Here is a 111,758-nt window from a genome sequence, read left to right as displayed (position 1 = left end):
CGTCCCGCTTGTACGTCTCGAACGCGACGGTGTGCTCGCCGACCTCGGCGTAGCGGCCCTCGATCTCGTCGAGATCGACGGCCACCGGCGTCGACGGCTTGCTGGCACTGGGCATGGTGTCCTCCTGGTGAGTCGGAGATGGATGCTCGGACGACCTGGCGGCGTGACGTCCGGCGTCACGGTCGTGACGCCCCTCGTCACACGGGCTGCGTCACCGTGAAATGGCCGCTGGGGCCCCCGGATCCGGCCGATAGAGTGAGGCCCATGACTTCCTCGCCTCGTGACCGTCGTGTGTCCCAGCGGATCGGCGCCATCGCCGAGTCGGCGACGCTGAAGGTCGATGCGAAGGCGAAGGCGCTCAAGGCGGAGGGTCGCCCGGTGATCGGCTTCGGCGCCGGCGAGCCCGACTTCCCGACGCCGGGCTACATCGTCGACGCGGCCGTCGACGCGGCCCGTGACCCCAAGAACCACCGCTACACGCCGGCCGGTGGCCTGCCGGAGCTCAAGGCCGCGATCGTGGCCAAGACGAAGCGCGACTCCGGTCTCGAGATCACGCCGGCGCAGGTGCTGGTGACCAACGGCGGCAAGCAGGCCGTCTACCAGTCGTTCGCCGCGATGCTCGACCCGGGCGACGAGGTGCTCCTGCCGGCGCCGTACTGGACGACGTACCCGGAGTGCATCCAGCTCGCGGGCGGTGCCGCCGTCGAGGTCTTCGCCGACGAGACGCAGGGCTACAAGGTCACCGTCGACCAGCTCGAGGCGGCTCGCACCGAGCGCACCAAGGTGCTGCTCTTCGTCTCCCCGTCGAACCCGACCGGCGCCGTCTACACCGCCGACGAGATCCGCGCGATCGGCGCGTGGGTCGCCGAGCACGGCCTGTGGGTGGTGACCGACGAGATCTACGAGCACCTCCTGTACGACGGCGTGGAGACCGGCTCCATCGCGACGCTGTGCCCCGAGATCGCCGACTACACCATCGTCCTCAACGGTGTTGCGAAGACCTACGCGATGACCGGCTGGCGGGTCGGCTGGATGATCGGCCCGACCGACCTCGTCAAGGCGGCCACCAACCTGCAGTCCCACGCGACGTCCAACGTCGCCAACGTCTCGCAGCGGGCGGCGGTCGCGGCGCTCCAGGGCGACCTGTCCGCGGTCGACGAGATGCGCACCGCCTTCGACCGGCGCCGCAGGACGATCGTGGCCATGCTCAACGAGATCGACGGCGTGCTGTGCCCGACGCCGGAGGGCGCGTTCTACGCCTTCCCGTCCGTCAAGGGCCTGCTGGGCCGCGAGCATGGCGGCCGGGTCATCGACACCTCCGCCGACCTGGCGGAGTACATCCTCGACAAGGCCGAGGTCGCCGTCGTGCCCGGTGAGGCCTTCGGCGCTCCTGGCTACCTGAGACTGTCCTACGCGCTCGGCGACGACGACCTGGTCGAGGGGATCACCCGGCTGCAAAAGCTCTTTTCGTGACCCGCGACCTCCGGGCTCTTCCGAAGGCGCACCTGCACCTTCACTTCACGGGATCGATGCGGCACTCGACGCTGCTCGAGCTCGCCGAGCGCGACGGCATCCGGCTGCCCGACCAGCTCGTGAGCGAGTGGCCGCCGCAGCTGAGCGCCGCCGACGAGAAGGGCTGGTTCCGCTTCCAGCGGCTCTACGACGTCGCCCGATCGGTGCTGCGGACCGAGGACGACGTACGACGCCTGATCCGTGAGGCCGCCGAGGACGACGTGGCCGACGGCGGGCGCTGGCTCGAGATCCAGGTCGACCCGTCCGGCTACGCGGCGCGCTTCGACGGGATCACGGCGTTCACCGACCTGGTGCTCGACGCGGTCGCCGCCGCGTCGCGCGACACCGGCCTGGGGATGGCCGTGGTCGTCGCCGCGAACAGGACCCGGCACCCCCTCGACGCCCGCACGCTGGCCCGCCTCGCAGCGCAGTACGCCGGTCGCGGAGTGGTCGGCTTCGGACTCTCCAACGACGAGCGGCGCGGAACGACGTCCGACTTCGGGCCGGCGTTCGCGATCGCCGAGCGGGCGGGCCTGATGCTGCTGCCCCACGGCGGGGAGCTGCGCGGGCCCGACCACATCGCCGCCGTGATCGACTCGCTGCACCCCAGGCGGCTCGGGCACGGCGTACGGGCCAGCGAGGACCCCGCCGTCCTCGACAGGATCGTCTCGGCCGACATCGCCCTGGAGGTCTGCCCGACGTCGAACGTCTCGCTCGGCGTCTACAACTCGCTGGCCGAGGTGCCCGTTCCCTCGCTCGTGGCTGCGGGCGCCACGGTCGCGCTCGGCGCGGACGACCCGCTGCTCTTCGGCTCCCGCCTGCTCGGCCAGTACGCCGCGATGCGCGCCGCCCACGACCTCACCGACGACCAGCTCGCCGAGCTCGCGCGCATGTCGGTGCGTGCGTCGGCGGCGCCGGACCCGGTCAAGCAGGACCTGGTCGGGCAGATCGACGCCTGGCTGGCCGCGCCTGTGCAGAGTCGGACCTGAAGAAGCCGCATCTGAGGAAGGATGGGCGCATGACCGACGACAACCCCTACGGCCAGCAGCCGGAGCAGGGCGACAACGCGTCCGGACAGCAGCCGGAGGGCGAGGGTCCTCACGGCCAGCCGCCGAGCCCGTACGGGGCGCCGCCGACCCAGCCGTACGCGCAGCCGTACGGCCAGGGCACTCCCCCGCCGCCGTACGGTCAGCCCTACGGCCAGCAGCCCGGCCAGCCGTACACCCAGCCCTACACCCAGCCGTACGGTCAGCAGGGCTACCCGCCGCAGGGCTACCCCGGTTACCCCGGCTACTCCGGCTACTCCGGCTACCCGGGGTATCCCGGCTACCCCGGGCGGCGGGAGGACGGCGGGGCCCAGGCGGCGATGATCGTCGGCATCGTCGCGCTCGGGCTCGGCCTCATGGCCTGCGGCATCGGCTTCCTCGGGTCGCCGGTGGCGTGGTACCTCGGCCACCAGGCGAAGCGGCGCATCGACGCGTCCAACGGGCAGCTCGGCGGTCGCGGCAACGCCCAGGCCGGTTACGTCCTGGGCATCGTCGGCACCGTCCTGCTGATCCTCGGCATCCTGGCCGTCATCGCGTTCATCATCATCGTCGGGACGTCGGTCGACTGGAACAGCTACGACTCCGGGACCCCCGGCACCTCCGCCTGACCTTCCCGTGGACTGCTCCTACTACGACGCGCACGTCTGCCGGTCCTGCCGCTGGATCGAGATCCCGTACGGCGACCAGCTGGCCGCCAAGCAGGCGCGCGTCGCGTCGGCCCTGCCCGCGATGGTGTGGCTGGAGCCGGTCGCCAGCCCCGAGGAGGGCTTCCGCAACAAGGCGAAGATGGTCGTCGCCGGCACCGTCGACGAGCCGACGCTGGGCATCCTCGACCCGCGCGGACGTGGCGTCGACCTCCGTGGGTGCGGGCTCCACGACCCGCGCCTGCGTGCGGCGCTGCCGGTGCTGGCCGACCTCGTCCGGGTGGCCCGGCTGACGCCGTACTCCGTCCCCGAGCGGCGCGGCGAGCTCAAGCACCTCATCGTCACGGTGGCCCCGAGCGGCGATCTGATGGTGCGGTTCGTGCTGCGCTCGACCGAAGCGGTGCCGCGGCTGCGCAAGCACCTGCCCGTGCTGCTCGCATCGCTCCCCGCGGCCGTCGTCTCGGTGAACCTGCAGCCCGCGCACAAGGCGGTCCTCGAGGGCCCCGACGAGCTGATGCTGCACGGTGACACGCTCACGATGCGGGTCAACGACCTCGACCTTCACCTGCGGCCGCAGTCGTTCTTCCAGACCAACACGGCGGTCGCGGCCAGGCTCTACCGGGAGGCGGCCCAGCTCGTCTCGGCGGCGGACCCGTCATCGGTGTGGGACCTCTACTGCGGCGTCGGCGGCTTCGGGCTGCACGTCGCCGCTCCGGCCGCGCAGGACGGTCGCTCCGTCGTCGGCGTCGAGTCGAGCGAGCAGGCGATCGAGTCGGCCAGGCTGAGCGCCGCCGATCTCGGGGTCGCGGCGAGGTTCCTGGCCGGCGACGCGACGGCGTACGCGCTCGCCTCGGACGACGCCCCCGAGCTCGTCGTCGTCAACCCGCCCCGCCGCGGCATCGGCCCCGACCTCGCCGGCTGGCTCGAGGCCTCACCGGTGCGTCACGTCGTCTACTCCTCGTGCAACGCCGACACCTTGGCGCGCGACCTGGCCGCCATGCCGTCGCTGCGGCCGGTGTCGGCCCGGCTGCTGGACATGTTCCCCCACACCGACCACCACGAGGTCCTGGTGCTGCTGTCGCGGTGATGCGGCGCCGGGGCGGAGTACCCGGTTAACCGGGGACTCCGGAACTTCCGGGGTGGCATGACACCCGAGAAGTTCCGGAGTTCCCTGGGTAGCGTCCGGAGTACCCGGTTAACCGGGTACTCCGTCCGACCCGCCGATCAGAGCTCGACGCCGACCAGGACCGGCTCGTTCTCCAGCCGGATCCCGAACCTCGACTCGACGCCGTCGCGGATCTCCCGAGCCAGCACGAGCAGGTCCTTCGTCGTCGCATCGCCGCGGTTCGTGAGCGCGAGGGTGTGCTTCGTCGACAGGGTCGCCGGCCCGTGACCGGGGTGCCCCTTGCCGAAGCCGGCGCGCTCGATGAGCCAGGCGGCGGAGGTCTTCACGCGGCCGTCGGCCTGGGCGTACGCCGGTGCGCCGTCAGGCACAGCGGCGGGGTCGATCACCGGGTTGGTGAAGAACGAGCCGGCGCTCCAGGTGTCGTGGTCGGCCGGGTCGAGGACCATCCCCTTGCCGCGGCGCAGCCCGAGCACGGCCGCCCGGACGTCCGCGACGGGTGCGCGCTCCCCGATCTCGACGCCGAGGGCGCGGGCCAGCTCGGCGTAGGCGACGGGCTCCGACAGCGTCCCGACGCGCAGCTGGAAGGTCACCTCGACGACGACGTGCCGGCCGGGGTCGGACTTGAACCGCGACGTGCGGTAGCCGAACCGGCAGTCGGCGTTCGCGAAGGTCCGGTAGCCCTTCAGCACGCGGTCCCACACCCGCACCTGGGCGATCGTCTGCGAGACGTCCTGGCCGTAGGCGCCGACGTTCTGGATCGGCGTGGCGCCGACGCGACCCGGGATGCCGGCCAGGGCCTCGATGCCCGCCCAGCCTCGCTCCGCCGCGGTCGCGACCAGGTCGTCCCAGCTCTCCCCCGCCGCGACGGTGACGAGCGTGCCGCCACAGGCGGGGCCGGCGTCGTCCAGGTCGGAGCGGACGCCGGTGGTGGCGACCTCGACCACCACACCGGGGAAGCCCTCGTCGGCGATCACGAGGTTGCTGCCGCCGCCGAGCACGAGGACCTCCTCGCCCGCCTCGTCGGCGGTCGTCACGGCCCCGGTCAGCTCCTCGGGCGTCCGCGCGACGACGTACGACGCTGCGGGACCGCCGAGCCGGAGCGTCGTGTGGTCCCCCAAGAGCTCGGGCGCAGCGAGGTCAGGCACGTACGACCACCCTCGGGTTGCCCAGCACCTTCTGTCCGTCGCAGGTGACCTCGAGGGCGAGGGTGACGAGCCCGTCCTCCACCGACTTCACCGTCCCGCCGACCGTGACGGAGGTGCCCTCGTCACTGTCGGGCACGACGACCATGTTGGTGAACTTGCCGCCGAGCTCGACGACCGGCGCACCGTCGGTCCAGGTCGCGACCGCACGGCTGGCGATGGCCATCGTGAACATGCCGTGGGCGATGACGCCGGGCAGACCGACGCTCGTGGCGGTCCGGTCGGACCAGTGGATCGGGTTGAAGTCGCCCGACGCGCCGGCGTAGCGGACGAGGTCGGCCCGCGTCACCGCATAGGTCTGCGGCTCGAGGACGTCGCCGGGCGTCATGCCTCGGCCCCACGGTGGACGAGCGTCGCGGTGGCGGTGCAGACGAGCGCGCCGGAGGCGTCCGTGAACGTGGTGCTGGTGCCGATGATGTCGTTGCCGCCGATCTGTCGCAGGCTCGCGACGGTGAGCGTCGAGACGAGCTCGTCACCGGCGGCGACCGGGCGCTCGTAGGCGAAGCGCTGGTCCCCGTGGATGATCCGCGAGAGGTCGAGATCGAGCTCGTCGAGGAACGCGTTCATCGAGGCGCCGGCGAGCACGATCGGGAAGGTCGGCGGGACGCCGTCGTGCTCCCAGCCGATCGCGGTCGCGAACTCGCGAACCTTCTCGGTCGACACCAGGTAGGGGCCGACGGGCGCGAACTGCCGGCCGACGATCGAGCTGTCCACGCCCACCACCCTAGCGAGTCGGGGGTGTCGCACCCCGAGCCCGGGTGCGGCGCCGGTCCCGCGCTGACGCACAAGAGCCCTGCGTGGAATCCACGCAGGGCTCTGGTGAGAGGCGCCGAATCGGCGCTCGGGGTCAGCGGGTCTCGCGGTGCGGCTGGTGCTTGCGGCAACGCGGGCAGAACTTGGCCAGCTCGATCCGGTCGGGATCGTTGCGGCGGTTCTTCTTGGTGATGTAGTTGCGCTCCTTGCACTCGGTGCACGCCAGAGTGATCTTGGGGCGAACGTCGCTGCTCTTGGAGGCCATGAGAAGTCCTTTGTCGGTGTTGCTCGATGCGGTGATGTTGGTAGCGGGGGCGGGGATCGAACCCGCGACCTCACGATTATGAGTCGTGCGCTCTAACCGCCTGAGCTACCCCGCCACGTCGGCAAAGCAGCGCTTTGCCTCAGAGCCCCCTTACGGAATCGAACCGTAGACCTACTCCTTACCATGGAGTCGCTCTGCCGACTGAGCTAAGGGGGCAACGAGCGAGAACATTACAGAGGGTGCGCCGAGATCGCGAAATCGGGGTCAACCCCGCCTCTTCGGAGCCGCCAGGGACCCGAATCCGACCGCTTCCTCGAGCTCGTAGGCGAGCCCGAGCAACAGCCCCTCGCGCCCCAGCCCCGCGCCCAGCATCATGCCGTGGGGCAGCCCACCGGCCGTGGCCGCGACCGGCAGCGACACGGCCGGGTCGCCGCTGACGTTCTGCCATGGCGTGAAGGCCACCCAGTCGCGCAGCCGGGTCATGATCGTGTCGTAGTCCTGCGTCGGGTCGAGGTGCCCGATGAGCGGCGTCTCGTGGGCGAGCGTCGGCGTGAGGATGACGTCGTACGTCGCGTGGAAGTCCGTCGACATGGGCATCGCGCGTCGCAACCGGCGCAGCACCCCGGGCACCCGGTGCAGCCGCCGACCGGTGTGGGAGGCGAGGCCGCGGGTGAGGTTGTCGAGCTTGGCGGTGTCCCAGCTGCGGCCCGCGACGAAGCGGCCCGTGCGCGCGATCATCAGCGCGAGGAAGCCCCAGTAGAGGACGAAGTCGTCGGCGAACGCCGGCGAGATCGGGGCATCGACCTCCTCGACGGTGTGCCCGAGCGACTCGAGGAGGCCGGCGGTGCGACGGGTGAGTGCGTCGACCTCCGGCGAGGCGACCCGCCCGGCGGCCTGGGTGAAGAACGCGATCCGCAGCCGGTCCTCGGACGGCCCGGTGACGTCGCCGATCGGCATCAGGCCGGGCGCTCGGTGCCGTCGTTCCGCCTCGCGGAAGAACGCCGCGGTGTCGCGCACGGAACGGGTCAGCACGCCGTCGACGACGATCCGGAGCGGCATCTGGCGGTTCATCGGATCCAACGGGAGGCGACCCCGGGAGGGCTTGAGGCCGACCAGGCCGTTCACCGCAGCAGGGATCCGGATGGAGCCGCCGCCGTCGTTGCCGTGCGCGAGCGGGACGGCCCCGGCGGCGACCAGCGCGCCGGCGCCCGACGAGGACGCACCGGCCGTGCGGGTGGTGTCCCACGGGTTGCGGACCGGTCCGAGCCGGGGGTGCTCGGCCACCGCCGAGAAGCCGAACTCCGACAGCTGCGTCTTGCCCAGCGCCACGACGCCCATCGACTTGAGCAGCCGGGCGATGTCGCCGTCCTGCTCGGCCGGCCGGCCGACGTACGCATCGGTGCCCTGCTGGGTCGGCAGCCCCGCGACGTCGACGTTGTCCTTGATCAGCGTCGGGACGCCGTGGAAGAAGCCGGGTGCTCCCGTCGTACGCCGAGCGCGGTCGTAGTCACGGACGGCCATCGCGCCGAGGTCGCCGTCGACCTTGTCGATGCGCGCGATGGCGGCCTCGACCAGCTCGTCGGCACTGACCTCCCGCGCCGCCAGGCGTCGGGCGAGCCCGACCGCGTCGTCACGTCCCAGGGCGTCGTCGGCGAAGGCATCGACCATGAGAGGTCACGGTAGCGGCCGGGACGGCCGTCGTCGGGGTAACCGTCTGTTCAGTACGCCTCCTGACCGTTGCAAGGGTCAGGAGGCGTACTGAACAGACGGTTACCCCATCGAAAGGACGGTTACCCCAACGCGGGGCCAGCGTGCCTAGACGCCGGCGTCGGCCAGGTCGGCGAGCCGTACGTCGACGGAGGTCGGCGCGAGGACGTGGTCGATGGCGAGCGCCGCGCAGCCGACCAGCCCGGCGGAGTCGCCCTGCGCCGACGGCAGGAACTGCAGGTCCCTCGTCGCCAGCGCGGTCGAGCGGGAGTAGACCGACTCACGGACGCCGGCGGCGTACACCTCGAACGCCTGACCCATGTCGCCGCCGATGACGACCGCCTCCGGGTTGAGCAGGTTGATCGCGACGGCCAGCACCTCCCCGAGCCGGCGGCCGGAGTCGCGCAGCAGCTTGCGGGCGACCGCGTCGCCACCGAGCGCGAAACCCACCAGGTCGCGGATGTGACCGGCCTCGCGACCGGAGTCGTTGAAGGTGTTCACCAGGGCCCAGCCGCCGGCGATCGTCTCCAGGCATCCGCTGCTGCCGCAGCGGCACGGCAGGTCGCCGGCCTCGGTGCGCGTGTGCCCGATCTCGCCGGCCGCGCCGAGGTGACCGGCCAGCACCCGGCCCTCCGCCACGACGCCGAGCCCGAGGCCGGTGGAGGCCTTGACCACGAGGATGTCGCGGTAGGGGCTGCCGCCGAACAGCTCCGCGCGCGCCAGCACGTCGGCGTCGTTGGCCAGGAAGACGGGGGCCTCGGTGACCTCGCGGAAGTACGGCGCCAGCTCGACGCCGTCCCATCCGCCCATGACCGGCGAGTCCACGCTCACCAGCCGCACCGGGTCGACGACGCCGGGCAGGCTCACCCCGACGCCCAGGACCGGCGCCGGCCGCAGTCCGTCGAGCATGGTGCGCAGCCGCTCGACCATCTGCGGCATCAGCGTCGGCGCCCCCGCACCGACCTCGTGGTCGCGCGTGTCGCCGGCCAGCTCGCGGCCCTCGAGGTCGAACACGGCGAGCTGGCTGCGCGAGCGGCCGATCGCCACGGCGAGGACGACGCCGGCGTCGGCGTTGAAGAGGAGCGTGCCGGGCGGTCGTCCGCCGGTGGACGGTGAGTCGTCGCCGTACACGACCAGGCCGGCGTCGGCGAGCGCTGAGACGCGGGCCGTGACGGCGGTGCGCGAGAGCCCGGTCAGCCGCTGCAGGTCGCTGCGGGTGACGGCGCGGCCGGTGCGGATGAGCTCGAGAAGGTCGCCCGCGGAGGGCAGGCCGGAGCCGTAGGGAACGACGAGCGTCTCGGACATGGGCAGGATCCTAGGGGGTACTTTTGTCTGAGAAAAACGCAAGTCCTGCTTGTAACGATCAAAAAATCCTGTCACCGTGGAGGCATGTCCCCCGCTTCCGCCACCGGCGTGGCCACTTCCGGCATCCCTGTGATGCCCGAGCGCTGCGACTTCACCGTCTTCGGCGGCACCGGCGACCTCGCGCTCCGCAAGCTGCTCCCTGCCCTCTACCAGTCCGACGCCGAGGGCCACCTGCCCGCCGACACCCGGATCATCGGCGTCTCCCGCTCCGAGCTCGACGACGACGCCTACCGGGCCGTCGTGCACGACGCGCTCGTCGAGCACGTGGGCGACGTCGACGACGAGATCGCCGAGCGCCTGCTCGGCCGGGTGAGCCACGTGCGCCTCGACGTCGAGGAGCCCGACGACTGGCACGCCCTCCACGGTCTGCTGAAGGACCGCCCCGAGGTCGAGGCCACCGTCCGCGTCTACTACCTCGCCGTCGCCCCGTCCCTGTTCGGCCCGATCTGCCGCCGCCTCGACGAGGGCGGCATGACGGCCGCGCCGGCGCGCGTCGTGCTCGAGAAGCCGATCGGCCACGACCTGGCCTCCGCACGGGTGATCAACGCCGTCGTCGGAGAGGTCTTCGACGAGTCGCAGATCTTCCGGATCGACCACTACCTCGGCAAGGAGAGCGTGCAGAACCTGCTGGTCACGCGGTTCGCGAACACGCTCCTCGAGCCGCTGTGGAACAGCCACTGGATCGACCACGTCCAGATCACGGTCGCCGAGACGCTCGGCGTCGGCGAGCGCGCGGACTACTACGACCGGGCCGGCGCCCTGCGCGACATGGTCCAGAACCACCTGCTCCAGCTCCTCTGCCTCGTCGCGATGGAGCCGCCGATCGAGGTCGGCCGCGAGGACGTCCGGGACGAGAAGCTCAAGGTCCTGCAGGCCCTCAAGCCGATGACGGCGCCCGACATCGACCGCGACACCGTGCGCGGCCGGTACGCCGCCGGACTGATCGACGGCCGGCCCGTCTCGTCGTACGACGAGGAGCTCGGCCTCCCCGTCGGCTCGCTCGAGGCGCTGACCGAGACGTTCGTCGCCCTCAAGGTCGAGGTGCAGAACTGGCGCTGGGCCGGTGTCCCGTTCTACCTGCGCACCGGCAAGCGCATGGACCGGCGCTCCTCGGAGATCGTCATCTTCTTCAAGGAGCCCCCGCACGACGTCTTCCCCCACCGCAGCGGCGTGCGCGCACCCAACCGGCTGCACATCCAGGTCCAGCCCGACGAGGGCATGCGCCTGCACCTGACCGCGAAGGAGCCCGGCCCGGGCGGCTACCGGCTCAAGCCGGTCTCGCTCGACCTCAACTTCGCCTCGGCGTTCACCCAGCGCTCCCCTGACGCCTACGAGCGGCTGCTCATGGACGTCGTCAAGGGCAACCCCACGCTGTTCATGCGCCGCGACGAGGTCGAGGCGGCCTGGGCGTGGTGCGACCCGATCATCGAGCACTGGGCCGAGACCGCGCTGCCGCCGAAGCGGTACGCCGCCGGCTCAGCCGGCCCGACCCCGGCCATCACCCTCATCGAGCGGGACGGCCGCTCCTGGCAGGAGGACTCCCTGTGACCACGTCTGTGAACGACACTGTCGCCTCGGTGACCGCCCGTATCGCCTCCCGCAGCGCGTCGACCCGCGCGGCGTACCTCTCCCGGGTGCGCGCCGCCGCCGAGCAGGGCCCGGCCCGTGGTCGGCTCGCCTGCGCGAACCTCGCCCACGGCTTCGCGGCCGCCGATCCCGACGACAAGCGCGAGCTGCAGGTCGTCGGTCCCGCCGCGAAGCCGAACGTCGCCATCGTGACGAGCTACAACGACATGCTCTCCGCGCACGCGCCGTACGCCGACTACCCGCCGGTCCTCAAGAAGGCCGTGCTCCGCGCCGGCGGCATCGCGCAGGTCGCCGGCGGCGTGCCGGCCATGTGCGACGGCATCACGCAGGGTCGCGACGGCATGCAGCTGTCGCTGTTCAGCCGCGACGTCATCGCCATGTCGGCGGCCATCGCGCTGTCCCACGACATGTTCGACAGCGCCCTGATGCTCGGCGTCTGCGACAAGATCGTGCCCGGGCTCCTGATCGGCTCGCTCTCCTTCGGCCACCTGCCGACCGTCTTCGTGCCGGCGGGCCCGATGGCCTCGGGTCTGCCGAACGGCGAGAAGGCCCGCGTGCGCCAGCTGTACGCCGAGGGCAAGGTCGGCCGTGAGGAGCTGCTCGCGGCCGAGGCGGCGTCGTACCACTCCGTGGGCACCTGCACCTTCTACGGCACCGCGAACTCCAACCAGCTCCTCATGGAGGTGCTCGGCCTGCACCTGCCGGGCGCGTCGTTCACGCCGCCGACCGGCGAGCTGCGCGAGGCCCTGACCCGTGCCGCCGCTGCCCGCGTCACCGAGCTGGCCGGCACCGACGCCGGGATCGGCGAGATCGTCGACGAGCGTGCGATCGTCAACGCCTGCGTCGCCCTGCTCGCCAGCGGCGGCTCGACCAACCACACGCTGCACCTCGTCGCGATCGCCCGGGCGGCGGGCATCCAGCTCACCTGGGACGACCTCGCGGAGCTGTCGGCGGTGGTCCCGCTGCTGGCCCGGGTCTACCCCAACGGCCAGGCGGACGTGAACCACTTCCACGCCGCCGGTGGGATCGCCTACCTGATCCGCACGCTCCTGGCCGCCGGGCTGCTGCACGAGGACGTCCGGACGATCGTCGGCCCCGGCCTCTCGCGCTACACGCAGGAGCCGCGGCTGTCGGCGACCGGGCTGGGCTCGACGCCCGACGCGCCCGGCATCGAGTGGGTCGAGGGTCCGACCGAGCCCGGCGACCTGGACGTGCTGCGTCCGGCCACCGAGCCGTTCTCCGCCGACGGCGGCCTGCGGGTGCTGCACGGTCCGCTCGGGACCTCCGTCATCAAGACCTCGGCGGTCAAGCCCGAGAACCAGGTCGTCACCGCGCCGGCGATGGTCTTCGACGACCAGGCGCACTTCCTCGAGGCCTTCGCCGACGGACGCTTCGACCACGATCTCGTCGCCGTGATCCGCTACCAGGGGCCGGCCGCCAACGGCATGCCGGAGCTGCACAAGCTGACGCCGGCGCTGGGCGTCCTGCAGGACCGGGGCCACCGCGTCGCGATCGTCACGGACGGCCGCATGTCGGGCGCCTCGGGCAAGGTCCCCGCCGCCATCCACGTGACGCCCGAGGCCGCGCTCGGCGGACCGCTCGCACGCGTGCGCGACGGTGACGTGATCACGGTCGACGCGGTCGCGGGCACGCTCACCATCGACGTCGACCCGGTCGCCTTCGACGCCCGCGAGGCCACCGGCCGCGCACCGATCGGCGAGGAGTGGGCCGGCACCGGCCGCGAGCTCTTCGCCGCGTTCCGCGCCAGCGTCGGCTCGGCCGACACCGGGGCCTCCGTCTTCGCCCCCATCACCCCTTCCTTCGAGGAGCGCCCCGTTGTCCACGTCTGACGTTGCCCGCACCGACCTGCTCGGCCTCGCTCCGGTCGTCCCCGTCGTCGTCGTCGAGTCGGTCGACCAGGCCGTCCCGGTCGCCCGGGCGCTCGTCGCCGGCGGCCTGCCGGTCATCGAGCTCACGCTGCGCACTCCCGTCGCGCTCGACGCGATCCGCGCGATCGCGTCCGAGGTGCCGGAGATCGCGGTCGGAGCCGGCACCGTCACCACGCCCGACCTGGCCAAGGCGGCCCACGACGCGGGCGCGTCCTTCCTGGTCTCCCCCGGCGCCACCCCGCGGCTGATGGACGCGATGCTCGACACCGGGCTGCCGTTCCTCCCGGGCACGGCCACCGTGTCGGAGGTCCTCGCGGTGCTCGAGTACGGCGTCACGCAGATGAAGTTCTTCCCGGCGGAGGCGTCCGGCGGGACGGCGTACCTCTCCTCGCTGCCGACCGTCGTGCCCACCGCGCGGTTCTGCCCGACCGGCGGCATCCGGCCGGCGACGGCCGCGGACTACCTGGCGCTGCCCAACGTCGGCTGCGTCGGCGGCACCTGGATCACGCCGAAGGCCGCCCTCGACTCCGGCGACTGGGACACCGTCACCCGGCTCGCGTCCGAGGCCGCAGCACTCCGCTGAGCCGAGCCCCCGTCCGTCAGGGGTAACTCAGTGTTCGCTGAGGTGGGCGGCCGTTCCAACGGCCCTCCACCTCGGCGAACACTGAGTTACCCCGACGTCGGACGCCCCAGCACGTCGCCGAGTGCGTGGAGCACGAGCGCGACGGCGTCGGGGCTCGCGTTCGGCCCCATCAGGCCGATCCGCCACACCGACGCGGCGAACTCGCCCACGCCGGCGCCGATCTCGATGTCGTAGCGCTCCAGCAGGGTCCGGCGTACGTCGGCTGAGTCGACGCCGTCCGGCACCCTCACCGTCGTGAGCTCCGGCAACCGGTGGCCCGCGTCGGCGAACAGCTCCAGCCCCATCGCCTCGAGGCCGTCCTGCAGCGCCTGCCCGGCGGCGGCATGGCGCGCCCAGACGTTGTCGAGGCCCTCCTCCAGGATCCGGCCGAGCGCTGCGTGCAAGGAGCTGACCATCGCGACCGGGGCGGTGTGGTGGTAGGTCCTGGCACGCGGACCGGGGCCGGCGTCGCCGACGTACCCGCCGAGCAGCCCCAGGTCGAGGTACCACGACCGCGGCCGCTCGACCCGCCGGCCGAAGGCCCGCTCACTGATCGTGAACGGCGCGAGGCCGGGCGCGACGCCCAGGCACTTCTGCGTCCCGGCGTACCCGATGTCGATGCCCCACTCGTCGGCCAGGAGCTCGATGCCGGCGATCGAGGTGACGGCGTCGACGAGCAGCAGGGCGTCGCCTGCGTCGCGTACGGCGGCCCCGAGCGCCGCGATGTCCGACCGCGCCCCCGTCGAGGTCTCGGCGTGCACCGCGGCGACGATGGCGGGCGCAGGGTGCGCGGCGACCACCCGCTCGGGGTCGACCGGGGAGCCCCAGCGGTGCTGGACAGCGACGACCTCGGCCCCGCACCGGGAGGCGACCTCGCACATGCGCTGCCCGAACAGCCCGTTCACCGCGACCACGACCACGTCCCCGGGGTGGACGGTGTTGACGAACGCGGCCTCCATGCCCGCAGACCCGGTGGCCGAGAGCGGCAGCGTCCGGTTCTGCGCCGTCCCCCACACCGCGCGCAGCCACTCGCAGGTCTCGTCCATGATCGCGAGGAAGGCGGGGTCGAGGTGGCCGAGCAGGGGCCGGGCGAGCCCCTCGGTCGCCTCGGGATAGGCGTTGGTCGGGCCTGGGCCGAACAGGTGTCGGCTGACGATCGAGGTCATCGTTCCCCCTTCTTCGCGGAGAGCCTCGGAGGGAGCACGGCGCCGGGGTTGAGGATGCCGTGCGGGTCGAACGCGTCCTTGATGCGCCAGGTCAGCGCGAGTACGTCGTCGCCGAGCTGGTCGGGCAGGGCGAACCGCTTGGCGCGACCGACGCCGTGCTCACCCGTGATCGTGCCGCCCAGCGCGATCGCCGCGGCCATGACCTCGGCGAAGGCCTGGCGCGCCCGCGTGACGGCACCGTCATCGGCGCCGTCGTACACGATGATCGGGTGGGTGTTCCCGTCGCCGGCGTGGGCGACCACGGCGATCTCGACGTCTCGACGCTCGGCGATGCGACCTACCTCCTGCACGAGCTCGGGCAGCCGGGGCAGGGGCACCCCCACGTCCTCGAAGAGCACGCTCCCGCGCGCCTCGAGCGCGTGCAGGGCGTTGCGGCGTGCGGAGACGAACATCGCCGACTCGTCCGGGTCGGTCGTCGCGTAGACGTCCTCGCCACCGGCCGCCGTGCACGCGGCGGAGATGAGGTCCACCTCGGCCTGCGCGTCCCCGGATGCGTCCGACTGAGCCACCAGCAGTGCGCCCGCCGAGCGGTCCAGGCCGTGCGAGCGCCAGTCCTCGACGGCGTTGATCGTCGTGTTGTCCATGAGCTCCAGCATCGACGCCCGGACCGCGCCCCGGATTGCGACGACGGCCTCGGCGGCGGCCGCCATGCTGGGGAAGGTGCTGACCAGCGTCGCCTGTGGCGTCTGCAGCGGGATGAGCCGCAGGATCGCGCGCGTGATGATGCCGAGCGTCCCTTCGCTGCCCACGAAGAGCTTGAGCAGCGACAACCCGGCGACGTCCTTGATCTGCTTCCCACCCAGGGTGACCAGCGACCCGTCGGCGAGGACCACGTCCATGCCCAGGACGTAGTCGCTCGTGACGCCGTACTTCACGCAGCACAGGCCGCCCGCGTTGGTCGCCAGGTTGCCGCCGATCGAGCAGATCTCGTACGACGACGGGTCCGGCGGGTACCACAGGCCGTGCTCGGCCGCCGCACGCTTGACGTCGGCGTTGAGCGCTCCGGGTTCGACGACCGCGACCTGGCACTGCGGGTCGATGGCGACGGCGCGCATCCGGTCCAGGGAGATGGTGATCCCGCCGTCGACGGCCGACGAGCCACCCGAGAGCCCGGTGCCGGCGCCGCGGGCGACGACCGGGACGAGGTGGTCGGCGGCCCACCTTACGGCGGTCTGCACCTGTGCCGCCGTCTCGGGGCGCACGACCGCGATCGGCGTGCCCGCGGAGCCGTCGCGGGCGAAGTCCTCGCGGTACTTCTCCATGGCGCTCGCCTCGGTGACGACCATGCCGGGCGGCAGGGCCGCGACCAGCGCCTCGACCGTGACGGGAGGTGCTTGCGCAGTCACGCCGGGCCTACTGACGCGACCGCAGCCGGACCTCCGGCAACGGCGGGGCGGGGATCGGCGGCAGGTGGTCGCCGACCACGACGCCGTAGCGCGAGTCGGAGACCAGCTGCGAGTCGGCGACGACCGCGCCGGAGTCGTCCGTGATGGCGGCCTGCCAGGCGTCGCGGTAGGCCACGACGTCCTCGTGCGACCGACCGACGAAGTTCCACCACATGACGATCGACTCGCCGAACGGCGGCCCGCCCAGCAGGAGCAGACGCGTCCAGGACCCGCCGGCCTCGAGGGTCAGCGTGGACGCGCCCGGCGGCGTGTACGCGAGGTGGTCCTTCGCGACGAGTGTCGCGGTGCCGTCGTCGGTCGCGAGCGCGACGCCGCCGGTGTCGACCAGCACCCCGTGCTCGAAGGACGCGTCGACGGGCAGCGTCAGAGAGGTCGTCGGCTCGAGCAGGATCTCGGCGCCGAGCAGCGGCGTGTGGGTGTGGACCGGTGAGGTGTCGCCGAGCAGGGAGCCGAGGAGGACCCGCACCGTCCAACCCGGGCCGGCGATCGGCGCCGGGACGTGGTGGGCGAAGGCGGGATCGGTGTCGCGATGCTCCTCGGGGAGCGCCACCCAGAGCTGGGCCCCGTGCAGGACCGACGCTGCATCGGTGGACACCTCGGAGTGGCTGATCCCACGGCCGCCCGTCATCAGGTTGACCTCGCCGGGCACGACCAGCGCGTGGTTGCCGGCGGAGTCACGGTGCTCGACCTCGCCGGTGAACAGCCACGACACGGTCTGCAGCCCGGTGTGGGGGTGCGGCGCCACCTTCATGCCTCCGGTCGCGGCGACGTCGTCGGGTCCGTAGTGGTCGAGGAAGCACCACGCCCCGATCAGGGACCGTTCGCGAGACGGCAGCGTGCGTCGTACGTCCATCGCGCGCGGGCCGCCGAGCGGGACCTTCCGGGGGGCGATGATCTCCGCTCGACCGTCCGCCCGTCCCTCGCAGGTGATCTCCACGGGTCGCGTCTCCAGGTTGGTCACGGAGCCATTCTGACCCCGCGACACGTGTCGGCGACATGGCTGCAGACCTGTTCGCCGGGCCGCCGGTGGCGATACGTTGCGAGTCATCACCGCGGGCGCGGCGCTGGTGGCCCGCCTACGTCGAACGGAAGGCCACACGATGACCACACCGCCGGACGAACCGAACCAGACCCCGGGTGCGACTCCGCCGCCCTCCGGACCCGACTACGGCACTCCCCCTCCGTCAGGCCCCGACTACGGCACGACGCCACCGCCTCCGCCCGGTGGGTACGGCACGCCCCCGGCCGGTGGGTACGGCGCCCCTCCGCCCGGAGACACCTACGGCGCCCCGCCCTCAGGACCCGAGGAGTGGCGGGTCGGCGACGCGGTCAACTACGGGTTCACGAAGTTCGTCGACAACATCGGGCAGATCATCCTCGCGGCCCTGCTCCTGCTGCTGACCTGGCTCGTCGCCTCCGCGATCGGCTACCCGATCCGCATCGCCATCGACCACGGCGACTTCTTCACCAGCGATCTCGCGAGCGCCGTCGCCCTGTTCATCGACATCGCGCTGGTCGGCATCGTGCAGGCGGCACTCATCCGCGGCTGCCTCGACATCACCGAGGGACGACGCTTCCGCGTCAGCGACATCTTCACACGGCTCCCGATCGGCAGCGTCGTGCTCGCCAGCGTGCTGGTCAGCCTGATCACGGCCATCGGCATCGTCCTGTTCGTCCTGCCGGGCATCATCGCCTGGTTCTTCCTGCTGTTCACGCCGTTCTTCGTCGTTGACCGGCAGATGTCGGCCGTCGACGCCATGAAGGCCAGCTTCACGCTCACGAAGGACAACCTGAGCAGCATGCTGCTGTGGGTGGTCGTGGGCACGATCGTCTACCTCGTCGGCTTCTGCGTGCTGTGCCTCGGCTTCATCGTGACCGGGCCGATCGTCCTCATCGGCGCGGCCTACACCTACAAGAAGCTCAGCGGGCAGCCGGTCGCGGCCTGACCCAGAGGCTCGAGTCGGCGCGTCCTCGCACCCCCAGAGGCTCGAGTCGGCGCGTCCTCGCACCCCCAGAGGCTCGAGTCGGCGCGTCCTCGCACCCCCAGAGGCTCGAGTCGGCGCATCCTCGCACCCCCAGAGGCTCGAGTCGGCGCGTCCTCGCACCCCCAGACGCTCGAGTCGGCGCGTCCTCGCACTATGGCTGTCAGGATGCACCGACTCGGCCCTCTCACAGCGCGAGGATGCGCCGACTCGGCCCTCCCACAGCGCGAGGATGCGCCGACTCGGCACTGGAGGACGCCGACCCCCTACGCTCGACACGTGCAGCTCGGCCAGTACCCCGACCCGGTCCACACGGTCGCGCACCTCAGCGACACCCACCTGCTCGCGGACGGCCGACTCCAGTACGGCGTCGTCGACCCCGAGCGCGGGGTGCTGCTCGCCATCGAGCGCATCGCGCGGATGCACCCCGCGCCGGACGCGATCGTCGTCACCGGGGACCTCGCCGATGCCGGCGAGCCCGCCGCCTACGCCCGGCTCAAGGAGATCGTCGAGCCGGCGGCCGCCGCGCTCGGCGCCCAGGTCGTCTGGGTGATGGGCAACCACGACGAGCGGCTGGCCTACTCCGAGGGGCTCTTCGGAGAGGCCACCGACACCAGTCAGGACGCCGTGTACGACGTCAACGGACTGCGCATCGTCAGCCTCGACAGCACTGTCCCCGGCTATCACCACGGCGAGCTGACCCGCGCCCAGCTGGACTGGCTCGCGGACGTGCTCGCGACGCCCTCGCCGCACGGCACGCTGCTCGCGATGCACCATCCGCCGGTCCCGCTGCCGATGTCGCCGGCCGAGGCGGTCATCGAGCTCTACGCCCAGCACGAGCTGTCGGAGGTCCTCCGCGGCTCCGACGTGCGCAGCGTCCTGGCCGGGCACCTGCACTACTCGACGTACTCGACCCTCGCCGGCATCCCGGTCTCGGTCGCCGCGGCCAGCTGCTACACCCTCGACCCGGCGCCCCGCAGCGCCCTGCTGCACGCCGTCGACGGCAGCACCTCGATCACGATGACCCATCTCTACCAGGACCGCGTCGTGCACACCGTGGTGCCGCTGTCGGAGTCGCCGCAGCTCTACAGCGTGCGCGCGGAGCTCGCCGATCAGCTGTACGCGCTCACTCCGGACGACCGCCGCGAGCTGCTGTCGCGCAAGGACTCCGCGTTCGACGTCGCCGGGGACTGGTAGACCCGGGCGCGTCGAGCCGGGCGCGCGAATGGTCGCGGTCCGCGACGGGCACCGATCCGACGTGGAGACGACGCCGAAGCAGGACTACCCCGCACCCGACGCGCCTGGGAAGCCGGCCTCGCCGACCGACCTCACCAAGCGCTCCTGGCTCTACGTGGCGCGCCGGACGATGCGCGAGTTCGGCAAGGACCAGTGCACCGACCTCGCGGCGGCCCTCACCTACTACGCGGTGCTGGCGCTCTTCCCGGCGCTGGTGGCGATGCTCTCCCTCATCAGCCTCGTCGGCGACCCTAAGAAGACCGTCGACAACCTGCTGCAGGTGATGTCCGACATCGGCGCCTCGTCGGCGGCCGACACCCTGCGTCCCACGATCAGCCAGCTGGCGTCGAGCAACTCCGGCGGCATCGCGCTCATCATCGGTCTGGCCCTCGCCCTGTGGTCGGCGTCCGGGTACGTCGGCGCCTTCGGCCGCGGCATGAACCGGATCTACGAGGTCGACGAGGGGCGTCCGGCGTGGAAGCTGCGCCCCGTGATGCTCGTCCTCACCTTGCTGCTGGTCGTGATGGCCGCCCTGGTCGGCCTGGGTCTCGTGCTCACCGGCCCCGCGGCGAGGTCGGTCGGCAACCTGATCGGGCTGGGCGGGACCGCCGTCACGGTGTGGGACATCGCCAAGTGGCCCGTGATGCTGGCCGTGGTGATCGTGATCGTCGCGCTTCTCTACTACGTGACGCCCAACGTGTCGCAGCCGAAGTTCAGGTGGGTCAGCGTGGGCGCCGTCGTGGCGATCCTGACGCTCGTCGTGGCCTCCGTCGCGTTCGGCCTGTACGTCGCCAACTTCTCCAACTACAACAAGACCTACGGCTCCCTGGCCGGCGTCGTGGTCTTCCTGCTGTGGCTGTGGATCACCAACCTGGCGCTCCTCTTCGGCGCCGAGCTGGATGCCGAGCTCGAGCGCGGCCGCGAGCTCGAGGCGGGGATCGCGGCGGAGGAGAGCATCCAGCTCCCGCCGCGCGACACCCGCAAGACCGACAAGGCGGCCAAGAAGGCGCAGGAGGACGTGGCGATGGGCCGGAAGATCCGGCTCGGCCACCGGCGCTAGACCGGCTCAGAGCCAGCCGGCGCCGCTGGCGACCAGCAGCACTCCGAAGATCGCGAACAGTACGGCGGCGCCGTACTTGATCGCCTTCTCCGGCAGCCGGCGACCCATGACCGCACCGACGCCGATCGCCAGCGCGTCCGCGGCGACCATGCCCAGGGTGGAGCCGATCCAGGTGCCGAACCAGCCGTGCTGGGTGGCGAGGGTGATGGTCGCGAGCATCGTCTTGTCACCGAGCTCGGCGAGGAAGAACGCCGTGCCGACCGCGACGATCGAGAGCCCGCGGCTGCGGCGCGCCTTCTCGGCCTCGTCCTCGGTCAGCTCGTCGCCGCGCAGCGTCCAGGCCGCGAAGGCGAGGAAGGCGAGCCCGGCGATGATCTCGATCGTGCCCTGGGCGCCGCTGAAGACGTCGCCGATGAAGTAGCCGATGGCGACGGACGCCAGGTGGACGAGCGCGGTGGCGGCCGTGATGCCGATGAGGACGTCGCGGGCGCGGTATCGCGCGGCGAACGTCATCGCCATCAGCTGGCTCTTGTCGCCGAGCTCGGCGACGAAGATGACGGCGGTGCTCAACAGGAACGCGTACAACGGGCTTCCTCTCCGGCGCCGGGCCGGAGGGATGTGCGCGGACGCCCCTTCGACCAGGCACGTCTGCATACGGGTGTCTGGTCGAAAGTCTCGTCCGCCGCCGTTGCGGGCGGCCTACCGTGCCGGACCCGGAGGTCAGTATGTCGACACGGCTGTTGGGGACTACTCCCTTTCGGCACCCAGCATAGAGGCCCGCGCGGCGCCGGCCTATTCGGACCCGGTGGAGGGGACGAAAGCGGTCTCACCCTTCCCGGGTGACCCCTGTTCCGGCGCCGGAGGGGCAACGTCGGTGACCATGAGCGCTGTCGAGAGCGATGTCTCGGCGCCTGACGCCAAGATGAGCCTGCCGACACTCACCGGCATCGTGGTCGGCGGCATGGTGGGCGCCGGCGTCTTCTCCCTTCCTGCCCGCTTCGGCGTCGCGACCGGCATCCTGGGGTCTCTGATCGCCTGGGCCGTCGCCGGGGCCGGGATGCTGATGCTGGCCTTCGTCTTCCAGAACCTGGCGATCCGCAAGCCCGAGCTGGACTCCGGTGTCTTCATCTACGCGAAGGCCGGCTTCGGCGACTACGCCGGCTTCAACTCCGCCATCGGCTTCTGGGCCAGCACGGTGGCCGGCAACACGTTCTACTGGGTCTTCATCGGCGCGACGCTGGGCAACTTCTTCGACGGCTTCGGCGACGGCGCCACCGTGCTGGCCGTCGGCGTGTCGACGGTGGCGATCTGGCTCTTCCACTACCTCATCGCCCGCGGGGTGCGCGACGCCGCGGTGATCAACCGGATCGTGACGGTCTTCAAGATCATCCCGATCCTCGTCTTCATCGTGGTGCTGCTGTTCTCCTTCGACGCCGGCATCTTCGCCGACAACTGGACCGCCACGGGGTACGGCGACCTCGGCAGCCTCAACGAGCAGGTCCGCAACACCATGCTGATCACGACGTTCGTCTTCATCGGCATCGAGGGGGCGAGCGTCTACTCGCGCTACGCGAAGCGTCGCGAGGACGTCGGTCGGGCGACCGTGCTCGGCTTCCTGAGCGTGCTGTCGGTCTTCGCGCTGGTGACGCTGTCGAGCTACTCGGTGATGACGCAGCCCGACCTCGCCAAGGCCCGGCAGCCGTCGATGATCCCCGTCTTCGAGTACGTCGTCGGCGACTGGGGTCGGTGGTTCATCAGCGCCGCGGTGATCGTCTCCGTGCTCGGCGCCTACCTCGCCTGGACGCTGATGGCGGCCGAGGTGATGTACATCCCCGCCCGCAACGAGGACTTCCCCGAGTTCCTCGGCCAGGAGAACGAGCACGGCACCCCGATCACGGCCCTCGTGGTCACCTCGCTCGCCATCCAGAGCCTGCTCGTGCTGACGCTCGTGGTCGACGACGCCCTCAACTTCATGCTCGACCTGTCCACCAGCCTCGCCCTGCTCCCGTACTTCCTCGCCGCGGCCTACGCCCTCAAGCTCGGCCTGACCGGGGAGTCGTACGAGGGCGTCCATCGACGGGTGCGCAACCGGGAGACGATCGTCGCGGGCGTCGCGACCGCTTACACGGCGTTCCTCTTCGACGCCGCGGGGCTCAAGTTCGTGCTGCTGATGACGGTGATCCTGGCCCCGGCGGCACTGCTCTACATCAAGGCACGCACCGAACGCGGCCGGCGGCTGCTGTCGCCGACAGAGATCGGCCTGTTCGTCCTGATCCTGGCGGGTGGCGTGATCGGCGCCGTCGGGCTGTGGACCGGACGCATCACCATCTGACCCTGACGACGCCTCGACGAGGTGAAAGGCAACGACATGACCACCGACACGACCACCGGTGACGCACCGGTCTCCTCGACGTACGGCGTCCACTCCGAGGTCGGCAGGCTGCGCAAGGTCCTGGTGTGCGCACCGGGACTCGCCCACCGACGGCTCACGCCGAGCAACGCCGACGACCTGCTGTTCGACGACGTCATGTGGGTGGAGAACGCGCAGCGGGACCACGCCGACTTCGTCAACAAGCTCACGCAGCGCGGCGTCGACGTCGTCGAGCTGCACGACCTCCTGGCGGGGACCATGGCGCTCCCGGATGCCAGGGCGTGGCTCCTCGACCGCCTGGTCGTGCCGAACCGCGTCGGTCTGGGGCTCGTCGACGGCACCCGGTCCTACCTGGAGTCGCTCACGCCGCGCGACCTGGCCGAGCAGCTCATCGGCGGCCTGGCGACGAGCGACCTGCCCGAGGACTTCCGGTCCGGGTACGTCACGCTCGCCCGCGAGTCCACCGGGGTCCGTGAGTACCTGCTGCCCCCGTTGCCCAACACGCTCTACACGCGCGACACGACGTGCTGGCTGTACGGCGGCCTGACGATGAACCCGCTCTTCTGGCCGGCCCGCCAGGAGGAGACGCTGCTCTACAAGGCCGTCTACGAGTTCCACCCGGACTTCGTCGGCTCCACGGTCTGGTGGGGCGACCCCGAGCAGGACTGGGGCCAGGCGTCGTTCGAGGGCGGCGACATCATGCCCGTCGGCAACGGCGTCGTGCTGATGGGGATGAGCGAGCGTACGTCGCGGCACGCGATCACCCAGGTCGCCGCTGCCCTCTTCGCGCAGGGCGCGGCGGAGCAGGTGATCGTGGCCGGCATGCCGAAGCTGCGTGCCGCGATGCACCTCGACACCGTGTTCACCTTCGCGGACCGCGACATCGTCACGCTCTACCCGACGATCATGGACGCGGTGCACACCTTCACGCTGTTGCCCGGCGACGCCGCCCCCGGCGTCGACGTGGTGGACGAGGAGTCGACCCCGTTCGTCGACGTCGTCGCCCGGGCACTCGGCCTTGCGAAGCTCCGTGTGATCGAGACCGGAGGCGACGTCTACCAGTCCGAGCGCCAGCAGTGGGACAGCGGCAACAACGCCGTCGCCCTCGAGCCCGGCGTCGTCTTCACCTACGACCGCAACACCCTGACCAACACGCTGCTGCGCAAGGCCGGGGTCGAGGTCATCACGATCGTCGGCGCCGAGCTCGGCCGCGGCCGCGGCGGCGGCCACTGCATGACGTGTCCGGTCATCCGCGATCCCGTCGACTTCTGACCCGGCGCCGCCACCGGGCGCCCGGCGTCGTCACGAGGTCGGCGCGACGCCCGGCTCACGGTGGGGGACGCTGCGCTCGAGGACGCCGAACGCGATCAGCCGGTTGTCGGTGTGGAACAGCTCCGCGCAGGTGGTCAGCGTGATGAGCCGCTGCCCGGGGGCCTGAGGCGGCTGGACTCCCCCGGCGGGGTTGTGCGGGAGGGGCGTGGTCACCCAGCGCGCCGTCAGCGGGACGACCAGGTCGTCGCCGCCCGTGACCAGGCGGTAGTCGTAGGTGCGGGTCCGCGTGATGATCCTGACCAGGTCGCCGACCCGCAGCTCCGGCATGTTGCGCAACGGCTCCCCGTGCGTCACGCGGTGGGCGGCGAGGGCGTAGTTGCCCACCTGGCCCGGCCCCGCCGCACCAGGGAAGTGCCCGTAGCCGACGGCCAGGACGCCGCTGTCCGTCCCCTCGAGCACCGGCACCTGGTAGTGGCGTCCGAACCGAGGGATCTCCACGATGGCGCTGGCGCTGCCGAAACGGGTCTTCACCTGCGCGGTGTGCGTCGACCTCCAGTCGGCGTGGATCTGGCCGAGCGCCTGCTCACGGTGGCGGTCGGACACCCACGTCGTGCCCCAGAACTGCCAGGCGACGTACGCCAGCAGCGACATGCCGACCGCGATGGCGACCGTGCCGAGCCAGAAGCCCCGCCGGCGCCAGCGGCTGGTGCGCGACCGGCTGTCATCGGCGGCGACGGCCGGGGCGTCCGACCGTTCCGACGTGGCGTCGGGAGGCAGCTGCGTCGACGGCGCGCCCACGTCAGCCGCCGGCCGTCGCCGACGCAGGAGTGCGTCGCTCGCCCAGCGGGCGGGTGGCCAGCAGCACGAGCAGCGCGCCGCCCACTCCGGCGAGCGCCCACCACGGGAAGCCTGCCTGCGGCTGACCGGCCGCGACCACCGATCGGGCGTCGGCCGCGGCGCTGGTCGGCACTCGCACCCCCCGCACCAGGAGGCGGTGCGAGTTGACCCCGATCGGGGTGCACGTGACGAGCGTGAGGTAGTCCTTGCCCGGCGCGGGCGCGAGCGAGTCGGTCTCGTCGGGCAGGACGGTGCGGATGTCGTCCACGCGGTAGGTCAAGGTCTGGTCGAGGACGGTCACGGCGATCTGGTCACCGAGCCTCACCTTGTGGAGGTTGGTGAACAGGGTCGACCCGACGATGCCCGAGTGTCCGGTCAGCACGCTGTGCGTGCCAGCACCGCCGACCGGCAGGGCGGTCCCGTAGAGGTGGCCGACCCCGCGGTCGAGCGTCTCGGCAGCGGTGCCGTGGAAGATCGGGAGGCTGAGGCCGATGGACGGCACGGCGACCACGCCCAGCATGCCGTCCGGGCCGACGTCGAGCGTGCGGAGGTAGTCGTCGACCTCGGAGCCTCGCGCGGTCTGTCGGCCGGCACCCGACGCGGCGTACGGATCCTGCAGCGGGCCGCCCGGCAGGTGCCGGTTGTAGGCATGCGCCGCCCGCAGGGCCTCGTGGATCCGTTGGGGAGGGAGCGAGCGCACCGTGCCGACGTACGCGCCGACGGTCGCGGCGTGGGCGCGGTCGGAGGACCAGGTGGCCGCGGAGGGGAACAGGAGCACGCCGAGACCGGCGAGCGCGATCAGGACGACGACGCCGCGCCGGACCGTCCAGGCGGTGATGAACGCCGCCCATCGGCCGCGGCGGACGGACGCTCGACGAAGGCGCGGGGCGAGCACCTGAGCAGTCACGTGGTCCGGCTCTCTCTTCAATCGTCTGGCAGAACGGGGGAAGGCGACCGCCCTGTGCGGGGCGACAACCCTGTCGGGTCGTCGCCCCGCAGTGGGGTGTCAGCGGCTCACGCGCGTCGCGTCAGCTCTGGGCTGTCCGCTTGCGGGTGAGGCCGATGGCGAGCGCGCCCAGGAGGAGCAGGGCGCCGCCGAGGTAGATGAACACGCCGCCCGGTCCACCGGTGAAGGGCAGGGCGAAGCCGGCGTTGGCCGGCATGTTCTTGATCGTCAGGTCGACCCCGACCGCGGTCGTGGCGGCCGTGACGTCGAACTTGATCGGGTCGGCCAGCAGCTCGTAGCCCGTGGGGGCCTTGACCTCGGCCAGCCAGTAGTCGCGGTAACCCGGGTCACCGGGCGCCACGGTGACACCGTTGGCGAAGTCGCTGTAACGCAGCCCCGAGATGGTCACCTGCCCGTTGGCGCCGGCGGTGAACGTGGTCTGGCCGCCCAGCGAGATCGGGTTGGTGCCGGCCTCGGCGTCGGCCTGGGTGGCGTAGACGCTGAACACCGCGCCGGGCAGGGCGGCACCGCTGCCGTTGGTCTTCAGCAGCGTGATCGCACCCCACTTGGTCAGCACCGGAGGGCTGACCACCGGACCACCGGGCTGGCCCGGGGTCACGTTGAAGCTGGCCTGGTTGGGGTAGAGCAGGGCGGTGTTGGCGATCTCGCCGACCGCGTTCACGGTGGTGTCGACCTTGACCACGACCTGGCTGGCCGGGTGAGCGGCCAGGATCGTGCGACCGGCGGCGGTGAAGTCGACCGTCAGCGTGTTGGTCGCCGCGTCCAGGGTGGTCGTGTAGTCGGTGCCCTTGACCAGGCTGGTCCCGTCGGCCAGCACCGCGGTGGCGTTGGCGTAGGTGAGCTTGGTGTCGAGCTTGTCGGTGACCTTGTAGCCATCGATCGGGCTGACGTTCGGGATGTCGGCCTTGATCGTCCAGGTGACCGTGTCACCCAGCTTGACCGCGGCCTGGTCGGAGACGGTCTTGGCGATCGTGGTGACCGCGTTCTTGGGGTAGACGTTGACGTCGTAGAGCCAGGCGCTCTGGCTGGTGGGGTCGGTCAACGGCACCGACACCAGGAACGGAGCCGACGGTGTCGCACCGGCCGGCCAGGAGGTCTCGGTGACCAGGTACAGACCCAGCGGCAGACCCGCGAGGGCGGCGTTGCCGCTCGCGTCGGTGGTCACCGGCGAACCCGCCGCCGCGGCCAGGGTGTAGCCGGCCGCCGTGATCGAGCCCGACGCGTTGGCCGCGTTGAACGACCCGCTCAGAGCGTTCGCGTCGACCCAGCCCTGGTTCGTCGTCAGGTCGATCCCCGACACCTTCTGGATGCTGAAGGTCACTCCGGGCACCGGCTTCAGGCCGGCGGTGCTCACCGCGGTGCCGTTGTTGGGCAGACCCGTCGGCGTGTCCGGCGTCTCGAACTTGTGGATGTTGATCGAACCGGTCTTGCTCGGGTCCGGCAGCGAGGGCGAGGCCGCCGTGGCCGGCCCGGCCAGGCCGAGCAGCGCCAGCCCGATCGCAGCGATCGCCAGGACGAGCGTCTTCAAACGCCCAGGGTTCGCGTAACTCATGCGTGGTCTCTCATCTCTCAGGTGAAGGTGCGGCACTGCTGGTCGACCACGGCACACCGAGCCGGCGGGCCCAGGACGGTGGAGGAACCGGAGCTCAGCTGTCTGCGCTGTCGTCCGTCTGGGAGAGAGACAGAGAACCCGTCGAGATCTGACGCAACTTGCAAGGTAAAAACTTCTGGCGCCCGCGAGCGCCCAGCACGCCCGGCCGTACGACGAGCCAGGTCGGCGGCTCGCGTAATACGGACGCTTCTCGGGTGTCAGTACGGGTGTGAGCCTGGAAACGAGCGACTCGGAGCTGCTGACGTCCGCCCGCCGCGGCAGCGATGCGGCCTTCACCGAGCTCTTCGCGCGCCACCGCGGGACCGCCCTGCGCTATGCCCGGTCGCTCGACGATCCGGCGACAGCGGAAGACCTCGTCAGCGAGGCGTTCGCCCGCATCCTCACCCAGCTGCGGCGAGGAGGCGGCCCGGTCTCCTCCTTCACGTCGTACCTCCTGGTGACCGTCCGCAACATCCACTTCAACAGCCGGCGCCACCCCGAGCTACCGGTCGCCGACGCGCACGACATCGAGCCGGCCGCGCCGGCTGGCGACGAAGCGGACCGCATCCTGGATGGGCTGGCGGTGCTGAAGGCGTTCAAGCGGTTGCCGAAGCGCTGGCAGACCGTCCTGTGGATCACGTCGGTGGAGCAGAAGGGCCCCCAGGACGCCGCGCACGTGCTCGGTATCGGGCCGAACGCCGTCGCAGCGCTCAGCTTCCGTGCCCGCGAAGGCCTTCGGCAGGCCTTCCTCGCCGAGCACCTGGCGGACGTCGGCGATCCTCGATGTCGCGAGACCGTCGCCGCTCTGCCGGCATACCTGCGCTCGGGGCGACCGCTGGCACCCGCGCTCGTCCGCGTGGAGACACATCTGCAGACGTGCCGTCGCTGCGCGGCAGCCGCGACCGAGCTGACCGACCTCAACCGCGACCTGGCGGCCGTCCTGGCTCCGCTCGCGTTCGGAGCGTTCGGAGCGGCCGGGGCTCTGGGGGTCGCGGTCGACGCCGGCGGCACCGTCGCTCCGGCTCCAGCTTCGCCCAGCACGTCGACGCCCGGTACGCCGGTCGGCGTCGGCGGCTCCCTCGGCGGGCCCGTGATCGCGGCGGCCAAGGTGATGGCCGGCGCCCTCATCCTCACCGTCGTGCTGAGCAGCCTGCTGACCGACAGCCAGGGCCCGCCGGACGAGCGGCTCACCGACAAGGACCTGCCGGCCGGCGCCCTCGTCCTTCCCCATGGGCCCGATCGCGCCGGTGCGCTGCCGCAGCACGCAGGCCCCGTCGACCGGCACCGACGGCGCCGACATCGCGCTCGACGCGCCGCGGAAGCCGCCCCGACCGACCAGACCGTCACACGCACCGCGCCCGCACCGGTCGCCGTCGCCGGCGACGGCCCCGCACCCGCGGGCACATCGACACCCGCGCCGTCGTCCGCGCCGACACACGCGCCGACGCCCACACCGACACCGACCCCAACACCTACGGCCACACCGACACCGACCCCAACACCATCCCCGACCCCGGCACCGACCCCGACGCCCACACCGACACCGACCCCAACACCATCCCCGACCCCAACACCATCCCCGACCCCGGCACCGACCCCGACGCCCACACCGACGCCCACACCGACCCCGACGCCCACACCGACGCCCACACCGACGTCGGATGCGGGTCCGGATCCCGACCACCATGGCCACCACGGCCACCACGGCCACCACGGACGCGGCTGCAGGCCGGACGTCCCGCCCCCGTCGTCGAGCGGCCCCTTCGACCGCCGAGCACTCGAACAGCGCTTCTCAGGATCGCCGTGGATCCGAGTCACCAGGTGACTCGGATCCGCGGCACAGACCCGAAGCCGGCTGGTCGGGGCGCCCCGACCGCTCGGCGCGGGCACCGCCGTCGACGGCAGGAAAGAAGTTCTCCGACCTCGCGTCATGAACGCGCCGGCTACGGGTCCTACACATAAGGCAGTCCTTCCGGGGGTGGGAGGGGGCCGAGCTCGTGGGTGACCGGCCGAGAACACGGACACCGGCGAGCGAACGGGCGCCGCGACCGGAGGACCGGTCGCGGCGCCCAACCAATCAGCGGCTGCAGCCACCCGCCGGACGGATCAGCCTCGAGCGCGTCTGGCGCCGACCGATGCCAGTGCGAGCGCGACGCCCACACCGAGGTCGGCGACACCGACCACCGGCACGGGTGCGCCGACGACCAGCGCCGCAGCTGAGCACAGCGCGACCAGGTAGGCCGTGATCGCCAGGCTTCGCGTCATCGCCGTGTCCTCATCGTCGTCGGACGGCAGCCCGATCGCGGCCGGCCCCTGCCAGAAGGACACGTCCGGCCGCCGTGCGTGACGCGTCTTCGGCGACGAATCGGTGAGGCGGTCGCTCCACGAGTTCGGACAGGACGGGATCGCGTGGGTCGACGGAAGGGCACCGGATGGGCAGAGTTGACCCGGACCGTGCCGTACGGGCCGCAGACCGCTGAGATCGGAGATCACATGGAGCACATCGTCGTCGGGTACGTCCCGTCCCCGGAGGGCGTCGCCGCGGTCGACTACGCGATCAAGGTCGCGCGTCGGGGCGAGAGCCGACTGGTGATCGTCAACTCAGGGGTCCGCGGCAGCGACGCCCATCCCGCGTTCGCCAGCGCGAGCGAGTGGGACGCCCTCGCGGAGCAGCTCCGCGAGCTCGGGATCGAGCACGAGATGCGGCAGCCGTCCTCGGCCCAGTCGCCCGCCGACGAGATCCTCGCCGCGGCCGCGGCCGTCGACGCGGACATGATCGTGATCGGGCTGCGTCGTCGGTCCCCCGTGGGCAAGCTGTTCCTGGGGAGCAGCTCGCAGCAGGTGATCCTCGAGGCCGAGTGCCCCGTGGTCGCCGTCAAGCGACCCGAGTGAGCAGGGTGTAGGCCACGTCACATTCGGGCAACGGACTTGGCGGTGACCGCATCGCAGCATGTCGGGTTCACGTCCCTGTGGCGCTCGTTGTGGCGACGCGGCCAACCGTGACAGAGGCCGGGTGGGGAGCTCGGCCCACAACTCGGGAGGAAACACCCACATGTCACGAATCACTACCCGCGCCACGAGCGCGGTCGTAGCGCTGGTCGTCGGCCTGGCCATGAGCCTGGCGATGAGCTCGGCGAGCACGGCGAGCACCGGCTCGAAGGCCGGCTCGGCCACGACGACGACCTCGTCGCGCCTGGTCGTCCACAACGGCGTCGGCTCCTTGCGCTCGCGCATCGTCGGCACGACGTCGAAGGGCCAGCGCGTCACCGGCACCTTCGTCCCGCTGCACGTCGTCAAGCGCCATGGGCAGGTGAAGGTGCGCGGGCTGGTCCAGGGAGTCGTGCACCACGCGAACGGCAGCACCTCGAGCTTCGCCGCCATGCGTTCGATCCGGCTCCAGTCGGTCAACGGCACGCCTGCCTCGGCAGGTCGGCTCGCTGCCGCAGCCGCGCCCAGCTGCGCGATCCTGCACCTGGTCCTCGGCCCGCTCGACCTGAACCTGCTCGGGCTCACGGTGCATCTTGACCGCGTCGTCCTCAACATCGACGCGGTGCCCGGTGCCGGCAACCTGCTGGGCAACCTGCTCTGCTCTGTCGCAGGTCTCCTCGACGGCGGCCTGGGTGGCCAGCTGGGCACGCTGACCTCGCTGCTCAACCGCATCCTCGGACTGCTCAACCTCAGTCTCTGAGCACCTGAGCAGTCTCACGACGCGCGCCGGACTCCAGCCTGGAGCCCGGCGCGCGGCTGCTCAGGGAGTCACGGCCCGGAGAATCACGGCCCGGAGAGTCACGGCCCGGAGAGCAGCGTCCCGAGGGGGCCCAGATCGATGTTGAGGTCGTCCGTGGTCAGGTCGTACCTGGCCTTGAGGTCCTCCATCGCCGCCTCGAGGTGCATGAGACCGTTGCCGAGCCCCTCGATCTGCTCGTCGGTCAGGTCTCCTTGGTCGACGCGGCGCAGGGCCTGCTTCTCCATGAGCTGACGGACCAGCTCCACGATGGTGAGCACGAGCTTGAGCAGGTCGCGCTCGACGCCGGCGGCGTCGGTCTCAAGACGCTGAGGGAAGATCGCCGGCCGTCGTGCACCGGGTCCGCCGGTGGTCGACAGGTCGAACGGCAGATCGCCTTCCATCCATTCGGTCACGGTCGATCCATCTCCGCTCGTACCGAGGTGATCAGCAGGTGGAGCTTGATCTCCACGAGGTCCACGCCGGCCAGCGACACGATGACGTCGCCCGCCAGCACGACACCCGTGCCGAGCAGGCGGTCCAGCAGGTCCACCAGCGAGGTCGGGGCGAGCTCTCGCGACCCCCGCTGCCCACCGCCCGTGGTCGCATCGGGGTGGTCGCCGAGCAGCGCGCCGCCCTGGGCGATCGTCACCGCTGCTCCAGCATGGCGAAGGAGTACGGCGGCCAGGGCCCGCGGCCGTCGACGAGGAGCTCCGGGTTGCCGGCCGCGATCTCGGCGATGCGCGCGGCGAACGGCTCGGCCGCCTCGTCGGGGACCAGGTAGGCGGCGTTGAGCACCATCGTGCCGGGCCGGCCGCTCAGACGCGCGTCCTGCGCGGGCAGCTCTCGGCTCGCGACGGCTCGTCGGCTCAGGTCCTCGTGGATGGATCGGGCCAGCTCCTGCGCGGCCGACTCGCTGGCGACGCGTCCCTGCGCCGCCTCCTTCTTGCGGCGCAGGTAGTCCGCGCCGCTCAGCACCGGCTTCTCCGGGTCGGTGGACCCCTCGGACCGCGGCGAGACCACGACCTTGACGCTCCACTCGGCGCGGCCGTCGACACGGTCGAGGGCCTGCATCAGCGGCAGGTACCACTCCCGCAGGCGAGCGCCCACGGCGTCGTCGTCGAAGCAGATCGTGGCGAGACGAAGGGGCGCCGTCGGCGCCGACACCGAGATCGCCCTGACGACCTCGTCGTGCTTGGAGACCACCGGCTCCAGCCAGGCGAGATCCTCCAGGTGGCGACGCAGCGGCTGCTCACCGAACTCGGAGAGCATCACCGTGCTCACGACGGCGGTCAACTCGTCGTGCTGCACCGTCGCGAGAGGCGCACCGCCGAGCCCCTCGACACCGTCCAGGGCATGGGCGTCGAGCCCGCGGCAGACGGCGTACATGTAGCGCCCCGTGCCCGACGGCTCGTCGGTCACCGTGGCTGCTGCCGACTCGACATCCGGGTCTCGCTCGACCACGTCAGCCCCTCCATCACTTCGATGATGCACCGCGGCCCGAGGTCTGCTCGGACTTCTCGTCCGTCGCTGACGAGTCGTCGGTCCCGTCCTCGTCGCCACCACCCTCGAGTTCGGCGATCCGCTCCTTGAGGGCGCGGTTCTCCTCCTCCATGCCGCGTTCGCGAACGCTGAGCATCGGGTCGTGGCGCCACCAGTCGATCCCCATCTCCGCGGCCTTGTCGACCGAGACGATGAGCAGGCGGAGCTTGATCGTCAGCAGCTCGATGTCGAGCAGGTTCACCCGAATGTCCCCGGCGATGATGATGCCCTTGTCGAGGATGCGCTCGAGGATGTCTGCCAGCGACGCCGGCTGGTCGCGACCGCCCACCGGCGGGCCGGCGTACGGCCGCCTCGTCGGTGTCTGGCCCTGCTCCTCAGTCATCGCTGCTCGCTCGCCTGCCCACGCAGGTAGCGGTGGACCCGGCGGTAGCTGAGGAGGTCCCCGCCCCGGTCGACGCTCACCCGATAGACGGCGATCACGTCGGTCGTGCTCGGGATCCGCCGCATCTCGACGACCTCGACCTCGACGTCCCAGCCGTCGTCGCTCCGCTGCAGGCCGACGATGCCCTCGAAGGTCTTGCCGGTCAGGGCGACGAGCTGCTGGGCAGCTGCCAGAGCGAGGTCGGCGGTGTTCGTCCGCGACGACGAGGAGCCGTCGGAGCTGCGCTGGCGGCTCTCCCCGCCCTGCTGGCCCTCCCCGCGCTGCTGGCTCCCGGTGTCGTCCGTGTCGTCCGTGTCGTCGGTGTCGTTTGTCGTCGCCGCCGACGTGGCCCTGCTCGTGCGGGCCGAGGCGGCGCGCGGCGCTGACGTCCGCTTCGCGGGCGCCTTCTTCTCAGTGGCCCTCTTTCTGGGCGCCCTCTTGCTGGGCGCCTTCTTCGCGGGCGCCGTCTCGGTGGTCCGATCGGCCTCGTCGTCCGGGGTGTCAGCCACGCCCACTCCCTCCTCTGGCGATCATCATGCGCTCGATCAGCTGGTCCTCCCAGGCGGTCGCCTCGTCCTCGCTGATCTCGCCGTCGGTCCGGAGCTGGTCGACCTGCTCGAGCTCGCGGCGGATCGCTGCCGGGTCGTAGTAGGCCTCCTCGGCCTGCTGGCGGATCTGCTCGGCGATCGCGACCGTGCCACGCAACGGGGCGAGAGGCAGCGTCAGGATGCCGGTCAGGAGGCCCATCAGAACGCTCCGGCGAAGTCGTAGGGCGCCATCGGGCCGACCAGCTCGAGGCGGATGCGCTCGTGGACCGCTTCGGCGAGCCCCTCGAGCGCGTGGACGAGCTCGTCCCCCTGCGACTCGTCGACGAGCAGCGCGACGTCGAGGACCACGGACGGGTTCGACGCCGTCCGGTCGACGTGCTCGACGACACGAGGGAGGACGGTGTCGAGGAGCAGGGCAGCGTCCTCGGCGCCCCGCTGCTCGAGCCCACGGACGACGAGCTCACCCAGCCGCACACGGTCAGGGTACGACGCGTCCTCGGGCAGGTCGCGTGTCCGCTCGTGGAGATCGCGGATCTCCGGGTCGAGCGTGACGATCTCCGCCAGGACGGCGTCCTCGACGTACGTCGCCCGGAGGTTGAACTGCCGCCTCCCCTCGAGGAGCGCGAGGACCTCGGCGAGCTCGCCCTCCTGGACCTCGAGGAACTCCACGACCGCCTCGCGGTCGGCCATCACCGTGCCGAACCGCACCGGGGCGACCGGCCCGTTCCTGGCCAGGACGTCGAGGACGCCGTGGTACGCGAGCAGCTCCGCCTTGCGACCCGGCGGTCGGTCCAGGCTCATCCAGGACACGACCGCCGCGACCTCACCAGCGCGGACGACCTCGATCGGCTCGCCGTCCACGCCGACCGCGCCGGGTGGCGTGAGCCCAGCGGGCACGACGCCGTACATCCACAACCCGCGGTCCACGGCGACCGGCGCGTCAGAGCCCTCAGTGCGCACGGCCGACGACATCACCGGGATGACTCGGACCGGCGGGACGAGGCCGACTTCTTCGCCGGGCGGCTCTGGCCCTCGTCCTCGTCGTCGTCGCTGTGGCCACGCCCGAGGGCACGCTTCACACCCTGGACGGCGCCCTCGGTCTTGCCGGAGGCGCCACCCTTCTGGAGGTCACCCACCACCTCGGTGAGGTCCTTCCCGCCCTTCTCGTAGAGGTCGAGCCGGTTGGTCGCCTCGGCGAAGCGCAGGTAGGTGTCGACGCTGGCGATCACGATCCGCGCATCGATCGTCAGCAGCTCGATGCCGACGAGGGACACCCGGACGTAGGCGTCGATGACGATGCCCTTGTCGAGGATGATCTCGATGACGTCGGCCAGGCCGCTGGGCGCGGGCCGTGAGAGATAGCCGCCGCCGTCACCGCGACGTTGTGTGCTCTGGACTGTCATGGGAAACGCCTCCTAGGAAAGGTCAGCTGGCGCGCTTGCGCCGGGAGCGGGCCGGTCGCTCCTCCTCAGGCTCGGCCTCGGGCTCGTCCTCGGGCTCGGCCTCGTCGGCCTCCTCCTCGTACTCGTCTTCGGGCTCGGCTTCCTCGCCCTCGTCGGACTCCGCCTCGGGCTCCTCACCCTCGTCGGCTTCCTCGTACTCGTCCTCAGGCTCGGCCTCGGGCTCCTCGCCCTCCTCCGCCTCACCCTCGTCCTCGTACTCGTCCTCAGGCTCGCCCTCCTCGGGTTCGCCCTCCTCAGGCTCGGCCTCGTCCTCAGGCTCGGCCTCGTCCTCGTACTCGTCCTCAGGCTCGCCCTCCTCGGGCTCCTCACCCTCGTCCTCGTACTCGTCCTCAGGCTCGCCCTCCTCGGGCTCCTCACCCTCGTCCTCGTACTCGTCCTCAGGCTCGCCCTCCTCGGGCTCCTCACCCTCGTCCTCGTACTCGTACTCGTCCTCAGGCTCGCCCTCCTCAGGCTCCTCGCCCTCGTCCTCGTACTCGTCCTCGTACTCGTCCTCGGGCTGGTCCTCGGACTCCTCGCCCTCGTCCTGGTCCTGGCGCTCCTGCTCCTCGCGCTCGACGGCGTCCTCGTGGGACTCGACGACCTCGCTGTCCTCGATGGTCCCGCGCCAGCCCTCGACGGAGTCGGGGTCGAGGATCGTCCGCGTCATCACGTGCCGCTTGAAGTGCTTCAGCTCGACCCGCGCTCGGCGGCCCTGGGCGCGCCAGATGTTGCCGGTGCGCTCGAAGAGGCCCTTCGGGTAGTACTCGAGGACGACCAGGATCCGCGTGAGGTTCGGTCCGAGCTCGTGGAACGTGACGGCGCCGTCGACGTGGCCCTTGTTGCCCTTCGAGCGCCAGACGATCCGCTCCTCCGGCACCTGCTCGAGGACGGTCGCCTCCCAAGTGCGGTGCGACCAGACGATCTGCGCCTTCCACTCGAGCTTCGTGTCATCCGAGGCGTCGACGTTCTCGACCTTCTTCATGAAGGTCGGGAAGCCACCGAACTCCGTCCACAGGTTGTAGGCGACCCGGATCGGGACACCCACGTCGATCTCCTCGATGATCGTGGTGGCCTTGGTCGCCTTGGATCCGCCGCCGCTGCCGCCGGAGCCGCCGGAGTCACCTCCGAGGCCGGGGATCTTGTCCTTGATCGCCGAGCCGATGCCCTTGAAGGCACCCTTGGTCGAGCTCTCGCCGTTCGCGGCCGACTTCACCGAGCCGACCGCGGCCTTCGCGACGGGGTTGCCGCTCGCCACGCCCTCGAGCTTGTCGGTGAGCCCGGAGACGCGCTCACTGATGGACCCGATGGCCTTCTCGCCGACGAGCGACAACAGGTCGTGCCCGGCGGACTTCAGACGGTCCTGACCAACACCAGACATGGTCGTCACCGCCCGCCGCGCGAGCGGGACGACGTACGCCGCGGTGCCGACCCGGACGACGAGCTCGCCGTCTTCTTGGTGGCCGTCTTCCTCGCGGCACCGGCGGTCTTCTTGGCGGGCGCCTTCGTGGCGGCGGCCTTCTTGGCCGGTGCCTTCGTGGCCGCGCCGGTCGCCTTCTTGGCAGCACCGGTCGACTTCTTGGCCGGCGCCTTCTTGGCGGCGGCCTTCTTCACGGGCGCGCGCTTCGGCTCATCGGCCTGGTCGTCGTCGTCCTGGTCGTCGGCCTGCTCGTCCTGGTCCTCGGCCTCGTCCTCGCCCTGGTCCTCGCCCTGGTCCTCGGCCTCGTCCTGGCCCTCGTCCTGGGTCTCGTCCTGGTCGTCTGCCTCGTCGGAGTCCTCGTCACGCCCGCCCTGCAAGGACTTGGTGACCGACTCGACGCGCGAGGCGACGGCCACGAGAGCCGCCTCCCGAGCGACCTGCATCAGCTGGCCGGTGAGCTGCCCCTGCAGCTTCTTGAGCTGTGGGTTGTCCTGGACCAGCTGCGCGCCCTGGGCGAGCAGCTGCTGGCGATTCGTGGCGATCTTCTGTCCGGCAAGCAGGCCGGCCAGCGTGAAGGCCAGTCGAAGCTTCTTGGTCCGTCCGAGGAGGTAGCCACCGGCTACTCCTGCAGCGATCGTCGATTTCGCAGTCATCAGTTCTTTCAGTCGCGATGCGCCCCTCCCTGAGCGCATGTCGCGACTGCCTCCCTGCAGGCGCTGTACCCGTGGTCCGCTTCGACATGCGACCTATGTCCCAGTCCGGACCCGGACCTAGGTCCCAGTTGGCCGCGACGCGGCCCTCGGACAGCCGAACGGCCCGCCGAGAGGCTCGGCGGGCCGTCGGGTGCTCTCAGCGCGTTTACTACCCGGTCAAGGCGACCAGGCGATTGATCATCGACGTGCTCGGATACATCTCGTCGGCGATCTTCTCGCACAGGATCGCCGCGTACGCGTCGATCTCGTCGGGCTCGAGCAGCTTCTCGATCACGTCGAGCATGGTGCTCGACGGATACAGATCCTGCGCGACCTTGTCCAGCAGGACGCCCAGCAACCGCTCACGAGCGTCTTCTCCACCACCGTTCGCCATCGGGCCCTCCCAGGTTCCCTCGCACGACTCAGCTCCGGGCCGCTCGGTACCCGCGTCCACACGAGGCATGCAAGTGAAGCCCCAGTGGGTACCGCGATATCGGAGGGGTGGGCAGAGCTTGCCGTCCGCCCGGCCACATTCCGGGAGACTTGGGAGGGTCTGATGGAAATCATCGGTGTGATCATCGCGGGCATCATCATCGGCTTGCTCGGCAAGTTCGTTGCGCCGGGCGACAAGGACAACATCCCGCTCTGGCTGACCGTCCTGTGCGGCATCGGCGGGGTCATCATCGGCTGGTTCATCTACACCGCGTTCGGCGGCAACGGCAGCTCGGGCATCGACTGGACGCGCTGGATCGTGGCGATCATCTGCTCGGCGGTCCTGGTCGTCATCGCCTCCACCGTGATGGGACGCAACACAGGCCACCGCGGCGTGTTCCACCACTGATCCGACCCTGCCGGGGCCGCGCCAGGAGGCACCCATTGGTCCGCATCGGCACGTGGAACCTCGAGAACCTGTTCCGCCCGGGTGACGCCTCGGGCGCACCGGAGGACCAGGTCCACTACGACGCCAAGATCGACGAGCTCGCCGCCGTCATCACGCGGCTCGGCCCGCACGTCCTCGCGGTCCAGGAGGTCGGCGATCCTCGGGCCCTCGCCGACCTCGTCACCCGTCTGCCCGGTCGCTGGCACACGGCCCTGGCGGCTCCCGACGGCCGCGGCATCCGGGTCGGGTTCGTGTCGCGGGCGGCGCTGGCGGACCTCGAGCAGGTGACCGCCTTCCCGGCGGGGCTGGGGCCGGTCCAGGTCGACGACGACGGTACGACGATCACCGCCCTCGGCCGACCCGCGCTGCGCGCCCGCGTCCACGCGGACGCCCGCGTGATCGACGTACTCGCCGTGCACCTGAAGTCCAAGCTCCTCTCCTTCCCCGGCGGTCGCTTCACGCCGCACGACGAGGACGAGCGCGCCCGGTACGCCGTCTACGCGCTGCATCGCCGGGCCGCCGAGGCAGCCGGCGTGCGCGCCTATGTGACGCGACTGCTCACCGCCGCGAACGCCGGGCCGGACGCGCCGGCCGCCGTCGTCGCCGGCGACCTCAACGACGGACCCGAGGCGGCCACGACGCAGATCCTGTTCGGCCCGCCCGGCTCGGAGATCGGCACCCCCGGATATGGCCGACCCGATGCCGGCGACGCACAGCGGCTGTGGAGCACCGCCGCCCTGATCGACGAGGCCGAGCGCTGGACCCGCGTCTACCGCGGGCGCCACGAGCTCATCGACCACGTCCTGTGCTCGGCCGCGCTGATCGGGTCCGTCACCGAGGTCACGACCGGCGCTCTGCCCCTCGAGTCGATCACCGACCAGCCCGCACAGCGACGCAACAAGCCTGCGTCCGACCACCGGCCGGTCGTCGTCGACATCGCGCCGGCCCACTGAGGGTGTTGCCGGCGTACTCCTCTCGCAAGTGTCACGGTGATGGTTGGCGCGGCCGCCGTACACCTCACACAACTATCACCGTGAACGTTGACGCGGTCGGTGACACTTCCTAGCTGTCACCCATCGCGCCAACTATCACCGTGACAGTTCGGCGGCCCCGCCCCACGCCTCGCACCTATCACCGAGACAGTTCGCGGGCCGGATGCCGCATGGGGCGTCGTGCGTCCTCAGGCGACCGGTCCCGCGGCGACGTACGCCGTCTTGACCTGGGTGAAGAACTCACGCGCCTGCTCGCCCTGCTCGCGCGGGCCGAAGGACGACGCTCCCCGACCGCCGAACGGCACGTGGAAGTCGACGCCGGCCGTGGCGAGGTTGACCATGACCATCCCGGCCTGCGCCCGGCGCCGGAAGTCGGTCGCGGCGGCGAGCGAGGTGGTGATGATGCCGGCGGCCAGGCCGTACGGCGTGTCGTTGGCGACCGCGAGGGCGTGCTCGTAGTCGTCGACCCGGATCACGGACGCCACCGGACCGAAGACCTCCTCGCGGTTGATCGGGTCGCGGGGGTCGGTGTCGAGGACGAGCGCCGGGCGCATGAAGAAGCCGGGCGTCGCCGCGCTCTCGAGCTCACCGCCGACGACCTCGCGACCGGCCGCCGCGGCCTGGGCGACGTACCGACGGTCCTGGTCCAGCTGTCGCTGGTCGACGACGGGGCCCATGTCGACGCCGTCCGCCAGCGCGTCGCCGACGTGCCACCGGCCCATCGCCTCGGTCAGGCGCTCCACGAACAGGTCGTGGATGCCGCGCGTCACGACCAGCCGTGAGGACGCCGTGCAGCGCTGGCCCGTGGAGCCGAACGCGCCGGCGAGGGCCTGGCTGACCGCGACGTCGATGTCGGCGTCGTCGAGGACGACGAGCGGGTTCTTGCCGCCCATCTCGAGCTGGGCGCGGATGCCCGCGCCGCTGGCCCGGTCCAGCACGCGCCGCCCCGTCGTCTCCGACCCGGTGAACGTGACCGCGTCGAGGTCGGGCGAGCCGGTCAGGACGTCACCGACCTCGGCGCCCCGGCCGAGCACCAGGTTGAGCACGCCGTCCGGCAGCCCGGCGCGATGCAGGATGTCGACCAGGTGCCAGGCCGACGCCGGCACCGCCTCCGCCGGCTTGAACACCACCGTGTTGCCGTAGGCGAGGGCCGGTGCGATCTTCCACGCCGGGATGGCGATGGGGAAGTTCCACGGCGCGATCACGGAGACGACTCCGACGGGCTCGCGCGTCACCGCGACCTCGATGCCCGGTCGGATCGAGTCGAGCAGCTGCCCGCTGTTGCGGACCGCCTGGCCGGCCTGGAACTGCAGGATCTGCCCGGCCCGGCGCACCTCTCCGACGGCCTCGGGGAGCGTCTTGCCCTCCTCGCGGGCCAGGATGCGGCCGAGCTCGTCGGCGCGCCGCTCGATCTCCAGCGCCGCGGCGGCCAGGATCTCGCCGCGGCGTGCGCCGGTCGTCGCCGCCCACTGCGGGGCGGCCGCGGCCGCGGCGGCGACCGCCTGCTCGGCGAGCGCCGCGTCGGCGGCACCCCACTCGGCGACGACGTCACCGGTGTTCGACGGGCTGACGTCGTGCTGGGTCGGGCCGCACTCGATGCGCTCGCCGCCGACGATGTGGGGCAGGTGTGCCGTGGTCATCGGGGCGCTCCTCAGCGGAAGGCGGGGTAGCCGGTCATGGCCTGCCCGATCGACAGGGCGTGCATCTCGGACGTGCCCTCGTAGGTCAGCACGGACTCGAGGTTGTTCATGTGCCGGATGACGGGGTATTCGAGGCTGATCCCGTTCGCGCCCAGGATCGTGCGGGCGGTGCGGCACACCTCCAGGGCCTCGCGCACGTTGTTCAGCTTGCCCAGGCTCACCTGCGCGGGCAGGAGGCCGCCCGCGTCCTTCATCCGTCCCAGGTGCAGGGCGAGCAGGGTGCCCTTGACGACCTCGAGGGTCATGTCGGCGATCTTCTGCTGCGTCAGCTGGAAGGCGGCGATCGGCTTGCCGAACTGGGTGCGCGCGTCGGCGTACGCGAGGGCGGCCTGCAGCGAGGAGCGGGCGGCACCGATCGCGCCCCACACGATCCCGAAGCGGGCCTCGTTGAGGCAGCTGAGCGGCCCGCGGAGCCCCACGACGCCCGGGAGGACGGCGTCGGCCGGGAGCCGCACCGAGTCCAGGACGAGCTCGCTCGTCACCGAGGCGCGCAGCGAGAGCTTGTGCTTGATCAGCGGCGCGCTGAAGCCGGGCGTGTCCGTCGGCACGACGAAGCCGCGGATCCCCTCGTCGGTCTGGGCCCAGACGACCGCCACCGAGGCGACCGACCCGTTGGTGATCCACATCTTGCGCGCGTCGAGGATCCAGTCGTCGCCGTCGCGCCTCGCCCGGCTCCGCATCGAGGCGGGGTCGGAGCCGGCATCGGGCTCGGTGAGGCCGAAGCAGCCGATCGCGCGTCCGGCCGCCATCTCGGGCAGCCACCGCTGCTTCTGCTCCTCCGAGCCCCAGTGGTGGATCGCGAACATCGCGAGCGAGCCCTGGACGGAGACCAGCGAGCGCAGGCCGGAGTCGGTCGCCTCGAGCTCGAGGCAGGCCAGGCCGTACTCGGTCGCGCTCATCCCCGGGCAGCCGTAGCCGTCGAGGTGCATGCCGAGCACGCCTAGGCCGCCGAGCTCGACGGCGAGCTCGCGGATCTCCGGGATCGTGCCGTCCTCGAACCAGGTGGCGACGTAGGGCTCGACACGGTCGTCGCAGAAGCGGCGTACGGCGTCGCGCACGTCGCGCTCGTCCTGGGTGAGCATCGCGTCGATGCCCGCCGGGTCGGCCGGGTTGAACGTGGCGGTGCTGCGGGCGGTGCTCATCGGTGCTCCTGTGCGGTGAGTGAGGTGGCGAGCCACTGGCGGATCTCGTCGTTGTGCTGGCCGAGGGTGGGTGGCGGGGTCGGGCGGGCGGCCGGGAAGGCCGAGTAGTGGATCGGGTGCGCGACCTGGGGCGGGCCGCCCTCGATCGCGACGAGCGGCTCGAGCCCCAGGGACGCGGCCATCTCGATGCCGTGGGCGATGTCCTTGACCTCGCCGGCGGGGACGTCGACGGCGGTCAGCCGCGCCTGCCAGTCCGCAGCCGTACGCCGGGCCAGCTGCTCCTCGAGCAGCGCGACGAGGTCGCGGCGGTGCTGGACGCGGTCGCCGTTGGAGGTGAAGCGGGGGTCCGCGGCGAGCCGCGGGACGTCCAGCACCTCGCACAGCCGCCGGAACTGGCGGTCGTTGCCGCAGGCCACGGCGAGGAGGCCGTCGGCGCAACGGAGGGTCTCGTACGGCGCGATGGACGGGTGCCGGTTTCCCATCCGGCTCGGGGACCGGCCGGTCGCCAGGTAGGCGCTGGCCTGGTTGGCGAGCGAGCCGAGCAGGCTCTGCAGGAGGCTGACCTCGACGTGCTGACCGAGGCCGGTGCTCTCGCGGTGCCGGAGCGCGGCCAGGATCCCGATCACGGCGTCCTTGCCGGTGAGCACGTCGACCAGCGCGACGCCGACCTTCTGCGGGTCCGCGTCCGCCTCGCCGGTGATGCTCATCAGGCCGCCGAGCGCCTGCACCACGAAGTCGTAGCCCGGCAGGTGTGCGCCCGCCGCGCTTCCGAAGCCGGTGATCGAGCAGTGCACCAGCCGCGGGTTGGCCGTGCGCGTCGCGACGGGGTCCAGGCCGTACTTGTCCAGCGAGCCGGCGCGGAAGTTCTCGACGAGCACGTCGGCGCGGCGTACGAGGCTCTGGGCCAGCGCGAGGTCGTCGGTGTCGCGGAGGTCCAGCGTGACGCTCTGCTTGGTCCGGTTGGCGGCCCCGAAGTAGGACGACCCGTTCGGCGTCCACGGCGGCCCCCAGTGGCGGGTGTCGTCCCCGCCGTCGGGGTGCTCGACCTTCACCACCGTCGCGCCCAGGTCGGCCAGCGTCATGGTCGCCAGCGGGCCGGCGAGCACGCGGCTGAAGTCGGCCACCACCACGCCGTCCAGCGGGCGGCCCGCAGGTGCTGCGTCATCGAGGTGCACTGCGTCATCGAAGTGCATGGCGTCGTCGAGGTGCATGGCGTCCTTTCGTCGCCCGTAGAATCTTATAAATTCTAAGATCCGTCAACCGGGGCTCTTCTACGGATACGCTGTGCGCCGATGAACGGTCAGCCCCCGACTCCCGCGCGCCGCGCCACGGCGCAGCAGATCGCCCTGCAGCACATCCGCGAGCTGCTCGCGAGCGGACACCTGAAGCCGGACGACCGGATCCGTCAGGAGCAGCTCGCCGCCGAGCTCGGCACCAGCGTCATCCCGGTGCGGGAGGCACTCAAGACGCTCGAGGCGGAGGGGCAGCTGCGCTACGCCCCTCACCGCGGCTACCAGGTGACGAGGCTGAGCCTGGAGGAGCTGTCCGAGACCTACCTGATCCGGCGCCTGCTCGAGGACGAGATCGTCCGCATCGCGGCCCCGTTGATCGACGAGGAGCTGTACGCCGAGCTCGACCGGCTCATGGACGCCATGGAGGCGGCCAGCGCGGCCGGCGACACCCTGGCGATGATCGGGGCCAACCGCGACTTCCACTTCGCGATCTTCGGCGCGGCCCGTCATCCGCGGATGGAGGACCTCATCCGCATGCTGTGGCAGAGCACGGACGCCTACCGGTCGGTCTACTACACCGACCCGCACGCGAGGGTCCGGGTCAACCACGAGCACCGCAGCATCGTCGACGCGCTGCGGAGCGGGGACGTCGACCGGGCCGTGTTGGAGCTGGACGAGCACCGCGGACATGCCATCGCGGCCCTGACCGAGCGCCTGGACGACTGAGCCGGGCCCGGACCGCCTAGTACTCCGTCCGGCCGTCGTGCCGCAGCCACGCCTCGAACGGCGCCGTCGGGCGCGGGAGGGCCAGCGTCTCGATGCGGGTGGCCCACGTCGAGCGATCCCGGGCGAACAGCTCGTAGAACTCACGGTCGTCGAACCCGCCGTCGGCCGCGTCGTTGCGGTCCGCTGCATAGACGATCCGGTCCAGGCGTGCCCACAGCGACGACGCGAGGCACATGGGGCACGGCTCACAGGAGGTGTAGAGCGTGCACCCGGCCAGGGAGAAGTCGCCGAGCGCCTTGCCGGCCGCCCGGATCGCCTGCACCTCGGCGTGGGCGGTCGGGTCGAGGTCCGCGGTCACCCTGTTCTGGCCCGACGCGACCAGCGAGCCGTCCCGGACGATGACCGCGCCGAACGGGCCGCCGCCCTCCGCCACGTTGGCGACCGCCAGGTCGACGGCCTGCTGCAGCCAGTCCTGGTCGTTCGCTGGGAGGTCAGAGCCCGACATGGCGATTCACATCCTTGTAGAGGAGGTAACGGAAGCGTCCCGGACCGCCGGCGTAGCAGGCCTGCGGGCAGAACGCGCGCAGCCACATGAAGTCCCCCGCCTCGACCTCGATCCAGTCGCGGTTGAGCAGGTAGACGGCCTTGCCCTCCAGCACGTAGAGCCCGTGCTCCATCACGTGCGTCTCCGGGAACGGGATCGCGCCACCCGGCTCGAAGGTCACGATGTTGACGTGCATGTCGTGGCGCAGGTCCGCCGTGTCGACGAACCGCGTGGTCGACCAGACGCCGTCGGTGCCCGGCATGTCGATCGGGGTGACGTCCTGCTCGCGGGTCACGAAGGCCTCGGGCACGTCGAGCCCGTCGACCCACTGGTAGCGCTTGCGGATCCAGTGGAAGGCGCCCGTCGCCGTGCCGCGGTTGTGCAGCGTCCAGGCCGCACCGGGCGGCAGGTAGGCGTAGCCGCCGGGCGCGATCTCGTGCTCGGCGCCGTCGATCGTGAGGACGAGCGTCCCGCCGACGACGAACAGCACCGCCTCGGCGCCGGGATCCGTCTCGGGAGCGTCCGAGCCGCCGCCGGGCGACACCTCGACGACGTACTGGCTGAACGTCTCGGCGAAGCCGGACAACGGGCGGGCCAGCACCCACAGCCGGGTCTGCGTCCAGGCCGGCAGGTAGGAGGCGGTGATGTCGCTGAGCGTGCGCGCCGGGATAACGGCGTACGCCTCCGTGAACGTGGCCCGATCCGTCGTGAGGGCGGTCTGTGGCGGGAGGCCGCCCGCCGGCACGTGGTAGGCGCTCTGGTCGGTCATCGGCGACCTCTCCTCAGTAGTTGTCCGCCAGGCTCGCGGTCGGCTGTCGGGACGCCGCGGAGCCAGGTCTGCCGGACGGCCCCCCGGAGGGACCGGCCGGCGTAGGCGGAGATCGGGTTCCGATGATGCAGGGCGGAGACGTCGACCGTGAAGGTCTCCTCCGGGGCGAACCGGACCAGGTCCGCATCCGCCCCGACCGCGATCCTCCCCTTGTGCCCGAGGCCGACGCGTCGCGCCGGCGCCTCGGCCATCCAGCGCACGACGTCCACCAACGTGTGGCCGTGTGCGCGAGCGCCGGTCCAGACCGCCGGGAGTCCGAGCTGCAGGGAGGCGATCCCGCCCCACGCCTGCCCGAAGTCGCCGCCGCCGCGCCGCTTGAGGTCCGGCGTGCAGGGCGAGTGGTCCGAGACGACGAAGTCCACGTCGGATGCGGCCAGCGCGGCCCAGAGGGCCTCCCGGTTCGCCGCGCCGCGGATGGGCGGACAGCACTTGAGCTCGGTGGCGCCGTCGGGGATGTGCTCGGCGTCGAAGGTCAGGTAGTGCGGGCACGTCTCGACGCTCACGTCGACGCCGGCGGCCCGCGCCGCGCGCAGTGCGGGTACGGCGCCGGCGCTGCTCAGGTGGACGACGTGCGCCCGACCGCCGGTCTCGCGGGCCTGCGCGATGACGAGCTCGATCGCGGCACCCTCCGCCTCGGGCGGTCGCGACGCGAGGAAGCCCGCGTAGCTGGCGCCCCGCAGCGCGCCGTCGTCGAGGAGGCGGCCGTCCTCGGCGTGCACGATGAGGAGCGCGCCGAGACGGGCGGTCTCCTTCATGGCGAGTGCGAACGCCGGCGGCTCCAGGTGCCCGAACTCCTCGACCCCGGAGTCGAGCAGGAAGCACTTGAACCCGAAGACGCCGGCCCCGTGCATCGGCTCCAGGTCGGCGAGGTTGCCGGGCACGGCGCCGCCCCAGAAGCCGACGTCGACGTGGACGCGCCCACGGGCGACGTCCTGCTTCGTCCGCAGGTGGGCGACCGTGGTGGTGGGTGGGATCGAGTTGAGCGGCATGTCGAGGATCGTGGTGACGCCCCCCGACGCGGCAGCCCGGGTGGCGGTCGCGAAGCCCTCCCACTCCGTGCGACCAGGCTCGTTGACGTGGACGTGGGTGTCGACCAGGCCGGGCAGCAGCACCTCGTCGTCCTCGAGCGTCACCGTCTCTCGCGCCGGCGGAGCGTCGTCGAGCGCGGTGAGGGCGGCGATGCGCCCGTCTCGTACGCCGACCGCGGCCGGCACCTCGCGGCCGTCCACGACCGCCCGGCGGGCGCGGACGACGAGGTCGAGCTCAGCTGCCACGGTATGTCGAGTAGCCGAAGGGGCTGAGGAGCAGCGGCACGTGGTAGTGCTCGCCGGGGTCGGCGACGGTGAAGGTCACCACGACCTCGGGGTAGAAGCCGTCGACGTAGGACCCCGTGTCGAAGCGGAGCGCGTAGTCGCCTGGCTCCAGCCGATCCGGGCCGAGGCCGCCGACCCGCCCGTCCGCGTCGGTCGCCGCCTCCCCCAGCAGCCGGCCGTCGCGGGTCTCGAGGCGGACCGCCACGCCCGCGGCCGGCCGGCCCGACGCGGTGTCGAGGACGTGGGTGGAGAGCGTGCTCACAGGGCCTGCTCCAATCTGAGAAGAGCGATCTCTCGCAGGTTGTCGACGGTCTCGGCGCGCTCGGTCGCGTCGTCGTTGCGGAGACGGCGGTCCAGCTCGGCGAGGACCTGCTCGGCGTCCCGGCCAGCCGCCCGGATCAGGAAGACGCGGTCGAAGCGCTGCTCGTAGGCGGCGTTGCCGGCCGCCAGCCGGGCCGCGACGTCGCCGACGCTCGGGTCGACCCCGGACTGCTCCCGCGTCGACTGCGCTCCGCCGCGCTCGCCGATCCGGGGATGCCCCGAGAGGGCCTGGTCGAGCTCGCCGTCGGTGAGCTCCCGGGCCGCAGTGTCGGCTGCGTGGAGGAGGGCCTGACGGTCGGCGTAGGGCTGCGCGACCAGGATCTCGTCGGCCCAGCGCGGGACCGACAGGCAGGCGAGCAGCGTCTCGCGCGCCACCGTGACGCCCATCAGCAGAACCCCGGCACGGCCAGCCAGGCGTCGCCGGCGGGTGGGGCGTCGGCGCGGGTGACCTCGGCCTCGATGAGCCCGTAGGGCCGGTCCGCGGCGATGAAGACCTCGCCGTCGTTGGTCAGCCCGCCCACCCCGAACCCGCTGAAGTCGACGAGGAAGTGGTGCTTGTTGGGCGCCGAGAACCGCACCTCGGCAAGGTCGGGCCGGCTCTCGAGGAGCGCTGTCCCCATGGCGTACAGCGTCTCCTGGAGCGCCCGGGAGTAGGTGCCCGCGAACGTCCGCAGCAGGATGTCGAGCGCGTCGGCGTACGACGCATTCCAGTCGACGCCTGCCCAGTCGACGCCCTCCGCGGTGGTGTGCCGCCAGCGGGCGACCAGGGAGGTGGCGAGGATGCGGTCGTCGGCCTCGGCGAGGGTCGTGAACTCGTCCTTGAGGAAGCCCTTGAACTCGGAGTCGGTGGAGTTCAGCACGACCAGGTCGCGGACGCCGGAGATGACGTGGACGCCGGCGCGCGTCACGGTCACGACGGCGGTGTGGACTGCACCGCCGCGGCGTACGAACGAGTGGTCGCCCAGCCGGTCCCAGGCGTACTCCTCCACGCGCACCTGCGCCTGGTCGGCGGCCGGGGTCGCCTCCAGGAGTCGGCCGCCCAGCGCGATCGCGTAGTCCTCGATCGAGTCGACGCCGTGGATCTTGGCGTAGGCGAACGCGGTGTTCTTCTGCGTGTCGGTCGGGAGCACCTGGGACTGGTCGCCGGTGATGTGCGCGGCCGCGAAGTCGCCGCGCAGCGACGTCGACACGTTGAGGTCGCGGATCTCGTGACGGGCGGTGTCGCGCACGATCCGGACGACGCGGCTCTCCGCCTTGCCGTACTGGTTGGCTCCCAGGATGGGCGTCATGACGGGGTGCTCCTCACGCTGTCGTGGGCCGGTTGTAGTGGGCCAGGGCCTGCAAGGACTCCGCCCCGAGTGACGTGGCGCTGACGATCTCCGTCTCGTCGACGGCGCCGCAGTCCACGCCACGCAGGAGGTACGCCGCCAGGGCGCGCGCGGTCGCGGGCTCGTCCGCGATGCCGCCCGTCGTGTGGCGGGTGTAGTCGGCCAGCCGGGTGAGCGCCCGGGGCAGCCCCTCGCGGTAGAAGGCGTACGTCGCTGCGTAGCGGGTCGGCAGCTGCGCCGGGTGGAGGTCCCACCCCTGGTAGAAGCCCCGCTCCAGCGACCGCCGGACCAGCCGGTGGTGGTTCGACCAGGCCGCCTCGATGTCGGCGGCGTCGCCGACCGGCAGCACGTTGGTCGAGCCGTCGGAGAGGCGCACGCCCGTGCCCGCGGCGGCTGCCTGCATGACCAGCTTGGCGTGGTCGGCGACGGGGTGCTCCAGCGACTGCTGCTCGGCGGCGATCCCGCAGAAGGCCGAGTAGTCGTAGGTGCCGTAGTGCAGGCCGGTCAGCCGGTGACCGGCCGCGTGCACCATCCGCGCGACGAGCGCGGTGCCGTCCGGGCCGAGGATCGACTGCGGCGTCTCGACCTGGATCTCGAACCGCAGCGTGCCCTCCGCCAGCCCCAGCTCGCCCTCGAGCACGCCGCAGGCATGCAGCATGGCCTCGACCTGGTCGACGCTGGTGACCTTCGGCAGCGTGACCACCCAGCCGTCCAGCCCCGCGCCGTGGTCCACCAGGGTCGCGACGAACGCGGTGAGCGTCCGGATCGCACGACGCCGGGTCGCCGGCTCGAGGCACTTGATGCGGATGCCGCCGAACGGCGCGGCGCGCCCGGACAGCCGGCTCGCGGCCAGCGCGGTCGCGGCCCGGAGCACGTCGGCGTCCTCGTCGGCGTCGCCCTTGCCGACGTATCCGTCCTCGAAGTCGATCCTGAGGTCCTCGACCGGCTCGCTCGCGAGCTTGGCACGCACCCGGTCGACGATGTCGGCGTCGCCCACGACGGCGGCGAAGGCCTCGGCGTGCTCCTCGATGCTCTGCCGTGCGGCGGCGCCGTAGCGGCCGACCAGGTCCTCCTCGTAGCGGTCGGCCGGCACGTAGACCGTGTGCACGGGCTGCCTCCCGGGTCGCGCCCCCGGGTAGCCGGCGGCCAGGGCCGCGTCCGCCGCCGCCAGCCGCGCGTCCAGCTGCGCGGTCAGGCGCTCGGCGACACCGTCGACATCTGCTCGCCGCGTCACTCCTGGGCCGACTTCCGGGTGGCCTTCTTGGCGCGACGGCTGCGGTGCAGGATCGGCTCGGTGTAGCCGGACGGCTGCTCGAGACCCTGGAGGACCAGGTCGCGCGCCGCCCCGAACGCCTCGTCGTCGTACGCCGGAGCCATCGGCGCGTAGCCGAAGCCCGCGTTCTGCCGGTCGACGACCTCGGCCATCCGCTCGAAGGCGGCCTCGACCTCCTCGGCGGTGACGACGCCGTGGTGCAGCCAGTTGGCCACGTGCTGGGACGAGATGCGGCAGGTGGCGCGGTCCTCCATCAGGGCGGTGCCGTGGATGTCGGGGACCTTCGAGCAGCCGATGCCGTCGTCGATCCAGCGCTTCACGTAGCCGAGGATGCCCTGGAGGTTGTTCTCGACCTCGGCGGTGCGCTCCTCGTCCGTCCAGTCGGTGCTCGCGGCCAGCGGGACGGTGAGCAGCTGTTCGAGACTCGTCCGGCGTCCCCCGGACAGCTCGCGCTGGCGGGCGGCGACGTCGACCCGGTGGTAGTGGAGCGCGTGCAGCGTGGCCGCCGTCGGCGACGGCACCCAGGCACACGAGGCTCCGGCGAGCGGGTGGTTGACCTTCTGCTCGAGCATGGCGGCCATCTCGTCGGGCATGGCCCACATGCCCTTGCCGATCTGCGCCCTGCCCTGGAAGCCGCACTCGAGCCCGATGTCGACGTTCTGGGCCTCGTACGCGCTGATCCATGCGGTCGACTTCATCTCGCCCTTGCGGATCATCGCGCCACCCAGCATGGAGGTGTGGAGCTCGTCGCCGGTTCGGTCGAGGAAGCCGGTGTTGATGAACGCGACCCGGTCACGGGCAGCGTGGATGCACGCCTTGAGGTTCGCCGACGTGCGGCGCTCCTCGTCCATGATCCCCAGCTTGATGGTGAAGCGGTCGAGGCCGAGGAGGTCCTCGACCCGGGCGAAGAGCTCGTCGGTGAACGCCACCTCGAGGGGTCCGTGCATCTTCGGCTTCACGGCATACATGGAGCCGGCCCGGGAGTTGGTCAGGTCGCCGCGTCGCTGCAGGTCCACCAGGCTGCCCAGCGCGGTCAGCACGGCGTCGAGGATGCCTTCCGGGATCTCCTGCCCGCCCTTGTCCAGCACGGCGTCGGTGGTCATCAGGAGGCCGACCTGCCGGACGAACAGCAGCGCGCGCCCGGGCAGGACGACCTGACCAGCCGGGCCGTCGTAGACCCGGTCCGGCTCGAGCCGGCGCGTGAAGGTCCGGCCGTCCTTCGCCACCGTCGCGGTGAGGCTGCCCTGCATGAGGCGCAGCCAGTTGCGGTAGCCGTCGACCTTGTCGTAGGCGTCGACGGCGGCGACCGAGTCCTCGAGATCCATGATCGTGGAGACCGCGGCCTCGACCAGCAGGTCCTTCACCCCGGCCGGGTCGTCCTTGCCGATCGGGTCGGCGCGGTCGACCTGGATCTCGACGTGCAGGCCGTGGTGGACGAGCAGCACCGCGTCCGGTCGGGCCGGGTCACCGCGGTGCCCGACGTACTGCTGCGGGTCGACGAGCCCGGTGGTGGTGTCCTCGAGCTCGACAACCACGGCGCCGCCTGAGACCGCGTAGCTCCGGGCGTCGGCATGGCTTCCGCTCGCCAGTGGGAAGTGGGCGTCGAGGAGGGCGCGAGCACGCGCGATGACCTCGGCCCCGCGGATCGGGTTGTAGGAGGCGCCCTTCTCCGCGCCGCCCGTCTCCGGCACGACGTCGGTCCCGTAGAGCGCGTCGTAGAGCGAGCCCCAGCGCGCGTTGGCGGCGTTGGCGGCGAACCTCGCGTTGAGCAGCGGTACGACGAGCTGGGGTCCGGCCTGGACGGCGACCTCAGGGTCGACGTTCGACGTCCGGATCTGGAAGTCGCCGGGCTCGTCGGTCAGGTAGCCGAGGTCGCGCAGCAGCTGCTCGTACGCCGCATGGTCGGCGATCGGCCCCGGGTGGGCGGTGTGCCAGTCGTCGAGCTGACGTTGCAGCTCGTCGCGGCGCGCCAGGAGGTCCCGGTTGCGCGGCGCGAAGTCGTCGACGATCGCCTCGAAGCCGGCCCAGAACTCGCGCTCGTCGATCCCCGATCCGGGCAGCGCCTCGTCGCGGACGAAGTCGTGGAGCACCCTGGCCACCGCCAGGCCGCCGACGGCGACGCGGCTCGCGTCCGTTGCTGGCATCTCAGTCCTCTTCTGCCGGGGCGAGCCCGACCGATGTCGGGGCCTCAACAGAGGTGAGCCAAGCAGCCGCCACCGACAGGGCGATGGCGGCCGGCTCCTTGCTGGTCGTGAGCCCGGGGAGCCCGATCGGGGTCACGACGCGGTCGAGCTCCTCGGCGGTGAAGCCGGCGGCGGCGAGCTTCGAGCGGAAGCGCGTCCACTTGGCCGAGGACCCGATCAGTCCGATCGACCCGAGGTGGCGACAGCGCAGCGCGGCGTCGACGATCGCGAGGTCCTCGGCGTGGTCGTGGGTGAGCACGAGGACGCTCGTGCCCCGCGGCAGCTCGGAGAGCACCAGCTCGGGGATCACGGGCACGTGGTGCGCGTGCACGGTGGCGACCGCGTCGTCCAGCGGCCCGAGCAGGTCAGAGCTCAGCTGCGCCTCCCGGGAGTCGACCAGGTGCAGCTCGACGTCGTGGCGGGCCAGGATCCGGGCGAGCTCGAGGCCGACGTGGCCCAGACCGAAGACCGCGATCGACGGGACCACGGGGAGCGGCTCGAGCAGCACGGTGACCTCGCCGCCACAGCACTGCACGCCGTGCTGGATCGGCGCCTTGTCCGAGAGCGACGCCGTGAACGTCGTCGGCGCCGTCGACTCGGACTCCAGCAGCGCGCGGGCGCGCCGGATCGCCTCCTCCTCGACGTTGCCGCCGCCGATGCTCGCCCAGGTCCGGGCCGCGGAGACGACCATCTTCGCGCCGGCCTCGCGCGGCGCGTGGCCGCGCACCTCGGTCACGGTGACGAGTACGCCGGGCTCGCGGGCCGCTCGCAGGGCCCGCACCGCCTCGATCCAGGTGCTCACGGCGTCGCCCCCGCCCCATCACGAGGCGCCGCACGGAGGGCGTCACGTGCCGCGGACAACGCCCAGTAGACCGCCTCCGGGGTCGCGGGCGCCGCGAGCTCGACCGGTCGGCCGCGCGGCCCGAAGGCCCCGCACGCGTCGCGGAGCGCCTCACGGACGCTGAACGCCAGCATCAGCGGCGGCTCGCCGACGGCCTTGGAGCCGTAGACGACGCCGTCCTCGTGCGCCCGCTCGAGCAGGGCGACGTTGAGCTCGGTCGGCATCTCCGAGAAGGACGGCAGCTTGTAGGTCGAGGCCGAGTCGGTCGTGAGCCGGCCGCGCCCCGGGCCGTCGGACTCGTCCCACCGCAGGTCCTCCAGCGTCAGCCAGCCGACGCCCTGCACGAAGCCGCCCTCGATCTGCCCGATGTCGATCAGCGGCGACAGCGAGTCGCCGACGTCGTGGACGATGTCGACCCGGCGGGTCGCGTAGGCACCGGTGAAGCCGTCCACCTCGACCTCGGCGGCGGCGACGCCGTACGCGAAGTACTTGAACGGCGTCCCGCGCACCGCCGCGGGGTCCCAGCTCAGCCCCGGCGTCGCGAAGTAGCCGGCCGCCCACAGCTGGACACGCGCGAAGTACGCGGCCGAGACGACCTCCTCCCAGGACGCGTCCGGCTTCCCGTCGGCCAGGAGGGCGGCGCGGACGGGCGCGAGCCGCTCGATGATCTGGTCGCAGGCGTTCTTGACCGCGCCGCCGTTGAGGTCGGACGCGGAGGACGCGGCGGTGGCGGAGGTGTTCGGGACCTTGTCGGTGCGGGTCGGGGCGAGGCGGACCTTCGACATCGGCACGCCGAGGGCCGTCGCCGCCACCTGGAGCATCTTGGTGTGCAGCCCCTGGCCCATCTCGGTGCCACCGTGGTTGATCAGCACCGAGCCGTCCTTGTAGACGTGCACCAGCGCGCCCGCCTGGTTGAACGCCGTGAAGTTGAACGAGATGCCGAACTTCACCGGCGTGATCGCGAGCCCGCGCTTGCGGTGCGGGTGGGCCGCGTTCCACTCGTCGACCTGCGCCCGGCGGGCGTCCAGCGAGGCCGTCTCGGTGACCTGGTCCCACGCGTCGGCCAGCCGGTGCGGGTGGCGGACCACCTGGCCGTACGGCGTGGCCTGTCCCTCGACGTAGAAGTTGCGCCTGCGCAGCTCCGCCGGCGCGATCCCGAGGACGGGCGCGCACCGGCCGATGATGTCCTCGATCACCAGCATCCCCTGGGGGCCGCCGAAGCCCCGGAACGCGGTCTGGGAGGTCTTGTTGGTCTTCGCGATGCGACCGTGGACAGTGATGTCGGGGATCCAGTAGGCGTTCTCGACGTGGCACAGCGCCCGCGAGAGCACCGGCTCCGAGAGGTCCAGGCTCCAGCCTCCGTCGGAGGTCAGCGTCGCCTCGAGGCCGGTGAGGAGCCCGTCGTCGTCGAAGCCGACCCGCCACGTCGCGTGGAAGCCGTGTCGCTTGCCCGTCATCGTCATGTCCTGCGCGCGGCTGAGCCGCAGCCGGACTGGTCGGCCGGTGAGGGTGGCGCCGAGCGCGGCGACGGCCGCCAGCCCGTGCGGCTGCATCTCCTTGCCGCCGAAGCCGCCGCCCATCCGCAGGCACTGGACGGTGACGTGGTGGCTGGACAGGCCCAGCACGTGGGCGACGATCTCCTGGGTCTCGGTCGGGTGCTGGGTGCTGGACTGGACGAAGATCTGGCCGTTCTCGTCGACGTACGCCAGCGAGCTGTGCGTCTCCAGGTAGAAGTGCTCCTGCCCGGCGCAGGTCGTCACGCCCTCGAAGACGTGCGTCGCGCGGGCGAGCCCCGCCGCCGAATCCCCGCGCGCCAGCGTGGGCTGTGCACCCTGGAAGCTGCCCGCCTCGATCGCCTCCTCGACGGTGACAAGTGATGGCAGCTCGCTGTGCTCGACGACCACCGCCGCGGCACCGCGGCGGGCGGCCTCGAGCGTCTCGCCGAGCACCCAGCAGACGGCGTGGCCGTGATACATGACCTCGGTCGGGAAGAGCGGCTCGTCGTGCTTGACCCCGGCATCGTTGACGCCGGGCACGTCGGCCGCGGTCAGCACGCGTACGACGCCCGGGACGTCGTACGCCGGGGAGACGTCGAGCCTCGTCACGAGCGCGTGCGCCGCTCGCACCTGGACGGGGTGCGCGTGCAGCACGTCGCCCGTCCGGCCGACGAGGTCGTCGGTGTAGAGCGCCTGGCCGGTGACGTGCAGGGCCGCGGCCTCGTGGTGCAGCGACTCCCCGACAACCGCGTCGTCGGGCCGGCGCGACAGCGGGCTGGTCGTGATCGGCTCGGTGGTGGTGGTCATGCCGTCACCTCGTCGAAGAGCTTGCGCAGCGACTGGCCGAGCATCGCCCTGCGGTAGTCGGCGCTGGCGCGCTGGTCGGAGATCGGCGTGCCCTCCCCCGCCATGACGGCGGCGGCCTCCTCGACGGTCTCCGCGGTCCAGGGCCGGCCCTCGAGAGCCGCCTCCGTGGCGAGCGCTCGCAGGGGCGTCGCGGCGACGCCGCCGAGCCCGATGCGAGCCTTGCGGACGACGCCCCCGGCGACGTCGATGGCGAACGCGACCGCCACGGACGAGATGTCGTCGAAGCGTCGCTTGGCGATCTTGTGGAACCCGGTGACGGCGCTCGCCGGCAGTGGCACCACGACCTCGGCGATCAGCTCGCCGGGCTCGCGCACCGACTCGCGGTAGCCGGTGAAGTAGTCCGCGAGGGGCACGGTCCGCTCCCTCGCCGAGGAGATCAGGACGAGGGAGGCGTCGAGGGCGAGCAGCACCGGCGGGGCGTCGCCGATCGGCGACCCGGTGCCGAGGTTGCCGCCGAGGGTCGCGCTGTTGCGGATCAGTGGGGAGCCGAACTGGGGCAGCAGCGCGCTGACCAGCGGCAGTCGCCCGTCCAGCCGGCGCCCGATCTCGGTCAGGGTCAGGGCGGCGCCGATGCGTACCTCCTCGGCTCCGACCGAGAAGCGGCGTAGCTCCGGGAGCCGGTCGACGGCCACGACCAGCGGCACACGACGTCCCCGCAGGTTGACCTCGACGCCCCAGTCGGTGCTGCCCGCGACGACGACGGCGTCGTTGTGCTCGAGCAGGAGCTGGAGTGCGTCGGCGAGGCTGGCCGGCCTCAGGTACGCCGACTCGTGGTCGCTCAGCCGGGTCCGCGCCGGTGCGGGTGGGGCGGCCGCGCGCCGGAGGGCGAGGGGGTCGTCGGCGCCCGGGAACCCGAGCGCGTACGCGGCGTCCCTGATCGGTCGATAACCCGTGCACCGGCACAGGTTGCCGCTCACCGAGTGCAGGTCGAAGCCGTTCTCACCCTGGTCGTCGTGGGGCCCCGTCCCGTTGGTCGCCGCCCGGCCCGAGCGGTAGAACTCCGCCGCCATCGAGCAGACGAACCCAGGCGTGCAGTAGCCGCACTGGGAGCCGCCACGCACCGCCATCTCGTGCTGCACCGGGTGCAGGGCGTCGGGGGCGCCGAGCCCCTCCGCGGTCACGACCTCCTGACCGTCGAGAGCGGCGGCGGGGACGAGGCAGGAGTTGACCGCGGTCCACTCGGTGGCGTCCGACCCGTCCGGCGCCGGCCGGGCGACCATGACCGAGCAGGCGCCGCACTCGCCCTCGGCGCAGCCCTCCTTGGCGCCCGTCAGGCCGCAGCCGCGCAGGAAGTCCAGCGCGCTGGTGGACGGCGGCACCCCGTCGAGGCCCCGCGGCTCACCGTTGACCACGATCTGGGCCATGGCTACCTCCTCGGAGTGTCATAACCCTTTCCGGAGGCGTCCGCAAGCACCCACGCAACGGCGCGGGTCTCGGGCTCAGACGGGGCCGACGACGGCGGCGATCAGCATGCCGTTGAGGCCGATCACGGCGGCCGCGCAGACCGCGCCAGCGACGGTCGTGAGCCGGTGGTTGACGAGCGCGCCCATCACGTCGCGACGGGCGGTCAGCCACACCAGCGGCACGATCGCGAACGGGATGCCGAAGGACAGCACCACCTGCGAGACCAGCAGCGCGCGGGTCGGGTCGACGCCGACGGCGAGGACGAGGAGAGCCGGCGCGAGGGTCGCCGAGCGGCGTACGACGTCCGGGATCCGGCGACGCAGGAAGCCCTCCATCACCAGCTGGCCCGAGAGCGTGCCGACGCTCGAGGAGGCGAGCCCCGAGGCCAGCAGCGCCACGGCGAACAGCGCAGCCGCGACGGAGCCCAGGGTCGACCCGAGCCCGGCGTACGCCCCCTCGATGGTGTCGATGCCGCGCCCCGAGAGCGCCGCCGCCGCCACGACGAGCAGCAGGAGGTTCATCAGCCCGGCCACGGTCATCGCCGCCACGACGTCGACTCGCTGCGCTCGCAGCAGCGTGCGGGGGTCGGCGCCGGCTCGCGACCGCGCGCTGGTCAGTCCGCCGTGCAGGTAGATGGCGTGCGGCATCACGGTCGCACCGAGCATGCCGACGGCCAGCAGCACGCTGTCGGTGCCGGCCAGGCGCGGGACCGCCCCGGCCAGCACCGCAGGCGGGCGTACGCCGGCCAGGACCGCGTCGACGGCGAAGCCGACCAGGATGACCGCGAGCGCGCCGCCGATCGCGACCTCGAACGGCCGGTGCCCGCGCCGGCACAGCGCGAGGAGGGCGAAGGCGACGCCGCCGGTGACCAGCCCGCCGGCCAGCAGCGGCAGCCCGAAGAGGATCCGCAGCGCGATCGCTCCCCCGACCACCTCGGCCAGGTCGGTCGCGACCGCGACGATCTCCGCCTGCACCCACAGGGCGCCGGCGACCGGGCGCGGGCAGCGGTCGCGGCACAGGGCGGCGAGGCTCCTGCCGGTGGCGATGCCGGCCTTGGCGGAGAGGTACTGGACGAGCATCGCGATCGCGTTGCTGGCCAGGACGACCCAGACGAGCAGGTAGCCGTAGGTCGATCCGGCGGTCACGTTGGTGGCGAAGTTGCCCGGGTCGACGTACGCGACCGCGGTGACGAAGGCAGGGCCGAGCATCGGCAGCAGTCGCGTCTGACGACGACCGCTGCCGATGCTGGGGGCCCCGGTGAGCACGTCGCTCATGAGGGGTCCTCCCACTCAGCCCTGACGGGCGTTGACCTCGTAGGAGGTGTTGATCGACTCGAAGAAGTTGACCAGCTGGAGGGTGTCGTTCGCCGCCGCCATCCACTTCGCCGGGTTGGCGACCCCGTAGTGCGGGCCGAAGCCGAGCTCGTCGAGGCGCCGGTCGGCGAGGTACTTGACGTAGGTGTTGATGTAGTCGGCGTTGAGCCCGAGGATCCCGCTCGGCAGCAGGTCGCGGTTGTAGGCCTCCTCCATCTCGACGGCGTCGAGGATCATCTGCTTGATCTCGGCGGCGAACTCCTCCGTCGAGATCTCCGGGTTCTCCTCCAGCACGGTCAGCACGAGGTTGATGCCGAACTTCAGGTGCAGCGACTCGTCGCGGACGATCCAGTCGATGAGCGACCCGAAGTTACGCAGCAGGTTCCGCTGCCGGAAGCTGAGCGCGACCATGAAGCCCGAGTAGAACCAGATCCCCTCGAGGATGACGTTGTAGGCGATCAGGTTGCGGACGAAGTCCTGCTTGCCCTCGATGGTCGTGATGTCGAGCGTCTGCTCGGTCATCCGCCTGATGAAGCGGACCTCGAACTCCTCCTTCGCGGCCATCGACGGCACGGTGACGTGGGAGGCGTACGCCGCCTCGCGGTCGATCGGGAACGTCTCGAGGACGTACTCGAAGCTCATGCAATGGTTGGCCTCCTCCCACATCTGCTTGGCGAGGTAGAGGTGGCACTCGGCCGCGTTGACGTAGGGGTACACGCCGAACGCCAGCGCCTTGTTGACGAGCAGCTCGTTGGGGTTGAAGTAGCTCATCAGGAACGTCAGGGCCTGCCGCTCGTCGGCGCTCATCCGCTCGAAGTCGGCGAGGTCCTCACCCAGCTGCACCTCGTTGGGAAACCACGTGTTCGCGACGGCCTGGTCGTAGAGGTCCATCGCCCACTGGTAGGTGACCGGCTTGAGCAGGAGGCCCTCCTCGATGCCGGTGCCGAGGATGCCGCGACTCACGGGGGCACTCATGGGGGCGCTCACTGGCACGACTCGCACTGGAGACGCTCCTGGGGGTCGACGGGGCACAGGGCCTCGTCGGGAGCCGCGTCGACGACCTCCAGCACCTGCACGTCAGCGGGCACGACGGGCACCACCGGCAACACGGGCGGCGGTGGTGCCACCGCCGCACCGAACCCCCGGCGTACGCCGGCTCCGGCGCCGGCGGACTGGGCCTGCTCCGCCTTGTTGACCTTGACGGTGCTCTGCTCGGCGGTGTGCCGCGGCATCATGTGCAGGTAGTAGGTCGTCTTGACGCCCATCCGCCACGCGTCGGCGTAGAGGTCCGTCATGTTCGACACGCTGCGGTCAGCGAGGTAGATGTTGCGGCTGATCGCCTGGTCGATCCACTTCTGCGCGCGGGCGGCGACCTCGAGGTAGGCGCGGCCCGAGAGCTGGAACGACGTCTGGTAGATCTCGACCAGCTCCGCCGGGACCGCCTCGTGCTCGGCCGCGACCTTGGACAGGTCGCCCTGGTGGCGCAGCAGCGCGTCGCGGACCTGCTCCCACAGCCCGGCCGCGCGCAGGTCCTCGACGAGGTTGCGGTTGACCTCCAGGAACTTCCCGGAGCTGGTGGTGCGGCTGAAGATCTGGCTGAACTGCGGGTCGAGGCCGGGCGTGGTGCCGGCGACCAGGCCGATCGAGGCCGTCGGCGCAATCGCCATCAGGGTGGAGTTGCGGATGCCGCCGGCGACCTTCGCGCGCAGGGCGTCCCAGTCGAGCCGCTCGCTCCGGTCGACCGCGACCGGGACGCCACGGTCCTTCTCGAGCAGGTTGATCGTGTCGACCGGGACGAGTCCCTTGCTCCACTTCGAGCCCTCGAAGTTCGGGTAGGCGCCGCGCTCGCGGGCGAGGTCCGCCGAGGCGTCGATCGCGTGCCAGGAGACGAACTCCATGAGGCGGTCGATCAGGTCGTACGCCGCACTCGACTCATAGGAGAAGCCGAACCGCTCGACGACGTCGGTGAAGCCCATCACCCCCAGCCCGAGCGCCCGGTTGAGCTCGTTGGAGCGCTCGGACTCGGACACCGAGGAGATCGTGATGTCGATGAGGTTGTCGAGCTGGCGGACCGCGAGGCGGGTCGACTCGGCCAGCCGGTCCCAGTCGATCGTGGCGTGCTGACGCCGGCCGGTCACGTGGCGCGAGAGGTTGATCGAGGCCAGGTTGCAGACCGAGACGTTGTCGCGGTCCTGCGGCAGCGTGATCTCGGTGCACAGGTTGGAGAGGTGGATCGTGCCCGTGTTGTCGTTGAGGGCACGGGTGTTGATGGTGTCCTTCCAGGTCAGCCACGGGTGCGAGGTGGACTGCAGCGAGGTCAGGATCGCCCGGAACTGCTCGCGGGCGCCGAGCTTCTTGTGCCGCAGCTGGCCGGCATCGGCCAGGGCGACGTACTCGCGGTAGCGCTCCGAGAACGCGCGGCCGGTGAGCTCGACCAGGTCGGGCACCTCGGCGGGGTCGAAGAGATACCAGGGCTGGTCGGCGTCGACCCGCTTCATGAACTCGTCGCTGATCCACACGGCCGTGTTGGCGGTGCGGGTGCGCCGGTAGGGGTCGCCCGAGTTCTGCCGCAGGTCGAGGAACTGGGCGAAGTCGAGATGCCAGTTCTCGATGTAGAAGCACAGCGCGCCGAACTTCTTGCCGCCGCGGCTGACCGCGCGCAGCGTCGAGTCGATCGTGTGCATGAACGGGATCGGCCCGGTGGAGACCGTGTTGTTGGACCTGATCGGCGAGCCCTCGGAGCGCAGCTTGGTGACCGAGAGCCCGATGCCGCCGGTGCCCTTGGTCAGCCACATGACGTCGCGCACCGACTTGGCGATGTGCTCGATCTCGTCCTCCATCTGCATGACGAAGCAGTTGGAGAGCTGGGCGTACGACGTCCCGGCGTTGACGAGCGTCGAGCCGGCGGCGAGGTACTCCAGCCGCGACATCTTGTCGTAGAACCGGATCGCCGCGGCGTCCCTGTCCTCCTCGTTGAGCGCCAGGCCCATCGCTACGCGCATCCAGAAGAACTGCGGCATCTCCAGCTGCCGGCCGTCCGGCGCCGAGATCATGTAGCGGGTGCGCATCGTCTGCAGGCCGATGTAGCGCAGCAGGTCGTCGCGGTCCGGGTCGAGCGCGGCGCCGAGGCGCTGCACGTCGAAGTCGCGCAACCGGCTGTCGAGCAGGCCGAGCTCGACACCGCGCTCGACGAAGCCGACGAAGGCCTCGCCGTGGAAGGCGTGCACCTCGTCGCGGGTCACGCCCTCGCCGAAGATCGCCTTGTAGAGGCTCTTCACCAGCAGCCGGGAGGCGATGGTGTCGTACGCCGGGTCGTCCTTGACGTTCTGCAGGGCCACCTGGATGACCGCCTCGTCCAGCTGCTCGCTGGTGATCCCGTCGAAGAGCGTGATCTCCAGCTCCGAGCGCAGCTGGGTTGCCCGTGCCACCTCGTCGTCGAGCCCGGCCGCGGCCTCCTCGATCGACCTCGCGATCTCGTAGCCGTCGTACGCCACGCGGGAGCCGTCCCGCTTGAGGACCGTGATCGCGGTCTGCTCGTGGTCCGTCTGGTCTTTCTGGTCGTGCGTCGTGCTCATCAGCGCATCCACCCCTCGTGAAGCAACCTGTCTGTGGTGCTTCCACGACCTGCGCGGTGGAGGGGACGGACGACCTCACGGGGCGTCGCTGATGATCCCCTGACCCTCCCTCGAGGTCGCGGACCTCCGCCGATGGGCGGCGGAGAGCTGGCAGGTCTTCGGACTCGTGGGCAGTTGCTTGGCCTACTGTCCGTCGCTTCCCGGATCGGCTGATCCAGTGCTTGATGACGGAGGTCGTTCCCACTCACCGCTGCGGGGCAGTCCCGGACTCACACCGGGGTTCCCTCTTGCGACGACGTCTCTGGCGGAGGCGCCGAACCAGCTGCGTTGACCACCATACCTGGGAATCCCGTCGTTGTAACTACCTAGATGTAGTGGTCGGGCTCGGCGTCGGCGCGTCCCGCGGTGCGGGCCGTTCATCCCTTTCGGGTGAGCCCCGCGTACGGCGACCGAGGCAACGTGCTTGCCATGGTCGTGGCCATCACCACCCCCGGGGTCTACCTCATCGTGGCGCTCGTGATCCTGCTGATCGTGTGCGTCGGGGTCTTCCTGGCCTATCGGATGAGCTCGCGCTCCGATCAGTCCGGGGCTCGCCGTGCGACGCGCCCGCGGAGCGACGACCCCGGCACGTGATCAGGGATCGTGCCCGCCTGCTGGTGGGTACCGTGGAGGGACCGGGCTTACCGGTGCTGAGCCGGGGCGGGGCCACGATGACAACGATGAGCGGGATCGCGACGCAGGCCACGCCCGCGCCCGCACACCCGCACCCACACCCGAAAGCCGTCCTGGCACGCGTCGGCGTCACCCTCGGCACCGCGGTGTTCATCCCCGCGGTCCTGTTGTGGACGACGATGCGCACGTTCAACATCGCCGTCGCCGTGATCGTCGGGCTCGCCTGGATGGTAGGCGTGATGTGTTGGCGGCATGCCACCGGTCGACCGGTGTCGGGGCTCGTACTGCTGAGCCTGGGGATCCTCACGGTGAAGACGGCCTTCACCCTCGCCACCGGGAACACCTTCGTCTACTTCGTTCAGCCGGTCTTCGCCGACGCCGCGGTGGCGACCATCTTCCTGGGCTCGCTGTGCACGGCCCGCCCGGTGATCGCACGTCTCGCTCCGGAGTTCTACCCGGTGAGCGCGGAGGTCGCCGCGCGGCCTCAGATCCGTGCGCTGTTCTGGAGACTGACCCTCATGTGGGGCCTGGTCATCCTGGTCAAGGCGGTCATCACCCTGTGGCTGCTGCAGACGCTCTCGCTGTCGAACTTCATGCTGATCAAGGGCGGCGCGATCATCACCCTGACCACGACCGCCGCCGTCGTGACGATCGGGTGGTCCTTCGCGGTCGCTCGCCGGCAAGGCCTCCTCCACAGGGCCTGATGCCGAGTCGGCGCAACCTCGCACCCCAGGACTGCCGAGTCGGCGCATCCTCGCACCCCAGGACTGCCGAGTCGGCGCATCCTCGCACCCCAGGAAGTGCCGAGTCGGCGCAACCTCGCACCCCAGGACTGCCGAGTCGGCGCATCCTCGCACCGCCGCTGCGAGGATGCGCCGACTCGAGCCTCTGAGAGTGTGAAGTTGCGCCGACTCGAGCCTCTGAGGAGTGTCAGGATGCGCCGACTCGAGCCCCTGAGAGTGCGAAGTTGCGCCGACTCGGCCTCAGGCTTCGGGGATCTCGCGGCCGAAGGCCTCCAGCGTGACGTCGGTCGGCTCGGGGCCGCCGCGCTGGTCGGTGTCGAGCGCGGCGCTCTTCTCGAACCCGTGCAGCGTCTCGTCGTACCCGTAGTCGCTGATCCAGATCTTGGTCTCCACGAAGACCTCGTCCCGGGGCAGGCCGGAGGCGCGGATGGCTTGGCCGACCTCACGCTCGTTGCCGTACGCCGCGGCGGTGTCGATGTGTCGGTAGCCCGTGCTCAGCGCCGCCTCGACGGCCGCTCGGGTCTCGTCCGGCGGGGTCTGGAACACCCCGAGCCCGAGGGCCGGCATCTTCACGTGGTTGTTCAGTGTCAGGCTCATCATCGGATGTACTCCTCGTCGGTGACGTGCTCGAGCCAGGTCGTGCCGGTCGCCGGGTCGTCGCCCAGCTCGAGCATCGCGAGGTGCTCCATGAAGGTGTCGGGCGAGGCACCGTGCCAGTGCTCCTCGCCCGGCGGGCAGTAGAGCGTCTGACCGGGGTGGGCCTCGACCTTGTCGCCGCCGCGGGACTGCACCCAGGCGACGCCCTGGGTCACGTGCAGGGTCTGCCCGAGGACGTGGGAGTGCCAGGCCGTCCGTGCGCCTGGCGCGAAGCGCACGCGCGCCACGACCATGTGCTGTCCGGGCTCGCGCGGCGAGGCGATCGGGTCGAGCCAGACGTCGCCGGTGAACTGCTCGGGCGGGTTCTTCCTGGTGGGCTGTCGGGGGTCGATCTGCATGTCCTTCTCCTGTCGTCGGGGTCGCGGTGCTGGGGGTTGAGCCCGGTCAGGCCTTGACCATGACCTTGAGTGCCTGCCGGCTGTCCATGGCCGCGTAGCCCTCGGGGACCTCGTCGAGCGAGATCGTGCGGTCGAAGACCCGGCCCGGGTCGACGGTGCCGTCGAGGACGCCGGGCAGGAGCCGCTCGATGTAGGCGCGTACGGGCGCTGGGCCGCCGGTGAGCGTGGCGTTCTTGCCGAAGAAGGGCCAGCCGATCGGGCCGTCGGCGTACTGCGGCACCCCGACCCGGGAGATGACGCCGCCGGGGCGGACGATCCCGACGGCCTGCTCGTACGCCGGCAGGTGGCCGACAGCCTCGAGCACCCGGGTGGCACCGCCGCCGGTCAGCTCGAGCACCTGGCCGATGCCGTCCTCGCCGCGCTCGGCGACGACGTCGGTGGCGCCGAACTCCCGGCCCAGGTCGGTGCGGACCTGGTGGCGGCCCATCAGCACGATCCGCTCGGCACCGAGCTGCTTGGCGGAGAGCACCGCCAGGAGGCCGACGGCGCCGTCGCCGATGACCGCGACGGTGTCCCCGGCCGTGACGCCGGCCCGGACCGCGGCGTGCCAGCCGGTGCCGTAGACGTCGGAGAGGGTCAGCAGCGAGGCCAGCAGGCCCTCGTCGGCGGTGGCCGGGTCGACACCGGGGACCTTCACGAGGGTGCCGTCGGCGTACGGGACGCGGACCGCCTCGGCCTGAGCACCGGCGGTGCCGAGCTGGGCGTCGTTCCAGAAGCCTCCGCGCACGCAGGAGGTCTGCAGGCCGGCGCGGCAGAACTCGCACGTGCCGCACGAGATCGCGAACGGCGCGATGACGAAGTCGCCCGGCGCCAGGGTGGTGACGTCGGCGCCGACCTCGGTCACGACGCCGATGAGCTCGTGGCCCATCGAGGTGCCGGCCGGGGTCGTCGGCAGCGAGTGGTAGGGGTGCAGGTCGGAGCCGCAGATGCAGGAGCGGGTGACCTCCACCAGGGCGTCGGTGGTCTCGACGACCTTCGGGTCGGGGGCGGTGACGACGCGGACGTCGCCGGCGGCGTACATGTAGGTGGCTCGCATGACTCCAGTCAACGTCGGCACCCGGCCATGTGGGAGTGCCTGTCGTTCGGGGTAATGCCAGTACCCCTCAGGCGGCCTCGCGACCGACTGCCGAGGCCGTCTACCGACCCGGCGCGACCTCAGCCGTGGCCTCCTGCGTGGCGGCCCAGGAGGCCAGCAGGCGCAGGTTGTCGAAGGTCGGGGTGTTCGGGTCGGCGGTGTAGACGTTGAGCTGCAGGCCCGGCTCGGACGGGAGCTGCATGCCCTCGAAGTTCATGTCGAGCTCGCCGACCACGGGGTGGCGCAGACGCTTGCGACCGGACTGGTGGAGCTTCACGTCCTGCGAGGCCCAGCGCTGGCGGAAGAGCTCGCTCTGCGTGGAGAGCTCACCGACCAGGGCGATCAGGTCCTTGTCGTGCGGGTTGCGCCCTGCCTCGAGGCGCAGCATCGCGGCGGCGTCGTTGGCGATCACGTCGTAGTCCATGAAGAAGTCGCGTGCCGCTGGGTCGAGGTAGACGAACCGGGTCGTGTTGGCCGGCCGGCGGTCGGTGGCACCCGCGACCGGGGAGGACAGCACCGGGGCGTAGAGCGCGCGAGCGAGCGGGTTCATCGCCACGATGTCGTGGCGCCCGTTGCGCACCCAGGCGGGAGCGTCGGTGATCGCGTCGAGGACCTGCTGGATGACGGGGCGGACCGTCTTCGCCGTGGGGCGACGTCGCGTCCTGGTCGGCCCGGCCTCGCGGGCGAGTGCGAAGAGGTGGTCGCGCTCGGCCTCGTCGAGCCGAAGCGCCTGGGCCAGCGAGTCGAGCACGCCCTCGGAGGCACCGCCGAGGTCGCCGCGCTCCATCCGGACGTAGTAGTCCACCGACACGCCGGCCAGCATCGCGACCTCCTCGCGGCGCAGCCCCTTCACCCGCCGGTTGCCGCCGTACGCCGGCAGCCCGGCCTGCTCCGGTGTGATCCGGGCTCGGCGGCTGCTGAGGAACTCACGCACCTCGGCGCGCAGGTCGATCTTGTCCATCCCCCCACGGTAGGCCGCGTTCCCCGCACGAAGGAGGCACTGGCAGTACCCGGAACGAGCGCGACTCCCAGGGCCGAGTCGGCGCAACATCGCACGCCAGCAAGGCCGAGTCGGCGCAACTTCGCACGCGACTCGGCCCCTGTGAGCTGCGAGGTTGCGCCGACTCGGCCCCGGCGAGCTGCGAGGTTGCGCCGACTCGGCCCCTGTGAGCTGCGAGGTTGCGCCGACTCGGCGGGCGCTCAGACTTCGTCGGTGGTGAACGGCAGCACGAGCCGCGAGGGGTGCTCGGCGTCGCGGTAGATCGTGTGCTGGACCGGGCGGCCGACGGGCACGTGGAACGCGTCCGGCGGCAGCAGTGAGTTGTGGGCGTCGACCATCGGCTCGTTGCAGGAGAGCTCGACCACGATCCGGTGACCCGTCAGGATCGTCGCGGCCATCGGATAGACCCGCAGCACGTACTCCTCGATGGCGCCCGGCGTCACCGGCACCTTGCGGGTGAGCGGGTGCACCGGGCTGCCGACGGTCGACGCCTCGGGGTCGAGCTCGCGCATCGACGCCTTCAGGTACGCCGTGGTGAGGAGCTGCCGCTGGCCGCCGGGGCCCTCGTCCCACATCCGCATGATCCAGTTGGTGTCGTCCTGGTCGATCGAGGCGAACAGGTGGAAGGCACCCGTGCCCATCAGGGTCGCCGGCTCCTCGAACGCCGCGGTGGACCACGACAGGATCTCGACCCGGTCGGTCACGGTCAGCGGCGCCTGGAAGAACCCGTCGGGGGCCGCGAACTCCGGTCCCATGGTCTCCGGCTCGAAGGAGAGCGAGCGGCGCGGACGCAAGAAGAGCTCGCGGTGCTCGACCGGCTTCGGCGGGAAGGCGTCGCCGACGACGTACTCCCGGGTGCCCTCGACGAAGACCGAGACCGCCGGCTCGTCGTCGACGCCGTTGTCGATGCCCTTGAGCCACTTGTCATACCAGCGGAACATCTTGTCGTGCTCCTCGATCAAGGGGCGCGACTGCATCGGCGGGTAGGGGCCGATCGTGAGCTTCTTGTGCGCGGCGGGGATGCGGTCGAAGCACTCGATGGTGCCGTCGAGCGTCCAGCCGCGACCCTGGTCGATCTGCAGCCAGACCGGGATGTCGATGTTCTCGGCGAGGTTGACCGGGTTGCGCTCCTCGTACCACTCGCCGTCGACGTCGTTCATCACGATGTCGAACCAGGCCTCGTGGTTCGTCGGGTAGTGCAGCGTGTGGAAGAGGTTCGGCCACGCCTGTACGTCGGGGTCGGCGAGCCGCTCCGCGACCCTCACCTCGATCTCCTCGGCGCTGTAGGTCTCGAGCATCCGAGACCTCACCCCGTCGGTGAACGCCCACCCGGAGTCGCCGCCGCGGCCCTCGCGCGCGGCGCGCGGCATGAGCCACATGACGCCGCCGTGGTAGGTCGTCTCGTAGAAGTCGTAGTGGCCCCCGGACACGAAGATGGCCTTGAGCGACGGCGGCCGCTCGGCCGCCGCGAGGACCTGCATGGACCCGAAGTACGAGATGCCGATCATGCCGACGTTGCCGTCGCACCACGGCTGCGCGGCGACCCACTCGATGAAGTCGTAGGCGTCCTGGCCGAGCGGCACGCCGCCGGCGTTGTAGTTGCCGATGTGCTCGCCCTCCGAGTAGCCCGAGCCGCGCAGGTCGCCGATCACGTGGACGTAGCCCTCGGCGACGACGCGCGCGATGTCGCCGGCCTCGATGCAGCCGTCCCACATCGGGGAGGGGCGACGCTGCGGCGGCATCGTGAGGGCGAGCGCCTGCAGCTCCTTGCCGTACGGCGAGAGGGCGACCAGCGCCGGACGCGGCGCGTCCAGGTCCTCGGTGTAGGCGTCGGCGGCCAGCACCACGCCGTCGCGCGTCGGGACGCCCAGGTCCTTGAGCACGGTGATCTTGCGCCCACCGGCGTCGATGGTGCGTTGCGTCGTCTCGCGCGCGGTCATGGGAGCTCCTTGCCGGGTGCCTTGCCGGATGACTGGGTGTAGCCGTGCAGCGTGGTGAAGAACGGCGACGGCTCGAGGGTCGGGTCTCCGCTGTAGCCGAGCTCGCGGGCGACCTTCTCGAACGGCGAGTACGGCGACTCCGACCCGCTCGCGACGTGGCCCTCCATCGCCGCCCGGACCTGGGCCTCCCTCTCGAGGCTGGCCGTGAGCGCCTCGCGGGCGCCGTCCCTGTCGAGGGCGACCGGGAAGGGGGTCCCGTCCTGCCGGCGGTAGGGATGGCCGAGGTAGAGGTGCGCCGGGTCGAGGGCGAGGACCCTCTCCAGCGAGGCACGGTAGGCGTCAGGGTCCTCGTAGCCGGGGAAGCCGCTCGCCGCGCCGTAGCACTGGGCGGCGTCGCCCACGAAGACGTGACCGTCGAGGGCCGGGTCGCCGACGACGTACGCGACCGCGCCCGGGGTGTGGCCCGGGGTGGCGACGACCCGCACGGCCACACCGCCGAGGTCCAGCACGTCGCCGTCGCTCACGGTCAGGGTCGGCTCCATCTCCCCGGAGATGGCGTCGAGCGTCTCCGCGGTCTTCCTCGCCTCGAGCGCGACCGCGTCGACGAACTCTCCTCGCAGCGTGAGCGCCTCCTCGACGTGCGCGCGACGCGAGCGGAGGAAGTGCGCGTCGGTCTCGGAGATGACGACCCGCGCGGTGCGGCCGGTCGCCTCCCACAGCGCATGGGCGCCGCCGACGTGGTCGATGTGGCCGTGCGTGAGCAGGATCCACCTCACGTCCTCGATGCGCCGGCCGAGCCGCTCGAGCTCGCCGGGCACCCCCGCCGCCGACGCCGTGACGCCGGTGTCGACGAGGGCGAGGTCGCCGCCCACGGCGGAGCCGTCGATGAGGAAGCTGTAGAGGGCGAAGCGCCCCCACGGCGCCGCGATCGGGTGGACGTCGACGGTCATCTGCGCCCTCCTGCCAGGAACTGAGCGGTCTCGGTGAAGGCCCGGTGGTAGTCGGGGATCCAGGAGAAGTGCTGGACGAACCCGTGGCCGGCACCTTCGTAGCGGCTGACGACGGCGTCGACGCCGGCCTCCTTGAGCCGCGCCCCGTAGCGCTCGCCCTCGTCGCGCAGCGGGTCGAGCTCGCCGGTGATGATGAGCGCCTGCGGCAGCCCCGACAGGTCGGCGCGCTTGATCGGCGAGACCCGGGGGTCGTCCGGGTCAGCGCCGGAGTCGAGGTAGAAGGCGTTGAACGGCCTCAGGCCGGCGGTCTCGAGGCCGTAGCCGACCGCGTTCTCGACCAGCGACGGATAGCGGCACTCGTCGAAGTCGAGGTCGAGCGACGGGTAGAAGAGCACCTGGTGGGTGATCGAGTCGAGGCCCTCGTCCCTCGCCATCGCGGCCACGGCGGCCACGAACGTCCCACCGGAGCTGTCGCCGGCGATCGCCAGGGTCTCGCCGTCCCACGCCAGGGCGGCCGGGTGCTCGGCGATCCAGCGGACGACGGCGTGGCAGTCCTCCAGACCGGCGGGGTACTCCGCCTCCGGGGCCCGGCGGTAGCCGACCGCGACGACCTGGAGCCCGGTCTCGTGGGCCAGCGCCCGGGCGACGTGGTCGTGGGTCTCGAGGCTGCCGAGGAAGAACGCGCCGCCGTGGAAGTAGACCAGCACGCCGTACGCGTCGGCCTCGACGGGTGTGTAGATCCGCACCGGGACCTCGCCCGCGTACGTCGCCAGGGTGTCGTCCTCGACGGCGGCGAGCGGCAGCCGCTGCTCGACGGGTGGCACCAGCGCCTCCTCGGCGGCACGCATCGCGACCGGGTCCAGCGGCAGCTCCGGGTGCGGCAGGTGGGCGATGATCCTGGCGATCTCCGGGTGGAGCCGCCCCTCGGTCGACATCGTGCTCAGACCGTCGCCGTCGTCGCGGCGATCTGGCCGGGCTTCTGGCCGGGGAAGACGTCGTCGAGCTCGTCGTCGGTCCAGCCGTTGCGCGAGATCCGTTGGAGCTCGTCGGTGACCGGCTTGCGGACCGCCGTGAACGTCGCCAGCGCCTCCCGGACGGAGTCGGCCCCGGCCAGCGCGTCGGCGATCGCGCCGGCGTCGAGGATGGCCGAGTTGGCGCCCTGGCCCTGGTGGTGGCACATCGCGTGTGCGGCGTCGCCGATCAGCACGACCGAGTCGGTGTGCCACTCCTCCACCGGGTCGATGTCGTAGACCGCGCGGACGTTGACCGCCGACATGTCCAGGCCCTCGGTGATCCTCACCAGGCGCTCGTCGAACCCCTCGACGGTCGCGAGCACGTCGGCCAGGGTGACCTCGGGCGCCCACGTGCTGTCGGGGCTGAGCGCGGTGATGTCGAACGACACCTGGTGGCGGTGCTTGAGCGGCAGCAGGTAGATCTTCGTGCCGCGGCCGATGTACATCCGCAGGTTGCCGTCGTCGACCATCCCGAAGGTCTTGTCGATGTCGATCACGACGCGGTAGGCGTGCTCCCCGGCGAAGACCGGCGCCGCCGTGCTGAAGAGCTCGTTGCGGACCACCGAGTTGATCCCGTCGGCTCCGATCACCAGGTCGGCGGTGACGCTCTCGCCGTTGGTGAAGGTCAGCGTGGCGCGGGCGCCGTCGTCGACGATCGACTCCAGCTTGTGGCCGAGCCTCACCATGCCGGCCGGGAGGGTGCCGACGAGCGCCTCGATGAAGTCGCCGCGGTGGATGAAGTTCGTGGTCTCGCCGTACGCCTCCTTCTCCGGCCACTCCTCCTGCGCGATGCGGTGGGCGTCGGCGGTCAGGATCTCGAAGGCGTCGCTCGGCGAGGTGACGGCCTTGATCGCGTCGCCGATCCCCCACCGGTCGAACTGGTGCATCGAGGACGGGCGCAGGCCGATGCCGGCCCCGACCTCGCGGATCTGCGAGGCCTGCTCGTAGACCGTCACGCTCGCGCCGAGGTTGCTGAGCGCCTTGGCCGCTGCGGCACCGGCGTAGCCGGCACCCACGATGGCGATGTTGAGGTTCGTGATGTCCATGGGGATCTCTTTCGGTGGTCGAGGAGTTGCGACGCGCGACTCGAGGCTCAGTTCTGCGGCTGGAGGGTCAGGAAGGCGGCCGGGAGCTCCACGAAGATCCGGTCGATCGTGGCGTCGTCCACGCCGTGCTGGCGCAGCGCCGGGAAGAGGGTGTCGAACAGGTAGTTGACGGTGTGGCCCTTGACGCCCGGCCAGCCGAGCGGGCTGCAGTTGGCGTCGGCCGAGGCGAGGACGCTGTCGACCAGGCCGTCGCGCAGGTAGCCGAGGAAGTGCTCCAGCCGCTCCTGCCGCGGACGGCCCCAGAACGGCGGGTCGGGCAGCTCGAGGTCGTAGCCGAAGGTGTCGAAGCCGATCCGACCGCCCTGCTCGGCGATCCACCGGTCGCGGACCTTGCCCTGGCTGACGCCGTCGTCGGCGTGACCGAACAGGACGCGGTCGAGCGGGAGCCCCTCCTCGGCGAAGATCTCGACGGCCGGCTCGGCGTCGACCGCGAGGTGGGTGAAGATCGGGACACCCGTCTCCAGCGCGGCTCGGGCGGCCGCGCGGTAGATCCGGAGGTCGAGCTCCTTCATCCTGAAGCCGCGGCTGACGCCGACCTTGATGATCCCGGCCTTGCCGCCGGTGCGCCCGACGCCCACGGTGATCTCGTGCACGAACTGGCGGTAGAGGTAGTCCACGTCGGCGCGCTCGAAGAACGGCAGGGCGGTGTCGCCTCCCACGAAGCCGGTCGAGGCGACGATGTGGACGCCGGTCTTCTCCGAGAGCGACTGGTAGTAGCTGACGTCCCGCCCGTTGCAGATGCCGGTGGCGTCCACGAAGGTCGCGCCGCCCCATCGCAGGGTGTTCTGGTGGAACATGCGCAGCTTCGGGACGGTCTCCTCGTAGCGCTGCTCGGGGGTCTTCCACCACTGAGGGTCGAGCTCCGAGCCCGGCATGCCGTAGCCGATGTGCTCGTGGATGGCGACGAAGCCGGCCTCCTCCGGAGCGATCGGACCGAGGACGGTGTTGATGCGGGGAGCGATCCGGGGGCTGACGTAGGGCATGATCACGCCTCCTTCACGGCGAGCAGGGCGGCGGGGTTGGTGACGAGCAGCTGCTGACGCAGCTCGGCCGGCACACCGCGGACGAGCTCGTCGTACGCCGCCGGGGGGACGTCGTGACCGAACGCGACGGCCGCGCCGCCGGTGGCGACGAGCGTCCTCTCGGCGTCGCCGGCCTGCGCGAAGGCGACGGCGCGCGCGAGGTCGGTGAAGACGACGAAGGCACCGGCGGCGGCGACCTTCTCGGCCTGCTCCCCCGCGTCGGCGACGGCGATGCGCTCGGCCGCGAGACCCTCCTCGAGGGCGACGGCGAGCTCGGCGAGCGGGTCGCTGCCGGCGCGGAACGTCAGCGCGACACCGGTCTCCTTCGCGGCGCGGGCGCACCCCCGCAGCTGGCTCTCGTCGGTCGGCGTCATCGAGTCGGCGGTGACGGCCGTCGAGATCATGCCGGCGGCGCCACGGCGCTCGACGCGCGGCACGACCATGCCCTCGGTGACCTCGGCGGCATAGAGCGCTGCGAACCTCTCGGCCGGCCACGGCGTCGGAGGGTCGGTCTGCGGGGTGAGGAAGTAGCCGCCGAGCATGCCGGTCTCCATCTGGCCCGAGGAGGCGACGATGTGGACGCCCGTGGCACGCGAGAGCGCCTCGTAGAGCGGGACGTCGCGGCCGGCGTACATGCCGCCGGCGTCCACGACCGTGCCGCCCCCGGCGGACTTGAACGCCGTCAGCCTGTCGGCCACCTCCCGGAAGACGGCAGCGCGGTCGAGCTCGATGTCGTAGGCGAACTGGGCGCCGGGCAGCACCGAGAGGAGCGCCTCGTGGACGGCGACGACGCCGAGGTCGGCTGCCGGAACGGGACCCAGCACGGTGTTGACGCTGGTGGTGGCGGTCATGGGGGCCTCGCGGTTCGGTGGGGTAGTGCAGCGCACCCTGTGGCGCCTATCACGGTAATCGTTCGATTTACACGATGTCAAGTGTGTAAACATCTTGAAAACGAAGAAGCCGTACGCCGCGGTGAGCGGCGCACGGCTCCCTTCGGGGGTCACGCCGGCTGGACGTCCTCCGCCACGCCGGCCACCTGGTGGACGACGTCGGTGCCGAGATCGATGGCCTGCCGGGACGCGCTCTTGGCCCCCGCCAGGCCGATGACGGCCAGGAGCGCCGAGGCCAGCGCACAGACGCCGGCGACCATGAAGGTCACGTTGAACGCGTGCGACAGCGAGGTGAAGGCGAGGTCGTGCAGTGCGGCCGGCATGTCGACGAAGGGCTTGCCCGTCGCCGGGTCCGACAGCACCGGCACGGAGTTGACGGCGAGCGCGCCGCCGTCCTGGGCGATGCCGTGGAACGCGCCCATCACCGCGTCGGTCGGCACGTGCGGGTCGAGTGGCTGGCCGAGCACGGTGAAGCCCTGCTGGGCCGCCTCACCGAGCGCCGCGTCCAGGCCGTCGTCCAGCCTGCTGTTGGCGATGGAGTTGTAGATCGCGCCGCCGAGGACCGGACCCATCGCGAAGCCGAAGTCGCGCAGCAGGTTGGTGGTCGCGGAGGCCATGCCCGCCAGCCGGAGCGGGACCGCGTTGATCGCGACCGCGGTGATCGAGCCGACCGTCAGGGCGAAGCCGATGCCGTTGAGGATCATCGGCGGGACGAACCTGACGAAGTCGGCGTCGTGCGGCGCGCCGTTGGCGTCAAGGAAGGAGTGCGCGTCGAACTGCGACGCCCAGAGCCCCGCGGCGCCGATGCAGACGAAGCCGCACGTCAGCACCCACTGGGGGCTGACCGAGTGGATCAGGCGTGCGACGAGGGGCACCAGGAGCAGTGCCGGGATCTGGATGACCAGGAACAGGATGCCGATGTAGACGGCGCCGATGTGGATCACCGCGCCCAGGAACATCGTCATCGAGAAGCAGATCGCCAGGTAGGCGAACATGCCCACGATCGCGACGATGCCGGTGACGGCGAACGCCCGGTTGGCGAAGAGGTCGAGGTGCACCAGCGGGGAGGGGCTCCGGACCTCGATCACCACGAAGGCGACGAGGAAGACCGCGGCGATCACGAACCCGGCCAGGATGCCGGTCTGGCCGTACCCGTCCTCGGAGCCCTGGGTCAGCGCCCAGACCAGGGCGAGGAGCCCGATGATGAGCGTGAGCTGGCCCGGGACGTCGAGCCTGCGCCCCTCGGGCGCCGAGGAGTTCTTCGCAGCGAACGCCGCGACCAGGGCGACGGCCGCGAGGGCGATCGGGATCCAGAACGACGACTTCCAGTGGCCGTTCTCGGCGAGCGTGCCCGCAGCGATGGGCGAGACCGCGGCGCCGATCGAGAGGAACCCGGCCCACAGGGCGATGGAGCGCGCCCGCACGACGGAGCTCGGTGCGAGCGCCGCGATCATCGTCAGCGAGATCGGGTAGAGCGCCCCGGCGCCGATGCCGGCGATCGCCTGGCCGATCCAGAGGGCGTGGACGTTGCCGGCGCCGGCTAGCGAGACGAACTCGCCGACGACCAGCACGCCGAGTCCGCCGACGAGCAGCTGCTTGCGGCCGAAGATGTCACCGAAGACGCCGAAGGTGAGCTCGAAGATCACCATCGCCGTGGCGAACGACGCGCTCACCCACGTGAGCTGGGCACCCGAGATGCCGAGATCCTGCTGGATCGTTCCCAAGACCGACGCCGGCAGCGAGTACGCCACCTGCGCCACGAACACGCCGAGACATCCGGCGATCAGAGTCGGGACGTAGCCCCGGACCTGAGTGTCACTCATCGAGCGCTCCTTGCTTGTGGGTCCGGCCGCCTCACGCCTGCCCCGGGATCGGGTACGGCGGAGGCCGGCCGTCACGTGACGGGCATCACGCGATCTGGCGTGAACCGTGACACGATGGTTTACGCCATGTCAAGCAAAGATTCGTTGTGTATTATGAAGCGTCGGAGTGCCCGATTCCCGTACACACGTGGACTAGGGTGCGGCCATGGCAACCCTGCGCGAGGCCCAGAAGCAGATGACCCGTCGCCTCCTCCTCGAGTCGGGCCTGGAGCTCTTCAAGTCCAAGGGGTACGCCGCCACCACGGTCGACGACATCGCGAAGGCGGCCGGCACCACCCGCGTGACGTTCTACGCGTACTTCCCCTCGCGCAGCGACCTCATGAAGGCGCTCATCGACGAGCGGCTCAACGAGCTGCTCGAGCGGTCACGCTCCCCCGAGCACGGGTCGACCGCGCAGGACCTGGTCGCGACCGTCGCCGACGGCTCCCGCGACGCGATCGAGGCGTGGCTGCGCCGAGCGGCCGACAGCTGGCCGGTCATCCACCCGATCATCCGCATCGGGCGCGACGCCGCGACCGTGGAGCCCGATCTCGCCAACCTCGTCGAGCGCTGGCTCGAGGAGCCGATCAGCGACATCGAGGACGGGCTGAGGCAGGCGGGTCGCTTCGCGCCGTACCAGCGTCACTTCCGCGGCGTGCTGGCGATGGCGCAGCTCGACTACGTCGCCCAGAACTGGGAGGCCTCGGACTGGAAGCTCGACCGCGAGCAGATGCTCGACGAGCTGGCGAGCGCCTGGACCCGACTGCTCACCTGACGGGTGGATGACGGGGGCCGTGGCGGCGAAGCGGCGCACCTATGACGTGCGTGCAGATGGCGGCCGTCCCGGACAGTCGTGGCGACGCCGCGCGCAGCGGGCCTAGCACCATGACGCTAGCCGCCCACGGCGTACGCGGTCTCGTTCGGCGCGGCGTACTCGACGTCCGCGTGCTGCTCGAGCCGGTTCACCAGCTGCCGCACCTCGGCTGCGGACAGCGATCGGTCGGCGGCCAGCAGCGTCGCACCGGTCCCGAGCGTGCGCTGCTCCTGGAAGCTGACTCCGAGCGGTCCACCCGCTTGATCGAGCACGCACTCGCGGCTCTTCCTCGATGCTCCAGCGACCGAGCCGGGGCGGAACTTGACGATCACCTGGGCACCCTCAGGCAGCCGCCCGGCGGTTGCGCCATCCGTCCCGGTCTTCGCGGGGATCGCTCCGCACCCCGACGACGTCGCGCCGACGTGAGCTGCGCGCACCAGGAGGAGGATTCCAGCGAGAAGGCCGCACACGAGTACGACGACAGTCAGGCGGTGCACACGGGCTTTCATGCCACTGGGACGCCGGCGCTCCTCGGGAGGTTCCCGAGCCCGGCGGCAGGTCTAGACATCTGACGCGGCGCGAGCAAGCGGGATAGACGCAACGGGAGCGGACAGACGCACCTCAAAGGTGCAGGCAGCGGCGGATCCGGTGGCCGTCGATCCGTCGCGGTGCGGGGCGCCCCCTACGGCGTACGCGAAGCCATCCAAAAGCTCGCCCGACAGCGATCTGCGAGCGAGCCTCAGCCGCCCGCCTCCTGCGCATCCCACAGAGCCTGGTTGCGGTCGCCCTCGGGGGGCTGGACGGGGCGCTCGTCGGCGCTGGTCACCGTCTGGTCGAGCCGCACCTGTTCTGGCAACTTCGTGAAGTCGCGATCCTCCGTCATGCCTCCCATGGTGCCACTGGGCCATCCGGGGCGCGACAGTCCGGGCGAGCGTGACCGCTCTCAACGCGGCGGACAGACGCATCACGGAAGTGCCGATCCGTGCCAAGGCGCGTGGGGCACGGCTTCAGCCAGCGGGCAGTCCGCGATCGTTGCGGTAAGCACGCACGCCCGTGATCACGCCGTCCGCAACCGAGAAGATGTGACACACCATGCTGACGTGCGGGCCGTCGCTATCGACGATCGTCGACAATTGTTCGACGAGGACGTCGTCACCAGCCTGCTGGACGTTCACGTTCTCGGTGGTCAGCGACGTAGCCGAGTTGATCGGTGCCTGAAATCTCTCGATGACAGCGTCCGCCCCGCGCTGGCTGACTCTCCAGGGTTCCTCCGTCCATGGGCTCGCCAACTTCATGACCACGTCGGCTGCAAGAAACCCACGTACGGCGGCAAGGTCTTCCGCGCTTCGGGACGCCCGTGCCCGTTGGGCAGCTTGGATGTAGCTCCGGACAAGTCTCATCGAGGGACTGTCACCAGCCATAGGTCACCTCCGGTCCGGAAACGATGGCACTCGTGGGACGCAGGCCGCAATGGCAAGGCGTGGCGCAGATGCGCACGCCGGAGCGCCTGCCCATCGGACCAGATCCGTGGCCGGATGACGGCGGAATGATGCAGGTCGACGCGCGCCGACTACCGGCGGAGTGACGTACATCGGGCGGACGCCCATGAGGGGTTCGGCCGGACGGGACGCATCGGCGACAGTTCGGGGGTGGAGGACCACCTCTCAGCGGGTGCAACCGCGCGGGGACATGCTGCAATCGGAGCATGAAGCTGCGTCACCTCGGCCTCCCGGTAGTGGACAAAGCCCGAAGCTTGCAGTTCTACGCGAGATACTTCGAGTTCGACCCCGGCACAGCCGCCGACTACCCGGACGGGACAACCATCGTCCGCAACGCCGACGGTTTCGACCTTGCCCTCCATCCGGTAGCCCAACGCGCGTCCGACGCCGGCTTTCTCCACTTCGGGTTCCGGGTCTCCGACGCCGAGCATGTCCGTGCGCTACTCGAACGCCTGAGAGTCGACGGCGTGACGATCGTCGAGCGTGACGAGGAGCCGGACCTGGTCTCCTTCAAATGTCTTGACCCAGACGGCTGGCGCATCGAGGTGTACTGGGAACAACGGTGAACTGCATGCCACGCGAAGCGGCGTGACAATTCCGCCTCTGCGCTACCGATTCGCGGCGGATAGACGCACCGCGTCGAGCCGAACAGATCGCAGCTGTCCATACACGTCTGCGATCAGTGTTCGTGTTGATGGCAGGCATGGTCACACGCGTGTTCCGCCGACCTCTTCGGTGGGCCTAGCGTCTCGGCGTGGCCATGTGCGAGGAGCGTCGATGAGCAGCCGCCTGAATGAGATCCGGATGCGCGACCCGTTCGTCCTGGAGGTTCCCTCGGGTGGGTTCGTGCTGTTCGGGACCACCGACACGAACCTGTGGGGTGGACCGGCGACCGGTTTCGACTGCTTCACGAGCGAGGACCTCGTCACCTGGGAGGGCCCGCTGCAGGCGTTCCGGCCTCCGGCGGGGTTCTGGGCGGATACGCAGTTCTGGGGGCCCGAGGTGCATGGCTACGACGGTCGGTTCTTCATGCTCGCAACCTTCGCCAGCTCCAACCCGGAGAGCGGGCCACGTGGTGTGCAGGTGTTGGTTGCGGACGAGCCGACTGGGCCGTACGTGCCGTGGAGTGACGGCCCGCTCACGCCACGCGATCGTCCCTGCCTCGACGGAACGCTCTTCATCGACGACGAGGGAGGACCGTGGCTGGTCTTTAGCCGAGGGGCCGAAGGTGTTCCTGGCGGCGCGGCCGGACCGGCTGACGGTGAGATGTACGCGCGACCGCTCTCACGCGACCTCAAGGAGGCAGCCGGTCCGGCCGTCCTGTTGTTCACGGCATCGGCCGCTCCCTGGAGCAAACCGCTGTGGTTCCCGGACGGAGTCGAACCGCCCGAGGAGCTGAACCTGGCGAAGGATCCATTGTTCACCGACGGACCGTTCCTCATCCGATCCGAAGGCGGCCGCCTGCACATGCTCTGGTCGAGCTTCGGCGAGGAGGGCTACGCCATGGGCGTCGCAACCTCGGCCGGTGGGCTGATCACCGGCCCGTGGGTTCAGCGCGAGCAGCCTCTCTGGGCGCGCAACGGCGGCCACGGCATGATCTTCAGCGACCCTCAGGGTGTCCGTCGGCTCGTCTTCCACTGGCCCAACGAGACGCCCGATGAGCGGGTGAAGCTGATCAGCGTCGATGTTTCGGATCGCGGCATCCAGCTTCGGACGTAGCGGACGCGGCGCAGGAACCGTCCACCGCCAGATCCCGTCCACCCCTGGGACCGATCGCGCCTCCGCGGAGCCATGTGTCCCGCTCGCGGCGGATAGGAGCAGGTGCTCTCACCGAGCGCGCTGTCAGCCACATGGACGGCTGGTGAGGAGGGGTGGCCGCCGCATCGGGAACGCCGGCGCTCCGCCGATACGTCAGCGCACGACGGGCAGGGAGACCCTCGCGTTCCGAATGACCACGGCTCCCGGCGTGCGGCTGCCGAACCCGCCGTACATGTCGTTGGTCGCCACGGCGACCACGAACAGCGCCTGTCCGCGGGGGACGTCCACGGCCACCGACGGCAGCTCGATCCTCGCAGGCACGCCGCGGGCCGGGGCTTCCGAGCTCCAGGGAGCCATGTTGCCCTGAACCACCTTCGCATCGACAGGGTTGGTGCCGACCGCGAGCGCGTAGAACGCCCGGTTGTTCACGCCCAAGGCGGTGACCGACCCGCTGAGGTACGACGTGCCGGCGATCCGGATCGGCCCGTCGGCGATCTTGGTGGCCAGCGCCGGACCGGCCGCCTCGGGTGTCAGCACGGTTCCCGCCGGCACGGTGGTGTTCGGTGCCACGGAACGGACGGTGGTGCAGGTCCCGCCGGCGGTGGCCAGGTGGAACCGGTTGCGGCCCGGCAGCCGGACGCTGCGGTGCTTGAGGTACCGGTCGAAGAACCTCACCGTCAACGCGGCGAAGTCCTTGCCGCCGGTCAGGCGGGCGCTGCACGGGTCACCGGCGGGCTGCACAGTGAAGGGGTACGCGTTGGGCAGCACGTGACCGCCGTTGTAGCCGATGAAGATGCTGCGCTTGCGAGCGCGCGGGGTGAGCGCGCTCGCCCAGTTCTTCAGGCCCTGATCGAGCGGGAACAGCTCGTCGGTGATGCCCTGACCGAACAGCACCGGCACGTTGATGTGGCGGCCCTGCGAGACCTGCCACTTCGGCCCGTTCCTGCGGAAGAAGGCATCGAGGTCCACCGTGCCGGGCACGCGGCCGTTCGACCACGTCCCGGTGGCCGCGGACTCGGTCAGGCCCTCGATCACCTGCGGCGGGAGGGCGTTCGCGCCGGCCGCGGTCAGCGCGAGGTCCCACTCGGACTTCGGCACGCTCTGCGGCGCCAGCGACTGCTTGAGGTCGAACCAGGTGATCTGCGGCGTGAGGGCGTCGAAGACCTGCTTGTGCCGGTCCGCGATCTCGCGGAACGCGCCCACGAACTGGTATCCCCCACCGTAGGAGCCGCCGATCGCGCCGATGCGGGGGTCGCCCGGGCCGTCCTGGAGCACCCACTTCAGGCGGCTGACGACCTTCACGAGCCTCTCGACGTCACGGCCCTCGAGGTCCGGGTTCTCGACGTAGGCCTTACCTCCGTTGCTCTGGCCGAAGCCCCGCTGGTCGAACGAGAGCACCCCGTAGCCGGCATCGAGGTAGGGCTTCACCTCCGGTGAGGTCGGGTCGGTCGTGCGGGACCCGCCCCACCCGTGGCTGTGCAGGATCATCGGCACCCGGTGGGCCTTCGTGGCCCGTGCTGGGCGGAACAGGCTGAAGCAGATCTCGACCGGCGCTTTGGTGGCCGGGTCGGGCACGCTCGCCACGCACCTGTTCGTCGTGGTCACCCCGGTGGCCGCCTGTACGGCGGGTGGCGCCGTGATCGCGACCGTGGTCACGACGGTGGCGGCGAGGACTCCGCCGAGAACTCCGGCGATGGCTGGGCGTGCGAACATGGGTGCTCCCGTTCGAGAGCCCTGGGTGAGGGCCGTTACAGCCCTAACGAGGCAACCCCAGGGAGGTTCCGCCTCGGCTCAGGGCCGTCGAGTCGGCTCGTCTTCGCACGCCCAAGAGGCCCGCCCGCCAGAACGGAGCCCCCCGCAACCCCCGGCGGGACTGCGCGCAGGCTTGCAGCATCTCGGGAGGGCCCCGACGACGGTCGCCGGGGAAGACCCGATGTCGCCGCTCGCAAGCCAGCACGGTTGCTCCCGACGGAGCGCATGCTTCGGCGTCCTTGCTGACGAGACGAAACCGGGCGCCTACTCCGTCCCCAGCCGCGGGACGACCGGTCGCACCTCAACCGGAGCGCCGGGCCCGCCGCCTGTCCGTGAGGTGTAGTCCCCGACGCCCACGCAGGTGAACAGCAACGTCACCAGGTCGTCCGGTTCGCCGAGGAGCGCCGGCACCTCCGAGTCGAGGAAGGTCATGCCCGAGGCGGTCGCCCCCAGGGCGTAGGCGGCAAGATGCAGTCGACCCTCGACGAGTCCGGCGGAGAGTTGGGCGTCGCGATAGGTCCGGTCGTTCAGTTCCACGCCTGACGTCGCCGCGATCACGACATACGCCGCGTCCGCCGCCAACGACTGGTCCAGGCAGACCCGCAGCAGCTCGTCGCGGAGCACGCCGGCGCGCAGCGGTCTCATGAGGTCGGGCCAGCGGTAGATGCCCGGCGTGACGTCGTCGACGCCGTGGACCACCACCCAGTGCGGCACGTCGATACCCCGCAGGGCCGCGCCCATCGGCCACTCCAGCAGCTGCCGCGGGAGTGTGGCCGTACGATCCATCCGTCGTTGGGAGCCTCGTCGCAGGACGACCGCGTTCACCTCCGGGGCATCGGGACGCTCCGCAAGCGCGGGACCCTCCGGCCAGGGCTCACCCAGCTCTTCGCTCTCTCCGGCAACCTGCGCCTGCGTGCACAGCGGAAGCTCCACGGGAGGCAGCGAGCCCTGGGTCGCCGGGGCCGACGCGGCAATCGCCGGTTCTGCATCACCCAGCGACAGCAGGGCCAGCGGATACTCGTGCACACCGTCCGCGCCCACCAGCTCTCGTATCGCCCGGTCGGGAAACAGTGTGCGGAGCCGGGGGTGCAACCCCGCGCTTGCCGCGGCCACCCACAGCTGTGAGGTCAGGGTTCCCGCATCCCAGTACAGATGGCGCCACCCTCGCTCCGCATAACGCCACCCGGTGCGCCACGGCACACCGGTCACCACAATGGTCGTCGCCTCACCGCGCGCCGGGGGCGCGATCTGGACCAGGGCATGCTCCACGGGGTCGTACCAGTGCACTCCGTCCGGGACTCCGGCGACCCCGCGCGTGCTGGCGTAGAGCTCCGAGGGGAACCGCGCTCCGGCCGATCCGGCCGCGCGGAACAAGAAGCGTCGCCCGTTCCGCGTCGCCGTGCGCACCACCCCGGCGCCCAGGAACAGCACGCGTCCGAGCTCAGCGGCGTCGAGAGGGCGTGCCGCCACGTCCTCTCCTGCGAGGACGACGGTGACACTGGGACTTGGACTGTTGAGGTCACGCGGCAGCGAGATGCGCGGCAGGTCGTCGGGGTACTCCTTGACCGGTGGCGGCATCGTCTCGGGATCATTCGGCACGAGGTCGTGCCTGACCCGCGGATCGTCGATCGGCACGTCCCATTCGCGGTCGGGGGTGTACGACGTCAGCCGGTGCAGGAGTCCGGCGCCGTGCTGGCGGTCCATGACTCTCACAGTGTCAGCGCCCCAGCGGCGGCGTCGACCCCTGAGCTGGCCGTGAGGGCGTCCGGGTCAAGCCGCGCCGCCATTCTTTTCGTCGCCGACGGCCAGTCGACAGGCGCGACTTTCGTAGTTCGTTGTCGGCGTCATCCGACCGCGTGCAAGATCCCGGTCAAGTGCGGGTCGTAGTCCGCCTTGTACTCGAGTCTCCCGTCGTTGCGCGCCTGAAAGAGCTCGCCGCCACCCGGCGAACAGTCGGTCCCGGAGTCCGGTGTGAACTGGTCGACGTAGAACTCGTACACACCCGCATCCACACCGATCAGGGTGATGCGACCGGTGCACGGGACCGACTTCACCGTGATCGTCCCGCACGGTTGGTTCAGCCGGCACGGCGACTCGATGAGGACGCTGATGAAGTCGGTCGCGTCGCCGTTCGGGCTCGCGACCCGCCCGCGCCACTTGCCGGCGATTGGATCCCCCTCGCCGTCCGTGCTGACAGGAGTCGCCACATCAGACGTATGGGGCGACAACGGCGCGACCGAGGAGTCCTCGCCACTCCCAGGCCCGTCGTGACCCCCGATGAGGCCGGCCTGCGCCAAACCCACGACGAGACCAGTGACGGCGGTGAGAAGCCCGGCCACGGCCGTGAGGACTCCGGGAAGCGTGGTCCAGAAGCTCGCCGCCTTGCCCTCGGCCGTCACAGCGATACCCCGAGGTGCCGTGAGGACATGCGGGAGCGACAGACCCGTCGGAACCCGTCAGGCAGTGCTGTGAGCCTCGGCTGATGGGTCCACGGCAGATCATCGAGCACCAGGGGCAGCCGCTCCTCGCGCGCTAACCGGATGTATCGGTCCGTGATCACAGGCTCCATCCCGAGACGGGTCTTCCAGCATCCTCGCGAGGCGCGTCGATGTCACCCCTGTCCATCGAGGGTGGCGCGTCATCGGCAGAGCCGGTAAGCCGGGAAACGCGGCGATGAGACGTACGCAAACGAGCGGATCGCGGCTGGGCGGCTGCCTGTGGCTGAGTACCGAGGTGGGATGCGTCGCCGTTGTCGAGGTTGAGCACAAGGGGAGCGAGCATCAGCGCGACGGACGCCTCAGGGCTCCAACACGACCTTTCCGGTGCTACGGCGAGCCTCGATGTGCTCGTGGGCCCGGCCCGCGTCGGCCAGGGGGTACGACGAGTCGACATGCGGACGCACCCAACCGGACTCGACGCCCTCGAGCACCTGCTCCATCCAGCCGCGCAGTCTGTCGACCTCGCCCCACATGTGCCCCAGGTTGACCCCGAAGGCTCCCTGGTTGGCGTTCATGAGCGACACGGGGTGGAACAGAGGCATCAGCGCCGCGGTCCTCGCCAGCTGCAGCTTGCCGCGCAGGCCCTGGTTGTTGGAGGCAGCGGAGACGCCGTACATCCCGAGCCGACCGGTGGGGCGCAGCACAGTGCGGGACCGGCGGAAGCTCTCTCCGCCGAGCGGGTCGATCACCAGCTCTACGCCCCGGTTGTCAGTGAGGGCGCGGACCTCGCGGGTCCAGTCACCGCTGCGGTAGTCGACGGCGTGGTCTAGGCCCCGAGCCGTGAGGAAGTCGTGCTTGACCGCGCTGGCCGTGCCGATGCTGCGCGCCCCCACGTGGCGGGCGATGTCGAGAGCAGCGAGTCCGACCCCGGAGCCAGCGTTGTGAATGAGCACGGTGTCGCCTTCGCGGAGGCCGCCCTGCACCACGAGGAGCTGCCAGGCGGTGAGGTAGGAGACCGGGATCGACGCCGCCTCCGCGTGGCTCAGCACCCGCGGCTTGGCGAAGACCTGGGGCACTGGAACGTTCAGCGCGCTGCTGTAGCCGCCGAAACGAGTCAGCGCGAAGACTTCCTGCCCGACCAGTGACTCCTCGACCCCCGTTCCCACGGCACGCACCGTGCCGGAGACCTCATAGCCGGCCACAAGCGGCAGCGGTGGCGCGTCGGGGTAGAGCCCCTGCCGGGCGAGGATGTCGGCGAAGTTGATCCCGGCGGCGATGACCTCGACCTGCACCTCACCAGGGGCAGGTGGGTCCAGCCAAGACATCTGAAGCTTCAGCCGTTCCGGGGCGCCTGCGCGGGTGATGACGACTTGTCGGATGTCCATCCGTGAATTCTCGCCCCGTCTCGAGCCCCTCGGCGCGGGACTCCTCGTAGACCCCGGGCTGCCCGTGCTCTTCCATCGGACCAGCCTCTTCCTGCCGGAGCTGACTTTCATGGACGGGGCTGACCGCTCATCGGATCCGGCAGACGCCGGGTGCCTGGCGGTCGGCGAGGAATGCCCTGCACTTGGCTTGTGGTCCACTCGCGGAGCCTCCCCGATCGCCGGGCGTCGCTTTGTCGAACCAGACGACCGATACTGGCCGGGTGGGTGAGTGCTGCGACCCGGACAGCTACCGGACGACGTTCAGTGACAGGTTCGCGCGTCGGATGGCCCGGCGGTATCGGCAGCACGGCCTGAACAGCACCCAGGAGCTACTCGTCGGGTATCTGACCGAGCACGGCATCGAGGGCGCCAGCATCCTGGAGATCGGCGGCGGTGTCGGCGAGATCCAGATCGAACTGCTTCGCCGCGGGGCGTCATCCGTGACCAACCTGGAGATCTCGACCAGCTATGAGAAGGAGGCCGGCGAACTGCTGGAAGGCTCGGGGATGAGCGGACGCGTCGAACGTCGGATCCTCGACATCGCCACCGACCCCGACCAGGTCGGCGAGGCCGATGTGGTCGTGATGCACCGCGTGGTCTGCTGCTATCCGGACTACGAGCGACTGCTCGCATCCGCTGGCGGGCACGCACGGCGACTCCTCGTCTACTCCCACCCGCCGGCCAACCCGCTCACCCGGCTCGTGATCGGCTGGGACAACTTGCTTCGCCGCCTCCGCCGTAACGACTTCCGTGCCTTCGTGCACCCCCCAGACGCGATGATCGAGATCGCGCAGCAGCAAGGACTGTCACTTCGATATCGGCATCGCGGTTGGTCCTGGGACGTGGTTGGGCTCGAGCGCTGAGGCGGCGCGCCTCGATCAACCTGCGCAGGCTGAAGTAGCCGCGGCCCGCGTCCTCACGGAACGTCAGGGCTTGTCGGCTACTTGACCTCGGAGCGGCGCAAGGAGAGCAGCCCGACGGCGAGGGGAATGACGATCCAGATCATCGTGGTCGAGCCGAGCATCGCCCACTCCTTGACAGTGTTCGTGGCGCCATCGAGGAGCGCCACCTGCGTGTAGTGCCAGTCGATCCACGGCTGCAGGTCCTCGAACCACGAACGCACCTGAGCCAGGAGCGCGAGAATGCCGGGCATGACGAGTGAAGCGACGAAGTAGCCCACGATCGCGGCCGCGGAGTTGCGCAGCACGACACCGAGCGCGAAGCCGAAGGCCATGCCCACCAGGTTGTAGAGCACCATCTGGAGTGCCATGGACAACGAGATGTCCCACGCGGTGTCGACGCCTGCGAGTGCTGAACCGGCCACGTTGCCGAGGGCGCCAACCGCAAAGGCGACGGAGACGGCGCCGAGGCCCACCAGGAGGGTCGCGATCGCCTTGGCGCCGATCACGCGTTCGCGGCTCGGCACCAGCGTGAACGTGGTGAGCCCACTTCGCTGGCTCCACTCACCCGTGACGGCCAGGATCGCGATGATCGGCAAGATCACTGACATCGGGAACCCGCTCGCCCTCACGAAGTTCTGGTAGGTGACGTCGCTGTCGAGGCCGAGGACGAGGAGCGACCCGGCCGAGATGGGCGACAGGGCGCCGATGCTGATGAGCATCCAGAACCCCGAGCGGGTGTTGAACATCTTGCGCAGCTCGACCTTGACGAGTCGGATGGCCGGGATGGGGCGGGCGGTCCGTCGGGGCGGCGCGGCCTCGATGGTGTCGGGAGAGATCGTCGTGGCGGTCATGCTGCAACTCCTTCGCGTTGGGTGTCGGCAGTCAGCGACAAGAACATGTCTTCGAGGCCGGCGCTCTCGGCGGACCGGAGCTCGGTGAGGGCGACGCCGGCGGTCAGGGCCACGGCCCCGACCCGAGCGGGGTCGGCATCGGTGCGGACCGAGCCGTCGCTGGCGAGCGTGCTGGGGATCCCTGCCTGTTCGAGGGCGTGAGCGAGGTCGCGCGGTGACGTCGAGCGGGCGAGCGTCCCGGCCGCGGCCAGCAGCTCTTCCTTGGTGCCGGCCGCGACGATCTTGCCGTTGCCGATCACGACCAGGTCGTCGGCGATGACCTCGATCTCGTGCAGCAGGTGCGACGACAACAGGACGGTGCCGCCCTGGCTGGCGAAGCCCGTCAGCAGGTCGCGCATCCACCGGATCCCGGCGGGGTCGAGCCCGTTGGCCGGTTCGTCGAGGATCAGCACCCGCGGGTCGCCAAGGAGTGCGGTGCCGATGCCGAGGCGCTGACGCATGCCGAGGGAGTAGTTGCGCACGCGGCGCTTCGCCTCGGTGGGGTTCAGGCTCACCAGCTCGAGCATCTCGTCGACGCGGCGGCGGGGCAGACCCATGGTGTCGGCGGCGATCGTCAGGATCTCGCGTCCGGTGCGGCCGGCGTGCTGGGCCGAGGCGTCGAGCAGCACGCCCACCTCGAGGCCGGGGTTGGGGAGGTCGGCGAACCGGACGCCGTCGATGGTGGCCGAGCCGGACGTCGGCGCGGTCAGACCAACCATGACGCGCATCGTGGTGGACTTGCCGGCGCCGTTCGGGCCGAGGAAGCCGGTGACGCGGCCGGGCAGGGCGGTGAAGGAGACGTTGTCGACGGCGGTGAAGCCGGCGTACCTCCGGGTCAGTGACTCAACAGCGATCATGTGACAACCCTTGCCGCGTCGCGGCGTGCGCACATCGGCGTCGAGGCCGGACCCGCCTCGGCCGGTGGGAGGAGCGGCGTCTCGTTCTTTCGGTCGGTCCCCGACGCCTGGGCGGTCCCTAGGCTGGGTGTGTGATCACCAACGCCCTGCGCTCGCTGTGGGCCGAGCCCCGCGCAGCCGACGCTCCCGCACGCGGATGGCGCGACTGGGTGCTGGTCGGGGTGTTGATGGTGACGGCGCTGCTCGAGGGAGTCCTCCGGGACGACGTCGCCTGGCGGCCGTTCGCGACGATCGTGGCAGTCGGACTCGCGCCGGTGCTGCTGTGGCGGCGTACCCACCCGTTGGCCTGCGTCGTGGTCGCCTGGGGTACGGCGATGGTGTTGGGGCTGGCGAGCCTGGCGGGCGGAGCCCCGAACGTCGGGCTCGACGCGATGATCTACATCCTGGTGCTCGTCTACGCGCTGGTCCGCTGGGGCTCGGGGCGCGAGATCGTGATCGGGCTGGCGGTGGTGCTGGTCGCTGCGGTCATCGGGATGGTCGCCGACGCCACCGGGCCTGCCGACGTCATCGGTGGGTTCGCCGTCCTGGTGGCCGCGGCGGCGGGCGGAGCGGCGTTCCGGTACCGCGCCGAGAGCTGGCGCCGGGCGGTGGACCAGATCCGCAGCCAGGAGCGGGTCGGCCTCGCGCGCGAACTCCACGACATGGTCGCCCACCACGTCTCGGCGATCGCTGTGCAGGCGCAGGCGGGCCGGACGCTGGCCGGGCAGCGACCTGAGACGGCGCTCGAGGCGCTGGCGGTCATCGAAGGGGAAGCATCGCGGACGCTGGCGGAGATGCGGGCAATGGTTCGTGTGCTGCGCGACGGAGCGCCAGCGGAGTACACCCCCCAGCCCGGCGTTGCCGACCTCCCCTCGCTCGCCCGCCGCAACCCGGTGCCGGTCGTCGACGTGGAGGTGCCAGATGACCTGGACGGACTCCCGCTCCAGGTGGACGCGGCGGTCTACCGGCTGGTGCAAGAGGCGCTGACAAACGCCCTGCGGCACGCCCGCAACGCCTCACGCGTGGAGATCCGAGTCGTCCAGAATGGAGGAAGGCTGCGGCTACGCGTGATCGACGACGGACGGATCGACCCGGTGCGGCCGGCGAGCCACGGCTTCGGGCTGCTGGGGATGACCGAGCGCGTGGAGCTGCTCGGCGGCACGTTGCGTGCCGGGCCGGCGCCCGAAGGCGGGTGGGCGGTCGACGCCGAGCTGCCGACGGAGGTAGGCAGATGACGGTGCGAGTGCTGGTGGCCGACGACCAGGACCTGGTGCGGGCTGGTCTGTCCATGATCCTTGACGCTCAGCCCGACATCGAGATCGTTGGCCAGGCCGCCGACGGCCACGCCGCGGTCGAGCTCGCTCGTCGACTCCACCCCGACGTGTGCCTGGTCGACATCCGAATGCCCGGGCTCGACGGGATCGAGGTCACCGAGCTCCTCGCCGGGCGGGGCGTCCCGGACCCGATCGCGGTGGTGGTGATCACGACCTTCGACCTCGACGAGTACGTCCACGGCGCGCTCCGGGCCGGCGCCCGAGGCTTCCTGCTCAAGGACGCCGGGCCGGAGCTGCTCGTCCAGGCCGTCCATGCGGCCGCCGCCGGCGATGCCCTGATCGCACCGAACATCACCCGGCGGCTGCTGTCCACCTTGGCCGCCAGGGAACCGTCGAACCGACGTACCCAACCGATCGAGCCGCTCACCGACCGCGAGGAGGAGGTGCTGGGGCTGGTCGCCCGCGGCCGCACGAACGCCGAGATCGCCGCCGACCTCTTTATCGGCCTGACGACCGCCAAGACCCACGTCGCGAGCCTGCTGAGCAAGATCGGCGCCCGCAACAGGGTCGAGATCGCCATGTGGGCCTACAGCACCGGCCGGGTGAGGGACTGAAGCCGCGGTCCCGACCGAGCGGCGTCCACCGGCTGTTCCCACACGAGCGACGCACCGCCGGGAGCTCGACCCGAGTCTCGATGTGCTTCATGACTACCGCTCAGAAGGCGGTGCGCCAGGCGCGCCAATGATTGCCGAGCTCTTATCGCCTTCCCCTCAGGGCACAGGCGGCGAAGGGACGCGCTGCCTTGCCCGCCTCGCATCATGCCCGCTCGCGCCAAAGTGCGCTGAACACCGGACCCGGGCGCCTCGAGCGTGGCAGTCCCACGACGTGACTCTGTGCACGAAGGCCTACTACGCCGATCAGGCACACGCCCGCCTCGCGCTTGCCGCTATCAGCGAGAAGGCTCAGCGCAAGGGCCGGATTGGAAGGCTTCCGGTCAGGGTCTACCCGTGCGACGTCTGCGATGGCTGGCACCTGACAGCGAAAGCCGCCAGTGGCCGAAGTGACGCGCCCTCACGACGGGCGCCGAGAGCTGCAGACACCCCCGCGAGGGCTGTCGCCGACTTGCTCAGCCCAATCGAGGCCCCGGCGTCTCTCCGTTCGCACACTCCTCGATCCAGTCGACGGCTTCGTCTGAGAGATAGAAGCCAGTCGGTTCGATCTGACCGACCCACCAGGCATCAGCCACGATGACACCGCCCGCGCGCGTGATCTCCTCCGCGATTGAGTCAGGCACTGCATCGCCATTGTTGGCGATGAGCCAGCCTCTGGTTGCGTCCGACAGTCGGGGCCACCAGTCTTCAAGAGATGCGGACATGTCGTCACGGTATTCCCTGACATCAGGGACGACTCGCTCATCGGCCGCATCCGCCATCGCCGCTCCTCCAGGCGTCCACGAGCGCGGTCGGGCTTGGCAGCGCCGTTGGTCGGGTACAGCGTGACGTGCAACGGTTCCCGTTCAGGTTCTCCCGGTCATACCGCATGCTCGCGCTCCCTTTCGGAGTGACGCCGGTGACCGCCTGGGTCGAGGTCGACGAGTACGAGCTGCGGGCGCGTTTTGGGCCGTGGTCGCTGCGAACGCCGCGTGAGAACGTTGCCTCGACCCAGGAGACCGGCGGCTTCGGCTTTGTGAAGACGGCCGGCCCGGCACACCTCTCGCTGGCCGACCGCGGCGTCACGTTCGCCACCAATCCGGACCGTGGCGTGTGTGTGCTCTTCCACGAGTCCGTCCGGGCCATCGATCCCACCGGCCGGATCCGCCACCCTGGCGCCACCTTCACGGTCGCCGACCCGACTGCCCTGATCGCTGCCTTGGAGGAACGTTGAGCGGCGCCAAGCAGACGGATCTCGGCAGACCCCGGTCACGTGGCCGCGCTGTCTCGCGGCGGAAAGATGCACCGTGGGCGAGCCCTGCTGCCCGTAACTCGACGAAGGGTCGGCGTGGGCGGCACCACCACGAATCACACACGAGCACGCGGCTGGACTATGACCGCGATGGGGAAGCTGCCGCTACGACTGTCCGTCTCGTGTATCTGCCCAGGTGCGAAGAGCAGCGATGGCGCACGCGTTGTGATCCCGGACTGTCGGGAGCGTTCCCGGCGTGGTCATGAAGGCGACGACGGGCGTCCAGCGCTTCAGGCCTCCTGCGTCGACAGGTTTGCATGGGGGACCGAGCGTTCCCCGCAGAACCGAAGATCGAACAGTGGCGGAGGAGGCGCTCTGTCTGGCGCCGAGTTGCGGCGGTCAGACGCACCTTCCGAAACGCTCGGGTCGCGGCTGCTAGAGCCGGATGCCTGGCTGGAGGAGGTCGCGGCACCGGGTTGATGCCGCGTTTGGCCAGTCAACGTCGCTGCCAAATGACCTACGCGGGTCAGGTGGGGGCGATCGACCAGGTCTAGCGTCATGGACACCGAGGCGGGAGGCACCCGTGATCGGCCATGCCAGCTTGATCGGTCCCGCGGTTGCGTTCGCCGCGGGGCTCTCCCTGAGACGATGCCCAGCTAGCGGGCGCTTCGCTCCCGCCGACTCGTCGCCGTCAGCCGGAGCGCATCCAGGGGTCGAGGATGAGCGGGGTGGGTGCGATCCCCAGGTCGTCGTCCCGTTCGAAGGTCAGCGTGTCGTCCTCGATGTTCCAGCGCATCACGAAATGCTCGGTGTTGTCGAGGTTCAGGTCGACGGTATCGCCACTGACCGTGAATGTCCCGGCACTCTCGTAGCTGTCCTTCGCGTTCTGTTGCGTGTAGGTGAACTGACCCTTGTCGAAGGTGAAAGTGAAATCACCCCAGTTCTGATCGTTCACCTCGTCGGGCTCGTAGAGGAGCGGCGAGCTCGCAAGCTCGTCCTCGGTGACCGACGTCGTCCAGACGCCGTCGAGAGCCGTGGCGACGCTGGCGGGGGGCTTGGTGGTGACCGGGCTCTCATCGCGGAACGAGACGCTGGCGAGCATGTCCTCGAAGGCCGCGAACTCCCCCGTTGCATCTCCGTCGTCCTCGGTGCCGGAATGGCGTAGCCAGGCGAGGACGGTCGAGTCGCCCGCGTCGATGACGGCCATCCGGACGGTCACGTCGGGTTGTAGGCCGTAGCACTCATCGGCCGCGACGTCCTCGGCCGGGCAGCCGACCGAGCCATCCAGTCGGTCCTCGACAGTGGCTGTCACCAGTGTGGCTGGCAATCCGCCGACCTTAGTTTGGGATTGATCGGAGAAGGTCGCCCCGTCCTCACTCTGGCCGAGCAGGTAGGTCAGATAGTCATCAGGCGGCGGCGACGCCTCCGTGTCGCCGGGAACGTAGACATCCACGGGCAGGAGGAACCGCACGGCGGGAGCCCCCTGGGTTCCGGTCTCCCAAGTAACGAAGTTCGCCGTGTCCGTGGTCGCCTCCGTCGGGAGCAGATCCGGCACCATCACATCGAACGGCATGATGAACGCCTGGGTGCTATAGGAGCCACCCTGCGGGGCGGTCGTCGAATTCGCATCGACCGCCTCCGCGTCTCTGGAATCTTCGCCGCACGCTCCAAGCGCCAGCGCAACGCTGGTCACGAGGACGACGGTGATCCGTCGGCACCCCGATGAGCGGTTGTGTCCCACACCGTGGGCGCTGATCGTGTTCATCTGAGGTTCCTCGATCCCCACGGTTCAGGCGTCAGACAGGCGGACCGTGGCGGCGACCACGACGGTCCAGATGGCGAACAGGACGAACGGTGCGAAGGCGAGCGGCCCGAGTGGTGACATCGCGCCGAGGACGATCGATGCCCAGCAGAGCCAGGTCGGCAGTGCCTGCTCACGCATGGCGGTGACACCGACCCCGATCATCGCGCAGCACATGGACAGCATCGCCAGCGGGAAGTTCGTGGTGTCGATGACGTTGATCGCCCTGACGACGCCGGTGTCCCCGATGTCAACGGCGTGATACAGGGCGAGGGCGCTGGTCGCCCAGGTGACGAGCGTCAAGGCCATCAACACGAAGCCGAGGAGCGCGACCTCCGCGGTCCAGCGGCGGGTGCGCAGGGTCAGCGCGGACCGGAGCGCTGCGCCGAGGAAGACGAGGACGGCTCCCGCGACGACGGTCGAGTAGGTGACCATCTCGATGACTGTTGCGTTGATGTCGTAGTCGGCGATCAGCTTGGCAGGGTCGGCGTCCGGCTCGCGGTCGGCGCCGCTGGCCATGAGAAACGCGAAGAACCCGAGGTAGATGACGGCGAGCGTCACCATGGTTCGGCGACCCGCCAGCGGGCCGTCGAGTGAGGTCGAACGAGGGGGCGTGCTGGTGATTGCCATGCATCCAGCCTCGTCAGATCTGCTGCTGAGCACATCGGAGGGCGCTCGGAACTGTCGCGGCGTGCCGACCCTGATGGGGGGTTCCGTGCAATCACGGATACGCAAGCCTGGTGTTGGTGTCAGCATTCGAGGGTGGATGCGGGCCGGGCACGGTGGATCGCAGCCTCGGTCGTCGCGACCGAGGCCGTCGTCGTGCTCGGGGGGTTGGTCTCGGACCGGCTGCTGGTAGGTGCCGGCCATGCCGACCTGGTCAGTCTCCGCGGCGGGACCTGGGTGCTGCTCCTGGGGGTCGTCTCGGCCGCTGTGGTCGGCTTGGCGATCGTCCGCTCAGAGCCGCGCCACCCCGTCGGCTGGCTCTTCCTGGCACTGAGCGCCACAATCCTGTTCTCCGACCCGCTCGGGGCATGGATCACGTGGGGTCGACTGGCGCGGCCGGGGTCGCTGCCCGCGACCGGAGCTGTCGCGGCGGTCAACGACGCCACCTGGATCCCGTGGTTCGTCCTGGTGACGTTGATCCTGCTCCTGACACCCACAGGAAGGTATCTCTCCCCACGTTGGCGCGCGCTCGGCCGGGTCATCGTCGGTGCCGGCGCGGTGGCGTTCCTGCTGAGCCTTCTGAAGACCGACCCGTTCGAATCGCCGTTCCAAGACATCGAGAACCCGTGGGCCGTGCCGGCGATCCAGCCGGCGTCCGCCTGGGTCGAGTACAGCCTGGTGCTTCTCGTGGCCGCCGGTCTGGTCGCTTCCGGTGTCTCGCTCCTGCTGCGCTGGCGTCGCGCCCGTGGCGACGACCGTCGTCAGCTGCTGTGGCTCGCCCTCGTCGTGGTGCCGCTGCCCGCCTTCGTCGTCGCGGCATTCGTCGCCTCGAAGGCCGGGAGCTCGGTCGGCACGGTGGTGGCGACGGGCGGGTTCGTCGTGCTCATCCCGATCGCGGCCGGACTGTCGATCACCCGCTACCACCTCTACGACGTCGAGCGGGTCCTGGCCCGGACCACCACCTATGTCGTCCTTACGATGCTCCTGATCGGGACCTACGCCCTGATCGTGTGGTTCGGCGCACGCGGGGTCCAGCGCTGGTCGACCTCTCCGGCGATCGCTGCCACGGTGGGCGCCCTGGCGGTCGCGGCGATCGCGGCGCCGGCTCGGCGTGCGATCCAGGACCTCATCGACCGGCGCTTCAACCGACGGCGGTACGACGCCGTTCGGCTGATTGGCGCCGAGCTCGCGGACCAGCGGGCCGGCCGCGATCTCGCGGCGTTGTTCCGCCGCGCCTTCGACGATCCGTCGGTCGCCGTGGCCTATCCGGGTGCCCGACCGGAAACCTGGGTCACCGACACCGGATTGGAACCGCCCGAAATGGCCGACCGGGTCGACGTCGTGCGGGACGGCCGCGTTGTGGCCAGGATCGGCTACGACCCGGTACGCACGGACGCGGAGGTGGTCAGTGCGGGCGCCCAGGTCGCCGCCGCCGAGCTGGACAACGCCGGCCTCCGCGCGGAGCTCGCCCGCCGACTCGGCGACGTCGAGAGCTCGCGTCGCCGACTCGCCGAAGCCCAGCGCACCGAGCGCCGCCGGATCGAGCGCGACCTCCACGACGGCGCACAGCAGCGCCTCCTCGCGCTGGCGATGGACCTCAGGTCTGCCCACCTCGGTGGGAACGACCAACGCATGCGCCAGGCCCTCTCCGAAGGCGCCACCGCAGCGCAGTCGGCGGTCCGCGAGCTCCGCGACTTGGCCAACGGCCTGCACCCGGCGGCGTTGGCCGACGGCGGCCTCCCGGCGGCGCTCGACGACCTCGCCCGCCACTCGCCGGTCGACCTGCAGCTCGACGTGGATGTTCCGCGTCTTGACCCGGCTCTGGAGTTCACCGCGTGGCTCGTCATCGGCGAGTCAGTGGTCAACACCCAAAAGCACGCCCATGCCACGAAGCTCAAGGTCGCGGTGCACCAACACGACTGCCAGCTACGCATCCGGATCCACGACGACGGAGGCGGTGCGGCCAATCCCGACGGGCCCGGACTTCGAGGCATGCGCGACCGGGTCGAAGCCGCCGGCGGCACGCTGCTGATCGACTCCCCGGCCGGTGCCGGAACGACCATCCAGGTGGTGCTCCCGTGCGCGTTGTGATCGCCGATGACTCCGGGCTCCTCCGGGACGGACTCACTCGACTGCTGGCGGAGACTGGCACAGACGTGGTCGCGGCGGTCGGAGACGCCATAGATCTGATCGCCACCGTCGACCAACACCGGCCCGACCTCGCTGTGATCGACATCAGGATGCCGCCCACATACACCCACGAAGGCGCACGCGCCGCGCTTGAGCTTCGCGAGCGGCACCCCCAGCTCGGCATCCTGCTGCTGTCTCAGTCCCTGGAGAGCCGGTATGTCGTGGACCTGGTTCGTGCCCACCCGCAACGGTTCGGCTACCTGCTAAAGGACCGGGTCGTCGATGTCGACGTACTGGTCCAGGCAATGCACACCATCCTTGCCGGCGGCACTGTGCTCGACCCGGCAGTGGTCGCGCACCTGATGGGTAACACCGGTCTCGCCGGCCAGCTCGACAGGCTCAGCGCACGCGAGCGAGAGGTCCTGGACCTGATGGCCCAGGGCCGTTCCAACGCCGCGATTGCCAGCGACCTGCTCATCGACCTGCGCACCGTCGAGAGCCACATCGCCCGGATCATGACCAAGCTGGACCTCCATCCCAGCGCCGATGAACACCGGCGGGTCCTCGCCGTACTGGCCTGGCTGCGTAGCTGACGCGACGATGGTGGCTGAGGCCAAGTGCGGGAGGAGACAGAGATCGTGGCCGCGCTGCGGGACTTCGCGGCGGTGTGACGCATCCTCGATGGCGAGCGGCCCGTGGCTCGAGTGGAGTGTGGCGCATTCGGCGCGACCACATGCCTCCGGCGAAAGACTCCAGTCGCGAACATGGGTGGCCCGACCGATCACCGGTGGACGGACGTCTTCACACTCGGGCGTCCGGTCTTCGGCGAAGGGGTGACCGCGACGCCTTCGTCAGCGCTGCGGACGGGAGACATCTGCCCAAGCGCTGGGCGGATGTCCTAGGGGTCTGCGTCAGCTATCTGTACAGCAGCCCGGCCATCGGCCGTCGTCCGGTGAGCCTTGATCACGAAGAATCCCGATATCATCGTGGGTCCAAAGCTGTCGTGGGAGGCGTCCGGCTGAGGAGGTTGCGATGGTCCTCCGGACACCGCGCCGCACTCCGCGGACCTGGCTGCGTGCGCAGGTCAATACTTCGCATCGCGTCATCGATGGATGGAACGATCTCACCGACCGCATGCAGCCTCCGGCTGGAAGCCTGCAGAGTTTCGTACGACTGCATACCGAAGTCCGAGGCGAACACCTCGCGTCGCTGTGGGAAGCCTTCCTGCAATGGGTTCGTGTGTACGGACGCTTCGAGCAAGCACGGTATTCGGAGCTGCGTACGCCAATGCCTTGGCCTTCTTCAAGACTGTGTCAGCCATCCGTTGCCGTCGACGACCTGTGGCAGCTGCTCGCTGACGACGCGGACATGTGGCGTCAGCTTCCCGAGCACGTGCAGGTCATGGCGCGTGTGCCTGTGCGCGATCCTCATAGTCGGTTCAACCTTGACAAGACTTACCTCAATGCGTACCTCGACGAGTACGGCTCGCTGCGACTCCCGTTGCTGTTCCGCATCGACGAGATCCTAGGCATCTACGAGGGGCGGCTGTACCGCGGGGAATGCCTGTCTGAGTACTGTCGTGAAAAGTCGGACGCGGGGCTTGATCCTGAGCCAGGTAGGACATGCCTGCATCAGATCCCATGGTTTCCGAGTGGCCAGGTCACTGGTGGGGGCGGCGGCTGAGGGGCGGGCGGTCGATGAGCCCGGTTCACCGGGAGACGCCGAAGAATGGGCGACGGCCTGGCCGGACAGGCGGCGGAGTGACGCAGGCCGAAACGCGGCGTCACCCAGCGGTATGACGCGGGAGGGTCGAAACGTCGTCAGTGGCAAATGCCTTCGTCGACGCAACTAGCGTTCCCCAATGTCGACCACCTCGCCGTCGACGTCGACATCACCGGGCTCGAGAGCGCTGAGCTCTTGCTCCAGTCGCGCGCCGCCACGCGCTATCTCGCGCATGCGCTGATGATCGCGTTTCGCCTGTTCTGCCTTAGCCCAGCCTGAGTGCCACTCTTCAACGAGGCTAGGTAGGAAAGCGGCCAGCTTGCGGGGATTCTTGAGGCAGTAGGCCATCAGCCCGAAGCCGAGCGACGCGAGCCCCGAGTGGCCGACAATCTGCCCACCCAGTTCGACCCACAACGGGGATCCCTTCCGAATTGCCAAATGTTCAGGCTTCGGAACCTTGGCTAATTCAGTTGTATCCCAGGCACCGGGAATTGCAGACGCCTCGTCGAGGCGGACGCCGCGAAGGAGCGCAGGATCATCGCCTGCACGATCGCGGGCACGCGTGAGCAGGGTCCACGCGTCGGGAGCCGCAACATTTGGGGAGTCAGCACTGAGCTGAACCCAGAACAGGCCGGCGCCGCGGACCAGTCGGTCTTCGGTGTCGGGCGTCGCGGACCAGCCGAGTGACCGCGCGACGTCCGCTAAGAAGGACAGCGTTCGATCTGAATCCGCAGAGGCGGTGACGAGCAAGCGGGAGGCAAGGTAGGCGGTCGCTCTTTCAGCCGTGCGTCGACTAGCCGCCTCCGGCTCGTAGTACCACTCCGCAAGCAGGTAGCAGGTGTTCCACAGCGAATCCAGCGCCGTTAACGCTGAGGCGACTGCTTCGAGCGTTCCGAGACTCCGGCCGTTGAAAGTCACGGACACGGTCGGGGCCTGCGCTTTGGTCATCGTGGCGGGCATGCGCTCACGCTAACGGCCGGAGTGTCGATGGCGTAGGCCCCTCGATCCCGCCCGCGCAGAAGTCTCGTGCAGTGGCGGCGGTTTGACGCACGTCTGCGTCCCCGGCTGCCGGGGTGGGGCCTAATCTGCAATTGTGAGCCATCCGCTCGAGGACGAAGTCTTGATCGAACTGGGCAAGCTCACGTGGGCGGCGGTGGAACTCGAGGATCGCGTGGACGCCGTGTGCCACTGCATCCGTCACACCAATCCGCGCGAGGATCGACGTGCCATCGGCCAGAAGATCCGGGATGCCCGTTCCGACCTGCGCACATGGTCAGAAGGCAGCGCGGTGCGCGAGGTCGACGGTTGGCTCGCGGCTGCCGCGTCGGCGTTGGAGAGCCGCAACGCGTTCCTGCACGCTACGCCGCTGGCCGTATTCGACGGCAACCAGCAACCTGTCGGTGTGGCCCTGGCTGAGATGCCGCGAACCGGACGGAACTACAACGAGCGTCCAATGACGGTCAAAGGCGTTAGGGAGGTCATCATCGAACTGGAAGCTGCGAAGGCGGAGTGGGTCGGAGCTATTCGCAGTGCCAGTCAGAATCGCCCCAGACTCTAGGGCCGACCCGAGCCGAAGGATGCCCTGGCGAGGTCGTTCGCTGGTCCGCACGCGGCGGAGTGACGCAGGTTCACGTAGCTAATGGGCCGCACACGCATAGCCGCTGTAGGCAGTGATCCCGACGGGTCCCGAGATCGTCGAAGCAAGAGGGTCGTATCGGTTTTCGACTCGGGTCACGACCTTCAATGGTCTACAGCCGTGAGTGGAGTGAGTTTCAATCTCGACGGCGCTGATGCGCTGGGCCAACTCGTTGTAGGCCGTCGCCCAGTTCGTGGTGCCAGTGTCGGGAGGTGGTACGGGCTCAGGCCGACGGGGCCGACGGGGCCGACAGGTCCGCGAGCCCCCGGTGGCCCCACATCACCCTTAGGGCCAGCGGGCCCTTGGGTACCTGCCGTACCGCGAAGGTGATCTCCGAGGGCGAAGGCGCCGAGGGCGGCCCCAGCGAAACCGCAGATGGCGCTCGTCGCGGCGATGGCGATCCAGAATCGCAGCTTGCTCACGCTTCGAGAGTGGACCGCAATTTGATTCTTCGAATCCACAATCAAGGTGAACCCGGCTCGCCAGGCGCACCAAGGGCCAGCCTTCCCGGCGGAAAGACGCGCCGGGCCGAGCCGAAGAGCGGAGCCACGTTCTCGGCCCCAGAATGATGAGACGGCCGCAGAGCGCCGGTGACCGCCGCCGCGTCTGCAAGAGCCGAGCAATCGTCAAAGCACCCGCCGGGAACGGCGGGGTTCGCTAGCATTCCTGCCCGGCTTAGTGTGGAAGGAATGGTGGCGTGGAGGCCCGCAGCACGTTAACGCACATTCACCTGGGCGCTCTGCTGCGCTTCCTCGTCAGCCAGTCGAAAGGCTGGGAGGTCTTCGGTGACGACCGTCTCGTCGGAAACATCCGGAGCCTCGTCCGGAGGCTTGATCAAGTCGGATTTCCGGTGTCCGCGCGATTGTCGAAATCAATCGAAGAGATCGCGGACCGATTCGATGCCGAAGCGAAGGCATGGCAGAAGGCCAACCGTGGTGCTGACCTCGCTGCCTGGAAGGCGCGACGCGTTCTAACGGCCGCAGAAGCAAGGGAAGTTAGCCGACTCGCTTCGAACCTTGAGGATGCGGTGTGGGCGGAGGCAGAGGTCCAGGTCGCCTTCATCACGCGCGAGAAGCGCTACGACGTCAACCGACTGTTGAGCAACGTAGGCAGCCTGATGGCCAGTGGGGTCTACGACGGCCTGCCGGTGATATCTCAGGGAGATTTCGCGGCGGCAGGACGTTGCATCGCCTTCGAGCTACCGACAGCCGCCGCGTTCCACCTGATGAGGGGCACGGAGGACGCACTGCGCGACTTCTACCGGCGCATCGTGAAGCGGGAGCGGGTCGACCCTCCTCTCTGGTACCAGATGACCGAGCACCTTCGGAAGCGCCGTGACACGCCGCCCGAGGCGCTGATGAACAACCTGGACAACATCCGTCGCTCGTTCCGGAATCCCACGCAGCACCCTGAGAAGGTCTACGACATCGACGAGGCGCAGGACCTGATGTCACTGAGCATCGATGTCGTCACCCGGATGCAGCGCCACCTCGAGTCGGTCGGTAGGTAGGCGGCGGGGATCGGCCCGAAGGGCCGAGGCCCGCACTTCACCTAAATTCGCAACACAACTGGCGACGGCCTCAGCCACCGGGACGGCGGCTCTCGGGTCCGCAGGGCCCCGCATGGCAGAGGAGGAGCCGGACGTCATGGGGCGACTCAAAGGCATCTTGGGAAACGACGATGGTGCTACCTCGGCCAGCGGTTGCCTAGCGCGGCGGGACACGCCCATTCTGGGCGGGCTGACCCGGCGAAGCGTCGCAGACCTACCCGGCGTCTACCCGCCGGCACGAGTCCGCAGGACTCGTGCGATCGGTCGTCGCCACCCCGGCATGAGCGACTTGTTCCCAGCGGGCAGTCGGCAGAGAAAATGAACGGGTTCTACCCTGAGGCTGAGGCCGACTTGGGTGAGCTGGCGGCGGACGATTCGGAGGCGATCTCGCTCTTGCGACTGCACGGGTTGGCGCGGACTGCCGACGATCTTGCCGCTGGACTCCGTGAGGGCGAATGGCTGACCGGAGCGCGCGTCGACGGGCGGCTTGTTGGTCTCATCTGGGCTCGACTGACGCTGTGCAGCGATCCCAATGGACCGGTCGTTCTAATCCAACAGGTGCTCGTCAAGAAGTCTGCACGTCGCCACGGGATCGGTCGTCGACTTGTGAATTCGGTTCTCGATGGAGGACGGAGTAGAGGAGCACGACTTGCGACGCTGCGGATGCACCCTCAAAGTCAGCGCGCGCAGCATCTTGCCTTCTATGGATCGATAGGCTTCGTCGCCGGCCCGGAAGACGACGTCCTTGACATAGCCTTGTAGGTCGGGCCGAACTCAGCCGCGTGGTTTCGCGGGGTTGTGACGCAGGGTCACAGCTCCGACTACAGCGCCTCATACCCTCGAAGATGACAGCCGTGCCCCGTGACGCTGGCGGCGCACCGCGACCGACCTTGCCGCCTTAGGCGGAAGGGCCGCGGTCTGCCGGTTCCGTTAAGAACGCCTTTGTTTCGACCACGTATATCGAGACGTAGTCGAGAACTATTTCATTAGACCCACGATTAGACACCTCGCATTCGATGCGATGCTCGCCGTACTCGGTAACCGACAATACGAACTCGCCCGGGACATCTAATGAAGCCGGCAGGGTCGGGAGGCGTCGGTCCCCGAGTTGGAGATCGCTCTCTTGAGCAACGAGCGTTCGACCACTCGGCGCGACTACGGCGTAACGAAAATGCAGTTGCTGATGTTCGTCTAGATCAGCGAGGCGCGTTACTACCGCGCGCTTGGTATGCGCAGGGAAGGTATCTGTTGCGAATACGTTCTGGTTCAGCCCCACCGCGGTCCAAGCACCCCGGGCATCCTGCGTTAGACCTTCGGCAAGCAGTACCCATTCAATCCGCATGCGGGTCACTTCCCTGAGTTGATGACGACCTTGCGTAGCCCGCGCCCGCGGCACGTGCCATCGGGAACGAGGCATGACGAAGAAGCGCGTGAGCTTCGGGATTGCTCACGTCGAATGATCCGTAGGTTGAAAATATTGCCTGCACGGACGTGGAGAATGATGCGCCATCTTCGGCGTCTCCGGTAATAGCGACACCTTTCCTGCGTAGCGTGCCAGTGAATTCGAAGTCGAGGAGATCAAGGATCTCGGCAAGTCGGGCCAGGCCTGCGTTCTCGTAGCCACGAGCCTCATCCTTCTGCACCTGCTGTTCGGAAACGCCTGACTGTTCCGCAAGCTGCCGGTGCGTCCATCCCCTAGCAATACGCGCCTTGATGAGGGCGTCGCCGAGCGCGTCGAGGTCCCGAAGGGCGAAATTTCGAAGACGCCCTTCTTTGAGCTCCTCATACTCGGTGATGTCGGCAGACAGGTCATCGATGAGATCGGTGTATGCCTGCCATTCGGTCTTTCCTCCGGTGGCGTCTCGTGCAAGCTCCAGGCTCGCTCGCTTCGCGGTGGCCACTCGCAGTTGTCGCTCATTCTTGATCATCTGGAGCACCTTCTTCGGTGATATTTACGTGCAGGAGGCCGCGGGGGTTGCCGTCTCCGTCTGTTTCGAAAAACTCTTTGATCGTGATTAGCTTTCCGCCCGCGACAGAATGTTTCGGGGGTTGGGGCGACGGATATCGCCACAGGTCTACTCGGTGGTATTGCTTCATGTGCTTTCGGCGTGACGGCCCGACATCCGCCCAGTCGTCGGCATCGCCGTCTGCCGGAATCATGTAGACCACGTCAGCGTCGTCTGGGCGCTGCTTATTGGTGACGAAGGAACCGTCGACCCAGATCTCTTGAATGCCGTGGCGCCGCAGCTGTTCGGCGACGTGCTGCAACCCCGTGAGGATCTCTCGACGGCGGAAGTTGTACGCGAACTTCGCCTCGATCTCGCCCCATGTCGCCTCCCAATCACCCGGCGGAAGCCGCCCGTCTACGAGTTCCGGTATCGCCAAGAGTATCGACCCAACCTGAGAGTTGTGTAAGGGGTTTGTGGAAACATACCCCGACCAGCTCTGGCTGCCAAGAGGCCGCACTAGGCCACTCGATCGGTCGGTCCAGTGAACCCGCTGGCAGCGCGCTGTGCGTGAACGCGAGGACGCCGCCCCACGCCTACCGGGCGACGTGGCGCTGCTATCTGGGCGGAAAGACGGGGTACCCGGCATCGGACATTCCCCAGATGCGGTCACGCGGCTACACGGTGCAGAACCCACGGACACACCCCGGTCAGAGCGCTCCGGCCGCCTCGAAGAGCAGACCCCGCAGCCACTCGAGGAAGAACTGGTCGGAGAGGTGCGGGTTCCACACCATGTCGATCCCGACGCCGTGAAGCGGGAAGGGGAACTCCTCGATCCTCAGGTCGGTCACGGCCTTCATCGCGGACGCCACCCGGAGTCGCTGGAGCGCTACGACGCCGCTCGAGCGGGCCACGAGGTGCGCGACCATCAGGTTGTCGGAGACGAGCTGGCCGACGCGATACCTGACGCGGTGCTCGTCGAGCACCGAGTAGGGCACCACCCGGCGCTCCGCGTCGAACACGACGTGGGGCAGCGAGGTGATCAGCTCGAGGGCGTCCGCCTCGCGCGGCGCGTCCGGCGAGGCGATGACGGTCCACCGGTCGTCGTACAACCGCTCGCGGGGGTACGGCGAGGCGAGCGCGTCGGACATCAGCACGACGTCGACGCCCTCCTCGGTGAAAGCGGCGTCGGTCGGCATGGTGATCGTGCGGATCCGCAGTGTCGCCTGCGGAGCCCGCTGCGCGACGAGCCGGGCCAGGGGCGCACCGATCACGAAGGCGGTCGGCGTCATCATCGCCACTGTGACGACCCGGTGGTCGCGCGCCGGGTCGAAGCCGGGGAAGTTCACGACCTGGGCGGTCTGCTGCAGAGCCTCGCGCAACGGTCCGATCAGCTCGAGGGCCCGGGGCGTGAGCCTGACGCCGGCGCCCTGCCGGACGACGATGTCGTCACCGAGCAGGCGGCGCATCCGGCCCAGCGCGTGGCTCATCGCCGGCTGCGAGAGCCCGACCCGCTCGGCGGCCCGGGTGACGGAGCGCTCCTCGAGCAGCGCGAGGAGGGGCACGAGCAGGTTGAGGTTGACCGACGAGAGTCGGTCCAGGCCCGACCTGCCGGTGCCCTGCTCCTCGTCGCTCATCGCAGGCACCCTACGCCGCGAGCACCCGCCGCAACCGTGGGATCGGAATGCGGTAGTTGAGCGCGACCGCCGCTCCCGGCCAGCGCAGCAGGGCGGGGCCGCCGGGCCCGCCCTCGACGTACTCCGGCTCGCCGGAGGCGGGGAGGACGCCGACGGCCTTGAGGCTGAGCCCGAACTGCTCGGTCCAGAAGTAGGACTGGAAGCTCAGCGTCGGCGCTTCCTCACCACGCACCAGCGCGACCGCCGCGACCTTGCTCTGCTCGATCGCGCTCGTCCACAGCGGGACCCGGCGGCGCCCACCCGGCGTCGGGAAGGCGGCGAGGTCGCCCACGGCCGCGATGTCGGGGCGCGCCAGCCCGCGCCCGTCGACGGGGACGACGCCGGCGTCGGTCAGCCCCGCACCATCCAGCCACTCCGTGTTGGGCACGTCGCCCACAGCCGTCACGACGAGCTCGGCCTCGAGGACCGCGCCGTCGTCGAGCACGACACGTGTCGTGCCGTCCCGGCGATCCAGGGTGGCACCCGGGGTCTCCACCACCGTGAGGCCGCACTCCAGGGCCGCGGCCGTGAAGACGCCGGCGAGATGCTCGCCGAGCTGGAGGACGAGGGGCCGTCCCTGCGAGACGAGCGTGACCCGGCAGCCGGCGGCGAGGCAGCCGGACGCGATCTCCATGCCGAGCGGGCCGCCACCGACGACGACGACCGACGGCCGCGACGCCAGCCGCCCACGCAGCGCGAGCGCGTCGTCGAGTCCGCGCAGGGTGAGCTCGTCGGGCAGGTTGGAGAGCCGTCGGGCCCTCGAGCCGGTCGCGATGACGAGCCTGTCGTAGGCGAGCTCCTCGCCGATGCTGAGGCGGACCCGCCCACGGTCCAGGTCGAGCCCTGTCGCCCGGACCCCGAGCAGCTCGGTCGCGCCGTGCGTCGGCGTGGGTAGGTGGTGGGAGGACAGGTCGGCCTCGTCGAGCAGCAGTGTCTTGGAGAGCGCGGGACGGCTGTACGCCGGGTGCCGCTCGTCGCCCACGATGGTCAGCTCGCCGTCGAAGCCCGCCTCACGGAGCGTGTGGGCGGCCGTCAGGCCGGCGATGCCGTTGCCGACGACGACGATGCGACGCGGATCCGTGCTCATTCGATGCGCAGCGCCGCGACGGGGCAGACGCGGACGGCGGCGCCCGCCGGTCCGGCCTCGGCGTCGGTGATCTCCTCGCGGTCGATCACCAGCTCGCCGTCGTCGTCGAGGTGCATCAGGGTCGGTGCGGCCTCCTCGCAGAGGCCGTGCCCCTCGCAGCGGGGTCGGTCGAGGACGATCCTCATGCCGGCACCACTTCCAGGACGGGGAGCGAGTCGATGCTCCGCGTGACGTTGTGCGGGATCCGGACCTCCGGGCCCACGACGAGTCGCTCGACGCGACGTGCCAGCGAGTCGATCACCGCGTGGGCCTCGAGCCGGGCGAGTCCCTGACCGGCACAGCCGTGGACGCCGTACCCGAGCGCGAGGTGGTCGACCGGGTTGCGCTCGACCTTGAACTCGTCGGGGTTGTCGTAGTGGCGCGGGTCGCGGTTGCCGGAGCCGAGGAGCACGGCGACGCGCGCGCGGGCCGGGATCACGACGCCGTCGATGTCGACGTCCTTCGTCGTCTCACGGCCCCAGGCGTTGATCGGGGACCAGAAGCGGAGCACCTCGTTGAAGGCCGCGGGTGCGAGCGTCGGGTCCTTGCGGACGAGCGCCAGCTGCTCGGGGTGGGCGGCGAACAGGGCGATGATGTTGCCGATCGCGCTGACGGTGTTCTCGACGCCGGCGGCGAGATACTGGTGGATGATCGGGCCGGCCGAGCCGGGCGGGATCGCGCCCCGCTCCTCGGCCTCGAAGATGCCCCGGCCGATCGAGCCCTCGGCGAGGTCGCCCTTGGTCACCGTCGAGCACCAGCCGTAGAGCTGGCCTGCGATCGGGAAGCTCTCCGCGGTGCGCTGGTTGAGCGGCCCGATCACCTGGTTGGCGGCCTTGCCCCAGGCGAGCATGTGGCCGCGGACCTCCCCGGTGAAGCCGACCAGGTCCGCGACGATCTCCAGCGGCAGCGCCCGGGCGATCGAGTCGATCGCCTCGAACGAGCCGGACTCGACGAGCGTGGCGACGAGGGCGTCCGCCTTGGCGTCGATCTGGCCCTTGAGCCCGCGCAGTGCCCGCGGGGAGAGGTTCTCGGTCAGGGCGGCGCGCAGCGCCGTGTGGTCGGGCGGGTCCGAGGCGAGCGACGTGCCCGCCAGCGCCTCGTTGACCATCGGGTTGAAGCCGACGCCGTGGGCCGAGGAGAAGGACTCCCAGTCCCCCAGCGCGGTGCGGACGGTGTCGTAGCGGGTGAGCGCGTAGACGTCGTTCGCCGGCAGGTGGACGACGGGCCCGAGCTCACGCAGGGCCGCATAGGTCGGGTAGGGGTCGATGAGGACGTCGTCGGCGAAGAGGTCGACGTCGGAGGTCGGTGGAGTGGTCACGTCAACCAGTGAAGGTGACGGCCGCCACATCCGTCCAACTCATAGATCGCATGCCTGATCATGCATTGGATTCATGTCGCGGTTCAGCCGCGGGCGAGCTCGGTCCCGATCCCGCCGGCTGCCATCTGCAGGGTGGCCACCAGCGACGGCAGGCGCTCGCGGTCGTAGCGCACCGACGGCATCGAGACCGACACGCAGGCCACCGCCGTGCCGTCGCTCGCGCGGACCGGGACGCCGACGGCGACCACACCCTTCTCCGAGCGCCCCTGGTTGACCGCGAAGCCCTGCTTGCGGATGCGGGCCAGGTCGCCGCGCAACCGGGCCAGGTCCGGCGGGCCGGCCTCGCCCTCCTCGGCGGCACGGTCGCGGCCCACGGCGTACAGGGTGGCGAGCTCGTCGGCAGGGAGCTCAGCGAGGAGCAGCAGGCCGCCCGAGGTCCGGTGGGCCGGGAAGACCATGCCCTCGCGGGACGTCACGCGCAGCGCCTGGGCGGACTCGACCGACGCGATGAAGCGGGCCTCGGTCCCCGTCCTGATGGTCAGGTTGACCGACTCGCCCACGGCGTCGACCAGGCGGTGCAGGTGCGGGAGCGCGGCCTCCCGCAGCCGAGCGGTGCGGGAGCGCGAGTGCTCGGCCAGCTGGAGGACCGGGCCGGCGTGGTAGACGCGGCTCTCGTCCTGGAGGGCGAAGTCGCGGTAGACGAGCATCTGCAACAGCCGGTGGGCCGTCGAGCGCGCGACCCCGACCCGCTCCGCGGCCTCGGCCACGGTCAGCGAACCCTCCAGCTGCAGCATCGTCGCCAGGCGAAGCGCGTGGTCGACGCTGGCGACGGCGTACGTCGGCGCGGTCTTCATCCCGACTCTCTCCCGTTCTGCACAACAGAATCGCATGTTCTGTCCCGTGAACTCGGCTCACGCTAGCGCACATGACCTCGCTCGACATCACGTCGCCGGAGAGCCCGGTGCGGCTCACGGCGGTCGCAGCGCCCGACCAGCCCGACGTCACCCCCGCGCTCGAGGAGCTCTACCGCGGCTTCGAGCAGGAGCTGCTCGTCCCGTTGTGGACCGAGATCGGCGACCTCATGCCTGCCCATCCCCGCTCGCGGGCCGTCCCGCACCTGTGGAAGTGGGACAACCTGGTCGCCCTCGCCGACCGGGCCGGACACATCGTCCCCGTGGGCCGCGGCGGGGAGCGCCGCGCCATCGCGTTGGCGAACCCGAGCCTGGGCGGTCGCCCCTTCGCCACCCCGACCCTGTGGGCGGCGATCCAGTACCTCATGCCCGGCGAGGACGCGCCCGAGCACCGCCACACCCAGCACGCCTTCCGGTTCGTCGTGGAGGGCTCGGGGGTCTGGACGGTCGTGGGCGGAGACGCCGTGCCGATGAACCGGGGCGACTTCCTGCCGCAGGCGGGCTGGAACTGGCACGCGCACCACAACGCCTCCGACCGGCCGATGGCGTGGATCGACGGCCTCGACATCCCGTTCCAGTACGTCACCGAGGCGCAGTTCTTCGAGTTCGGGCGCGACGAGATCTCCGAGGAGGAGCGCGTCACGCCGACCCACTCACGCTCCGAGCGGCTGTGGGCGCACCCCGGCCTGCGGCCGCTCGGTATCCAGCACGCCACGCCCGGCTCCCCGCTGCTCGCCTACAAGTGGGAGCACACCGACCGGGCCCTCGCCGACCAGCTGGAGCTCGAGAAGCAGGGGTACGCCGGCACCGTCGAGCCCGGTCATGCCGCGGTCCGCTACTCCGATCCCACCGACGGGTCGGACGTGCTGCCGACGATCCGCGCCGAGCTCCACCGGGTCACCCGCGGTGCCGAGACGGCGCCGGTCCGCGAGACCGGCTCCAGCGTCTACCAGGTCTTCGACGGCTCGGGCACCGTCACCGTCGGCGACACGACCTGGTCGGTGACCCGCGGCGACCTGTTCGTCGTCCCGTCCTGGGAGCCCTTCAGCTGCCGCTCCGAGGCGGGCGCCTCCGACTCCGACTCGGGCGCCCTCGACCTCTTCCGCTTCTCCGACGCGCCCGTCTTCGAGGCGCTCCGGCTCGACCGCACCAGCAAGGACCCCCGATGACCAAGCTCGCCACCCTCCGCATCGACGGCACCACCCGCGCCGTCCGTCTCGACGGGGACACCCACGTCGACCTCGGGTACGCCGACCTCGGCGCCTATCTCGCCGCCGGCTCCCCCGAGCCTGCCGCCGACGCGGCCCGCTACCCGGTCGAGGGCGCCGACTTCGCCCCGGTCGTCCCGGACCCGTCGAAGGTGCTGTGCGTCGGGCACAACTACCGCAACCACATCCAGGAGATGGGCAGGGAGCTGCCGTCGTACCCGACGGTGTTCCCGAAGTTCGCCGACACCCTGCTCGGCGCGAACGACGACATCGTCAAGCCGGCCGAGACCGACGCCCTCGACTGGGAGGTCGAGCTGGTCGTCGTCATCGGCACGCAGGTGCGTCGCGCGACCGAGGAGCAGGCGGTCGCGGCCATCGCCGGCTTCACCGTCATGAACGACGTCTCGGTGCGCGACTGGCAGTTCCGCACGATCGAGTGGACCCAGGGGAAGATCTGGGACTCCTCCACGCCGGTCGGCCCGTACGTCGTCACGCCGGACGAGGTCGGCGGCGTACGCCCCTCCCTGCAGGTCACCACGACCGTGGACGGCCGGGTCATGCAGCAGGACGACACCGCCACGCTCCTGTTCGACCCGGTCTTCCTCGTCCGCTACCTCTCCACCATCGTCACGCTGCGGCCCGGCGACCTGATCGCGACCGGCACCCCGGCCGGCGTCGGTCACGCCCGCGACCCGAAGGTCTACCTGGTCGGCGGCGAGACCGTCGTCACCGAGATCGCCGGCCTGGGCGCGTGCACCAACCGGGTCGTCAAGGACGCCTGATGGGCCGCTCGTTCGCCGACGCGCGCCGGTGGATGACCGTCGGCACCGAGCTGCTGCTCGACGCGGTCTCCGGGCTCGGCGAGGACGGCTTCGCCGAGCCGACCCTCCTGCCCGGGTGGACGCGCAAGCACCTCGTGGCCCACGTGGCGGCCAACGCCGACGCCGTCGGCAACCTGGTGCGCTGGGCGGCGACGGGCGTCGAGACCCCCATGTACCGATCGCCCGACGAGCGCGCCGCTGGGATCGCGAAGGGCCCGACCATGTCGGCCTGTGCGCTCGACTCGTGGCTGCACACGTCCGCGGAGCACCTGGCCGACGCGATGGGCCGGCTCGGCGCGGAGCAGTGGCGGCACGAGGTCGTCACCGCCCAGGGCCGCACCGTGCCGGCGAGCGAGACCCCGTGGATGCGTGCCCGCGAGGTGTGCGTGCACGCCGTCGACCTCGACCGCGGCGTCGGCTTCGGCGACCTCCCCGACGACTTCAACGAGGCGCTGGGCGAGGACATCCTCGGCCTGCGCCAGGCCCGCACCGGTGGCCCGGCCGAGCTGCCCGCCGTCGTGGCCGCCGCGCCACTGGCCGAGGTCACGGCCTGGCTCGCCGGCCGCCCCCACTCGATCGCCGACGCGCCCGCGCTCGGCCCCTGGCTCTGAGGAGACATCACATGAGCAACCCGGACACGCCCGACGTCATCGTCGTCGGCGGCGGCATCGGCGGACTCGGCGCGGCGTACTCGCTGTCGCGCAAGGGCCTCAGGGTCCGCGTCCTGGAGCAGGCCCCGGCCTTCGGCGAGGTCGGCGCGGGCATCCAGCTCGCCCCGAACTGCACCCGCATCCTCGACACCTACGGCCTGCTCGACGAGGCCACGAGCCTCGGCGTCGTCCCCGAGGCCATGGTGATGCGCGACGCGGTCGACGGCGTCGAGCTGACCCGGCTCGACCTCCGCGACCTGGAGGCGCGCTACGGCTACCCCTACCTGGTCATCCACCGCAGCGACCTGCACGGCCTGCTGCTGCGCGCCTGCGAGCGCGCCGGCGTCGAGCTGGTCACCGACGCGCGGATCTCGTCGTACGAGAACACCGACGCCGGCGCCCGCGTCACCCTCGCCTCCGGGGAGACCGAGGAGGCGGCCGTCGTGATCGCCGCCGACGGCCTGCACTCGGTCGCACGCCAGCTGTTCGCCGACGACGAGCCGGTCTCCTCGGCCTACGTCGCCTACCGCGGCACCGTGCCAGCGGAGCACCCGCGCGTGGGAGGCGTCGACCTCAGCGAGGTCGTCGTGTACGTCGGGCCGGCGTGCCACTTCGTCCACTACGGGCTGCGCGGCGGCGAGCTGCTCAACCAGGTCGCCGTGTTCGAGTCGCCGAAGGCGCTCGCCGGCGAGGAGGACTGGGGCACGCCCGACGAGCTCGACGAGGCGTTCGCGGCCACGTGCGACTTCGTGCAGGGGGGCCTGCCGCACATGTGGCGGGACAAGTGGTGGCGGATGTTCGACCGCGAGCCGCTGATGACCTGGGTGCACGACCGGATCGCGCTGCTCGGCGACTCCGCGCACGCGCCGCTGCAGTACATCGCCCAGGGCGCGATCATGGCGCTCGAGGACGGCTGGGTGCTCGGCGAGCACGTCGCGCGACGTCGTACCGCCGACGGTGTCGTGGACTGGGACGCCGCGCTGGCCGACTACCAGGCCGTCCGGCCCGAGCACTGCCGCCGCGTCGTCACCACCTCCCGTCAGTGGGGTGAGCTCTGGCACCTGGTGGGCGTCGCGCGCGAGCAGCGCAACGCTCTGCTGCGGGCCCGCGACACCTACGACTACGCGTTCGTCGACTGGCTCTACGGCCCGACCGCACTGTTCCCGACCGACGAGCCGGCGATGTTCGAGCCGATCCCGCTCGACGCCGCCCAGGTGGTAGCCGTCTGACCTCGGGCCGAGTCGGCGCAACCTCGCACGCCAGCAACGCCGAGTCGGCGCAACATCGCACGCCAGCAACGCCGAGTCGGCGCAACATCGCACGCCAGCAACGCCGAGTCGGCGCAACATCGCACGTGAGCAAGGCCGAGTCGGCGCAACTTCGCACGCGAGCAAGGCCGAGTCGGCGCGACTTCGCACGTGAGCAAGGCCGAGTCGGCGCAACTTCGCACGTGAGCAAGGCCGAGTCGGCGCAACTTCGCACGCGAGCACATGCGAGCTGCGAGGTTGCGCCGACTCGGCCTCCTGAGCTCCCGTCCGCGTCCGAACGAGCCGACCTCGTCGGTCAGGCGGCCGTCGTCACGTGGTGAGCTCCGCCGGCGAGCCGGAGTCGTCCGCCATGCCCCTGATCTCGATCTTGCGCGGCTTGGCCCTCTCCGCGACCGGCACGACGAGGCGCAGGACGCCGTCGGCGTACCCCGCCTCGATGTGGTCGAGGTCGAGGTTGTCGCCGAGCACGAGCTGGCGGCTGAACACGCCCTTGGGCCGTTCAGAGGCGAGCGCCTCCCAGTCGCCGTTGCGCGCGACGCGCTCCGCCCGGACGGTCAGCACGTTGCGCTCGACGTCGAGGTCGATGCTCTCCTTCGCCGCGCCCGGAAGGTCGAACTCGATGACGAACCGGTCGCCCTCACGCCACGCGTCCATCGGCATCACCGCGGGACGGTTGGTGGTGCCGAGCAGCTGCTGGGCGAGGCGGTCGAAGTCACGGAACGGATCGGTGTTTCGAAGCAACATCACTGTCCTCCTGGTTCTTCACCAGCGGGTTCTGCAACCCGCGATCTGTACTGAAGGATATAGGTTTCTTATACTCGCTCCGTGAGGTCTGATCAAGTGGTCATCAAAGGGCGGCGATGACGAGGCGGAGCGAGGGTGTCTTCGCCATCTCGGTCGCCGCGGAGATGGTCTCCATGGAGATCCAGAACCTGCGCGTCTACGAGCGGCACGGGCTCCTCCGGCCCGACCGCACCAGCGGGGGCACGCGTCTCTACAGCCCTGACGACATCGACACCCTCCACCGCATCCGCGACCTCTTGGCCGAGGGCCTCAACCTCGCCGGCATCGCCCGGGTGCT

113 protein-coding genes, 2 tRNA genes and 1 riboswitch (1 of these 116 cut by a window edge) are annotated in these 111,758 nt (G+C 70.5%); of the genes, 38 read left to right on the top strand and 77 right to left on the bottom strand.

The features are described from left to right. Positions 1-115, bottom strand: the beginning of a protein-coding gene (locus tag ABD205_RS07605) for a cupin domain-containing protein (RefSeq protein ID WP_344044031.1). 260 nt of this gene lie to the left of the window's left edge; 115 of the gene's 375 nt are visible here — the first part of the coding sequence; it begins with the start codon at positions 113-115; its stop codon lies beyond the left edge, outside the window. 149 nt (positions 116-264) lie between these two features. Between ABD205_RS07605 and ABD205_RS07600 the strand changes: the two genes are divergently transcribed. From ABD205_RS07600 to rlmC, 4 genes are read left to right on the top strand one after another with little or no spacing between them, the layout of a single operon-like run. Beyond that, the gene (locus ABD205_RS07600) at positions 265-1,473 is read left to right on the top strand and encodes a pyridoxal phosphate-dependent aminotransferase (protein ID WP_344044030.1); all 1,209 of its coding nucleotides are present in this window, start codon (positions 265-267) and stop codon (positions 1,471-1,473) included. Further along, on the top strand, positions 1,470-2,501 hold the full coding sequence (locus tag ABD205_RS07595) for an adenosine deaminase (protein WP_344044028.1): 1,032 nt from the start codon (positions 1,470-1,472) through the stop codon (positions 2,499-2,501). Before ABD205_RS07600 ends, ABD205_RS07595 begins: the two co-directional genes overlap by 4 nt. Positions 2,502-2,530: 29 nt before the next feature. Further along, positions 2,531-3,166: a DUF4190 domain-containing protein gene (locus ABD205_RS07590; protein WP_344044026.1), complete on the top strand. Its 636-nt coding sequence runs from the start codon at positions 2,531-2,533 to the stop codon at positions 3,164-3,166. A 7-nt stretch (positions 3,167-3,173) separates the two neighbouring features. Beyond that, a complete protein-coding gene (gene rlmC / locus ABD205_RS07585) occupies positions 3,174-4,289 on the top strand; it encodes a 23S rRNA (uracil(747)-C(5))-methyltransferase RlmC (RefSeq protein ID WP_344044024.1) in 1,116 nt (371 codons plus the stop codon). 137 nt (positions 4,290-4,426) lie between these two features. On the opposite strand, the gene ABD205_RS07580 is transcribed toward rlmC, so the two are convergent. The 8 genes from ABD205_RS07580 to ABD205_RS07545 all read right to left on the bottom strand — a co-directional run bounded on the left by ABD205_RS07580 (position 4,427) and on the right by ABD205_RS07545 (position 9,560). Next, complete coding sequence (locus tag ABD205_RS07580) at positions 4,427-5,473, bottom strand: UDP-N-acetylmuramate dehydrogenase (RefSeq protein ID WP_344044022.1); 1,047 nt, start codon at positions 5,471-5,473, stop codon at positions 4,427-4,429. Continuing rightward, positions 5,466-5,858 carry a MaoC/PaaZ C-terminal domain-containing protein gene (locus ABD205_RS07575; protein ID WP_344044020.1) on the bottom strand — a complete coding sequence of 131 codons (393 nt, stop codon included), beginning with the start codon at positions 5,856-5,858 and terminating at the stop codon, positions 5,466-5,468. Before ABD205_RS07575 ends, ABD205_RS07580 begins: the two co-directional genes overlap by 8 nt. After that, positions 5,855-6,244, bottom strand: a complete 390-nt coding sequence (locus tag ABD205_RS07570; RefSeq protein WP_344044018.1) for an FAS1-like dehydratase domain-containing protein — start codon at positions 6,242-6,244, stop codon at positions 5,855-5,857. Before ABD205_RS07570 ends, ABD205_RS07575 begins: the two co-directional genes overlap by 4 nt. Positions 6,245-6,377: 133 nt before the next feature. Then, the gene (gene rpmG / locus ABD205_RS07565) at positions 6,378-6,548 is read right to left on the bottom strand and encodes a 50S ribosomal protein L33 (RefSeq protein WP_091124146.1); all 171 of its coding nucleotides are present in this window, start codon (positions 6,546-6,548) and stop codon (positions 6,378-6,380) included. Positions 6,549-6,586: 38 nt separating this feature from the next. Further along, positions 6,587-6,663 (bottom strand) — tRNA-Met (locus tag ABD205_RS07560). 28 nt (positions 6,664-6,691) lie between these two features. Beyond that, a tRNA-Thr gene (locus ABD205_RS07555) sits at positions 6,692-6,764 on the bottom strand. A gap of 48 nt (positions 6,765-6,812) precedes the next feature. After that, positions 6,813-8,216 (bottom strand): amidase, encoded by a 1,404-nt coding sequence (locus ABD205_RS07550; RefSeq protein WP_344044014.1) that lies wholly within the window; start codon positions 8,214-8,216, stop codon positions 6,813-6,815. Positions 8,217-8,363: 147 nt separating this feature from the next. Continuing rightward, complete coding sequence (locus ABD205_RS07545; protein ID WP_344044012.1) at positions 8,364-9,560, bottom strand: ROK family transcriptional regulator; 1,197 nt, start codon at positions 9,558-9,560, stop codon at positions 8,364-8,366. An 84-nt stretch (positions 9,561-9,644) separates the two neighbouring features. Here ABD205_RS07545 and zwf point away from each other — a divergent pair, with 84 nt between their 5' ends. The 3 genes from zwf to eda are packed head-to-tail and all read left to right on the top strand — an operon-like array spanning position 9,645 to position 13,679. Further along, positions 9,645-11,168, top strand: a complete 1,524-nt coding sequence (zwf, locus tag ABD205_RS07540; protein WP_344044010.1) for a glucose-6-phosphate dehydrogenase — start codon at positions 9,645-9,647, stop codon at positions 11,166-11,168. Next, a complete protein-coding gene (gene edd / locus ABD205_RS07535) occupies positions 11,165-13,057 on the top strand; it encodes a phosphogluconate dehydratase (RefSeq protein ID WP_344044008.1) in 1,893 nt (630 codons plus the stop codon). Before zwf ends, edd begins: the two co-directional genes overlap by 4 nt. Next, positions 13,044-13,679, top strand: coding sequence for a bifunctional 4-hydroxy-2-oxoglutarate aldolase/2-dehydro-3-deoxy-phosphogluconate aldolase (eda, locus tag ABD205_RS07530; protein WP_344044006.1), 636 nt, complete (start codon positions 13,044-13,046; stop codon positions 13,677-13,679). Before edd ends, eda begins: the two co-directional genes overlap by 14 nt. 86 nt (positions 13,680-13,765) lie before the next feature. Here the strand turns inward: eda and ABD205_RS07525 are convergent, their stop codons facing one another. Genes ABD205_RS07525 through ABD205_RS07515 form a run of 3 tightly spaced genes read right to left on the bottom strand, consistent with a single transcriptional unit; the run spans position 13,766 to position 17,311 of the window. After that, the gene (locus ABD205_RS07525) at positions 13,766-14,884 is read right to left on the bottom strand and encodes a pyridoxal-phosphate-dependent aminotransferase family protein (RefSeq protein WP_344044004.1); all 1,119 of its coding nucleotides are present in this window, start codon (positions 14,882-14,884) and stop codon (positions 13,766-13,768) included. Continuing rightward, the gene (locus tag ABD205_RS07520; RefSeq protein ID WP_344044002.1) at positions 14,881-16,290 is read right to left on the bottom strand and encodes an FAD-binding oxidoreductase; all 1,410 of its coding nucleotides are present in this window, start codon (positions 16,288-16,290) and stop codon (positions 14,881-14,883) included. The genes ABD205_RS07525 and ABD205_RS07520 overlap by 4 nt, the downstream gene beginning before the upstream one ends. Before the next feature lie 7 nt (positions 16,291-16,297). Next, the gene (locus tag ABD205_RS07515; protein WP_344044001.1) at positions 16,298-17,311 is read right to left on the bottom strand and encodes a pirin family protein; all 1,014 of its coding nucleotides are present in this window, start codon (positions 17,309-17,311) and stop codon (positions 16,298-16,300) included. A 139-nt stretch (positions 17,312-17,450) separates the two neighbouring features. Here ABD205_RS07515 and ABD205_RS07510 point away from each other — a divergent pair, with 139 nt between their 5' ends. The 3 genes from ABD205_RS07510 (at position 17,451) to ABD205_RS07500 (ending at position 20,628) form a co-directional block, all read left to right on the top strand. Next, complete coding sequence (locus ABD205_RS07510) at positions 17,451-18,296, top strand: YciC family protein (protein WP_344043999.1); 846 nt, start codon at positions 17,451-17,453, stop codon at positions 18,294-18,296. A gap of 315 nt (positions 18,297-18,611) precedes the next feature. Beyond that, the gene (locus ABD205_RS07505) at positions 18,612-19,529 is read left to right on the top strand and encodes a phosphodiesterase (RefSeq protein ID WP_344043997.1); all 918 of its coding nucleotides are present in this window, start codon (positions 18,612-18,614) and stop codon (positions 19,527-19,529) included. Between the two features lie 61 nt (positions 19,530-19,590). After that, a complete protein-coding gene (locus tag ABD205_RS07500) occupies positions 19,591-20,628 on the top strand; it encodes a YihY/virulence factor BrkB family protein (RefSeq protein ID WP_344043995.1) in 1,038 nt (345 codons plus the stop codon). Positions 20,629-20,634: 6 nt separating this feature from the next. Here the strand turns inward: ABD205_RS07500 and ABD205_RS07495 are convergent, their stop codons facing one another. Next, positions 20,635-21,198, bottom strand: coding sequence for a TMEM165/GDT1 family protein (locus tag ABD205_RS07495; protein WP_344043993.1), 564 nt, complete (start codon positions 21,196-21,198; stop codon positions 20,635-20,637). 310 nt (positions 21,199-21,508) lie between these two features. Here ABD205_RS07495 and ABD205_RS07490 point away from each other — a divergent pair, with 310 nt between their 5' ends. Further along, complete coding sequence (locus ABD205_RS07490) at positions 21,509-22,960, top strand: basic amino acid/polyamine antiporter (protein WP_344043991.1); 1,452 nt, start codon at positions 21,509-21,511, stop codon at positions 22,958-22,960. 36 nt (positions 22,961-22,996) lie between these two features. After that, the gene (locus ABD205_RS07485; RefSeq protein WP_344043989.1) at positions 22,997-24,271 is read left to right on the top strand and encodes an arginine deiminase; all 1,275 of its coding nucleotides are present in this window, start codon (positions 22,997-22,999) and stop codon (positions 24,269-24,271) included. Between the two features lie 30 nt (positions 24,272-24,301). Here ABD205_RS07485 and ABD205_RS07480 read toward each other — a convergent pair whose 3' ends face one another. The 3 genes from ABD205_RS07480 to ABD205_RS07470 form a co-directional block, all read right to left on the bottom strand. After that, complete coding sequence (locus ABD205_RS07480) at positions 24,302-25,069, bottom strand: class E sortase (protein WP_344043987.1); 768 nt, start codon at positions 25,067-25,069, stop codon at positions 24,302-24,304. 1 nt (position 25,070) lies between these two features. Beyond that, positions 25,071-26,015, bottom strand: coding sequence for a class C sortase (locus tag ABD205_RS07475; RefSeq protein WP_344043985.1), 945 nt, complete (start codon positions 26,013-26,015; stop codon positions 25,071-25,073). 121 nt (positions 26,016-26,136) lie between these two features. Further along, a complete protein-coding gene (locus ABD205_RS07470; protein ID WP_344043983.1) occupies positions 26,137-27,603 on the bottom strand; it encodes a SpaH/EbpB family LPXTG-anchored major pilin in 1,467 nt (488 codons plus the stop codon). Between the two features lie 292 nt (positions 27,604-27,895). Here ABD205_RS07470 and ABD205_RS07465 point away from each other — a divergent pair, with 292 nt between their 5' ends. Next, on the top strand, positions 27,896-29,491 hold the full coding sequence (locus ABD205_RS07465; RefSeq protein WP_344043981.1) for a sigma-70 family RNA polymerase sigma factor: 1,596 nt from the start codon (positions 27,896-27,898) through the stop codon (positions 29,489-29,491). Positions 29,492-29,772: 281 nt separating this feature from the next. Here the strand turns inward: ABD205_RS07465 and ABD205_RS07460 are convergent, their stop codons facing one another. Beyond that, entirely contained in the window at positions 29,773-29,994 is a 222-nt protein-coding gene (locus ABD205_RS07460) for a hypothetical protein (protein ID WP_344043979.1), read from the bottom strand. A gap of 165 nt (positions 29,995-30,159) precedes the next feature. Here ABD205_RS07460 and ABD205_RS07455 point away from each other — a divergent pair, with 165 nt between their 5' ends. Together ABD205_RS07455 and ABD205_RS07450 are read left to right on the top strand one after the other, a co-directional pair. Continuing rightward, positions 30,160-30,558 (top strand): universal stress protein, encoded by a 399-nt coding sequence (locus ABD205_RS07455; protein WP_344043977.1) that lies wholly within the window; start codon positions 30,160-30,162, stop codon positions 30,556-30,558. Positions 30,559-30,718: 160 nt separating this feature from the next. Continuing rightward, on the top strand, positions 30,719-31,354 hold the full coding sequence (locus tag ABD205_RS07450) for a hypothetical protein (RefSeq protein WP_344043975.1): 636 nt from the start codon (positions 30,719-30,721) through the stop codon (positions 31,352-31,354). 98 nt (positions 31,355-31,452) lie between these two features. Here ABD205_RS07450 and ABD205_RS07445 read toward each other — a convergent pair whose 3' ends face one another. From ABD205_RS07445 to ABD205_RS07395, 11 genes are all read right to left on the bottom strand, one after another. After that, positions 31,453-31,806: a gas vesicle protein K gene (locus ABD205_RS07445; RefSeq protein ID WP_344043973.1), complete on the bottom strand. Its 354-nt coding sequence runs from the start codon at positions 31,804-31,806 to the stop codon at positions 31,453-31,455. After that, the gene (locus ABD205_RS07440) at positions 31,803-32,042 is read right to left on the bottom strand and encodes a gas vesicle protein (RefSeq protein WP_344043971.1); all 240 of its coding nucleotides are present in this window, start codon (positions 32,040-32,042) and stop codon (positions 31,803-31,805) included. Before ABD205_RS07440 ends, ABD205_RS07445 begins: the two co-directional genes overlap by 4 nt. Next, a complete protein-coding gene (locus tag ABD205_RS07435) occupies positions 32,039-32,854 on the bottom strand; it encodes a GvpL/GvpF family gas vesicle protein (protein ID WP_344043969.1) in 816 nt (271 codons plus the stop codon). The genes ABD205_RS07440 and ABD205_RS07435 overlap by 4 nt, the downstream gene beginning before the upstream one ends. 13 nt (positions 32,855-32,867) lie before the next feature. Then, a complete protein-coding gene (locus ABD205_RS07430; RefSeq protein WP_344043967.1) occupies positions 32,868-33,275 on the bottom strand; it encodes a gas vesicle protein in 408 nt (135 codons plus the stop codon). Next, positions 33,272-33,823 (bottom strand): gas vesicle protein GvpO, encoded by a 552-nt coding sequence (gene gvpO / locus ABD205_RS07425; protein ID WP_344043965.1) that lies wholly within the window; start codon positions 33,821-33,823, stop codon positions 33,272-33,274. The genes ABD205_RS07430 and gvpO overlap by 4 nt, the downstream gene beginning before the upstream one ends. After that, entirely contained in the window at positions 33,816-34,061 is a 246-nt protein-coding gene (locus tag ABD205_RS07420) for a gas vesicle protein GvpG (RefSeq protein ID WP_344043962.1), read from the bottom strand. Before ABD205_RS07420 ends, gvpO begins: the two co-directional genes overlap by 8 nt. Next, the gene (locus ABD205_RS07415) at positions 34,061-34,822 is read right to left on the bottom strand and encodes a GvpL/GvpF family gas vesicle protein (protein ID WP_344043960.1); all 762 of its coding nucleotides are present in this window, start codon (positions 34,820-34,822) and stop codon (positions 34,061-34,063) included. Before ABD205_RS07415 ends, ABD205_RS07420 begins: the two co-directional genes overlap by 1 nt. A gap of 11 nt (positions 34,823-34,833) precedes the next feature. Beyond that, positions 34,834-35,265 carry a gas vesicle protein GvpJ gene (gene gvpJ / locus ABD205_RS07410; RefSeq protein ID WP_425572781.1) on the bottom strand — a complete coding sequence of 144 codons (432 nt, stop codon included), beginning with the start codon at positions 35,263-35,265 and terminating at the stop codon, positions 34,834-34,836. Between the two features lie 22 nt (positions 35,266-35,287). Further along, on the bottom strand, positions 35,288-36,682 hold the full coding sequence (locus ABD205_RS07405; RefSeq protein WP_344043958.1) for an SRPBCC family protein: 1,395 nt from the start codon (positions 36,680-36,682) through the stop codon (positions 35,288-35,290). Positions 36,683-36,687: 5 nt separating this feature from the next. Then, entirely contained in the window at positions 36,688-37,374 is a 687-nt protein-coding gene (locus tag ABD205_RS07400; protein ID WP_344043956.1) for a hypothetical protein, read from the bottom strand. Positions 37,375-37,582: 208 nt separating this feature from the next. After that, on the bottom strand, positions 37,583-37,807 hold the full coding sequence (locus ABD205_RS07395; protein ID WP_344043954.1) for a hypothetical protein: 225 nt from the start codon (positions 37,805-37,807) through the stop codon (positions 37,583-37,585). 162 nt (positions 37,808-37,969) lie between these two features. Here ABD205_RS07395 and ABD205_RS07390 point away from each other — a divergent pair, with 162 nt between their 5' ends. Further along, positions 37,970-38,254 carry a GlsB/YeaQ/YmgE family stress response membrane protein gene (locus ABD205_RS07390; protein ID WP_344043952.1) on the top strand — a complete coding sequence of 95 codons (285 nt, stop codon included), beginning with the start codon at positions 37,970-37,972 and terminating at the stop codon, positions 38,252-38,254. 35 nt (positions 38,255-38,289) lie between these two features. After that, positions 38,290-39,246 carry an endonuclease/exonuclease/phosphatase family protein gene (locus ABD205_RS07385; RefSeq protein WP_344043950.1) on the top strand — a complete coding sequence of 319 codons (957 nt, stop codon included), beginning with the start codon at positions 38,290-38,292 and terminating at the stop codon, positions 39,244-39,246. Positions 39,247-39,473: 227 nt separating this feature from the next. Here the strand turns inward: ABD205_RS07385 and ABD205_RS07380 are convergent, their stop codons facing one another. From ABD205_RS07380 to ABD205_RS07370, 3 genes are read right to left on the bottom strand one after another with little or no spacing between them, the layout of a single operon-like run. Then, positions 39,474-40,925, bottom strand: coding sequence for an aldehyde dehydrogenase family protein (locus ABD205_RS07380; RefSeq protein ID WP_344043947.1), 1,452 nt, complete (start codon positions 40,923-40,925; stop codon positions 39,474-39,476). Between the two features lie 11 nt (positions 40,926-40,936). Continuing rightward, a complete protein-coding gene (locus ABD205_RS07375; RefSeq protein ID WP_344043944.1) occupies positions 40,937-42,127 on the bottom strand; it encodes an acyl-CoA dehydrogenase family protein in 1,191 nt (396 codons plus the stop codon). Then, entirely contained in the window at positions 42,124-43,338 is a 1,215-nt protein-coding gene (locus ABD205_RS07370; RefSeq protein WP_344043942.1) for a CaiB/BaiF CoA transferase family protein, read from the bottom strand. Before ABD205_RS07370 ends, ABD205_RS07375 begins: the two co-directional genes overlap by 4 nt. Positions 43,339-43,419: 81 nt before the next feature. Here ABD205_RS07370 and ABD205_RS07365 point away from each other — a divergent pair, with 81 nt between their 5' ends. Continuing rightward, positions 43,420-44,085 (top strand): GntR family transcriptional regulator, encoded by a 666-nt coding sequence (locus tag ABD205_RS07365; protein ID WP_344043940.1) that lies wholly within the window; start codon positions 43,420-43,422, stop codon positions 44,083-44,085. 16 nt (positions 44,086-44,101) lie between these two features. Here the strand turns inward: ABD205_RS07365 and ABD205_RS07360 are convergent, their stop codons facing one another. From ABD205_RS07360 to ABD205_RS07295, 14 genes are all read right to left on the bottom strand, one after another. Beyond that, positions 44,102-44,590 carry a nucleoside deaminase gene (locus ABD205_RS07360; RefSeq protein ID WP_344043938.1) on the bottom strand — a complete coding sequence of 163 codons (489 nt, stop codon included), beginning with the start codon at positions 44,588-44,590 and terminating at the stop codon, positions 44,102-44,104. After that, a complete protein-coding gene (locus ABD205_RS07355) occupies positions 44,577-45,398 on the bottom strand; it encodes a bifunctional allantoicase/(S)-ureidoglycine aminohydrolase (RefSeq protein ID WP_344043936.1) in 822 nt (273 codons plus the stop codon). Before ABD205_RS07355 ends, ABD205_RS07360 begins: the two co-directional genes overlap by 14 nt. After that, positions 45,395-46,732, bottom strand: a complete 1,338-nt coding sequence (gene allB, locus ABD205_RS07350; RefSeq protein ID WP_344043934.1) for an allantoinase AllB — start codon at positions 46,730-46,732, stop codon at positions 45,395-45,397. The genes ABD205_RS07355 and allB overlap by 4 nt, the downstream gene beginning before the upstream one ends. Then, positions 46,722-47,033, bottom strand: a complete 312-nt coding sequence (gene uraH / locus ABD205_RS07345) for a hydroxyisourate hydrolase (protein ID WP_344043932.1) — start codon at positions 47,031-47,033, stop codon at positions 46,722-46,724. Before uraH ends, allB begins: the two co-directional genes overlap by 11 nt. Beyond that, a complete protein-coding gene (gene uraD / locus ABD205_RS07340; RefSeq protein WP_344043930.1) occupies positions 47,030-47,479 on the bottom strand; it encodes a 2-oxo-4-hydroxy-4-carboxy-5-ureidoimidazoline decarboxylase in 450 nt (149 codons plus the stop codon). Before uraD ends, uraH begins: the two co-directional genes overlap by 4 nt. Further along, entirely contained in the window at positions 47,479-48,381 is a 903-nt protein-coding gene (gene pucL / locus ABD205_RS07335; protein WP_344043928.1) for a factor-independent urate hydroxylase, read from the bottom strand. The genes uraD and pucL overlap by 1 nt, the downstream gene beginning before the upstream one ends. 13 nt (positions 48,382-48,394) lie before the next feature. Continuing rightward, the gene (locus ABD205_RS07330; RefSeq protein WP_344043926.1) at positions 48,395-49,654 is read right to left on the bottom strand and encodes a DUF6986 family protein; all 1,260 of its coding nucleotides are present in this window, start codon (positions 49,652-49,654) and stop codon (positions 48,395-48,397) included. Beyond that, positions 49,651-51,837, bottom strand: a complete 2,187-nt coding sequence (locus tag ABD205_RS07325; protein WP_344043924.1) for a malate synthase G — start codon at positions 51,835-51,837, stop codon at positions 49,651-49,653. The genes ABD205_RS07330 and ABD205_RS07325 overlap by 4 nt, the downstream gene beginning before the upstream one ends. 1 nt (position 51,838) lies before the next feature. Continuing rightward, complete coding sequence (xdhC, locus tag ABD205_RS07320) at positions 51,839-52,678, bottom strand: xanthine dehydrogenase accessory protein XdhC (RefSeq protein ID WP_344043922.1); 840 nt, start codon at positions 52,676-52,678, stop codon at positions 51,839-51,841. Beyond that, positions 52,675-55,020, bottom strand: a complete 2,346-nt coding sequence (gene xdhB, locus ABD205_RS07315; RefSeq protein ID WP_344043920.1) for a xanthine dehydrogenase molybdopterin binding subunit — start codon at positions 55,018-55,020, stop codon at positions 52,675-52,677. The genes xdhC and xdhB overlap by 4 nt, the downstream gene beginning before the upstream one ends. Then, on the bottom strand, positions 55,017-56,444 hold the full coding sequence (locus ABD205_RS07310; RefSeq protein ID WP_344043918.1) for a xanthine dehydrogenase small subunit: 1,428 nt from the start codon (positions 56,442-56,444) through the stop codon (positions 55,017-55,019). Before ABD205_RS07310 ends, xdhB begins: the two co-directional genes overlap by 4 nt. 75 nt (positions 56,445-56,519) lie before the next feature. Continuing rightward, complete coding sequence (locus ABD205_RS07305) at positions 56,520-57,758, bottom strand: Nramp family divalent metal transporter (protein WP_344043916.1); 1,239 nt, start codon at positions 57,756-57,758, stop codon at positions 56,520-56,522. 15 nt (positions 57,759-57,773) lie between these two features. After that, a complete protein-coding gene (locus ABD205_RS07300) occupies positions 57,774-58,772 on the bottom strand; it encodes a ribonucleotide-diphosphate reductase subunit beta (protein ID WP_344043914.1) in 999 nt (332 codons plus the stop codon). 8 nt (positions 58,773-58,780) lie between these two features. Further along, the gene (locus tag ABD205_RS07295) at positions 58,781-61,372 is read right to left on the bottom strand and encodes a ribonucleoside-diphosphate reductase subunit alpha (protein WP_344043912.1); all 2,592 of its coding nucleotides are present in this window, start codon (positions 61,370-61,372) and stop codon (positions 58,781-58,783) included. A 132-nt stretch (positions 61,373-61,504) separates the two neighbouring features. After that, positions 61,505-61,710: riboswitch (cobalamin riboswitch) on the bottom strand. A gap of 91 nt (positions 61,711-61,801) precedes the next feature. On the opposite strand from ABD205_RS07295, the gene ABD205_RS07290 reads away from it, so the two are divergent. Both ABD205_RS07290 and ABD205_RS07285 read left to right on the top strand, forming a co-directional pair. After that, complete coding sequence (locus tag ABD205_RS07290) at positions 61,802-62,005, top strand: hypothetical protein (RefSeq protein ID WP_344043910.1); 204 nt, start codon at positions 61,802-61,804, stop codon at positions 62,003-62,005. 86 nt (positions 62,006-62,091) lie between these two features. Next, entirely contained in the window at positions 62,092-62,748 is a 657-nt protein-coding gene (locus ABD205_RS07285; protein ID WP_344043908.1) for a VC0807 family protein, read from the top strand. 279 nt (positions 62,749-63,027) lie between these two features. Here the strand turns inward: ABD205_RS07285 and ABD205_RS07280 are convergent, their stop codons facing one another. The 11 genes from ABD205_RS07280 to ABD205_RS07230 all read right to left on the bottom strand — a co-directional run bounded on the left by ABD205_RS07280 (position 63,028) and on the right by ABD205_RS07230 (position 74,661). Then, positions 63,028-63,384, bottom strand: coding sequence for an aldo/keto reductase (locus ABD205_RS07280; RefSeq protein WP_344043906.1), 357 nt, complete (start codon positions 63,382-63,384; stop codon positions 63,028-63,030). Then, entirely contained in the window at positions 63,384-63,782 is a 399-nt protein-coding gene (locus ABD205_RS07275) for a (R)-mandelonitrile lyase (RefSeq protein WP_344043904.1), read from the bottom strand. The genes ABD205_RS07280 and ABD205_RS07275 overlap by 1 nt, the downstream gene beginning before the upstream one ends. Before the next feature lie 46 nt (positions 63,783-63,828). Continuing rightward, positions 63,829-64,878 (bottom strand): alcohol dehydrogenase catalytic domain-containing protein, encoded by a 1,050-nt coding sequence (locus tag ABD205_RS07270; RefSeq protein WP_344043902.1) that lies wholly within the window; start codon positions 64,876-64,878, stop codon positions 63,829-63,831. Positions 64,879-64,978: 100 nt separating this feature from the next. After that, the gene (locus ABD205_RS07265; RefSeq protein WP_344043900.1) at positions 64,979-65,878 is read right to left on the bottom strand and encodes a helix-turn-helix transcriptional regulator; all 900 of its coding nucleotides are present in this window, start codon (positions 65,876-65,878) and stop codon (positions 64,979-64,981) included. A 239-nt stretch (positions 65,879-66,117) separates the two neighbouring features. Continuing rightward, a complete protein-coding gene (locus ABD205_RS07260) occupies positions 66,118-67,857 on the bottom strand; it encodes a CocE/NonD family hydrolase (RefSeq protein WP_344043898.1) in 1,740 nt (579 codons plus the stop codon). Beyond that, on the bottom strand, positions 67,854-68,807 hold the full coding sequence (locus ABD205_RS07255) for an MBL fold metallo-hydrolase (RefSeq protein WP_344043896.1): 954 nt from the start codon (positions 68,805-68,807) through the stop codon (positions 67,854-67,856). The genes ABD205_RS07260 and ABD205_RS07255 overlap by 4 nt, the downstream gene beginning before the upstream one ends. Further along, positions 68,804-69,742 carry an alpha/beta hydrolase gene (locus ABD205_RS07250; RefSeq protein WP_344043893.1) on the bottom strand — a complete coding sequence of 313 codons (939 nt, stop codon included), beginning with the start codon at positions 69,740-69,742 and terminating at the stop codon, positions 68,804-68,806. Before ABD205_RS07250 ends, ABD205_RS07255 begins: the two co-directional genes overlap by 4 nt. Positions 69,743-69,747: 5 nt before the next feature. Next, positions 69,748-70,866, bottom strand: a complete 1,119-nt coding sequence (locus ABD205_RS07245; protein WP_344043891.1) for an FAD-dependent oxidoreductase — start codon at positions 70,864-70,866, stop codon at positions 69,748-69,750. A 47-nt stretch (positions 70,867-70,913) separates the two neighbouring features. Then, on the bottom strand, positions 70,914-71,909 hold the full coding sequence (locus ABD205_RS07240; protein WP_344043889.1) for a phosphotriesterase family protein: 996 nt from the start codon (positions 71,907-71,909) through the stop codon (positions 70,914-70,916). A 2-nt stretch (positions 71,910-71,911) separates the two neighbouring features. After that, the gene (locus ABD205_RS07235) at positions 71,912-72,799 is read right to left on the bottom strand and encodes a phosphotriesterase family protein (protein WP_344043887.1); all 888 of its coding nucleotides are present in this window, start codon (positions 72,797-72,799) and stop codon (positions 71,912-71,914) included. A gap of 149 nt (positions 72,800-72,948) precedes the next feature. After that, on the bottom strand, positions 72,949-74,661 hold the full coding sequence (locus ABD205_RS07230) for an MFS transporter (protein ID WP_344043885.1): 1,713 nt from the start codon (positions 74,659-74,661) through the stop codon (positions 72,949-72,951). Between the two features lie 205 nt (positions 74,662-74,866). Here ABD205_RS07230 and ABD205_RS07225 point away from each other — a divergent pair, with 205 nt between their 5' ends. Further along, complete coding sequence (locus tag ABD205_RS07225; protein WP_344043883.1) at positions 74,867-75,475, top strand: TetR/AcrR family transcriptional regulator; 609 nt, start codon at positions 74,867-74,869, stop codon at positions 75,473-75,475. 116 nt (positions 75,476-75,591) lie between these two features. Here ABD205_RS07225 and ABD205_RS07220 read toward each other — a convergent pair whose 3' ends face one another. From ABD205_RS07220 to ABD205_RS07210, 3 genes are all read right to left on the bottom strand, one after another. After that, entirely contained in the window at positions 75,592-75,951 is a 360-nt protein-coding gene (locus ABD205_RS07220; protein ID WP_344043881.1) for a hypothetical protein, read from the bottom strand. A gap of 302 nt (positions 75,952-76,253) precedes the next feature. Beyond that, positions 76,254-76,397: a hypothetical protein gene (locus ABD205_RS07215; protein WP_344043879.1), complete on the bottom strand. Its 144-nt coding sequence runs from the start codon at positions 76,395-76,397 to the stop codon at positions 76,254-76,256. Positions 76,398-76,521: 124 nt separating this feature from the next. Further along, the gene (locus tag ABD205_RS07210; RefSeq protein ID WP_344043877.1) at positions 76,522-76,914 is read right to left on the bottom strand and encodes a nuclear transport factor 2 family protein; all 393 of its coding nucleotides are present in this window, start codon (positions 76,912-76,914) and stop codon (positions 76,522-76,524) included. Between the two features lie 305 nt (positions 76,915-77,219). Here ABD205_RS07210 and ABD205_RS07205 point away from each other — a divergent pair, with 305 nt between their 5' ends. Then, positions 77,220-77,579, top strand: coding sequence for a VOC family protein (locus ABD205_RS07205; RefSeq protein ID WP_344043875.1), 360 nt, complete (start codon positions 77,220-77,222; stop codon positions 77,577-77,579). Positions 77,580-77,790: 211 nt separating this feature from the next. After that, positions 77,791-78,732: a glycoside hydrolase family 43 protein gene (locus ABD205_RS07200; RefSeq protein WP_344044473.1), complete on the top strand. Its 942-nt coding sequence runs from the start codon at positions 77,791-77,793 to the stop codon at positions 78,730-78,732. A 192-nt stretch (positions 78,733-78,924) separates the two neighbouring features. Here the strand turns inward: ABD205_RS07200 and ABD205_RS07195 are convergent, their stop codons facing one another. From ABD205_RS07195 to ABD205_RS07180, 4 genes are all read right to left on the bottom strand, one after another. Further along, positions 78,925-80,484, bottom strand: a complete 1,560-nt coding sequence (locus tag ABD205_RS07195; RefSeq protein WP_344043873.1) for an alpha/beta fold hydrolase — start codon at positions 80,482-80,484, stop codon at positions 78,925-78,927. 303 nt (positions 80,485-80,787) lie between these two features. Further along, positions 80,788-82,227 (bottom strand): nitroreductase family protein, encoded by a 1,440-nt coding sequence (locus ABD205_RS07190; protein WP_344043871.1) that lies wholly within the window; start codon positions 82,225-82,227, stop codon positions 80,788-80,790. Positions 82,228-82,367: 140 nt separating this feature from the next. Next, positions 82,368-82,922, bottom strand: a complete 555-nt coding sequence (locus ABD205_RS07185; protein ID WP_344043869.1) for a hypothetical protein — start codon at positions 82,920-82,922, stop codon at positions 82,368-82,370. Between the two features lie 398 nt (positions 82,923-83,320). After that, positions 83,321-84,286, bottom strand: a complete 966-nt coding sequence (locus tag ABD205_RS07180) for a zinc-binding dehydrogenase (protein ID WP_344043867.1) — start codon at positions 84,284-84,286, stop codon at positions 83,321-83,323. 290 nt (positions 84,287-84,576) lie between these two features. Between ABD205_RS07180 and ABD205_RS07175 the strand changes: the two genes are divergently transcribed. After that, positions 84,577-85,248: a methyltransferase domain-containing protein gene (locus tag ABD205_RS07175; protein WP_344043865.1), complete on the top strand. Its 672-nt coding sequence runs from the start codon at positions 84,577-84,579 to the stop codon at positions 85,246-85,248. 77 nt (positions 85,249-85,325) lie between these two features. Here ABD205_RS07175 and ABD205_RS07170 read toward each other — a convergent pair whose 3' ends face one another. Then, complete coding sequence (locus tag ABD205_RS07170; protein ID WP_344043863.1) at positions 85,326-86,138, bottom strand: ABC transporter permease subunit; 813 nt, start codon at positions 86,136-86,138, stop codon at positions 85,326-85,328. Next, positions 86,135-87,034: an ABC transporter ATP-binding protein gene (locus ABD205_RS07165; protein WP_344043861.1), complete on the bottom strand. Its 900-nt coding sequence runs from the start codon at positions 87,032-87,034 to the stop codon at positions 86,135-86,137. The genes ABD205_RS07170 and ABD205_RS07165 overlap by 4 nt, the downstream gene beginning before the upstream one ends. A 131-nt stretch (positions 87,035-87,165) precedes the next feature. Between ABD205_RS07165 and ABD205_RS07160 the strand changes: the two genes are divergently transcribed. Both ABD205_RS07160 and ABD205_RS07155 read left to right on the top strand, forming a co-directional pair. Then, a complete protein-coding gene (locus ABD205_RS07160) occupies positions 87,166-88,308 on the top strand; it encodes a sensor histidine kinase (RefSeq protein ID WP_344043859.1) in 1,143 nt (380 codons plus the stop codon). Then, positions 88,305-88,961, top strand: a complete 657-nt coding sequence (locus ABD205_RS07155) for a response regulator (protein ID WP_344043857.1) — start codon at positions 88,305-88,307, stop codon at positions 88,959-88,961. The genes ABD205_RS07160 and ABD205_RS07155 overlap by 4 nt, the downstream gene beginning before the upstream one ends. 512 nt (positions 88,962-89,473) lie before the next feature. Here the strand turns inward: ABD205_RS07155 and ABD205_RS07150 are convergent. Beyond that, entirely contained in the window at positions 89,474-89,779 is a 306-nt protein-coding gene (locus tag ABD205_RS07150) for a hypothetical protein (RefSeq protein WP_344043855.1), read from the bottom strand. Between the two features lie 137 nt (positions 89,780-89,916). Between ABD205_RS07150 and ABD205_RS07145 the strand changes: the two genes are divergently transcribed. Further along, a complete protein-coding gene (locus ABD205_RS07145; RefSeq protein WP_344043853.1) occupies positions 89,917-90,231 on the top strand; it encodes a hypothetical protein in 315 nt (104 codons plus the stop codon). 709 nt (positions 90,232-90,940) lie between these two features. Here ABD205_RS07145 and ABD205_RS07140 read toward each other — a convergent pair. Both ABD205_RS07140 and ABD205_RS07135 read right to left on the bottom strand, forming a co-directional pair. Beyond that, positions 90,941-92,014, bottom strand: coding sequence for a hypothetical protein (locus ABD205_RS07140; protein WP_344043851.1), 1,074 nt, complete (start codon positions 92,012-92,014; stop codon positions 90,941-90,943). A 24-nt stretch (positions 92,015-92,038) separates the two neighbouring features. Beyond that, entirely contained in the window at positions 92,039-92,680 is a 642-nt protein-coding gene (locus tag ABD205_RS07135; RefSeq protein ID WP_344043850.1) for a hypothetical protein, read from the bottom strand. A gap of 132 nt (positions 92,681-92,812) precedes the next feature. Between ABD205_RS07135 and ABD205_RS07130 the strand changes: the two genes are divergently transcribed. From ABD205_RS07130 to ABD205_RS07120, 3 genes are all read left to right on the top strand, one after another. Next, on the top strand, positions 92,813-94,807 hold the full coding sequence (locus ABD205_RS07130; protein WP_344043848.1) for a sensor histidine kinase: 1,995 nt from the start codon (positions 92,813-92,815) through the stop codon (positions 94,805-94,807). After that, on the top strand, positions 94,795-95,439 hold the full coding sequence (locus ABD205_RS07125; protein ID WP_344043846.1) for a LuxR C-terminal-related transcriptional regulator: 645 nt from the start codon (positions 94,795-94,797) through the stop codon (positions 95,437-95,439). The genes ABD205_RS07130 and ABD205_RS07125 overlap by 13 nt, the downstream gene beginning before the upstream one ends. A 439-nt stretch (positions 95,440-95,878) precedes the next feature. After that, the gene (locus ABD205_RS07120; protein ID WP_344043844.1) at positions 95,879-96,529 is read left to right on the top strand and encodes a hypothetical protein; all 651 of its coding nucleotides are present in this window, start codon (positions 95,879-95,881) and stop codon (positions 96,527-96,529) included. Between the two features lie 165 nt (positions 96,530-96,694). Here ABD205_RS07120 and ABD205_RS07115 read toward each other — a convergent pair whose 3' ends face one another. Then, entirely contained in the window at positions 96,695-97,528 is an 834-nt protein-coding gene (locus tag ABD205_RS07115) for a hypothetical protein (RefSeq protein WP_344043841.1), read from the bottom strand. A gap of 133 nt (positions 97,529-97,661) precedes the next feature. On the opposite strand from ABD205_RS07115, the gene ABD205_RS07110 reads away from it, so the two are divergent. The 3 genes from ABD205_RS07110 (at position 97,662) to ABD205_RS07100 (ending at position 100,515) form a co-directional block, all read left to right on the top strand. After that, entirely contained in the window at positions 97,662-98,126 is a 465-nt protein-coding gene (locus tag ABD205_RS07110) for a hypothetical protein (RefSeq protein ID WP_344043839.1), read from the top strand. 775 nt (positions 98,127-98,901) lie between these two features. Then, complete coding sequence (locus tag ABD205_RS07105; RefSeq protein WP_344043837.1) at positions 98,902-99,714, top strand: hypothetical protein; 813 nt, start codon at positions 98,902-98,904, stop codon at positions 99,712-99,714. 357 nt (positions 99,715-100,071) lie between these two features. Further along, a complete protein-coding gene (locus tag ABD205_RS07100; RefSeq protein ID WP_344043835.1) occupies positions 100,072-100,515 on the top strand; it encodes a GNAT family N-acetyltransferase in 444 nt (147 codons plus the stop codon). A gap of 569 nt (positions 100,516-101,084) precedes the next feature. Here ABD205_RS07100 and ABD205_RS07095 read toward each other — a convergent pair. The 7 genes from ABD205_RS07095 to ABD205_RS07065 all read right to left on the bottom strand — a co-directional run bounded on the left by ABD205_RS07095 (position 101,085) and on the right by ABD205_RS07065 (position 106,673). Further along, positions 101,085-101,681 (bottom strand): helix-turn-helix domain-containing protein, encoded by a 597-nt coding sequence (locus ABD205_RS07095; protein WP_344043833.1) that lies wholly within the window; start codon positions 101,679-101,681, stop codon positions 101,085-101,087. Beyond that, complete coding sequence (locus ABD205_RS07090; protein ID WP_344043831.1) at positions 101,668-102,138, bottom strand: DUF6932 family protein; 471 nt, start codon at positions 102,136-102,138, stop codon at positions 101,668-101,670. The genes ABD205_RS07095 and ABD205_RS07090 overlap by 14 nt, the downstream gene beginning before the upstream one ends. Before the next feature lie 271 nt (positions 102,139-102,409). Beyond that, complete coding sequence (locus tag ABD205_RS07085) at positions 102,410-103,336, bottom strand: LysR family transcriptional regulator (protein ID WP_344043829.1); 927 nt, start codon at positions 103,334-103,336, stop codon at positions 102,410-102,412. A 10-nt stretch (positions 103,337-103,346) separates the two neighbouring features. Then, positions 103,347-104,462: an NAD(P)/FAD-dependent oxidoreductase gene (locus tag ABD205_RS07080; protein ID WP_344043827.1), complete on the bottom strand. Its 1,116-nt coding sequence runs from the start codon at positions 104,460-104,462 to the stop codon at positions 103,347-103,349. Continuing rightward, a complete protein-coding gene (locus ABD205_RS07075) occupies positions 104,459-104,647 on the bottom strand; it encodes a ferredoxin (RefSeq protein ID WP_344043825.1) in 189 nt (62 codons plus the stop codon). Before ABD205_RS07075 ends, ABD205_RS07080 begins: the two co-directional genes overlap by 4 nt. Continuing rightward, on the bottom strand, positions 104,644-105,819 hold the full coding sequence (locus ABD205_RS07070) for a cytochrome P450 (RefSeq protein ID WP_344043823.1): 1,176 nt from the start codon (positions 105,817-105,819) through the stop codon (positions 104,644-104,646). The genes ABD205_RS07075 and ABD205_RS07070 overlap by 4 nt, the downstream gene beginning before the upstream one ends. 83 nt (positions 105,820-105,902) lie before the next feature. Beyond that, positions 105,903-106,673: an IclR family transcriptional regulator gene (locus ABD205_RS07065; RefSeq protein ID WP_344043821.1), complete on the bottom strand. Its 771-nt coding sequence runs from the start codon at positions 106,671-106,673 to the stop codon at positions 105,903-105,905. 71 nt (positions 106,674-106,744) lie between these two features. Between ABD205_RS07065 and ABD205_RS07060 the strand changes: the two genes are divergently transcribed. From ABD205_RS07060 to ABD205_RS07045, 4 genes are read left to right on the top strand one after another with little or no spacing between them, the layout of a single operon-like run. Beyond that, positions 106,745-107,899 (top strand): cupin domain-containing protein, encoded by a 1,155-nt coding sequence (locus ABD205_RS07060; protein WP_344043819.1) that lies wholly within the window; start codon positions 106,745-106,747, stop codon positions 107,897-107,899. Continuing rightward, complete coding sequence (locus ABD205_RS07055) at positions 107,896-108,720, top strand: fumarylacetoacetate hydrolase family protein (RefSeq protein WP_344043816.1); 825 nt, start codon at positions 107,896-107,898, stop codon at positions 108,718-108,720. The genes ABD205_RS07060 and ABD205_RS07055 overlap by 4 nt, the downstream gene beginning before the upstream one ends. Further along, positions 108,720-109,370: a maleylpyruvate isomerase family mycothiol-dependent enzyme gene (locus ABD205_RS07050; protein ID WP_344043814.1), complete on the top strand. Its 651-nt coding sequence runs from the start codon at positions 108,720-108,722 to the stop codon at positions 109,368-109,370. Before ABD205_RS07055 ends, ABD205_RS07050 begins: the two co-directional genes overlap by 1 nt. 11 nt (positions 109,371-109,381) lie before the next feature. After that, positions 109,382-110,638 (top strand): FAD-dependent oxidoreductase, encoded by a 1,257-nt coding sequence (locus tag ABD205_RS07045; protein WP_344043812.1) that lies wholly within the window; start codon positions 109,382-109,384, stop codon positions 110,636-110,638. Positions 110,639-110,986: 348 nt separating this feature from the next. Here ABD205_RS07045 and ABD205_RS07040 read toward each other — a convergent pair whose 3' ends face one another. Beyond that, positions 110,987-111,421 carry an Hsp20/alpha crystallin family protein gene (locus ABD205_RS07040; RefSeq protein WP_344043810.1) on the bottom strand — a complete coding sequence of 145 codons (435 nt, stop codon included), beginning with the start codon at positions 111,419-111,421 and terminating at the stop codon, positions 110,987-110,989. A 116-nt stretch (positions 111,422-111,537) separates the two neighbouring features. Here ABD205_RS07040 and ABD205_RS07035 point away from each other — a divergent pair. Beyond that, positions 111,538-111,758: MerR family transcriptional regulator (locus ABD205_RS07035; protein WP_344043808.1), on the top strand; the 221-nt coding region annotated here is incomplete at its 3' end.

The sequence above is a fragment of the Nocardioides panacihumi genome, assembly GCF_039530925.1.
Taxonomy (GTDB): domain Bacteria; phylum Actinomycetota; class Actinomycetes; order Propionibacteriales; family Nocardioidaceae; genus Nocardioides; species Nocardioides panacihumi.
Note: the sequence above shows the minus strand (reverse complement) of the source record. Positions and strands in the feature narration are given on the sequence as shown.

Excerpts from the sequence above, each read along its gene's own strand:
- ABD205_RS07360 (WP_344043938.1), bottom strand. The coding sequence starts at position 44,590 with ATGTCGGGCTCTGACCTCCCAGCGAACGACCAGGACTGGCTGCAGCAG.
- ABD205_RS07265 (WP_344043900.1), bottom strand. The coding sequence starts at position 65,878 with ATGGACAAGATCGACCTGCGCGCCGAGGTGCGTGAGTTCCTCAGCAGC.
- ABD205_RS07210 (WP_344043877.1), bottom strand. The coding sequence starts at position 76,914 with ATGAGACTTGTCCGGAGCTACATCCAAGCTGCCCAACGGGCACGGGCG.
- ABD205_RS07285 (WP_344043908.1), top strand. The coding sequence starts at position 62,092 with ATGAGCGGGATCGCGACGCAGGCCACGCCCGCGCCCGCACACCCGCAC.
- ABD205_RS07590 (WP_344044026.1), top strand. The coding sequence starts at position 2,531 with ATGACCGACGACAACCCCTACGGCCAGCAGCCGGAGCAGGGCGACAAC.
- ABD205_RS07600 (WP_344044030.1), top strand. The coding sequence starts at position 265 with ATGACTTCCTCGCCTCGTGACCGTCGTGTGTCCCAGCGGATCGGCGCC.
- ABD205_RS07045 (WP_344043812.1), top strand. The coding sequence starts at position 109,382 with ATGAGCAACCCGGACACGCCCGACGTCATCGTCGTCGGCGGCGGCATC.
- ABD205_RS07375 (WP_344043944.1), bottom strand. The coding sequence starts at position 42,127 with ATGAGCACCGCCCGCAGCACCGCCACGTTCAACCCGGCCGACCCGGCG.
- ABD205_RS07040 (WP_344043810.1), bottom strand. The coding sequence starts at position 111,421 with ATGTTGCTTCGAAACACCGATCCGTTCCGTGACTTCGACCGCCTCGCC.
- ABD205_RS07165 (WP_344043861.1), bottom strand. The coding sequence starts at position 87,034 with ATGATCGCTGTTGAGTCACTGACCCGGAGGTACGCCGGCTTCACCGCC.
- ABD205_RS07295 (WP_344043912.1), bottom strand. The coding sequence starts at position 61,372 with ATGAGCACGACGCACGACCAGAAAGACCAGACGGACCACGAGCAGACC.
- ABD205_RS07510 (WP_344043999.1), top strand. The coding sequence starts at position 17,451 with ATGACCACACCGCCGGACGAACCGAACCAGACCCCGGGTGCGACTCCG.
- ABD205_RS07310 (WP_344043918.1), bottom strand. The coding sequence starts at position 56,444 with ATGGCCCAGATCGTGGTCAACGGTGAGCCGCGGGGCCTCGACGGGGTG.
- ABD205_RS07195 (WP_344043873.1), bottom strand. The coding sequence starts at position 80,484 with ATGTTCGCACGCCCAGCCATCGCCGGAGTTCTCGGCGGAGTCCTCGCC.
- ABD205_RS07325 (WP_344043924.1), bottom strand. The coding sequence starts at position 51,837 with ATGCCAGCAACGGACGCGAGCCGCGTCGCCGTCGGCGGCCTGGCGGTG.
- ABD205_RS07120 (WP_344043844.1), top strand. The coding sequence starts at position 95,879 with ATGGTCCTCCGGACACCGCGCCGCACTCCGCGGACCTGGCTGCGTGCG.
- ABD205_RS07525 (WP_344044004.1), bottom strand. The coding sequence starts at position 14,884 with ATGACCTCGATCGTCAGCCGACACCTGTTCGGCCCAGGCCCGACCAAC.
- ABD205_RS07370 (WP_344043942.1), bottom strand. The coding sequence starts at position 43,338 with ATGCACCTCGACGACGCCATGCACTTCGATGACGCAGTGCACCTCGAT.
- xdhB (WP_344043920.1), bottom strand. The coding sequence starts at position 55,020 with ATGACCACCACCACCGAGCCGATCACGACCAGCCCGCTGTCGCGCCGG.
- ABD205_RS07100 (WP_344043835.1), top strand. The coding sequence starts at position 100,072 with ATGAACGGGTTCTACCCTGAGGCTGAGGCCGACTTGGGTGAGCTGGCG.
- ABD205_RS07205 (WP_344043875.1), top strand. The coding sequence starts at position 77,220 with ATGAAGCTGCGTCACCTCGGCCTCCCGGTAGTGGACAAAGCCCGAAGC.
- gvpJ (WP_425572781.1), bottom strand. The coding sequence starts at position 35,265 with ATGACAGTCCAGAGCACACAACGTCGCGGTGACGGCGGCGGCTATCTC.
- ABD205_RS07430 (WP_344043967.1), bottom strand. The coding sequence starts at position 33,275 with ATGACTGAGGAGCAGGGCCAGACACCGACGAGGCGGCCGTACGCCGGC.
- ABD205_RS07240 (WP_344043889.1), bottom strand. The coding sequence starts at position 71,909 with ATGCCCTACGTCAGCCCCCGGATCGCTCCCCGCATCAACACCGTCCTC.
- ABD205_RS07170 (WP_344043863.1), bottom strand. The coding sequence starts at position 86,138 with ATGACCGCCACGACGATCTCTCCCGACACCATCGAGGCCGCGCCGCCC.
- ABD205_RS07215 (WP_344043879.1), bottom strand. The coding sequence starts at position 76,397 with ATGACGGAGGATCGCGACTTCACGAAGTTGCCAGAACAGGTGCGGCTC.
- ABD205_RS07355 (WP_344043936.1), bottom strand. The coding sequence starts at position 45,398 with ATGACCGACCAGAGCGCCTACCACGTGCCGGCGGGCGGCCTCCCGCCA.
- ABD205_RS07180 (WP_344043867.1), bottom strand. The coding sequence starts at position 84,286 with ATGTCTTGGCTGGACCCACCTGCCCCTGGTGAGGTGCAGGTCGAGGTC.
- zwf (WP_344044010.1), top strand. The coding sequence starts at position 9,645 with ATGTCCCCCGCTTCCGCCACCGGCGTGGCCACTTCCGGCATCCCTGTG.
- ABD205_RS07085 (WP_344043829.1), bottom strand. The coding sequence starts at position 103,336 with ATGAGCGACGAGGAGCAGGGCACCGGCAGGTCGGGCCTGGACCGACTC.
- ABD205_RS07485 (WP_344043989.1), top strand. The coding sequence starts at position 22,997 with ATGACCACCGACACGACCACCGGTGACGCACCGGTCTCCTCGACGTAC.
- ABD205_RS07545 (WP_344044012.1), bottom strand. The coding sequence starts at position 9,560 with ATGTCCGAGACGCTCGTCGTTCCCTACGGCTCCGGCCTGCCCTCCGCG.
- ABD205_RS07135 (WP_344043850.1), bottom strand. The coding sequence starts at position 92,680 with ATGGCAATCACCAGCACGCCCCCTCGTTCGACCTCACTCGACGGCCCG.
- ABD205_RS07305 (WP_344043916.1), bottom strand. The coding sequence starts at position 57,758 with ATGAGCGACGTGCTCACCGGGGCCCCCAGCATCGGCAGCGGTCGTCGT.
- ABD205_RS07390 (WP_344043952.1), top strand. The coding sequence starts at position 37,970 with ATGGAAATCATCGGTGTGATCATCGCGGGCATCATCATCGGCTTGCTC.
- ABD205_RS07270 (WP_344043902.1), bottom strand. The coding sequence starts at position 64,878 with ATGCGAGCCACCTACATGTACGCCGCCGGCGACGTCCGCGTCGTCACC.
- rpmG (WP_091124146.1), bottom strand. The coding sequence starts at position 6,548 with ATGGCCTCCAAGAGCAGCGACGTTCGCCCCAAGATCACTCTGGCGTGC.
- ABD205_RS07280 (WP_344043906.1), bottom strand. The coding sequence starts at position 63,384 with ATGAGCCTGACACTGAACAACCACGTGAAGATGCCGGCCCTCGGGCTC.
- pucL (WP_344043928.1), bottom strand. The coding sequence starts at position 48,381 with ATGACGCCCATCCTGGGAGCCAACCAGTACGGCAAGGCGGAGAGCCGC.
- ABD205_RS07455 (WP_344043977.1), top strand. The coding sequence starts at position 30,160 with ATGGAGCACATCGTCGTCGGGTACGTCCCGTCCCCGGAGGGCGTCGCC.
- ABD205_RS07225 (WP_344043883.1), top strand. The coding sequence starts at position 74,867 with ATGGCAACCCTGCGCGAGGCCCAGAAGCAGATGACCCGTCGCCTCCTC.
- ABD205_RS07550 (WP_344044014.1), bottom strand. The coding sequence starts at position 8,216 with ATGGTCGATGCCTTCGCCGACGACGCCCTGGGACGTGACGACGCGGTC.
- ABD205_RS07050 (WP_344043814.1), top strand. The coding sequence starts at position 108,720 with ATGGGCCGCTCGTTCGCCGACGCGCGCCGGTGGATGACCGTCGGCACC.
- ABD205_RS07255 (WP_344043896.1), bottom strand. The coding sequence starts at position 68,807 with ATGACCGTCGACGTCCACCCGATCGCGGCGCCGTGGGGGCGCTTCGCC.
- ABD205_RS07395 (WP_344043954.1), bottom strand. The coding sequence starts at position 37,807 with ATGGCGAACGGTGGTGGAGAAGACGCTCGTGAGCGGTTGCTGGGCGTC.
- ABD205_RS07400 (WP_344043956.1), bottom strand. The coding sequence starts at position 37,374 with ATGACTGCGAAATCGACGATCGCTGCAGGAGTAGCCGGTGGCTACCTC.
- ABD205_RS07490 (WP_344043991.1), top strand. The coding sequence starts at position 21,509 with ATGAGCGCTGTCGAGAGCGATGTCTCGGCGCCTGACGCCAAGATGAGC.
- ABD205_RS07075 (WP_344043825.1), bottom strand. The coding sequence starts at position 104,647 with ATGAGGATCGTCCTCGACCGACCCCGCTGCGAGGGGCACGGCCTCTGC.
- ABD205_RS07115 (WP_344043841.1), bottom strand. The coding sequence starts at position 97,528 with ATGCCCGCCACGATGACCAAAGCGCAGGCCCCGACCGTGTCCGTGACT.
- ABD205_RS07190 (WP_344043871.1), bottom strand. The coding sequence starts at position 82,227 with ATGGACCGCCAGCACGGCGCCGGACTCCTGCACCGGCTGACGTCGTAC.
- ABD205_RS07245 (WP_344043891.1), bottom strand. The coding sequence starts at position 70,866 with ATGGACATCACGAACCTCAACATCGCCATCGTGGGTGCCGGCTACGCC.
- ABD205_RS07235 (WP_344043887.1), bottom strand. The coding sequence starts at position 72,799 with ATGACCGCCACCACCAGCGTCAACACCGTGCTGGGTCCCGTTCCGGCA.
- ABD205_RS07300 (WP_344043914.1), bottom strand. The coding sequence starts at position 58,772 with ATGAGTGCCCCCGTGAGTCGCGGCATCCTCGGCACCGGCATCGAGGAG.
- ABD205_RS07420 (WP_344043962.1), bottom strand. The coding sequence starts at position 34,061 with ATGGGCCTCCTGACCGGCATCCTGACGCTGCCTCTCGCCCCGTTGCGT.
- ABD205_RS07260 (WP_344043898.1), bottom strand. The coding sequence starts at position 67,857 with ATGACCGCGCGCGAGACGACGCAACGCACCATCGACGCCGGTGGGCGC.
- ABD205_RS07055 (WP_344043816.1), top strand. The coding sequence starts at position 107,896 with ATGACCAAGCTCGCCACCCTCCGCATCGACGGCACCACCCGCGCCGTC.
- ABD205_RS07380 (WP_344043947.1), bottom strand. The coding sequence starts at position 40,925 with ATGACCACGGCACACCTGCCCCACATCGTCGGCGGCGAGCGCATCGAG.
- ABD205_RS07060 (WP_344043819.1), top strand. The coding sequence starts at position 106,745 with ATGACCTCGCTCGACATCACGTCGCCGGAGAGCCCGGTGCGGCTCACG.
- ABD205_RS07405 (WP_344043958.1), bottom strand. The coding sequence starts at position 36,682 with ATGTCTGGTGTTGGTCAGGACCGTCTGAAGTCCGCCGGGCACGACCTG.
- ABD205_RS07230 (WP_344043885.1), bottom strand. The coding sequence starts at position 74,661 with ATGAGTGACACTCAGGTCCGGGGCTACGTCCCGACTCTGATCGCCGGA.
- ABD205_RS07275 (WP_344043904.1), bottom strand. The coding sequence starts at position 63,782 with ATGCAGATCGACCCCCGACAGCCCACCAGGAAGAACCCGCCCGAGCAG.
- ABD205_RS07095 (WP_344043833.1), bottom strand. The coding sequence starts at position 101,681 with ATGATCAAGAATGAGCGACAACTGCGAGTGGCCACCGCGAAGCGAGCG.
- ABD205_RS07140 (WP_344043851.1), bottom strand. The coding sequence starts at position 92,014 with ATGAACACGATCAGCGCCCACGGTGTGGGACACAACCGCTCATCGGGG.
- ABD205_RS07450 (WP_344043975.1), top strand. The coding sequence starts at position 30,719 with ATGTCACGAATCACTACCCGCGCCACGAGCGCGGTCGTAGCGCTGGTC.
- uraD (WP_344043930.1), bottom strand. The coding sequence starts at position 47,479 with ATGGGCGTCACGGTGGCGCGCGAGACGCTGCTCGCCTGCCTGTCGGTC.
- ABD205_RS07365 (WP_344043940.1), top strand. The coding sequence starts at position 43,420 with ATGAACGGTCAGCCCCCGACTCCCGCGCGCCGCGCCACGGCGCAGCAG.
- ABD205_RS07150 (WP_344043855.1), bottom strand. The coding sequence starts at position 89,779 with ATGGCGGATGCGGCCGATGAGCGAGTCGTCCCTGATGTCAGGGAATAC.
- ABD205_RS07065 (WP_344043821.1), bottom strand. The coding sequence starts at position 106,673 with ATGAAGACCGCGCCGACGTACGCCGTCGCCAGCGTCGACCACGCGCTT.
- ABD205_RS07080 (WP_344043827.1), bottom strand. The coding sequence starts at position 104,462 with ATGAGCACGGATCCGCGTCGCATCGTCGTCGTCGGCAACGGCATCGCC.
- ABD205_RS07200 (WP_344044473.1), top strand. The coding sequence starts at position 77,791 with ATGAGCAGCCGCCTGAATGAGATCCGGATGCGCGACCCGTTCGTCCTG.
- ABD205_RS07250 (WP_344043893.1), bottom strand. The coding sequence starts at position 69,742 with ATGTCGACCGAGGGGCGGCTCCACCCGGAGATCGCCAGGATCATCGCC.
- ABD205_RS07155 (WP_344043857.1), top strand. The coding sequence starts at position 88,305 with ATGACGGTGCGAGTGCTGGTGGCCGACGACCAGGACCTGGTGCGGGCT.
- ABD205_RS07575 (WP_344044020.1), bottom strand. The coding sequence starts at position 5,858 with ATGACGCCCGGCGACGTCCTCGAGCCGCAGACCTATGCGGTGACGCGG.